97 protein-coding genes (1 of these 97 only partly in view) are annotated in these 114,396 nt (G+C 64.2%); 74 read left to right on the top strand and 23 right to left on the bottom strand.

Translation table 11 applies throughout. The features are described from left to right. The first annotated feature begins 275 nt into the window (after positions 1-275). On the top strand, positions 276-680 hold the full coding sequence (locus GO707_RS04870; protein WP_232325593.1) for a metal-sensing transcriptional repressor: 405 nt from the start codon (positions 276-278) through the stop codon (positions 678-680). A gap of 12 nt (positions 681-692) precedes the next feature. Next, a complete protein-coding gene (locus tag GO707_RS04865) occupies positions 693-3,194 on the top strand; it encodes a heavy metal translocating P-type ATPase (RefSeq protein ID WP_157012346.1) in 2,502 nt (833 codons plus the stop codon). A 13-nt stretch (positions 3,195-3,207) separates the two neighbouring features. Here GO707_RS04865 and GO707_RS04860 read toward each other — a convergent pair whose 3' ends face one another. Further along, positions 3,208-3,720: a DUF6125 family protein gene (locus GO707_RS04860; RefSeq protein WP_157012344.1), complete on the bottom strand. Its 513-nt coding sequence runs from the start codon at positions 3,718-3,720 to the stop codon at positions 3,208-3,210. A gap of 113 nt (positions 3,721-3,833) precedes the next feature. Between GO707_RS04860 and glmU the strand changes: the two genes are divergently transcribed. The 13 genes from glmU (at position 3,834) to GO707_RS04795 (ending at position 21,630) form a co-directional block, all read left to right on the top strand. Next, positions 3,834-5,210 carry a bifunctional UDP-N-acetylglucosamine diphosphorylase/glucosamine-1-phosphate N-acetyltransferase GlmU gene (glmU, locus tag GO707_RS04855; RefSeq protein ID WP_157012342.1) on the top strand — a complete coding sequence of 459 codons (1,377 nt, stop codon included), beginning with the start codon at positions 3,834-3,836 and terminating at the stop codon, positions 5,208-5,210. Between the two features lie 88 nt (positions 5,211-5,298). Then, positions 5,299-6,264 (top strand): ribose-phosphate diphosphokinase, encoded by a 966-nt coding sequence (locus GO707_RS04850; RefSeq protein WP_022740387.1) that lies wholly within the window; start codon positions 5,299-5,301, stop codon positions 6,262-6,264. A 181-nt stretch (positions 6,265-6,445) separates the two neighbouring features. Continuing rightward, a complete protein-coding gene (gene pth / locus GO707_RS04845; protein ID WP_418655106.1) occupies positions 6,446-7,018 on the top strand; it encodes an aminoacyl-tRNA hydrolase in 573 nt (190 codons plus the stop codon). Between the two features lie 138 nt (positions 7,019-7,156). Beyond that, positions 7,157-8,569: an MFS transporter gene (locus GO707_RS04840; RefSeq protein ID WP_157012340.1), complete on the top strand. Its 1,413-nt coding sequence runs from the start codon at positions 7,157-7,159 to the stop codon at positions 8,567-8,569. Between the two features lie 471 nt (positions 8,570-9,040). Further along, the gene (locus GO707_RS04835) at positions 9,041-10,942 is read left to right on the top strand and encodes an ABC-F family ATP-binding cassette domain-containing protein (protein WP_302385057.1); all 1,902 of its coding nucleotides are present in this window, start codon (positions 9,041-9,043) and stop codon (positions 10,940-10,942) included. Then, positions 10,942-11,559, top strand: a complete 618-nt coding sequence (locus tag GO707_RS04830) for a YigZ family protein (RefSeq protein WP_114540585.1) — start codon at positions 10,942-10,944, stop codon at positions 11,557-11,559. The genes GO707_RS04835 and GO707_RS04830 overlap by 1 nt, the downstream gene beginning before the upstream one ends. Before the next feature lie 316 nt (positions 11,560-11,875). Then, a complete protein-coding gene (locus tag GO707_RS04825; RefSeq protein ID WP_157012336.1) occupies positions 11,876-12,301 on the top strand; it encodes a 6-pyruvoyl trahydropterin synthase family protein in 426 nt (141 codons plus the stop codon). Between the two features lie 3 nt (positions 12,302-12,304). Then, positions 12,305-13,090, top strand: coding sequence for a radical SAM protein (locus GO707_RS04820; protein WP_157012334.1), 786 nt, complete (start codon positions 12,305-12,307; stop codon positions 13,088-13,090). 21 nt (positions 13,091-13,111) lie between these two features. Beyond that, positions 13,112-13,801 (top strand): 7-cyano-7-deazaguanine synthase QueC, encoded by a 690-nt coding sequence (gene queC, locus GO707_RS04815; protein ID WP_157012332.1) that lies wholly within the window; start codon positions 13,112-13,114, stop codon positions 13,799-13,801. A 351-nt stretch (positions 13,802-14,152) separates the two neighbouring features. Next, positions 14,153-14,824 (top strand): preQ(1) synthase, encoded by a 672-nt coding sequence (queF, locus tag GO707_RS04810; RefSeq protein WP_269747971.1) that lies wholly within the window; start codon positions 14,153-14,155, stop codon positions 14,822-14,824. 171 nt (positions 14,825-14,995) lie between these two features. Further along, on the top strand, positions 14,996-18,337 hold the full coding sequence (recJ, locus tag GO707_RS04805) for a single-stranded-DNA-specific exonuclease RecJ (RefSeq protein WP_157012330.1): 3,342 nt from the start codon (positions 14,996-14,998) through the stop codon (positions 18,335-18,337). Between the two features lie 49 nt (positions 18,338-18,386). Then, positions 18,387-20,771, top strand: coding sequence for a RelA/SpoT family protein (locus tag GO707_RS04800; RefSeq protein ID WP_114540590.1), 2,385 nt, complete (start codon positions 18,387-18,389; stop codon positions 20,769-20,771). Between the two features lie 184 nt (positions 20,772-20,955). Then, positions 20,956-21,630: an MBL fold metallo-hydrolase gene (locus tag GO707_RS04795; protein ID WP_157012328.1), complete on the top strand. Its 675-nt coding sequence runs from the start codon at positions 20,956-20,958 to the stop codon at positions 21,628-21,630. 610 nt (positions 21,631-22,240) lie between these two features. Here the strand turns inward: GO707_RS04795 and GO707_RS04790 are convergent. Continuing rightward, on the bottom strand, positions 22,241-23,923 hold the full coding sequence (locus GO707_RS04790; protein ID WP_335878760.1) for an FAD-dependent oxidoreductase: 1,683 nt from the start codon (positions 23,921-23,923) through the stop codon (positions 22,241-22,243). A 201-nt stretch (positions 23,924-24,124) separates the two neighbouring features. Between GO707_RS04790 and GO707_RS04785 the strand changes: the two genes are divergently transcribed. The 3 genes from GO707_RS04785 to GO707_RS04775 all read left to right on the top strand — a co-directional run bounded on the left by GO707_RS04785 (position 24,125) and on the right by GO707_RS04775 (position 27,607). After that, the gene (locus tag GO707_RS04785) at positions 24,125-25,561 is read left to right on the top strand and encodes a response regulator transcription factor (protein ID WP_157012326.1); all 1,437 of its coding nucleotides are present in this window, start codon (positions 24,125-24,127) and stop codon (positions 25,559-25,561) included. 342 nt (positions 25,562-25,903) lie between these two features. Further along, entirely contained in the window at positions 25,904-26,959 is a 1,056-nt protein-coding gene (locus tag GO707_RS04780; protein ID WP_335878759.1) for an inorganic phosphate transporter, read from the top strand. A gap of 18 nt (positions 26,960-26,977) precedes the next feature. Continuing rightward, on the top strand, positions 26,978-27,607 hold the full coding sequence (locus GO707_RS04775) for a DUF47 domain-containing protein (protein WP_335878758.1): 630 nt from the start codon (positions 26,978-26,980) through the stop codon (positions 27,605-27,607). Between the two features lie 169 nt (positions 27,608-27,776). Here the strand turns inward: GO707_RS04775 and GO707_RS04770 are convergent, their stop codons facing one another. Continuing rightward, a complete protein-coding gene (locus GO707_RS04770) occupies positions 27,777-28,937 on the bottom strand; it encodes a trimeric intracellular cation channel family protein (RefSeq protein ID WP_157012324.1) in 1,161 nt (386 codons plus the stop codon). Between the two features lie 7 nt (positions 28,938-28,944). Further along, entirely contained in the window at positions 28,945-29,943 is a 999-nt protein-coding gene (locus GO707_RS04765) for a zinc dependent phospholipase C family protein (RefSeq protein ID WP_157012322.1), read from the bottom strand. Between the two features lie 382 nt (positions 29,944-30,325). On the opposite strand from GO707_RS04765, the gene GO707_RS04760 reads away from it, so the two are divergent. Both GO707_RS04760 and GO707_RS04755 read left to right on the top strand, forming a co-directional pair. After that, positions 30,326-31,603: an aspartate kinase gene (locus GO707_RS04760; RefSeq protein ID WP_022740370.1), complete on the top strand. Its 1,278-nt coding sequence runs from the start codon at positions 30,326-30,328 to the stop codon at positions 31,601-31,603. A gap of 177 nt (positions 31,604-31,780) precedes the next feature. Beyond that, positions 31,781-32,830 carry an aspartate-semialdehyde dehydrogenase gene (locus tag GO707_RS04755; protein ID WP_157012320.1) on the top strand — a complete coding sequence of 350 codons (1,050 nt, stop codon included), beginning with the start codon at positions 31,781-31,783 and terminating at the stop codon, positions 32,828-32,830. A gap of 72 nt (positions 32,831-32,902) precedes the next feature. Here GO707_RS04755 and GO707_RS04750 read toward each other — a convergent pair whose 3' ends face one another. Together GO707_RS04750 and GO707_RS04745 are read right to left on the bottom strand one after the other, a co-directional pair. Continuing rightward, a complete protein-coding gene (locus tag GO707_RS04750) occupies positions 32,903-33,646 on the bottom strand; it encodes a TlyA family RNA methyltransferase (protein WP_157012318.1) in 744 nt (247 codons plus the stop codon). Between the two features lie 43 nt (positions 33,647-33,689). Next, on the bottom strand, positions 33,690-34,481 hold the full coding sequence (locus tag GO707_RS04745) for a TatD family hydrolase (protein ID WP_157012316.1): 792 nt from the start codon (positions 34,479-34,481) through the stop codon (positions 33,690-33,692). A 120-nt stretch (positions 34,482-34,601) separates the two neighbouring features. Here GO707_RS04745 and GO707_RS04740 point away from each other — a divergent pair, with 120 nt between their 5' ends. Beyond that, positions 34,602-34,913, top strand: coding sequence for a hypothetical protein (locus tag GO707_RS04740; protein WP_157012314.1), 312 nt, complete (start codon positions 34,602-34,604; stop codon positions 34,911-34,913). Between the two features lie 7 nt (positions 34,914-34,920). Then, positions 34,921-35,280: a YccF domain-containing protein gene (locus tag GO707_RS04735; RefSeq protein WP_157012312.1), complete on the top strand. Its 360-nt coding sequence runs from the start codon at positions 34,921-34,923 to the stop codon at positions 35,278-35,280. Positions 35,281-35,282: 2 nt separating this feature from the next. On the opposite strand, the gene GO707_RS04730 is transcribed toward GO707_RS04735, so the two are convergent. Continuing rightward, the gene (locus tag GO707_RS04730) at positions 35,283-35,645 is read right to left on the bottom strand and encodes a hypothetical protein (protein ID WP_157012310.1); all 363 of its coding nucleotides are present in this window, start codon (positions 35,643-35,645) and stop codon (positions 35,283-35,285) included. 199 nt (positions 35,646-35,844) lie between these two features. Here GO707_RS04730 and GO707_RS04725 point away from each other — a divergent pair, with 199 nt between their 5' ends. Then, positions 35,845-38,247: an ATP-dependent helicase gene (locus tag GO707_RS04725; RefSeq protein ID WP_157012309.1), complete on the top strand. Its 2,403-nt coding sequence runs from the start codon at positions 35,845-35,847 to the stop codon at positions 38,245-38,247. 75 nt (positions 38,248-38,322) lie between these two features. On the opposite strand, the gene sdaAA is transcribed toward GO707_RS04725, so the two are convergent. Beyond that, the gene (sdaAA, locus tag GO707_RS04720) at positions 38,323-39,933 is read right to left on the bottom strand and encodes an L-serine ammonia-lyase, iron-sulfur-dependent, subunit alpha (RefSeq protein WP_278571809.1); all 1,611 of its coding nucleotides are present in this window, start codon (positions 39,931-39,933) and stop codon (positions 38,323-38,325) included. Between the two features lie 142 nt (positions 39,934-40,075). On the opposite strand from sdaAA, the gene GO707_RS04715 reads away from it, so the two are divergent. After that, a complete protein-coding gene (locus tag GO707_RS04715; protein WP_022740360.1) occupies positions 40,076-41,044 on the top strand; it encodes a manganese-dependent inorganic pyrophosphatase in 969 nt (322 codons plus the stop codon). A gap of 197 nt (positions 41,045-41,241) precedes the next feature. Beyond that, the gene (locus tag GO707_RS04710; RefSeq protein ID WP_157012305.1) at positions 41,242-42,435 is read left to right on the top strand and encodes a M20/M25/M40 family metallo-hydrolase; all 1,194 of its coding nucleotides are present in this window, start codon (positions 41,242-41,244) and stop codon (positions 42,433-42,435) included. Positions 42,436-42,749: 314 nt separating this feature from the next. Here GO707_RS04710 and GO707_RS04705 read toward each other — a convergent pair whose 3' ends face one another. The 4 genes from GO707_RS04705 to GO707_RS04690 form a co-directional block, all read right to left on the bottom strand. After that, the gene (locus GO707_RS04705) at positions 42,750-43,379 is read right to left on the bottom strand and encodes a MerR family transcriptional regulator (RefSeq protein ID WP_157012303.1); all 630 of its coding nucleotides are present in this window, start codon (positions 43,377-43,379) and stop codon (positions 42,750-42,752) included. Positions 43,380-43,483: 104 nt separating this feature from the next. Then, positions 43,484-44,626, bottom strand: a complete 1,143-nt coding sequence (locus GO707_RS04700) for a U32 family peptidase (protein ID WP_198161011.1) — start codon at positions 44,624-44,626, stop codon at positions 43,484-43,486. Positions 44,627-44,711: 85 nt separating this feature from the next. Further along, positions 44,712-46,376, bottom strand: coding sequence for an FAD-dependent oxidoreductase (locus GO707_RS04695; RefSeq protein WP_157012300.1), 1,665 nt, complete (start codon positions 46,374-46,376; stop codon positions 44,712-44,714). A gap of 144 nt (positions 46,377-46,520) precedes the next feature. Continuing rightward, positions 46,521-47,153, bottom strand: coding sequence for a hypothetical protein (locus GO707_RS04690; protein ID WP_157012299.1), 633 nt, complete (start codon positions 47,151-47,153; stop codon positions 46,521-46,523). A 272-nt stretch (positions 47,154-47,425) separates the two neighbouring features. Between GO707_RS04690 and GO707_RS04685 the strand changes: the two genes are divergently transcribed. The 8 genes from GO707_RS04685 (at position 47,426) to rplW (ending at position 54,257) form a co-directional block, all read left to right on the top strand. After that, entirely contained in the window at positions 47,426-48,922 is a 1,497-nt protein-coding gene (locus GO707_RS04685) for a response regulator transcription factor (protein WP_157012298.1), read from the top strand. A 324-nt stretch (positions 48,923-49,246) separates the two neighbouring features. Beyond that, complete coding sequence (rpsL, locus tag GO707_RS04680; RefSeq protein WP_157012296.1) at positions 49,247-49,618, top strand: 30S ribosomal protein S12; 372 nt, start codon at positions 49,247-49,249, stop codon at positions 49,616-49,618. Positions 49,619-49,723: 105 nt separating this feature from the next. After that, positions 49,724-50,194, top strand: a complete 471-nt coding sequence (gene rpsG / locus GO707_RS04675; RefSeq protein WP_022740352.1) for a 30S ribosomal protein S7 — start codon at positions 49,724-49,726, stop codon at positions 50,192-50,194. A 15-nt stretch (positions 50,195-50,209) separates the two neighbouring features. Next, positions 50,210-52,327: an elongation factor G gene (gene fusA, locus GO707_RS04670; RefSeq protein ID WP_157012294.1), complete on the top strand. Its 2,118-nt coding sequence runs from the start codon at positions 50,210-50,212 to the stop codon at positions 52,325-52,327. 38 nt (positions 52,328-52,365) lie between these two features. Further along, positions 52,366-52,674 carry a 30S ribosomal protein S10 gene (gene rpsJ / locus GO707_RS04665; RefSeq protein ID WP_016309237.1) on the top strand — a complete coding sequence of 103 codons (309 nt, stop codon included), beginning with the start codon at positions 52,366-52,368 and terminating at the stop codon, positions 52,672-52,674. A gap of 14 nt (positions 52,675-52,688) precedes the next feature. Further along, positions 52,689-53,309, top strand: coding sequence for a 50S ribosomal protein L3 (rplC, locus tag GO707_RS04660; RefSeq protein ID WP_022740350.1), 621 nt, complete (start codon positions 52,689-52,691; stop codon positions 53,307-53,309). A 34-nt stretch (positions 53,310-53,343) separates the two neighbouring features. Then, positions 53,344-53,970: a 50S ribosomal protein L4 gene (gene rplD, locus GO707_RS04655; protein ID WP_114539968.1), complete on the top strand. Its 627-nt coding sequence runs from the start codon at positions 53,344-53,346 to the stop codon at positions 53,968-53,970. Then, positions 53,970-54,257 carry a 50S ribosomal protein L23 gene (rplW, locus tag GO707_RS04650; RefSeq protein ID WP_022740348.1) on the top strand — a complete coding sequence of 96 codons (288 nt, stop codon included), beginning with the start codon at positions 53,970-53,972 and terminating at the stop codon, positions 54,255-54,257. Before rplD ends, rplW begins: the two co-directional genes overlap by 1 nt. Positions 54,258-54,675: 418 nt before the next feature. Here rplW and GO707_RS04645 read toward each other — a convergent pair whose 3' ends face one another. Continuing rightward, the gene (locus GO707_RS04645) at positions 54,676-55,170 is read right to left on the bottom strand and encodes a molybdopterin-binding protein (protein WP_157012292.1); all 495 of its coding nucleotides are present in this window, start codon (positions 55,168-55,170) and stop codon (positions 54,676-54,678) included. 19 nt (positions 55,171-55,189) lie between these two features. Further along, complete coding sequence (locus tag GO707_RS04640; protein ID WP_157012290.1) at positions 55,190-56,779, bottom strand: molybdopterin-dependent oxidoreductase; 1,590 nt, start codon at positions 56,777-56,779, stop codon at positions 55,190-55,192. 317 nt (positions 56,780-57,096) lie between these two features. Here GO707_RS04640 and GO707_RS04635 point away from each other — a divergent pair, with 317 nt between their 5' ends. Both GO707_RS04635 and GO707_RS12270 read left to right on the top strand, forming a co-directional pair. Further along, entirely contained in the window at positions 57,097-58,713 is a 1,617-nt protein-coding gene (locus GO707_RS04635) for a helix-turn-helix domain-containing protein (RefSeq protein ID WP_144079478.1), read from the top strand. A gap of 14 nt (positions 58,714-58,727) precedes the next feature. Beyond that, complete coding sequence (locus GO707_RS12270) at positions 58,728-59,369, top strand: molybdopterin-dependent oxidoreductase (protein WP_232325591.1); 642 nt, start codon at positions 58,728-58,730, stop codon at positions 59,367-59,369. Positions 59,370-59,545: 176 nt separating this feature from the next. On the opposite strand, the gene GO707_RS04625 is transcribed toward GO707_RS12270, so the two are convergent. Both GO707_RS04625 and GO707_RS04620 read right to left on the bottom strand, forming a co-directional pair. Continuing rightward, entirely contained in the window at positions 59,546-60,043 is a 498-nt protein-coding gene (locus GO707_RS04625) for a molybdopterin-binding protein (RefSeq protein WP_198161010.1), read from the bottom strand. A gap of 19 nt (positions 60,044-60,062) precedes the next feature. Next, positions 60,063-61,658: a molybdopterin-dependent oxidoreductase gene (locus GO707_RS04620; RefSeq protein WP_157012286.1), complete on the bottom strand. Its 1,596-nt coding sequence runs from the start codon at positions 61,656-61,658 to the stop codon at positions 60,063-60,065. A gap of 280 nt (positions 61,659-61,938) precedes the next feature. Here GO707_RS04620 and GO707_RS04615 point away from each other — a divergent pair, with 280 nt between their 5' ends. The 25 genes from GO707_RS04615 to GO707_RS04495 all read left to right on the top strand — a co-directional run bounded on the left by GO707_RS04615 (position 61,939) and on the right by GO707_RS04495 (position 83,923). After that, on the top strand, positions 61,939-63,471 hold the full coding sequence (locus GO707_RS04615; protein ID WP_157012284.1) for a response regulator transcription factor: 1,533 nt from the start codon (positions 61,939-61,941) through the stop codon (positions 63,469-63,471). A 102-nt stretch (positions 63,472-63,573) separates the two neighbouring features. After that, positions 63,574-64,275 carry an ABC transporter ATP-binding protein gene (locus GO707_RS04610; RefSeq protein WP_114539963.1) on the top strand — a complete coding sequence of 234 codons (702 nt, stop codon included), beginning with the start codon at positions 63,574-63,576 and terminating at the stop codon, positions 64,273-64,275. Between the two features lies 1 nt (position 64,276). Then, positions 64,277-67,549: an FtsX-like permease family protein gene (locus GO707_RS12700; RefSeq protein ID WP_335878757.1), complete on the top strand. Its 3,273-nt coding sequence runs from the start codon at positions 64,277-64,279 to the stop codon at positions 67,547-67,549. Positions 67,550-67,977: 428 nt separating this feature from the next. After that, positions 67,978-69,336 carry a trigger factor gene (locus GO707_RS04600; protein ID WP_157012282.1) on the top strand — a complete coding sequence of 453 codons (1,359 nt, stop codon included), beginning with the start codon at positions 67,978-67,980 and terminating at the stop codon, positions 69,334-69,336. 85 nt (positions 69,337-69,421) lie between these two features. Beyond that, the gene (locus GO707_RS04595; RefSeq protein WP_278571756.1) at positions 69,422-71,485 is read left to right on the top strand and encodes a YgiQ family radical SAM protein; all 2,064 of its coding nucleotides are present in this window, start codon (positions 69,422-69,424) and stop codon (positions 71,483-71,485) included. 337 nt (positions 71,486-71,822) lie between these two features. Continuing rightward, entirely contained in the window at positions 71,823-72,653 is an 831-nt protein-coding gene (rplB, locus tag GO707_RS04590; RefSeq protein WP_022740333.1) for a 50S ribosomal protein L2, read from the top strand. Between the two features lie 20 nt (positions 72,654-72,673). Beyond that, positions 72,674-72,946 carry a 30S ribosomal protein S19 gene (rpsS, locus tag GO707_RS04585; RefSeq protein WP_022740332.1) on the top strand — a complete coding sequence of 91 codons (273 nt, stop codon included), beginning with the start codon at positions 72,674-72,676 and terminating at the stop codon, positions 72,944-72,946. Between the two features lie 19 nt (positions 72,947-72,965). Next, positions 72,966-73,307, top strand: coding sequence for a 50S ribosomal protein L22 (gene rplV / locus GO707_RS04580; RefSeq protein ID WP_022740331.1), 342 nt, complete (start codon positions 72,966-72,968; stop codon positions 73,305-73,307). 5 nt (positions 73,308-73,312) lie between these two features. Further along, on the top strand, positions 73,313-74,026 hold the full coding sequence (gene rpsC / locus GO707_RS04575; protein ID WP_157012279.1) for a 30S ribosomal protein S3: 714 nt from the start codon (positions 73,313-73,315) through the stop codon (positions 74,024-74,026). Beyond that, positions 74,027-74,449, top strand: a complete 423-nt coding sequence (rplP, locus tag GO707_RS04570) for a 50S ribosomal protein L16 (RefSeq protein ID WP_016309215.1) — start codon at positions 74,027-74,029, stop codon at positions 74,447-74,449. It begins immediately after the preceding gene. Then, positions 74,449-74,643, top strand: a complete 195-nt coding sequence (gene rpmC, locus GO707_RS04565; RefSeq protein WP_157012278.1) for a 50S ribosomal protein L29 — start codon at positions 74,449-74,451, stop codon at positions 74,641-74,643. Before rplP ends, rpmC begins: the two co-directional genes overlap by 1 nt. Positions 74,644-74,662: 19 nt before the next feature. Next, on the top strand, positions 74,663-74,923 hold the full coding sequence (rpsQ, locus tag GO707_RS04560; protein ID WP_016309213.1) for a 30S ribosomal protein S17: 261 nt from the start codon (positions 74,663-74,665) through the stop codon (positions 74,921-74,923). A 50-nt stretch (positions 74,924-74,973) separates the two neighbouring features. Continuing rightward, positions 74,974-75,342: a 50S ribosomal protein L14 gene (gene rplN / locus GO707_RS04555; RefSeq protein ID WP_022740329.1), complete on the top strand. Its 369-nt coding sequence runs from the start codon at positions 74,974-74,976 to the stop codon at positions 75,340-75,342. A 13-nt stretch (positions 75,343-75,355) separates the two neighbouring features. Beyond that, positions 75,356-75,691 (top strand): 50S ribosomal protein L24, encoded by a 336-nt coding sequence (rplX, locus tag GO707_RS04550; RefSeq protein WP_022740328.1) that lies wholly within the window; start codon positions 75,356-75,358, stop codon positions 75,689-75,691. Positions 75,692-75,882: 191 nt separating this feature from the next. After that, complete coding sequence (rplE, locus tag GO707_RS04545; protein ID WP_041714614.1) at positions 75,883-76,434, top strand: 50S ribosomal protein L5; 552 nt, start codon at positions 75,883-75,885, stop codon at positions 76,432-76,434. A 96-nt stretch (positions 76,435-76,530) separates the two neighbouring features. After that, complete coding sequence (locus GO707_RS04540; protein ID WP_013980746.1) at positions 76,531-76,716, top strand: type Z 30S ribosomal protein S14; 186 nt, start codon at positions 76,531-76,533, stop codon at positions 76,714-76,716. A 100-nt stretch (positions 76,717-76,816) separates the two neighbouring features. Then, complete coding sequence (gene rpsH, locus GO707_RS04535) at positions 76,817-77,215, top strand: 30S ribosomal protein S8 (protein ID WP_022740326.1); 399 nt, start codon at positions 76,817-76,819, stop codon at positions 77,213-77,215. Positions 77,216-77,233: 18 nt separating this feature from the next. Further along, positions 77,234-77,773: a 50S ribosomal protein L6 gene (gene rplF / locus GO707_RS04530; protein ID WP_022740325.1), complete on the top strand. Its 540-nt coding sequence runs from the start codon at positions 77,234-77,236 to the stop codon at positions 77,771-77,773. Between the two features lie 36 nt (positions 77,774-77,809). After that, positions 77,810-78,178, top strand: coding sequence for a 50S ribosomal protein L18 (gene rplR, locus GO707_RS04525; RefSeq protein ID WP_016309207.1), 369 nt, complete (start codon positions 77,810-77,812; stop codon positions 78,176-78,178). A 15-nt stretch (positions 78,179-78,193) separates the two neighbouring features. Further along, a complete protein-coding gene (gene rpsE, locus GO707_RS04520) occupies positions 78,194-78,724 on the top strand; it encodes a 30S ribosomal protein S5 (protein WP_022740324.1) in 531 nt (176 codons plus the stop codon). Beyond that, positions 78,724-78,915 carry a 50S ribosomal protein L30 gene (gene rpmD / locus GO707_RS04515; protein WP_157012276.1) on the top strand — a complete coding sequence of 64 codons (192 nt, stop codon included), beginning with the start codon at positions 78,724-78,726 and terminating at the stop codon, positions 78,913-78,915. The genes rpsE and rpmD overlap by 1 nt, the downstream gene beginning before the upstream one ends. A 320-nt stretch (positions 78,916-79,235) precedes the next feature. Beyond that, on the top strand, positions 79,236-79,685 hold the full coding sequence (gene rplO / locus GO707_RS04510; protein WP_157012274.1) for a 50S ribosomal protein L15: 450 nt from the start codon (positions 79,236-79,238) through the stop codon (positions 79,683-79,685). Then, complete coding sequence (gene secY / locus GO707_RS04505; protein WP_157012271.1) at positions 79,679-80,959, top strand: preprotein translocase subunit SecY; 1,281 nt, start codon at positions 79,679-79,681, stop codon at positions 80,957-80,959. Before rplO ends, secY begins: the two co-directional genes overlap by 7 nt. Positions 80,960-80,996: 37 nt before the next feature. Further along, positions 80,997-81,626 (top strand): adenylate kinase, encoded by a 630-nt coding sequence (locus GO707_RS04500; protein WP_157012270.1) that lies wholly within the window; start codon positions 80,997-80,999, stop codon positions 81,624-81,626. 119 nt (positions 81,627-81,745) lie between these two features. After that, positions 81,746-83,923 (top strand): cytochrome C oxidase Cbb3, encoded by a 2,178-nt coding sequence (locus GO707_RS04495; RefSeq protein WP_157012268.1) that lies wholly within the window; start codon positions 81,746-81,748, stop codon positions 83,921-83,923. Here the strand turns inward: GO707_RS04495 and GO707_RS04490 are convergent. Beyond that, the gene (locus tag GO707_RS04490; protein ID WP_157012266.1) at positions 83,920-85,569 is read right to left on the bottom strand and encodes an ABC transporter substrate-binding protein; all 1,650 of its coding nucleotides are present in this window, start codon (positions 85,567-85,569) and stop codon (positions 83,920-83,922) included. The genes GO707_RS04495 and GO707_RS04490 overlap by 4 nt on opposite strands. A gap of 319 nt (positions 85,570-85,888) precedes the next feature. Between GO707_RS04490 and nifJ the strand changes: the two genes are divergently transcribed. The 6 genes from nifJ (at position 85,889) to GO707_RS04460 (ending at position 97,210) form a co-directional block, all read left to right on the top strand. Further along, positions 85,889-89,440, top strand: a complete 3,552-nt coding sequence (nifJ, locus tag GO707_RS04485; RefSeq protein WP_157012264.1) for a pyruvate:ferredoxin (flavodoxin) oxidoreductase — start codon at positions 85,889-85,891, stop codon at positions 89,438-89,440. 213 nt (positions 89,441-89,653) lie between these two features. Next, complete coding sequence (locus tag GO707_RS04480; protein ID WP_157012262.1) at positions 89,654-92,284, top strand: molybdopterin-dependent oxidoreductase; 2,631 nt, start codon at positions 89,654-89,656, stop codon at positions 92,282-92,284. Between the two features lie 12 nt (positions 92,285-92,296). Next, a complete protein-coding gene (locus GO707_RS04475; RefSeq protein WP_157012260.1) occupies positions 92,297-92,872 on the top strand; it encodes a 4Fe-4S dicluster domain-containing protein in 576 nt (191 codons plus the stop codon). A 119-nt stretch (positions 92,873-92,991) separates the two neighbouring features. Then, positions 92,992-94,722, top strand: a complete 1,731-nt coding sequence (locus tag GO707_RS04470; protein ID WP_157012258.1) for a sensor histidine kinase — start codon at positions 92,992-92,994, stop codon at positions 94,720-94,722. Then, a complete protein-coding gene (locus GO707_RS04465; protein WP_157012256.1) occupies positions 94,703-95,419 on the top strand; it encodes a response regulator transcription factor in 717 nt (238 codons plus the stop codon). The genes GO707_RS04470 and GO707_RS04465 overlap by 20 nt, the downstream gene beginning before the upstream one ends. 396 nt (positions 95,420-95,815) lie before the next feature. Next, entirely contained in the window at positions 95,816-97,210 is a 1,395-nt protein-coding gene (locus GO707_RS04460) for an ATP-binding protein (RefSeq protein WP_157012254.1), read from the top strand. A gap of 24 nt (positions 97,211-97,234) precedes the next feature. Here the strand turns inward: GO707_RS04460 and GO707_RS04455 are convergent, their stop codons facing one another. Next, on the bottom strand, positions 97,235-97,948 hold the full coding sequence (locus GO707_RS04455) for a ferric reductase-like transmembrane domain-containing protein (protein ID WP_157012252.1): 714 nt from the start codon (positions 97,946-97,948) through the stop codon (positions 97,235-97,237). A 373-nt stretch (positions 97,949-98,321) separates the two neighbouring features. Between GO707_RS04455 and GO707_RS04450 the strand changes: the two genes are divergently transcribed. From GO707_RS04450 to GO707_RS04425, 6 genes are all read left to right on the top strand, one after another. Beyond that, positions 98,322-100,976, top strand: a complete 2,655-nt coding sequence (locus GO707_RS04450) for a molybdopterin-dependent oxidoreductase (protein WP_157012250.1) — start codon at positions 98,322-98,324, stop codon at positions 100,974-100,976. A gap of 10 nt (positions 100,977-100,986) precedes the next feature. Then, on the top strand, positions 100,987-101,613 hold the full coding sequence (locus tag GO707_RS04445; protein WP_157012248.1) for a 4Fe-4S dicluster domain-containing protein: 627 nt from the start codon (positions 100,987-100,989) through the stop codon (positions 101,611-101,613). Positions 101,614-101,847: 234 nt separating this feature from the next. Beyond that, entirely contained in the window at positions 101,848-102,612 is a 765-nt protein-coding gene (locus GO707_RS04440; RefSeq protein WP_157012246.1) for a TorD/DmsD family molecular chaperone, read from the top strand. Between the two features lie 27 nt (positions 102,613-102,639). Beyond that, positions 102,640-103,518, top strand: a complete 879-nt coding sequence (gene nrfD / locus GO707_RS04435) for an NrfD/PsrC family molybdoenzyme membrane anchor subunit (protein WP_157012245.1) — start codon at positions 102,640-102,642, stop codon at positions 103,516-103,518. A 68-nt stretch (positions 103,519-103,586) separates the two neighbouring features. Next, positions 103,587-103,973 carry a GntR family transcriptional regulator gene (locus GO707_RS04430; protein ID WP_157012244.1) on the top strand — a complete coding sequence of 129 codons (387 nt, stop codon included), beginning with the start codon at positions 103,587-103,589 and terminating at the stop codon, positions 103,971-103,973. 22 nt (positions 103,974-103,995) lie between these two features. After that, entirely contained in the window at positions 103,996-104,955 is a 960-nt protein-coding gene (locus GO707_RS04425; protein ID WP_157012243.1) for a slipin family protein, read from the top strand. Positions 104,956-105,100: 145 nt separating this feature from the next. Here GO707_RS04425 and asnB read toward each other — a convergent pair whose 3' ends face one another. The 4 genes from asnB to GO707_RS04405 all read right to left on the bottom strand — a co-directional run bounded on the left by asnB (position 105,101) and on the right by GO707_RS04405 (position 110,775). Then, positions 105,101-106,981 (bottom strand): asparagine synthase (glutamine-hydrolyzing), encoded by a 1,881-nt coding sequence (asnB, locus tag GO707_RS04420; protein ID WP_157012242.1) that lies wholly within the window; start codon positions 106,979-106,981, stop codon positions 105,101-105,103. A gap of 93 nt (positions 106,982-107,074) precedes the next feature. Continuing rightward, positions 107,075-107,806 (bottom strand): cysteate racemase, encoded by a 732-nt coding sequence (gene cuyB, locus GO707_RS04415; RefSeq protein WP_157012241.1) that lies wholly within the window; start codon positions 107,804-107,806, stop codon positions 107,075-107,077. Then, on the bottom strand, positions 107,803-109,203 hold the full coding sequence (locus GO707_RS04410) for a carboxylate--amine ligase (RefSeq protein ID WP_157012240.1): 1,401 nt from the start codon (positions 109,201-109,203) through the stop codon (positions 107,803-107,805). Before GO707_RS04410 ends, cuyB begins: the two co-directional genes overlap by 4 nt. A 282-nt stretch (positions 109,204-109,485) precedes the next feature. Then, a complete protein-coding gene (locus tag GO707_RS04405; protein ID WP_157012239.1) occupies positions 109,486-110,775 on the bottom strand; it encodes an aspartate aminotransferase type Ic in 1,290 nt (429 codons plus the stop codon). Between the two features lie 242 nt (positions 110,776-111,017). On the opposite strand from GO707_RS04405, the gene putP reads away from it, so the two are divergent. Together putP and GO707_RS04395 are read left to right on the top strand one after the other, a co-directional pair. Then, positions 111,018-112,580: a sodium/proline symporter PutP gene (putP, locus tag GO707_RS04400; protein WP_157012238.1), complete on the top strand. Its 1,563-nt coding sequence runs from the start codon at positions 111,018-111,020 to the stop codon at positions 112,578-112,580. Positions 112,581-112,688: 108 nt separating this feature from the next. Beyond that, positions 112,689-113,879, top strand: coding sequence for an FprA family A-type flavoprotein (locus tag GO707_RS04395; RefSeq protein ID WP_157012237.1), 1,191 nt, complete (start codon positions 112,689-112,691; stop codon positions 113,877-113,879). Between the two features lie 67 nt (positions 113,880-113,946). On the opposite strand, the gene GO707_RS04390 is transcribed toward GO707_RS04395, so the two are convergent. Next, on the bottom strand, positions 113,947-114,396 hold the 3' portion of the coding sequence (locus tag GO707_RS04390) for a coiled-coil domain-containing protein (protein ID WP_157012236.1). The gene runs 720 nt beyond the window's last position; only the last 450 of its 1,170 coding nucleotides appear in the window; its start codon lies off the right edge, out of view; its stop codon occupies positions 113,947-113,949.

Below are 114,396 nucleotides of genomic sequence, written 5' to 3'. Positions count from 1 at the left end.
ACTCGACCGTCCGTCTAAAGGCCTTCCGGGAGGGCGGCAGGACCGTCTACGATACGATAGACAACCGCAGGAGGCGGTTGGGGCTGGCGGCGTAGGCCGCTGTCCAAGTAACTGTCCGCACCCCCCTTAGATTCTCTAGACGCTCATAACCGTCAATCTCATGCAAAATCGTGGGTCTTCGTTGACTGCAGTCTTTTCCTGCTTGACGAAAATACCCCCTAGGGGTATAAGCTCTTTTCGAGAATGAAAGCCGGAGCTATGAGCGAAGGAATACTATGAAGAACGAGAAAGCATTCAGCGGGGAAGGGACGGCGCAGACAATGCCGAAGGCCGGGGCGGCCCAGGCGGCGGCCAAGACTGGTGCAGGTAGAACGGGCCACGTGCCCGATTGCCCCTGCCGGCACAAGAACACACCGCGCAGCACCGAGCTGCAGGCGGATATGCAGAAGCGGCTGAACCGGGCCATCGGGCAGCTTACCGGCGTGAAGGCCATGATCGAGGACAACCGCTATTGCGGGGATGTGCTCACCCAGCTGGCCGCCGCCGAGGCGGCGGTGCGGCGCGTGTCGGAGATGGTGCTGGCCGAGCATATGCGCACCTGCGTGGTGGAAGAGGTGCGCGCCGGCAACGACGAGGTGATCGACGAAGTGATGGCGCTCATGAGCCGCTTCTCGAAGTAAGGAAGGCAAGCTATGTCCCAACGAGAGACAATCCAGCAGGAGACGATACAGCAGGAGACGACTCGGCAAGAGGCGCCGCAGCACGACGGCGAAGCGCCCTGGGCCAACCTGCGTCTGGCCATCGACGGCATGCACTGCGCGAACTGCGCGGCCAACATCGAGAAGCACTACCGCGCCACGCCCGGCGTCGTCGATGTGGCGGTGAACCTGGCCAACAACACGGGGCGCGTGGTGTTCGACCCGGCCCAGGCCAGCGTGGACGACATGCTCGCCGTCTTCGACAATCTGTCCTTCACGGCCGAGATCATTCCCGAGGACGCACCGCTGGTGGACGAGAAGCGCCGCGCCCGCGAGGCCGCCCGGGCCAAGCGCGATCGCAAGGTGTTCGGCGTGGCGGCCGTGCTCACGGTGGTTATTGTGGCCATCGGCATGATTCCCGGCTGGCACATGGGGGTGGGCGCGGCCCTGGCGGGGCTGTTCGTGCCCGAGCCCACCCATGTGCAGGCCATGTTCGCGGCGAACCTCTTGCTGCTGGCGCTCACGGCCCCGGTGCAGTTCGGTTGCGGCGCACGGTTCTACAAGGGCGCCTGGGGCTCGCTTAAAGGCGGCTCGGCGAATATGGACGTGCTCGTGGCGCTCGGTACCTCCATCGCGTTTCTGTTCTCGCTGTGGATCACGTTTTTGCCGGTGATCACGGGGGATTGGGAAAGCCATGCGGCGCTCGCCATCAACGACGGCATGCCCTATTTCGAGACCTGTGCCATGCTCATCACCTTCGTGTTGTTCGGCAAGATGCTGGAAAGCCGCGCCAAGGGCGCCACGAACCAGGCCATCGAGTCGCTCATGAACCTCACCCCGCCAACGGCGCGGGTGGTCCGCGGCGGCGAGGAGCGCGAGGTGCCGCTGGCCCAGGTGGTGGCCGGCGACACGGTGCTCGTGCGGCCGGGCGAGAAGATGCCGGTCGATGGTGTGGTGGTGGAAGGCGCCACGGAAGTGGACGAGTCCATGCTGACCGGCGAGACACTGCCCGTGGTGAAGGCCCAAGGCGACGCGGTGACCGGCGGCACCCAGAACACCACCGGCGCGGTGACCGTGCGCGCCCTGCGCGTGGGCGCCGATTCCACGTTGGCCCGCATCGTGCGCGCCGTGGAGGACGCCCAGGGCACCAAGGCCCCCATCCAGCGCATCGCCGACCGCATCGCTGCGGTGTTCGTTCCCGCCATCCTGCTGATTGCGCTCGTCGTGTTCTGCGCGTGGTTCTTCGTCGTGCCAGCTGGTTCCGACGGCCGCCTGGTTCAGGCGCTCATGCCGGCCATCGCCGTCATCTGCGTGGCCTGCCCCTGCGCGCTGGGCCTCGCGACCCCCACGGCGCTCACCGTGGGTATGGGGAAGGGCGCCCAGCTCGGCGTGCTCATCAAGGACGGCACCGTGCTGGAGACCATGGGCAACCTCACGGCGGCCGTCTTCGACAAGACGGGCACCCTTACGCAGGGCGAACCGGTCGTTGTGGCCTGCGATGTTCCCGATGACGCCCTGCGTCTGGCCGCCGCTCTGGAGGCGAAGAGCGAGCATCCCCTGGCCCGCGCCGTCGTGACCTATGCGACCGGGCGCAGCCTGGCGCCGCTGCCCGCGGCTGAGTCCTTCGAGGCCGTCGTCGGCGAGGGCGTGCGCGGCGTCGTGGAAGGCCACGAGGTGTTCGTGGGCGTCGGGAAGGCCGAAGCCGGGGCCTCGGGATCCCTCGTGTCCGTCGACGGTGCGCCTGCGGGCCGCATCCAGTTCCGCGACGAACCCAAGCCGGATGCGGCGGCCACGGTGCGCGAGCTATCCCGCGATTTCTCCGTGACCTCCTACATGGTCACCGGCGATGCCGCGCCCACGGCCCGGGCCATCGCCGAGGAGATGGGCATCGCGCCCGACCATGTGTTCGCCGGTGTGAAACCGCTCGAGAAGGCCGATTGCGTACGCGCCGTGCGGGGCGCCGCCGATATCGCCATGCTCGGCAATGCCGCCGCCGAGGCCCGCGATACCGAGAAGGACGACGAGCGCATTTTGGAAATGGAAGTGACTGACCCCGCCTTCATGGCCGCCTCCGACCCCGACATGGGCATTCCCGCCGAGCCTGTGCCCCTGGAGTCTCCGGCGAGCGCCGCCCAGGATGCGGCCGCCGGCGCGAAGACCGTCGTGGCCTTCGTGGGCGACGGAATCAACGACGCCCCGGCGCTGGCCGCCGCCGACGTCGGCGTGGCGCTGGCCTCGGGCACCGATGTGGCTCTGGACGCCGGAAGCGTGGTGCTCATGCGCAACCGCTTGTCCGACCTCATCGTGGCTTTGCGCCTGTCGAAGGCCACCATGCGCAAGATCAAGCAGAACCTGTTCTGGGCGCTCATCTACAACTGCATCATGATTCCGCTGGCCGCCGTGGGCATCCTCGCCCCGGCCCTCGCCGGCGCTGCCATGGCGCTGTCCAGCGTCAGCGTCGTCAGCAACTCCCTTCTGCTGAAACGGTTCAAGTAGAAGGGAGCGCGGTCTACCCCTCCATTCGGAAGCGCCAGGCGCAGTTGCAAGTTTCGTCGGTGATGTCGGGGAAGCAGCTGACGCATTCGCAGTGGATGCAGTCATCCAAGGCGGCAGCGAAGCCGGCGTACTCCAGTTCGCCCACGCTCTTGCAGGGGTGGAACTCCATCCCCTTGCGCGCGCGGGCGTTCTGCACGCGGCAGTCGGTGATGCGGAAGACGAGCGCGTCGTCTTCCCGGCAAATCTCCCATTCGTTTGCCAGTGAGGTGCAGCGCAAAGGCAGCGCCTCGGCGAGTCCCTCAAGTCCGCATCTATCCGAAAGGTCGAGCAGCTTCTTCAAGCGTCGGGCCTCGCTGGGCACGAAGCGTCGCCAGGCAACACGGTCGTGCTCCATGGCCGTGTCCATGCCCTGCTCGCGTTCCAGCGATTGGAACCACGTCCCGTCCAGCGCGATGAGGTCCTTCGCGGTGATTTCCAAAAGCTCGACCAGTTCTTCACGGGTCAGCGCATCCAATCCTTGGGCCATGGTCGCCTCCTTTCCCTAGTGTCGACCTGCTCGATTATAGGCTCCTTGCGCTATACTAGGCCAATTGGAAATGGGCGCGAACGAGCGCACGTATAGCTATAGAAAGGCGTTTCATGGAAACTGCTGCGATTATTTTGGCCGCGGGGGCCGGTACCCGTATGAAGTCGAAGAAGCCGAAGGTGGTTCACGAGGTGCTGGGCCGCCCGCTCGTGCGGTGGGTCGTGGAAGCGGCCAAGGAGGCGGGCGCCGATAGGGTCGTCACCGTGGTGGGGCATATGCGCGACCAGGTGATCCCTTTGGTGGAAGGCGATACCGAGGTCGTCGTGCAGGAGGCCCAGCGCGGCACGGCCGACGCGGTGCTGGCCGCCGCCGATGCCCTGGCCGGCTTCGACGGCGCCGTCGTGGTGCTCTCCGGCGACTCCCCGCTCATTCAGCCCGAGACCATTCGCCAGATGGCGGCTCTGCGCGAGGAGCACAACGCGGCGGTCATCGTGCTCACCATGGAGCTTGAAAACCCCTTCGGCTACGGTCGCATCGTGCGCGACGGCGCCGGGGAGGTGGCCCGCATCGTCGAGCAGAAGGACGCGAGCCCCGAGGAAGCGGCCATCACCGAGTGCAACTCCGGCGTTTACTGCTTCGACGCCTGTGCCCTTTTCGACGCGCTTTCCCAGGTGAACTCCGACAACGCCCAGGGCGAGTTCTATCTTACCGACGTGCTGGCCATCAGCCGCGCCGCCGGGCGGCCCGTGCTCGCCTATAAGACGAGCGATGCGGAGCAGTGCCTGGGCGTGAACTCCCGCGGCCAGCTGGCCGAGGCGACCCGCGTCATGCAGCGGCGCATCAACGACGCGCACATGGCCGCCGGCGTCACGATGTGGGATCCGGCCACGGCCTACATCGGCCCCGAGGTGGAGATCGCCCCCGACGTGGAGCTTCTGCCCAACGTCATGCTGCTGGGGAAGACGACGATCGGCGAGGACAGCGTCGTGGGCCCCGACAGCCGCCTGACCGACACGCGCGTCGGTCGCGGCTGCCGCATCGACGAGACCGTGGCGGTGGAAGCGCTCATCGACGATGGCGCCACCTGCGGTCCGCGCGCCTACCTGCGTCCGGCGGCGCACTTGTGCGAGGGCGCCAAGGCCGGCACCCACGTGGAGATCAAGAAGTCCACCATCGGCAAGGGCTCGAAGGTGCCGCATCTGTCCTACATCGGCGACACCACCATGGGGGAGGGCGTGAACATCGGCGCCGGCTCCATCACCTGCAATTACGACGGCGCGAACAAGCACGCCACTATCATCGGGGACGGCGCCTTCATCGGTTCCGACACCATGATGGTGGCGCCCGTGACCATCGGCGCCGGGGCGCTCGTGGGCGCCGGTTCCACCATCACCAAGGACGTGACGCCGGGAGCGCTGGCCCTCGGGCGCGCCAGACAGCAGGAGATAGAAGGCTGGGTGGCGGCGCACCCCATCGAGAAGAAGAAATAGTCGGTCGGGCCGCTTCAGCCCGCACGAAGCGGCCCATCGTACTACAATAATCGAAGCTGAAAGACCCGTCGCAGAAGGGACGCACCCCATGACCGAGATGACCAAGCGCATGATCCTGTTCTCCGGCTCGGTGAATCCGGAGCTGGCCGAGGAGATCGCCAAGTATCTGAACGTGAACCTCGGCAACATCAAGCACGAGAAGTTCGCCAACGGCGAGATCTACGCCCGCTATCAGGAGTCCATCCGCGGCGCCGACGTGTTCCTCATCCAGTCGGTGTGCGCGAGCGAGACCTTCGACGTGAACGACGCCCTCATGGAGCTGCTCATCATGGCCGATGCCGCCAAGCGCGCAAGCGCCCGCTCCATCTCGGCGGTCATCGCGCACTACGGTTACGCCCGTCAGGACCGCAAGGCCGCCCCGCGCGAGCCCATCACGGCCAAGCTCGTGGCCGATCTGCTCGAGGTCTCCGGCATCGACAACATCATCACGGTGGATCTGCACCAGGACGCCATCCAGGGTTTCTTCGACATCCCCGTGAACCACATGACGGCCATGCCCATTTTCGTGGACTACTTCCGCAACAAGGGTTTCGATCCCGAGCGCTTGTGCGTGGTCTCGCCGGACGTGGGTCGCGCGAAGGCGGCGAAGAAGTTCTCCACGGCGCTCGATTGCGACATCGCCATCATGCACAAGGATCGTCCGAAGCACAACCAGGCCGAGATCACGGCGCTCATCGGCGATGTCACCGACAAGATCTGCATCCTTAACGACGACATGATCGACACCGGCGGATCCCTTGTGGCCGCGGCGGCCACGCTGAAGGCCAAGGGCGCCGCCGAGGTGTACGCCTGCGCCACCCATGGCCTGTTCTCCGGCCCGGCCTACGAGCGTCTGGAGAACTCCTGCATCGAGGAAGTGGTGGTCACCAATGCGGTGCCCGTGCCGCTCGCGCGCCAGACCGGCAAGATCAAGGTGCTCTCCATCGCGCCTCTGTTCGCCCAGACCATCGATGTCGTGTACAACAACGGAAGCATTGGGAAGCTTTTCGAGTAGTTTTTGGTTGTCCGGCCCGAGACCCGGGAGAGGGGACCCGTGCTCAAACAGCATTGAAGTGCGGGTCACGTCGAGGGTCTCGGGCCTTCTTTCTTTGCACTTCAATGAACTGCGCGCGGGCCCCCTCTCCCGGGTCTCGGGCCTACTCTTCCGAATATGAATGACAAGGCGAACGGAGCATATGGATAACGAGTTGTATATGGTTGCGGGCCTGGGGAATCCGGGCGAGGAGTACGAGCATACGCGGCACAACGCCGGGTTCGATACGGTGGACGCGCTGGCGGATGAGCTCGGCGTGCGCTATTGGAAGAACGAGGGCGGGGCGCTTGTGGGGAAGGCGAGCTACCGCGGTCATGAGCTTCTGCTCGTGAAGCCCCAGAGCTTCATGAACACCTCCGGCGGCCCGGTGAGCAAGCTCATGCGCGCTTATGGCGTGGCCCCCGACCATCTCATCGTCGTCCACGACGAGCTGGACATCGAGCCGGGCACCATCCGCGTGAAGTTCGGCGGCGGGCACGCCGGGCACAACGGGCTGCGCTCCATCTGCGACAAGCTGGGCACGCGCGACTGGTTCCGGGTGCGCATCGGCATCGGGCGGCCGCCGGGACGCAAGCCCGTGGTCGACTGGGTGCTCTCGCGCCCGCGCAGCAAGGACGACACCGAGGCTTTCGATCACGCGGTGTCCGAGGGTGCGGACGCGGTGCTGTGCCTCATCGACAACGGGCTGGAGAAGACCCAGCAGAAATTCAACTAGCTCGAATTCCAAGATCGAGCGTTATAATGGCGGAGGGGCGCGGTGCGTCCCTCCGTTCGTTTTGTAGCCACGTGCCAGATTTCGGGTGCCCGAGCGAAATCTCGAACGCCCTGTCATGCTGAAGGTACGGAGGTTTCCATGCATCTTTCCGAGAAGGGGCACACCTACGCCCTGTTCGCCATCGTTGTCATCACCTGCGCTTTGGGCTCTCTCACCCAAACGGTGATGAACTCCATGCTCACGGAAGTGTGCGACGACTTCGCCATCGATGCGGCGCAGGGGCAATGGGTCACGACCATCTACATGCTCACGATGGGGGTCACGGTGCCGGTGGTCACTTACCTTGCGCGCCGGTTCTCGTTGAAGCGCTTGGTGTACTTGGCGCTGGGCTTCTACCTGGCGGGTTCCGTGGCCGGTCTCTTCGCTCCGGTCTTCGCCGTGCTTGTTGCGGCTCGGGTGCTGCAGGCCATCGCCACGGGCATTACACTGCCGCTCGTGCAGTCGGTGGCTATGACGCGTTTTCCTCGGGAGCGCACGGGCACGGCTATGGGCATCGGCGGTATCGCTATGGGGTTCGCGCCCAATATCGGGCCGCTTATCGGCGGTGCGCTCGCCGGCAGCTGGGGATGGCGCAGCTTCTACATCATACTTGCGGGCCTTCTCGCCGTGCTGTGGGTCGCCAACGCAGTTCTGGTGAAGAGCCACGGCGACCACGACGCGCGCCCGGTGTTCGACTACCCGTCGTTCGTGCAGTCCACGCTGGGCTTCGGCGGCCTTCTGCTGGGAGCCTCTAACGCGGCCACGATGCCGCTGTCCGCCCCTTCGGTGTGGTTGCCGGCGCTTCTGGGTGCGGTGTTTATCGCGGTGTTCGTGCGGCGCCAGCGCGTGATCGCCCATCCGCTCATCTGCTTGGATATTTTCGCGTCGCGTCACTACCGGCCCGGGTTCGTGGCGCAGAACTGCCTGTTCGCGTCGTTCATGGGCATCACGCTCGTTCTGCCGCTGTTCATCCAAGGGCCCTGCCATATGACGGCACTGGATGCTGGCATCGCGTTCATCCCCGCCACGGTGGTGGCGCTGTTCGTGAACCCGTTGGCCGGCGTGCTGGTGGACAAGGTGGGCGCCCGGGCCGTGTGCATCACTTCCTCGGTCTTCCTCACGGTGGGAGCCGCCTCGTTCACGTTCGTGGGCCCAGGCACGCCGCTGTGGGTCCTCACGCTGCTGCAGGGTGTGCGCGCCGTGGGTGTGAGCGGGCTGGTGGGGCCGCTGAACTCCTATGGGTTGTCGGGCTTGAACGGCGGCCTCGTCATGGACGGCAGCGCGTTCTTCGCCACGGCCCGTCAGGTGTGCGCCTCGCTCGGCACGGCACTTATGATGCTGATCGTCACCGTGGTAGGTGCAGCTGTAGCCGTCGCGGATCCGGCCGCTGCCGGCGCTGCTGCCGTCGACGGCGGGGCGAGCCTGTCCGCGCTGCCCTATCGGCTGGCCTTCGCCCTCTCCACGCTGTTCGCCGCCGCCGTGCTGGTGACGGCGCTTTGGAAGATCCGCTGAGCGGAAAGCGAGCTCAACTCGCTGAAATGGCTTGAAAATGACGAAACATCGGTTTCTTGGCCCTTAAAAGTTAAAAGAAACTAACCTTCATCTGCGGTTTTCCGAGACAAATCACTCCTTTTTCGCTGCAGTGGGCGTCGTTTTGCTGATGTTTCGTGATTTCCAAGCCATTTCGCCCGGAAAAGCACCGATCTGACCGATCTTTCGTGATTTCCAAGCCATTTTCCCCGGGACGGTATCAACCTGACCGATGTTTCGTCATTTCCAAGCCATTTTGCTCCCGAAGGGCTTCAGTGCTCGTTTCGTTGAGGGGATGGAGCCGCTGGAAAGAGCCATGGTTTATAATCGATGGCGTATCGAATTGACTTGCGAAGCGTGCCTCGCGGCTTGGTGGAGGCGCGAGATGTGATAAACGAACGGGGCCGGCAATCCTGAGGTTGGGCGCGGTCTCCAATGTGAAAGGCGGCCTTCGTGGCGTTTCTTCTCGGTTGTGAAAAGGTGCGGGTGGAATTCCCCACGAAGACGGTGTTCGAGGGACTGTCCCTCGGGGTGGACGAGGGGGCCCGCATCGGTATTGTGGGCCAGAACGGCGATGGCAAGTCCACGCTTCTGCGAGTGCTCTCCGGCGACGTGGAAGTGGACGACGGCCGCGTCATCCGCACCCGCGGCGTGTCGGTGGGCATGCTCGGCCAGAGCGACGACTTACGCGATGGGGACACCGTTGAACGGGCCGTCGTGGGGGACCGTCCCGAATACGAATGGGCCGGCGACCCTCGGGTTCGCGCCATCATCGCGGGGCTGCTCGAGGATGTGGATTGGAACGCGACAGTGGGCACCCTTTCGGGCGGCCAGCGGCGGCGGGTCGATCTGGCCCGGCTGCTCATCGGTGACTGGGACGTGCTCATGCTGGACGAGCCCACCAACCACCTGGACGTGCGCGCCATCACCTGGCTCGCCGAGCACCTGAAGACTCGCTGGCGCCGCGGGGCAGGGGCGCTGCTCGTGGTGACCCACGACCGTTGGTTTCTCGACGAGGTCTGCGAGGCGATGTGGGAGGTGCACGGCCGCCGTGTCTGGCCCTTCGAGGGAGGCTTTTCCGCTTACATCATGCAGCGGGTGGAACGGGATCGCTTGGAGGCTCTGGCCGAGCAGAAGCGCCAGAACGCCCTGCGCCGCGAGCTGGCGTGGCTATCCCGCGGCGCCCGCGCCCGGGCCACCAAGCCCAAGTTCCACGTGGCCGCCGCCCAGGCGCTCATTGCCGACGTGCCGCCCTTGCGCAACGAGCTGGAGCTCAAGCGCATGGCCATGGCGCGCCTCGGCAAGCAGGTGGTCGATCTGAAAGGCGCATCGCTGCGCTTCGGGAACCGCGTCATCTTGGACGATGTCGACTGGATCATCGGCCCCGGCGATCGCTACGGCATCGTGGGCGCCAACGGCATCGGCAAGACGACGCTTCTGCGCATCATCCAAGGGCTGCAGCCGCTCGATTCCGGGCGCGTGAAAATCGGCCAGACCGTGCGTTTCGCCGTGCTGTCGCAGCATTTGGACGAGCTGCGCAAGCTCGGCGACGACCGCGTGCGCCAGGTGATCTCGCGCTACTCGCGGCGCACGATGCTCGACGGCAAGGAGATGACACCGGGGCAGCTGCTCGAACGGCTCGGGTTCACCAAAGATGACCAGAACGAGCCGGTGTGCGACCTGTCCGGCGGCCAGAAGCGTCGGTTGGCGCTCATGCTCATCTTGCTGGACGAGCCCAACGTGCTCATCTTGGACGAGCCGGGAAACGACTTGGACACCGACATGCTGGCGGCGGTGGAGAGCCTGCTCGATGGCTGGCCCGGCACGCTTCTGCTCGTCACCCACGACCGCTACCTCATGGAGCGCGTGACCGACCACCAGTTCGCGCTCATCGACGGCAAGGTGCGCCACCTGCCCGGCGGCGTCGACGAGTACCTGAAGCTCGCGGAAGAGGCCGACCGCGAGGCGGCGAAAAACACTGAGGGCGGCCGCAGGGGCGGCTCTGGAACTTGTCCTGGAAACGGCATCGCAAACCGTCCTGGTTCCTCCGTCGGGGGCGACCTTGGTCGCCCCTCGTCCGCGGCGTCCAATGATTCCGGGAATGCGGCCGCCCCTTCCACCCCTGCCCTCTCCGGCGGCGAGCAGCGCGCCCTGCGCAAGCTCATGGCTTCCAACGAGAAGAAGATCGAGACCTTAAAGGGCAAGATCGAGAAGAAGCAGCTGGAAATGGCTGCCGCCGACCAGTCCGACTACCTGGTGCTCACCGCCATGCAAGAGGAGATCGCCGACTTCGAGGCTCAGATAGAATCCCTCGAGCTGGAATGGTTCGAAGCCGCCGAGAAACTGGGGGAGTAGTGGCCGCGTACAAGACCATAGCCGCTCCCGCCGAGGCGGAGATCGTCGAGAAGAAGAGCCGCTTCATCGGGCAGATCGCGCCGGTGTCCACCGAGGAAGAGGCGCTCGCGTTCATCGCTGAGGTGAAGGCGGCCCACCGCATGGCGCGCCACAACGTGTATGCCTATGTGCTGCGGGGCGGGCGCGTGCGCTACACCGACGACGGGGAGCCGGCCAAGACGGCGGGCATGCCCACCCTCGAGGCCATTCAGCATGCGGGCTTGGAAGATGTGGCGGTGGTGGTCACCCGCTACTTCGGCGGCATTCTGCTCGGCACCGGCGGCCTGGTGCGCGCTTACACCGACGCCACGAAAGCGGCCATCGAAGCGGCGGACATCGTCACGGTGTCGGTCTGCGTCGACATCGTTCTGGAAGTTCCCTACGGTCTGTACGAGCAGCTGTGCCGGGTGGCCGAGGGCTGCGGCGCGAAGCTTGCCGAGAGCGACTTCGCCGAGAACGTCCTGCTCACCTTCCGCATGCTCGACGGCACCCAGGCCTCCTTCCTGGAAAAGCTCACCGAGCTCACCCGCGGCCAAAGTGAAATCATCGTGACGGAGCCCTTCGACGCGGCGTTCTAAGGGGCGCGCCTGTGCTATAATCGCTCTTGCCTAAAGAAGGGCGCCCCAAACGGAACGCCCTTCGGCGAGGGTGCCTAATCCTCGTCATTTTGCGAGGGGTTCCCGCCGTTATTCGGCGGGTTCTCTCTTATTTGGGCCAAAATGGCCACAATTAAGGAGGCCACCCCAAGCAAGACTTGGACTAAGGCCAGCGTATCGCTCATCTGCATCACCCCCTTTCCTAGCTAGCATCGTGGTGGGGTGAATGCAGAGGGCGTGTGCTCCCTGCGAGGTTGATTATAGCATACAAATGTTCGTAGATTGGTGAGAATTCGACATGTACGGATTGAAGACGGAGAGCTCGTTCGATGCCTCTCATTTTCTGACCGATTACCACGGGAAGTGCGAGAACTTGCACGGGCACCGCTGGCGCGTGGTGGCCTATCTGGAGGTGGAGCACCTGCAGACGGAGGGCACCTGCAAGGACATGGTGGTGGATTTCGGCGAGTTCAAGGCCGAGCTGCGTGCGCTGACCGAGCGGCTCGACCACCATTTCATCGTGGAGGAGGGCTCCCTTGCCCCCGACACCCTGGCGTGCCTCGAGCGTGAGGGCTTCGCCCTGTTCATCGTGCCCTTCCGCACCACGGCGGAAAACTTCGCCAAGTGGTTCTTCGACGCGCTCGCTGAACGCGGGCTGCCCGTGGCTCAGGTGGAGGTCTACGAGACCCCCAACAACTGCGCCTACTACCGGGAGCAGCGATAGCCCATGGTGCCCGAGGAAGAGAACGACGGCCTGCTGGATGCCGAGCGGCATCAGGCGCGCCATACCATCGCTCCCCGTGCTCAGCTGTTCCCCGTGGCGGAGAAGTTCGTGTCCGTGAACGGGGAGGGTCTGGCGGCGGGGCGGCCGGCCGCTTTCATCCGGTTCGCCGGCTGCAACATGTGGTGCACCTACTGCGACACCCGCTGGGCGAACCATCCGCTGGTGGAAGTGGAGGGCTGGAGCGTGCCCGACCTCGCGGCCTGGGTGGCCGAGACCGGCGTGTCGTGCGTGACGCTTACTGGCGGCGAGCCGCTTTTGCAGCCCTACCTGCCCGATTTGGTGCAGACTCTGCTCGCAGTGGACGACCCGCGCCCCTTGCGCGTGGAAATCGAGACCAATGGCTCGCGCGACTTGAGCCCCATGGCGCATCTGCGCGAGGCCTGCGCCGAGGCGGGGCTGCCCGGCAGCCTGCATTTCACGGTGGATTGGAAGACGCCCACGGCCGGCGAGGCGGTGTCCGCCGCCATGCGCCGCGAGAACTATGAGCTGCTGGATATGCGCGATGCCGTGAAGTTCGTCGTGGGCACCGAGGATGATCTGGCCTTCATGGAGCGCTGCGCCGACGAGGTGGGGCTGTGGGATCGCTGCGCGGTGCTGGTGAGCCCGGTATGGGGCGCTATCGAGCCGGCCGAGATCGCCGCTTACCTCATCGAGCACGGCCTCGACCGCGCCCGTTTGCAGTTGCAGCTGCACAAGATCATCTGGCCCGACGAGACGCGCGGGGTCTAAGGATCTGGAAGGATAGGAACCATGACCAAAAACAAAGCTCTGGTGCTGTGCTCCGGCGGCGTCGATTCCACGACGCTTTTGGCCCGGGCTGTGAGCAAGTACGGAGCGGAAAACGTGTATGCGCTCTCTATCAGCTACGGGCAGAAGCACGCCCGCGAGATTGAGGCGGCCCGCACCGTGGCGGCCCATTACGGCGTGCAGCAGCGCTTCCTCGATTTGGGCGCCATCTTCGCCGACAGCGACTGCTCGCTTCTGGATCATTCCGATGCGGCGGTTCCCCAGTCCAGCTACGCCGAGCAGCAGGCCGCTGGCGACGGCGGTCCGGTGAGCACCTACGTTCCCTTCCGCAACGGGCTCTTCCTTTCCTCGGCTGCCTCGATGGCCCTTTCCCTCAGCTGTTCGGTGGTCTATTACGGCGCCCACCACGACGACTGGGCCGGCAATGCCTATCCCGATTGCTCGCTGGAGTTCGTGGAGGCCATGAATCGCGCCATCGTGGAGGGCACCGGCGGCGAGCTTCGCTTGGAAGCCCCGTTCGTCACCTGGTCGAAGGCCGATATCGTGCGCGAGGGGCTGGCCCTCGGCGTGCCCTACGAGCTCACCTGGTCATGCTATGAAGGGGGAGAGGCGCCCTGCGGCCGCTGCGCCACCTGTCTCGACCGCGCCGCCGCCTTCGCCGCCAACGGCGTCGAAGACCCGGCGTTGGGGTAGCGCTTTGCTTGTGGCGATCTGGTTTCTGTGGTAAAGTATGTCTGCCTAAAAAAGGGACGCCCCAACGGAGCGCCCCGTGGTGAGGGTGCCTAGTCCTCACCGTTGTGATTGGAGTTCCCGCCGCTGGTCGGCGGGTTCTCTTTTATCAGAGCCAGAACGGCTACGATAAAGGTGGCAGCTCCAATCAGGACTTGGACTAAGGCCAGCATATCGCTCATCTGCATCACCCCCTTTCCTAGCTAGCATGGTTGCGGGGTGAATGCAGTGGGCTTTGTGCTCCCTGCAATACTCATATTAGCATACATGCGTTCGATATACAAGTATGATGGTAAAGAATATTGGAGTTGCAAGATGAAACCAATGGATATGGCTGAAGCGCTGTTTGGCAGCGATGATGATGCAACGGGGAAGCCCGAGGGGTCGGTGGATACCTCGGCGATGGCTGCCATCGCGGCCCATCTGGCTCGCGAGGATGCTGGTTCTGCGCCGGTCGCCCCTGCCCCTGCCCCCGCGGCTGCCCCGGCCGGGCGCGACGAGGGCGAGACCCGCGCCGGCGGCGTCACCCTGCTCGGCAACCAGCACACCCAGTACCCTACCGACTACGATCCGTCGGTGCTGGAGACCTTCGAGAACAAGCACCCGGGAAACGACTACTTCGTGAAGTTCAACTGCCCTGAGTTCACGAGCCTGTGCCCCATCACCGGCCAGCCAGACTTCGCCACCATCTACATCTCCTACGTGCCCGATGTGCGCATGGTGGAGAGCAAGTCGCTCAAGCTGTACCTGTTCAGCTTCCGCAACCACGGCGACTTCCACGAGGACTGCATGAACATCATCATGAAGGACCTCATCGCGCTCATGGATCCGAAGTACATCGAGGTCTGGGGCAAGTTCACCCCGCGCGGCGGCATCTCCATCGACCCGTACTGCAACTACGGGCGTCCCGGCACTCGCTGGGAGGAAGTGGCCTGGACGCGCCTGTCCCAGCACGACCTATACCCCGAGAAAGTGGACAATCGCTAGGCGCTGTGCGACTCGCTGCCGAGCGTCGATTGACGGCTTGCGATGAGCTGCCCGGGCGGTGCCGTGGGAAATTGCCGCGCCGCCGTCGTGCTGCGGTGACAGAATGCGAGCTTTATGCGAAAATACCTTCCGAACTACGAAAAAGAACGCACGTAAGGTAGCTAGCACATTATGACCGCCCAATTCAGCATCCGGGAGGCCGATCCGCAGATCGTCGCGCGTCTGGCGCACGACCTCGGTCTGCCCCGCTTCATCGCGACGACCCTTGTGGCCCGCGGCATCACCACGGTGCGGGCCGCCAAGCGCTTTTTGAATCCCTCGCTGGACCGCGACTGGCGCAACCCCCTGGAAATCCCGGGGCTGGCGGAAGTGGCCGACGGACTCATCAACGCCATCCGCGAGAAGAAGCGCATCGTCGTGTTCGGCGACTTCGATTTGGACGGCATCTCCGCTACCACCGTGCTCACCCGGGGCCTACGGGCTCTCGGCGCCTGCGCCTTCCCCTTCATTCCCCGTCGCTTCGAGGAGGGCTACGGCATCACCGCCGCCGCCTTCGAGCGCGCCCGGGCCTTAGAGCCGGACGTCATCGTCACCGTGGATTGCGGCATCGCCTGCAAGAGCGAGGTGGCCGACATTTTGAAAGCCGGGGTGGAGGTCTACATCACCGACCACCACGAGGCGGCCGACCTTGTGCCCGAGGGCGTTCCCGTGGCCGATCCGAAGATGGCCGATGATTGCCCCAGCGCTATCCTCGCCGGCGTGGGCGTGGCCTTAAAGCTCGTGCAGGTGCTCGGCAGCCGCCTGGGCTTTCCGCACCTGTGGCGCAGCTACACCGACTTCGCCACCTTGGGCACCGTGGCCGACCTCATGCCCATGCGCGACGAGAACCGGGCCCTTGTGGCCGACGGCCTCACTCGCATGAACACCAATCCGCGCCCCTGCATCGCCGCGCTTCTGGCCACCACGGGTCAGGCCGGCAAACCGCTTTCGGCCACGAACCTGTCGTTCTCCCTCATCCCGCGCCTGAACGCCGCCGGGCGCATGGGCAATGCCGATTTGGCGCTTGATCTGCTCATGTGCGACAACTACGGCGAGTGTTGCGCCATGGCCGAGGCCCTGGAGGACGTGAACAACCAGCGGCGCGCCATCGAGGCGGAGTTGTCGGACATCGCGAAGGAGCAGGCCGGCAGGATCTACCACGGCCAGCGGGCGCTTGTCGTGGCCGGCGAGGGCTGGCACGAGGGCGTGAAGGGTATCGTGGCTTCCCGCCTCGTGAACACCTACGGGGTGCCGGCGCTCCTGTTCACCATCGACGGCGACGAGGCCCGCGGCTCGGGGCGCTCCGTGGGCAACGTGAATCTCTTCGAGGCGGTGGAGTCGATCTCGTATCTCACGAAGCGCTTCGGGGGCCATGGGGCGGCCGTGGGCGTCACCATCCCCACCAAAAATTTGAAGGCCTTCGCTCAGCGCCTCGACGCCTATATGCAGAAGCTGCCGGAGGCGGCCTTCCATCCGCTGACCGAGGTGGACGCGCTCGTGAGCCTGGACGAGCTGACGCTCGAATCCGTGGCGCTCGTGGAGCGGCTCGCCCCCTTCGGCCAGGAGAACCCCCAGCCCACCTTCCTCGCGCGGAACGTGACGCTCGTGAACACCCGGGCCGTGGGCCAGACCAAGGACCATTTCGCCTGCACGCTCACCAACGGGCGCGCATCGGTGGCCGGCATCATGTTCCACTGCGCGGCCATCGACGCGCTGCTCGTGAACGACGCGGTGGTGGACGCCGCCTTCACGGTGCAGATCGACGAATGGCGCGGCCGCCGCTCGGTGAAGGCCATGCTGGAAACCGTGGCCCCGGCGCGCAGCTGCTGCGCTTTGGAGGCCTGTCTCGACCCGGACGCCGTGTCGTTCACCGCCGATCTGTTCGCCGAGGCGGAAGGGGAACCCGACCTTGCGGCCGCCGACGAGGCGCCCGAGCCGGCGCTGCCCGACTTGGCCCCCCGCCGCGCCCAGTGGGAGGAGACGGCCCGGCGCGATCCGAACGGCTTGGAGGCGGCCATTGTGAAGGCCATCATCGGCGACCGCCCGCTGCATCCGGCCCAGCGAGAGATTCTCGATCGGCTGCGGGCGGGGAAGTCCACCTTCGCCGTCATGGCCACGGGACGCGGCAAGTCGCTGTGCTTCCAAACCTATGCCGCCTTCCGCGCGCTGACCGACCATGCCGTGAGCCTGTTCATCTACCCCTTGCGGGCGCTCATCGCCGACCAGGTGTTCCACCTGCGGGCGAGCCTCGAGCGCTTCGGCATCGTGAGCGCCGTCATCACCGGCGAGTCGACGCCCGAGGAGCGCGCGGCGGTGTACGCGGGGTTGGCCGACGGGAGCCTCGATATCGTGCTCACCACGCCGGAGTACCTCATGTTCCACACCGACGAGCTGGCGGCCTCGGGGCGCGTCGGGTTCGTCGTCGTGGACGAAGCGCACCACATCGGCCAGGCCAAGGCCGGCCAACGCGTGGCCTACACCCAGCTCGACCGGGCGCTGACCCGGCTCGGAGACCCCGTGGTGCTCGCGGTGACCGCCACGGCCAACGACGCCGTGGCCGACGACATCGATGCGGTACTGCCCATTCAGGACTCGGTCATCGACGAGACGGCTCGCGACAACCTGTACCTGGACGACCAGCGAAACATCCCGCACCGCGAAGACTATTTGGCCTCCCTGGTGGCCACGGGCGAGAAGACCGTCATCTATGTGAACTCCCGCGAGCATTCCGTGGCGCTCGCGCGCATGCTGCGCCGGCGGGTGCCGCAGCTCGCCTGCATGATCGGCTTCTACAACGCGGGGCTCTCCCGCGACGAGCGCAAGCGCATCGAGGAGCTGTTCCGTCGCGACGACTTGAAGGTGCTCGTGGCCACCTCGGCCTTCGGGGAAGGGGTCGATATCCCCAACATCCGGCACGTGGTGCTGTATCATCTGCCCTTCAGCGACGTGGAGTTCAACCAGATGAGCGGCCGGGCCGGGCGCGATGGGAAGCCGGCGTGGGTGCATCTGCTCTACGGGCGCGGGGACGCCTCCATCAACGAACGCATCTTGGCCGACGCGACGCCGGACCACGATGTGATGGCCCAGGTGTACCGCAAGCTGCGCTCGCTGCAGCGCAATACCCCCGACGACTACTTTTGCGTGGCCGACGCCGATCTGGCCGAGGCCGCTTCCGACGCCTTCCGCGCCGTGAGCCCCACCTCCGCCGCCTGCGGCTTGGCCGTGTTCCGCGAGCTCGGGCTCATCGAGACGCGCACCGTCTACGAGGGCGGCCGCCCGCATCTGTGGGTGCGGGTGCGCGAGGGGGCGTCGAAGGTGGAGCTCACCGATTCGGTGCGCTACCGCGAGGGCATCGACGAGCGCACGCTGTTCGGCGGCTTCTGCCGCTGGGCGCTGGGCACCGACGGGCCGACGCTCACGGTGCGCCTTTCCCATCCCATCATGCCGAAAAACCGGCCGGGCCAGGGACATTAACCAGTAACGATCCGCGGATACGTCCGCGTTAAGGAGAAGGGAGGCGCCCGTGAGCGTCGAGAGAGACGATTCCGTCCGCGCCGCGGCCGATGCCGTCAGCGCCGGGAAGGCCACCAAGGAGACGGTGGACGCGCTTTTGGGCCGTCCGCATCCCACGGCCGATTCGGCCATCGAGCGCGGGCCCGCCACGCCCGAGGACCGCTTCGCCGAACTCGCGCGCCTGACGAGCGCGTACATGGACGCGCCGGAGGAGGCCATGCTGCGCCGTGCCTTCGAGTTTGCCCGCGCCGCTCACGCGGGCCAGTGCCGCAAGTCCGGCGAGCCGTTCATCATCCATCCCATCGAGGTGGGCATCATCCTGGCCGATCTGCGCATGGACGCCGAGACCATCACGGCGGCGCTGCTCCACGACACCGTGGAGGACACGAAGGTGACCGCCGAGGAAGTGGAGCGCACCTTCAACCCGCAGGTGCGGGCGCTGGTGGAAGGCGTCACCAAGATCACCCGCATCGAGGTGGAATCCCTCACCGACGAGCAAGCGGCCACGATCCGCAAGATGTTCGTGGCCATGTCCAAGGACATCCGCGTCATCGTCATCAAGCTGGCCGACCGCCTGCACAACATGCGCACACTGGCGGCCCTGCGCGAGGACCGGCGCATCTTCAAGTCCCGCGAGACGCTGGAGATCTACGCCCCCATCGCCCATCGCCTCGGCATCAATTCCATCAAGTGGGAGCTGGAGGACCTCTCCTTCTTCTACCTGGAGCCCAACAAGTACAAGCAGGTCTCCCGCATGGTGACCGAGTCCCGCGCCGAGCGCGAGAAGTACCTGGCCGACGTCATCGCCGTGCTCCACGAGGAGATGGGGAAGGTGGGGATTTCGGCCCAGATCATGGGGCGTCCGAAGCATCTGTACTCCATCTACCAGAAGATGACGAAGAAGGGTAAGGGCTTCTCGGAGATTTACGACCTCATCGCCGTGCGCATCATCACCAGCTCGGTGAAGGACTGCTACTCGGCCCTGGGCGCGGTGCACACCTTGTGGCACCCCATGCCCGGCCGCTTCAAAGACTACATCGCCATGCCGAAGTTCAACATGTACCAGTCGCTGCACACGACGGTCATGGGGCCAGCGGGGCGTCCCTTGGAGGTGCAGATCCGCACCGAGGAGATGCACCGCAACTCCGAGTACGGCGTGGCGGCCCACTGGCGCTACAAGGAGACCGGCGCCTCGCGCCCCGGCGCCGCCGACAACCTGGACGCCCAGCTGGCGTGGCTGCGCCAGATGGTGGACTGGCAGGACGAGACCGAGGACTCCCGCGAGTTCTTGAAGTCGCTTAAGATGGACCTCGACGACACGGAGGTCTTCGTGTTCACGCCCAAGGGCGAGGTCATGAGCCTGCGCGCCGGCTCCACGCCGGTGGACTTCGCCTACGCCATCCATACCGAGGTGGGCAACCACTGCGTGGGCGCCAAGGTGAACGGCTCCATTGTGCCGCTGTCCTATCAGCTGCAGGTGGGCGACCGCGTGGAGGTGCTCACCCAGAAGAGCGCGAGCCCCTCCCGCGACTGGCTGAACATCGTGAAGACGCCCTCGGCCCGCAGCAAGATCCGTTCCTACTTCTCGAAGATCACCCGTTCCGACGACATGCAGATGGGCCGCGACATGCTCGTGCGCGAGATGCGCAAGCACGGACTGGGCCTGTCGAGCGCCCAGTCGATGCGGGCGCTGAAGCTGGTGGCCGAGGCGCTCGGCTTCAAAGACCCCGACGAGATGTACGTGCACATCGGCACGGGCAAGGAGAAGGCCCAGCACGTCACAAACCGCCTGCTGAAGATCCTGGTGGACAAGGGCAACGAAGAGGCGGAGAAGCCCACGGTGGGAACGTCGGCCTCGTCCACGGGCATCATGGCTCCGATGCTCACGAGCGTGAAGCGCCCGAAGAAGCACGAGACCCACTCGTCCCAGGGCATCGTGGTGAAGGGCGTCGACGACGTGCTCGTGCGCCTGTCGCGCTGCTGCAACCCCGTGCCCGGCGACGATATCTTGGGGTTTGTGACTCGCGGCCGCGGCGTGTCGGTGCACCGGGCCGACTGCCCCAACGCGCTCGACTTGAAGCGGCATCCCGAGCGCATCATCGAGGTGGAATGGGAGGGCACGCCCACGGCGGCCACCTACCAGGTGGAAATCTACATCGAGGCGCTCGATCGCATGAACCTGCTTCTGGACGTGACGCGCGTCATTTCCGAGATGGGGGCCAACGTGCTGTCCTGCAACACTACCACCCACCGCGACGGCATGGTGGAGATGCGCTTCCTCTTCCAGCTGTCCGATCTGGCGGTTATCGAGCGGATGACAAAGCGCCTGTCCGCCATCGACGGCGTCTTCGACGCCCGTAGAATGATGCCCCAAGGATCAAGCAAGAAAGGTTGAGATGTGGGGAGACGTCGGGTGCCTTGACCGAGTGAGTTCCGCAGATGGTACCGAAGGCGCAGCGAGAAGGGGAGAAGTAAGCCCTGACGCCTTCGATACCAGCGAGGACTGTTTGAGCGAATCAAGGTACCCGGCGCCTCCCCTTCCAGTTGCTTTCAATATAGTATTCAAGAAAGGTTGAGCTATGGCGACGGATTTGTATGAGATCAGCGGATTGTGCGTCGATGTCGAGTATATGGTCATGGGCGTGCTCGCCAACAACGTGTACATCGTATCCGACGGCGAGGGCACCATGGTGGTGGATCCGAGCTGCTCGGCCGACAAGATTCTCGCGGCTTTGGGCGACCGCAAACTGGATGCCATCGTGCTCACCCATTCCCACTTCGACCATACCGGCGCCGCCGCCGAGCTGCGTAAGGCCACGGGCGCGCCCGTCATCGCTTCGGCCGTAGACGCGCCGCTCATCGAGGAGCCCCGCGACGAGGACCTTTCCACCCGCGGCGTGCCGTGCCCGGTGGATCGCACGGTCTCTCACGGCGATGTCGTGGAAGTGGGGAACATGAAATGGAAGGTCATCGCAACCCCGGGCCACACCCCTGGCTCCATCTGCCTGTTCAACATTCCGCAGTTCGGCAACCATCCCAAGGGGCTGCCGGTGCTCATCTCCGGTGACACGCTGTTCGCCGGCACCATCGGGCGCACCGACTTCGAGGGCGGTTCCATGGCTGACATGCGCGCTTCCCTGAAGAAGCTCGCGGCCCTGCCCGACGATACGGCGGTTCTTCCCGGCCACAACAACCTCACCACCATCGGCGCCGAGCGCCGCCGCGTTTTCGCCCTCTACGGCGACCCGGAATAGGGCAGACTCCACCCTCGGAGCCGTTCCCAAAGGAGATCCCCCCGGAAGATGTTGCCAGGAGGTATTTTCAGGGAGGATTTGCAGGGGGGAAATTTGTAGGGGCGGGCTTCAGGCCGCCCGCGAGCCACGGGCGGGACGCAGGACCTTGGGGCATTGCCGTAGGGGCGGGCTTCAGCCCGCCCGTAAGCCATGGGCCGTCGCGGGCTCGGGCGGGTTCGGGCGGACTCGGGCGGGCTGAAGCCCGCCCCTAGGTACGGCTACCCCTACGTACGGCCGCCCTCCGTACGGCGTCGTGATCTGCGAGATGCGGCGGCTGCTTCCTCTCTCGGGCCTCCGGGGGCCCTGGGTTCCGAAACAGGGCGCAATTTCCCGATTTCCACCTTTCCGCGCCCGGAATCTGCCCCGGTTTCCGTTTTTCCACCGCGCAACGGGCCCGTAAACGTGGAGAACCGGAAATCGGGGCAGATTTTCGCCAAAGGAAGCTTCTTCCACGGAAAAGCGCCCCGCCGGGAGGGGCGGAGCGCATGGGGGAGGGGTACGTTTTTCGCAGGGCGCGATCCGATATCCTGAGGGAGTCGGACCCCGCCCTTTTTTGCGAGGGTGAGGTGGGCTAGGCGGAAACAGCCACCACGTCGGCTTCGGTGATGGGGGCCATGGCCTCCAGCTTGCCGCCCGTGGCCGCCTGGATACCGCAGATGCGGCCGCTCATGATGCAGTGGCCCGCGGACATGCCGGCCTGGTACATCGACCAGTCGGGGGCGCCGCACAGCTGGCCGGCGCCGAAGCCGGTGATCCACAGGTTCGGGATGACCGAGCCGTCGGTGCGGGTGGCCTGGTAGTTCTCGTTCACCGTGGCACCGGCGCACAGAGCCGACACGCGCACGTGCTTGTGAATGCCCCAGAACGGCGCTTTCTCGATCTTCTTCAGGTACTTCACCTGCTTGCCGAAGTCGGCGTCGAAGCCCGCATCGCACATCTCGTTGTAGCGCTCGACGGAGGCCTTCAGCGCGTCAGCCGGAATGCCCAGCTTGCCGGCCAGCTCGTCCAGCGTGTCGCAGCAGTAGGTGTCGATGAGGCCCTCGATGACGGCGTTGCCGCTTTCGGGCGAGCGGTCCATTTCCACGTCGGGCATGTACTTCTGCATGTTCTCCGGCTCGGTGGGTTTGCCGCCCCACTCGGTGACCTGGGCCACATAGTCGTTGTCGAAGATTTGAGAGTACCAGCCGGGCTTGGGCTGGTTGCGCAGCACGCAGTTGATCTCCTCGAACACGCAGTCCTCGTTCATGAAGCGCTCGCCGTTCTCGTTCACAGTCAGGAAGGGCTCGTCGAACATGGGGCCCGAGTCGAAGTCGTGCATCATGTGGGTGTGGCCCACGGGCACGAATCCGCCGCCGATGGCCATGGCCATCAGGATGCCGTCGCCGGTCTTACCGCTCTGCTTGCGGTCGAAGTCCTTCACGTCGGGGCAGTAGCGCTCCACCAGGCTCTGGTTGTTCTGGTAGTCGCCGGTGGACACGACCACGCCCTTGGTGGCGTTGAACTTGATGTAGTCGTTGCCGCTCTTGCCGATGACGCCGGTGACGGCGCCCGATTCGTCGGTGATCAGCTGCACGCCGGGGGTGGAGAAGAAGAACTCCACGCCGCGCTCGGCAGCCAGATCGGACAGGTGCTCGATCATGGTGCCGTTGTTGTAGGGTTTGGGACCGAACATGATGGAGCGGCGGGCGCACTTCGAGCCGTCCTCGTACTCGGCTACGGCCGTGGGGCGCACGGTGTAGGGCGGGAAGCCCGCTTCGGCGGTGCGCACCTGGGTCCAGCGGATGGCCTCGCCGGAGTACTTGGCGTAGGTCTCGGCCAGCTTGCGATCGGCACGCCAGCCGCAGTCCTCCAAAAAGCCCTGGATGTAGTTCATGACGCCCTGCTCGTCACTCTCGTCCAGCAGCACGCCGGAGCAGGTGCCGCCCTGGGAGATGGGCTTGCTCTCCTTCTGCAGCACGGCCACGGTGGCACCCTCCTCCAGGGCCGACAGGGCTGCGGGCACGCCGCCGGTGCCGGCGCCCACGACAACGACGTCGTAGGTCTTCTCATCGGCGAACTCGGTGATGGGGGCGAGCTCCACCGGCGACTCCTTGAAGTCGCTCTCCTGCAGGCCTGCGGGGTACTCGATGCCGCCCGTCTCGGCGGTCTGGGGGTTGTCGGCGCTCGGGGCGCAGCCGGCAAGGCCGGCACCGGCGGCGCTGACGGCTCCCACAGCCAGAGCGCCCTTCAAAAAGTCTCGACGGTTCAGTTCCACGACTCCCTCTCCTTTCAAACTATGCGGTCGTGAGGCGCATCGCATCACCGAGCGACCTTCTCGGGCACCGGGCGGTTGATGCGCCCTTCCAACGTAGCCGACTGCCACCCTGAAGCGCCTACCACAAACGGTATGAAGTAGGGGAAATCGCCTAGACTCATACTGTTTTTCTGATATAACGAGGCGGGAGGAACTTTATCGATGACATCTACTTGCTCGCGCGCGTTCTCTTGGAGGGGAACGCCCCTAGCCGTGTTGGGCGTGGCGTGCGCCCTCATGGTATTGGAAATCCAGCGCATGCCCGTGGCCCACGTGGTCAGCTTCTCTATGTTCGCGCCATTGCCCTATGCAGCCGAGGCGGCGCTCATTGCCGGCTTGGGGTGGCGTGCCGCCCGCGGCCGCCCGGCACTGGGCGCCTCGTCGGCGGTGCGGATCGTTGTGGCGGTACTGGCGGCGGTGTCGGCTTGGCTCGTGCTGGAGGGGAGCTCCTTCTCGTCGCCGACGATGCTCGCCATTCGCGTGGTGTACCGGATGGCCACGGGGCTTTTGGTGGTGCTGTGGAGCGAGCGGCTGCTGCCTTTGGGCGCCCGTCGCGCCGCCGTGGTGATAGCGGCGGCCTGCGCGGTATCGGGCGTGGCCACGCTGGTCTTGGCTGCCGTGCCGACTGCTTTCGCCTCGCCGGTGCTCGTGGCGGTGGCCGTTGCGGGCGGGACTGCTTTTGTGGCCTTTCGCCCTATCGATGCTCCGCCGCGCCGCGCATCCCTTGCCGTGGCGCTGCCCGCGTTCTCGTGCCGCACGCGGCGCGATTGGGTGGCGGCCGTGGGGCTGTTGTGCATACCGTTGCTTTCACGGGGCACCACTACCTCGACTCTTCAGGCGTGGATGCCGTTGCAGCAGGCCGGTGCGGGCCTTGCCATGCAGGCGGCCATTGGCTGCGGCATCCTGCTGGGAGCCGCCGTTATCGCGCTGATCGTCCGGTTCGCGTGGAATCGGGCGTTCGTCCTCGTCTTCGACCTGGTTGTGGTGCCGGTGTCGTTTCTGTCGCTATACACGGCTCAGATGGTCAGCGATTTGTGGCCCCTGCATTTCATGATCGTCGACTCCACCTACAAAGTAGTGCTGTTCTATGTGATGATGGCGCCCTTCCTGTTTCCGACGCGCAAGGAAGGAACGGTGTCCCCGGCGCCGGCCTATGGGGTGTTCGCGTTCATGATCGGCGCGCGGGCGGTGTTCATCGCCCTGCAAGACGTGCTGGCGCCGTCGCCCTATGCGGCCCTCTGCGTGGTGATCGTGGTGGCGTCGTTCGTCGGCACGGGCGTGCTCGCGCTGCTGATGGTGCTTCGCGAGGGGACCGCCGCCCAGCGTTCCCGACCAACGGAGGCGCCGGCTGCTCTTCCCGATACCGAGGCCGCGTGCGCGGTATTGGCCGATCGCTTCGAATTGACCCCGCGTGAGCGCGAGATATTCGCGTTGCTGGCCCGCAATTATCGAGCTCCCTACATCGCCGAGAAGTTGGTAGTCAGCCAGTCGACGGTGAAGACCCACATGCGCAACTTGTATGCGAAGCTGGGCGTTCATTCCCAAGCGGAATTGCTGCTGTTGGTCGATTGCGAAGCCGAGGCGGAGACGCTCTCGTAGAGGGGCGGTCGGCCAGCGGATCGTCTTCTCCCAGGCGTCTTCCGCATACGGTCGCCTCCCGTAGGGGCCCTGGGACATTGCCGTAGGGGCGGGCTTCAGCCCGCCCGCAAGCCATGGGCCGTCGCGGGCTCGGGCGGGCTGAAGCCCGCCCCTACGGAGGAACCTCCACCCCGAGCTGCGGGGATGTCCGGCTTGCCTCCTCGCTCGGGCGTTTCGGAGGCGGTGGCGAATTCTTACGCTATCAAAAAAACATGGGGGTCTGTGCCGCTGACGGAGCGACATAGGGTAAACTTTATCTACTGCGCTTTTTACGGCGCGTGATCGTCAGTTGGAAGGAACTTCGTGACCATCGAGTGGACCTTTTTCCTCTCCGAGCTTATGCAGAACCCCATCCTTCTGGTGGTGACCCTGCTTAATATCGGCGTTATCATCGTGAACGGCGCGACGGACGCGCCCAATGCCATCGCCACGGCGGTCTCTACCCGGGCCATGAAGCCGCGCCACGCCATCATCATGGCGGCGGTGTTCAACTTCCTGGGGCTTTTGCTTGTGTCGCTGGTCTCCACGGCGGTGGCCCATACCATCTTCTCCATGGTGGATTTCGGCGGCAACTCCCATCAGGCCCTGACGGCGCTCATGGCGGCGATGGTCGCCATTATCGTCTGGGGCGCGGCGGCCTGGTGGTTCGGCATCCCCACGTCTCAGTCCCATTCGCTCATTGCCGGCCTTACCGGCGCGGCCATTGCCGTCCAGGGAGGTCTTGACGCCATCAACGGGGCCGAGTGGATGAAGGTCATCTACGGCATTTTGCTCTCGACGCTGCTCGGCTTCGGACTGGGCTGGCTCAACTACAAGCTCATCGGGCGTTTGTGCCGCCATGTGAACCGCCAGAAGGCGAACTCGTTCTTCAAGTGGGCGCAGATCTGCTCCGGTGCCGGCGTGGCCTTCATGCACGGCGCCCAGGACGGCCAGAAGTTCATGTCCATCTTCATGCTGGCCATCATGATGACCGCCGGCATGGGTATGGATCTGTCGGGCGTGGCCATGCCCATGTGGCTCATGATCTTCTGCGCCTTCAATATGGGCTTCGGCACCGCGGTGGGCGGCGAGCGCATCATCAAGTCCGTCGGCATGGACATGGTGAAGCTCGAGTCGTTCCAGGGCTTCGCCGCCAGTCTCTCCACCTTCGTGAGCCTCATGCTCGCCACCTTCGGCGGCTTACCGGTCTCCACGACGCACACCAACACGACGGCCATCATGGGCGTGGGGGCGGCCAAGAACCCCAAGTCCGTGAAGTGGTCCATCGCTATCGACATGGTGAAGACCTGGGTGCTCACCTTCCCCGGATGCGGCATCCTGGGCTTCGCCTGCGCCAAATTGTTCCTTATGATCCTGTAACGCGAGAAGGGAATTCCAGTGGCCAAGAAACACAAGTACGATTACTTCGACGCTTACGAAGAGCTGTCCGATTTGGCCGTGCAAGAGGCGAGCGTTCTTTTGCGCGCCATGGAGAACTTCACCGACGCGGCGGCCTTGCGCGAGGTGCTCGACGAGGCCCACGAGATCGAGCATGCGGGCGACATGATCAACCACGACATCTACAAGCATGTCGGTGGCGATTTCATGCCGCCGTTCGACCGCGAGGACATCGTGGCCTTGGCCGGCGCGCTGGACGAGATCCTCGACGAGATCGAGGACGTGCTGCAGTACTTCTACATGTTCGACATCCATCAGATTCCCGAGGACGCGCTGCGCTTCGCCACGCTCATCCGCAAGTCGTGCAAGGCTGTGGATGCCGCCATGGAGGACTTCCGCAACTTCAAGAAGTCGAAGAACTTCAAGCAGCTCGTCATTCAGGTGTCCGACAACGAGGAGGAGGCCGATGGCCTGTACGTGGAGGTCATCCGCAACTTGCATGTGAACCACGCCGACGAGCCTATGCACGTGCTGAAGTGGTCGCGCCTGTACGCTTTCATGGAGAGCTGCTGCGATGCCTGCGAGCACACCGCCGATCTTATGAGCACTATCTTGCTGAAGAACATGTAAGGTCGGGGTCGGGCAATCGGTATACCTCCGTAGGGGCGGCGCTTGCGCCGCCCTTTCTGCATTGGCAGATGTTCGGGCTTGGGAGGGCCGACCAAGGTCGGCCCCTACGGGGGGCGGTCGGGGCGGCCCCTGCGGGGGATGGCAGATGTTCGGGTTTAGCGGCGTTTCTTTAGGTCGCGGGGGGGTTGTGCTGGGGCTTCTTCGGGTCGGGGGTTTGCGGTTCGAAGGGGTCGAAGGCCGGCTCGTCGTCGGCTTTTCGTGCCGCATCCGCGTCGGCGCCTTCCACGCCTTCCTTTTTCTCGCTTCCCGCATCTTCTGTGTCCTGGGCATCCGCGGCAGAATCCTTCACCGCTGCTTGCGGGCCGGTGCGACGGGGCTCGTGCTCCAGGCCGATGATGCGATAGAGCTCGTCGCGGTCGACGAACAGGCGATCGGAGGGATCGGGGGCCGGCTCTGCGACGTGCTCGTCCTCGTCGGCCAAGGGCACCACCAGTTTGTCCATGAGCACAGTGGGTTGGAAGTGCTCGCCGTCGTCGTCCATCCAACGGCCGCTCAGACGGTCGTAAAGCTTCTTGCCCTTCCTCTTGAAGCGGTCGAACTTGGTCGTGCCCTGGCGTTCGCGGGCCGTCTTGCCCATGGGCACGTGCACCTTGCGCGCGATGAAGCGCATCGGCCGCGCCACGCTTTCCACCACGGTGTCCGAGTAGTCGCGGGGCGGCTTGGTGCGCCAGCCCATGATGAGGGACAGGTAGCGCAGGACCATGATGAGGCCGGCGCACAGGATGCCCGCCGTGTCGGGCAGGATGCCGTTGGCCTTCAGCGGGCAGTAGACCATGCAGCCGATAAGGGCCGCGCTGCCGTAAATGGGGCCGGTTTGGAAGGCGACGGGCGGACGGTTCATGAGCACGTCGCGGGAGATGCCCCCGCCGATGGAGGTGATGGTGCCGAGCACTACTGAGGGGATGACGGTAAGGCCCGCCGAGAGGCTCTTCGACGCGCCGATGATGGCCCACAGGGCTACCGAGATGTTGTCCAGGAGGTCGACGATGGGGTCCAGGTAGGTGGCCAGCTTGCCGAAGTAGAACACTGCCACGCCGGCAAGGGCGCAGGACAGGAGAAACCAAGGGCTTTGGAAGGCGTACAGGCCGTAGTTCTGGAGCAGGATGTCGCGGATGATGCCGCCGCCCATGCCGGTGATGCAGGCGATGGCCACGGTGCCGAAGATGTCGTAGCGGGCGCGCACGGCGGACATGCCGCCGGACAGGCCGCCGGTCACGGTAGCGGCGAACTCGAACCAGAAGGGGAGGTCGAAGGCGGTCTCGAGGGTCATGGCGTTCCTACCGATTCCGCACGTCGGGGACGTCGTCGCCGGCCGCGGCGTCTTCCACAGCCACGACGAGGGCCACCACGGGCTCGCCGTAGAAGTTCACATCGGCGGTGAGGCGGTGGGAAGCGGCCAGATCGAAGTCGTCGGCGTCCATGACTTTAATGGCGCTCAGGGCGCCTGCGCGCGCCTGGTCGTACAGATCCCAGAAGCTGGCGCGGCTGACGGCCTCGGTGGCCGGATGGCGCCAGGGAGCGCGCTCGCCGTTGGCGAAGGCGGAAGTGGCGCGCTCGGCGGCCCGGTGGCTCATGGCCCCGGTCATGGCGTGGGGGCGCACGAGGCGCTCGGCAGCGGAAAGCACGGCGCGCTTGGCGCCGGTGGGGGAGTAGAGGGCCCGCTGGGCCGCGCGCTCGGCTCGCACGGCGCTTTTGAACATGGTTTTGGGCATCGTGAGGCCGAAGGCGTCGTCGACGGCTCCGGCGTACAGGCGGCCCACGGTATCCAACATGCTGTCGCGTCCGCGCAACACCGAGGTGGCGGGGTGGTAGGTGGCCACGGTCTCGCCGCGCTTGGCCGTCAGCACAAGCTCGTCCAGCTCGGTCTCGATAACGGCGTGCACCTCGTGGGCGTCCTCGGCCGTAAGGCCTTCCACGCCAGCGCCGCACAAGGCATCGACCTGGCTAATGATGAGCGGATGCACCATGCTGTCCAGCAGGTAATGGCATACGTAGCCCAGCGCGTAGGCGCGTCCGATGGAGCGCTCCTGCGCCGGCAGCTCGCGCACAGCGCTCTTCAGGGCCACGAGGAATTCCGCCGGGCGCGCCCGATGCAGCGTCGAGGCCAGCTTTCCCACGCGGCGGTAGCGCGGATCGGGCGCGACGAAGAACAAAGGATCGGGGCCCTGGTTGCCCAAAAGGAAGGCCTCGGCCGCATCGCGGGAACCTCCGATGGTATCGAAGGTCTTGCCGTACACGTCTTTCCCGAACAGGTCGTGCGTGATGATGGCCGGCATGGCTTCTCCTCTCCGATGGCGTTGCCCGATGTTGAATGCAAAGCGATCATGATAGGTACACAGGCCATCATAAACAATGGTGCGGCCGCCAGCGGACGGTGGGTGTCGTCCGTCGGAAAACCGACATACTAGGTAGACGGAGCAGACGGTGCTCCTTTGGCGAGCTGGCCGGCGTCACCTGGCGGGGTGGCCGGGGGTGCCTCGGCGGGGTGGTCGGCATCCCCGGGGCCGGATGGCCGCTCGCCGCCCGTGGCCGCTGATGGCATTCCGACCGAAGATGCGCCCGTACGGGCTGCGCTCGCCCTCATTGACCTTGCAACTTTGCTATAGTGGTGCCCACTTGCATTTTCGACTAGTTCCGTATCGAAGGAGAGCAAGCGCAATGGCTCTGATCGTCGCGAAATTCGGGGGCACGTCGGTTGCCTCCCCCGAGCGCATCAAAAACGTCGCCAAGCGCCTGGTAGGCATGCGCCAGCGCGGGGACGAGGTGGTGGCCGTGGTGTCTGCCATGGGCAAGACCACCGACGAGCTCATGGGGCTCGCCTCCGCCATCACGACGGCGCCGCCGGCCCGCGAGCTGGATCGGCTGCTGTCCACCGGCGAGCAGGTTTCCATGACGCTTCTGGCCATGGCCATCGAGGCTTTGGGCTACAAGTCCATCAGCTTCACCGGCCGCCAGGCGGGCATCGAGACCAACGGCACGCACAACAAGGCGCGCATCGTGAAGGTGCACAACGAGCGCATCTTAGACGCGCTGGACGATGGCGCCATTCCCGTGGTCGCCGGATTCCAGGGCATCGACGCCAACGGCGACATCACCACGCTCGGTCGCGGCGGGTCGGACACGACGGCGGTGGCCATCGCCTGGGGCATTAATGCCGACGTCTGCGAGATCTACTCCGATGTGGACGGCGTCTACACCACCGACCCGCGCATCGCGCCCCGGGCCCGCAAGCTCGATTCCATCTGTTACGACGACATGCTGGAGCTCTCCAGCGCCGGCTCGGGTGTGCTGCAGAGCCGCGCGGTGGAGTTCGCCCGCAAATGGAAAGTGGTCATCCATTCCCGCTCCGCGTTCTCGGAGGCCGAGGGAACCTATGTCAAGGAGGAGTACGAAATGGAAGAAGCCGTCATTACCGGCATCGCCAGCGACACGTCGGAAGTGAAGGTGACCATCCGCCAGGTGCCCGATGCGCCGAACGTGGCCGCTCGCGTGTTCGGGGCGCTGGCCGCTGCCAACGTGAACCTGGACATGATCATCCAGAACGTGTCCGAGGCCGGCTTCACCGACATCTCCTTCACGACTCCCGGGGCCGATCTGCCCCGCGCCAAGGAGACCATGGAGCGCATCGTGCCGGAGATCGGCGCCCGCGAGTTCATCGTCGACGAGGACATCGCGAAGGTGTCGCTCGTGGGCACGGGCATGAAGTCCTCGCCGGGCGTGGCCTCGCGCACGTTCCAGACCCTGGGCGACAACAACATCAACATCGTGGCCATCTCCACGTCGCCCATTCGCCTGTCCATGATCGTGGACGCGGCCCAGGCCGTGCAGGCCGTCCAATGCCTGCACACCGCCTTCGGCCTCGACTCCGACGACGTGTTCGTGGAAACCCAACTGTCAGCGGAAGAGATCGCCGCGAAGATGAAGAAAGGGCGTTGATGTTCCGCCGCTGACTTCCTTGGGCGAACCTGCTATTAGCTTATCTCGTAGGGGGCGACCTTGGTCGCCCCTCCCGACCAGGTGAGATATTCGCACCGCAAAACCCCGTAGGGGGCGACCTTGGTCGCCCCTCCCGGCTCAGTAAGATACCCATTCAAGAAGAGAAAGAGAACCAACATGACGTGGACGAAGGAAATGCCGGCAAACCCCGTGGTGGCCGTGGCGGGAGCGACGGGCGCGGTGGGGCAGGAGTTTTTGCGCGTGCTGCACGACGTGGACTTTCCCGCGTCCGAGGTGCGGGCTTTGGCGAGCGCGCGCTCGGCGGGTAAGAAGGTGCCCTTCGACGGCTGCGGCCAGGTGCCGGCTGGCGAGCTTGTGGTGCAGGAGATGACGCCGGAGTCCTTCGAGGGCGTCGATATCGCGCTGTTCTCCGCCGGCGCGGGCGTTTCCAAGGCCATGCGCGAGGCGGTCACGGCCGCCGGCGCCGTCATGATCGACAACTCCAGCGCCTTCCGCATGGATGAGGACGTGCCGCTGGTGGTGCCGGAGGTGAACCCCCAGGACGTGGCGTGGCATTCCGGCGTCATCGCGAACCCGAACTGCTCCACCATTCAGATGGTCGTCGCGCTGAAGCCGCTCTACGATCTGTCGCCCATCAAGCGCGTCGTGGTGTCCACCTACCAGGCCGCCTCCGGCGCCGGCGCGCCCGCTATGGCCGAGCTGTACGACCAGACCCGCGCCTTCCTGGACGGCACCCCCGAGGACGAGCTGGAGATCTCCGCCTTCGCCCACCGCATCGCCTTCAACACCATCCCGCACATCGACGTTTTCCTGGACGACGGCTCCACCAAAGAGGAGTGGAAGATGGTCGTCGAGACCAAGAAGATCATGGGAGATGAGAACATCGAGGTGGCGGCCACCTGCGTGCGCGTGCCGGTGCTGCGCTGCCACGGCGAGTCCATCAACGTGGAGTTCGCCGACGAGGTGACCGTGGAAGCGGCCCGCGCGGCGCTCGAGGAGGCCCCGGGCGTGGAGGTCATGGACGACCCGGAGCAGAAGTGCTATCCCATGCCGGGCCTGCTCGCCGGCACCGACGGCACTTTCGTCGGCCGCCTGCGCAAGGATCCGACGGTGCCCCACGGCATCGCCTTCTGGGACGTGGCCGACCAGATCCGCAAGGGCGCGGCCTTGAACGCCGTGCAGATCGCCCAACTGCTTCTGCCGTAGAACAAGCGTCATCCTGAGCGAGCGAAGCAAGTCGAAGGATCCCCGACGGAGCCCCACCTGGGGCTCCGTTTTCTATGGTTGGTACACGGCGCGGACGAGGTATTCCACGTTGCCTTCGGGGCCGGTGATGGGGGACTCGACCACGCCGGTTGCGGCGAACCCGGCGGCGGCGAGGGCGACCTTCACCTCTTCCACGGTGCGCAGCCGTACGGCCTCGTCGCGGACGACGCCGCGGTCGGTCTCGTCGTGGGCCGACTCGAACTGCGGCTTCACCAGGCCGATGAAGATGGTGCCCGGTCGGCTGAAGCGGGGGAAGAGGGGGGCGAGCGCCGCCAGGCCGATGAAGGACACGTCGATGACGATGAGGTCGAAGGGGGCGCCGAGGGCGGCCGGGTCGGCGTCCTTGATGTTGGTGCGCTCGAAGACGGCTACCCGCGCATCTTGGCGGATCTTCCAGGCGAGCTGGCCGTAGTTCACATCGAGCGCCGCCACGCGCGCGGCGCCGGCCTGCAGCAGGCAGTCGGTGAAGCCGCCGGTGGACGAGCCGATGTCCAGGCAGTTCATACCGTCGACGCGCTGCCTGAAGGCGTCCAGCGCCCCCTGGAGCTTCTTGCCGCCGCGGGAGACGAACTGCTTGCGTCCGCGAATGAAAATGTCGGCTGCGGGCGATACCTTGATCGCGGCACTCGTGGCGTAGACGTCGTCCACGCGCACCTCGCGCGCCATGACGGCCCGCAGCGCGGCCGCGCGGTCGGGAAAGTCCCCCCGCTCTACCAGCAGGTCGTCCAGGCGTATTTTCTTGAGCTTTGCGTTCATGGCGACCATTATACGCGAGGTCGGCGCCCTTCGTTCGCGCTCTCTAGGGCATTAGCAGCTCGCGGCTTGTGGAGGCGATGCGCTCCGCAAGGTTTGCGCGGTCGATGCCCTTCAGCTGCGCGATGCCGGAAAGGGCGTTGTCCAGCTCGGCGCGCCAGACCTCGGCCGGCAGCTTGTCGCCAGCGCGTGCGGGCATGTCGGTCTCCAGGAGCAGCTGGCTCACGGGAATCTGCCGCGCGTACTCGCGCCCGCGCCGCGAGGCCAGCATGCGCGGCCCCACGGAGAAGAAACAGCCGAGCTTGATGGCCCGATGCAAGTCATCGGAGGCGCCCGAGAACCAGTGGAAGATCACCTGGTGGCGCGCGAGGGTTCCAGCCGCTTCGAGCAGATTGAGCGCCGTGGCGGCGGCATTGACGGCATGAATTGAGATGAGCTTCGAAGCGAGGTCGCCCGCCGCCGAGGGCGCTACGGGCTGATCGCAAGCAGCGAGAATGCGCGCGAAGGCGCCCGTCTGCCGGACGCGGCTCTCTTCCGTATCGCGCGGCCCCGCGAAGTCGAGCCCGATCTCGCCGATGAAGCGCGTCGCGCGCGCCAGCTCGCAGAACCGATCCAGCTCCACCTCGCCCACGCGCCCATCGGCGATCCACCACGGATGCGCCCCCAGCCCGAGGGCCACATTGGGCGCGTCGGCCAGGATGGGGAGGAGCCGCTCGTACTCGTCGGGTGCCACCGTGCAGGAAAATGCGCCAATGCCCGCAGCCGCGCCCTCTTGCGCCGTTGCGATAGGGGAGGGGGCGAACCCCATGTGGCAGTGCATGTCGTAGAGCTGATTCATGGGCCAAAGCTTAGCATTCTGTCGTATTGCTGTGAAGGGTGCTGCACTCTGCGGCCATGCGTCCTACAATCATGATCCGCACATGCACGAACTCGATTTGAAGGAAGCGATCACGTTCTCATGGCGGAGTTGCTCGAAGCGGTCATGCTCATTTGTTTTGGTCTGTCCTGGCCCCTCAACGCGTACAAGAACTACAAGGCCGGCACGGCCGTTGGCACCAGCTGGCAGTTCATCGCCCTCATCACCGCCGGCTACTTCGCCGGCATCGCGGCGAAGTTCGTTTCGGGGAATTTGAACTGGGTACTCGCCGTTTACTTCATCAACGTCATCTGCATTGCCGCCAACTGGCTCGTCTACTTCCGCAACCGCCGCCTCGACGCCCGCCGCTGTTCCGAGCTGGTCGTAGAGGAAGAGACCCTCGTCGTGGCATAATGGTCTCATGTCCACCATCGCGAACATAATTTGGATCATTTTCGGCGGACTGTTCACGGCGATTTGGTGGTGTCTGGCGGGGCTGTTGTTCTATATCACCATCATCGGCATTCCGCTGGGGCGGCAGTGCTTCAAGATGGCATCGCTGACGCTGGCGCCCTTCGGCAAGACCATCGTTTACGGCGGAGGTGCGCCGTCGCTCATAGCCAACATCTTCTGGTTGATTTTGGCCGGGTTGCCCATGGCCTTTTCCTATGCGTGCCTAGGCGTGGCCTACTGCATCACCGTGATCGGCATCCCCGTAGGCCTGCAGTGCTTCAAAATGGCGAAGCTCTCCCTGCTGCCGTTCGGCGCGAAGGTGGTGTGAGGCTACGCCGCTTCCGGGTTCTCGTTGGCGCCGAGGTCTTCGGGGACGGTCTGCTCCTCGAACTCGGTTTGCTGCACCTTCTCGGCCTGAGTGGGGTTCATCCAGTCGCCGGCGGCGGCGAACGCGATGCAGAGCCCTATGATGGCCACGACGGCGACGATGATCCAGATGAGCCCGGGGTGCTTGCGGGTGTTCGCCTTCGGGCCTCCGCGATCCACCTCGAACTCCTGCATGGCCGGAAACTCCGGGTCGCTCGCGGAGGATTCCAGGACGTCGGGCTCTTCCGCGGCCAAGGGGTCGCGCTCGGCGAAGGTCTCGGGGTGCTTATGCGATTTCTCGTGCTCGTTGTGCTTGTGCTCGCCCATGGCTGCTCCTCTCGTCGGCGCCTGCGCCGCTGTGTGCGTTCGCGTGTTTCTGTCGTGGGTTGCCGCGGCTTCTCCTCCCGCGGCCCGACCTTGTTGTATCCTATGGTGACCCATTCAGCGATCTCAAAACGGCGCGGTTGGCGCATTGTCGCCAACCGCTTTGCTGTCTGTCGAAGAAGTGAAAGAAACAGGAGCGCCCATGCCCATCGACATCGACACCTTGAACGGCCCCCAGCGCGAGGCGGTCGTCACCACGGAAGGCCCGCTTCTGGTGCTGGCCGGCGCCGGGTCCGGCAAGACGCGCGTGCTCACCTACCGCATCGCCAACATCCTGGAGCAGAATCTGGCGGCCCCCTGGGAAATTCTCGCCATTACCTTCACCAACAAGGCGGCCGCCGAGATGCGCGAGCGTCTGGCGCAGCTCGTGGGCACGCGCTCGCGAGGCATGTGGGTGTCCACCTTCCACTCCATGTGCGTGCGCATGCTGCGGGCCGACGCCGAGCGGCTGGGCTTCACGAAGAACTTCACCATTTACGACACGGACGATTTGAAGCGGCTGTACAAGGACATCATGGCCGAGCTGAACATCGACCCGAAGCGCTTTCCCGTGAACCAGCTGATGAACCGCATCTCCCAGGCGAAGAACGACCTCGTTACCCCCGGTAACTTCGACGCGCACGACCCGGTGGGGAAGGTGGCCGAGCGCGTGTACGAGCGGCTGCAGGAGCGCCTGCGCGCAGCCAACGCCTTCGACTTCGACGACCTTCTTTTGTACGGCTACCTGCTGCTGAAGAACCACGCGGACGTGCGCGAGGCCTATCAGGATCGCTTCCGCTACCTCATGGTGGACGAGTACCAGGACACCAACCGCGCCCAGTACGCCATCACCCAGCTGCTCGCCGCCAAGCGCCGCAACATCATGGTGGTGGGCGACGACGACCAGTCCATCTATTCGTGGCGCGGCGCCGACTTGCGCAACATCTTGGAATTCGAGAGCGACTACCCCGAGGCCAAGGTGGTGAAGCTCGAGCAGAACTACCGCAGCGTGGGCAATATCTTGGCGGCGGCCAACGCCGTCATCGCGAACAACCAGCACCGCAAGGAGAAGCGCCTGTTCACGGACTCGGGCGACGGGGAGAAGATCTCGGTGTATCTGGCCACCGACGAGCGCGACGAGGGCCGCTGGATCGCCGGGGAGATCGACCGGCGCCGCAGTGAGGGTACCTCCTACAACAACATGGCCGTGTTCTACCGCACCAACGCCCAGTCGCGCATGCTCGAAGATATGCTGCTGCGCGCCGGCGTGCCCTACCGCATCGTCGGGGGCACGCGCTTCTTCGATCGCGCCGAGATCCGCGACGTAATGGCCTATCTCACGCTGGTGATGAACCCGGCCGACGACATCGCGGCCAAGCGCGTCGTCAACGTGCCGCGCCGCGGCATCGGCAAGACCACCATCGAGCGCATCGACCAGTACGGCCGCGAGATGAACATGCCGTTTCTCACGGCGGCCGAGCTGGCGGTGGTCGATCCGGACATCCGCGCCTCCACCCGCAATGCCGTAGGGGAGTTCATCCAGGTCATCAAGGACGGCGCCACCTACGGGGGCGATCTGCGCAAGGTCGTGGAAATGATCATCGACAAGGCCGGCCTCATTCGCGCCCTGCAGGACGAGGGCACCGACGAGGCGCGCGGGCGCGTCGAGAACATCCAGGAGTTTCTGGGCGTTGTGGACGAGTTCGTGCAGACCCACGATGCGGAGGAGTCCGACTTCGCCGCGCCGACGGTGGGCGAGGACGAGTCGGTCGAGCCCGTGCGCGTGCTGCGCGGCGACTCGCTGGCCGACTTCATCGAATGGGTGCGCCTGCGCACCGATCTGGACACGGTGACCGAGGACGGTCAGGCCGTCACGCTGATGACCGTGCACTCCTCCAAGGGCCTGGAATTCGACTGCGTCTGGGTGGCCGGCATGGAGGAGACGCTGTTCCCCCACATGAACTCCGTGGGCGACGCGGCGGCCGTGGAAGAGGAGCGGCGGCTCGCCTACGTGGCCATCACCCGCGCCCGCAAGCGGCTTTGCCTCACCTGCGCCCAGCAGCGCCAGATCTTCGGCCAGACCCACGCGAACCCCGTCTCCCGCTTCATCGGGGAGATCCCCTCGGAGCTGCGCCAGACGAGCGGGCTGGGCTCGGCGGGCTTCTCCGGCACCGGCTGGGAGAAGCGCGGCAGCCGCCGGGGCATCGCCGGCTCGGGCACCGAGGCGGGGGAGGGCCGCGTGTTCGGTCGCTCGAGCGCCTCGGGCGCTCAGGGTCGCTCGTTCGCCGAGTACCGCGCGGCCACGGGTACGGGGCGTGCGGCGGGCAGCATCGGCGGCGCATCCCGCGCAGGCTCGGGCCGCATCGGTGCGGGGGCGAACCCGAACGCGGGGAAGAAGGAGGGCGCCCGGGCCACTTTCGCCGCCGGGGACGCCGTGGATCACAAGACCTTCGGCCGCGGCACTGTCGTGAAGGTGGACGGCGACACCCTGCACGTCAAGTTCGCCAAGACCGGCCAGACCAAGAAACTGCTGAAAGACTACGCCCCCATTGTGAAGATCGGGTAGGCGCCCTGCCAAAAAGACGGCGGCCCGGATCGCGTCGATCTGGGCCGCCGTGCTGGAAGCGTCTGTCGCGTTACCCTAGCACCCCGCGCAGAAGGCGCAGGCGGAAGGGGCCTTGGCGATGCCGCCGAGGGCCGTCTCGCGCAGCTCGGGGGGAAGGCCCCGGCCCACTTCGTCCATGACGGCCACGGCCTCGTCGAAGCTGATGAGGTTCTGGACGCCGGAAAGGGCGATCTGGGCGCTGACGAAGGCGACGGAGGCCGCCGTGGCGTTGCGCTTCTGGCAGGGCACTTCCACAAGGCCCCCCACCGGGTCGCATACCAGGCCGAGCAGCGACATCATCACGTTCGCGCCGGCGGCCAGGCAGCGGTCGGGGGCACCGCCCGCAAGCGCGACGGCCGCCGCGGCCGCCATGGCCGCCGCGCTTCCCACCTCGGCCTGGCAGCCGCCCTCGGCGCCGGACACGCTGGCGTTGCGGGCGATGAGGTAGCCCAGGCCCGCGGCGGTGAGGATGCCCTCGCGCAGCTGGTCGTGGGAGAAGCCGCGCTCGTCGCGCAGGGCCAGAAGCACGCCGGGGAGCACGCCGGCCGAGCCCGCGGTGGGGGTGGCCACGATGACGCCCATGCGCCCGTTGGTCTCCAGGGTCGCCAGGGCGTACTGGGCCGCCCGGGCCGCCAGGGGATCTACCAAGCGGTGCCGGGGATCGGCATCTTCCAAGGCCGCCCGCAGTTTCGCCGCCTCGCCGCCGATGAGGCCGCCCACGGAGGGCTGCGGGTTGCCCAAGGGCTCGGTGGCGGCGTTGCCCATCACTTCCAGAACGCGATCGAGATAGGCGTCGATGCCGGCCTCGGTGCCCTGCTTGGCGCACAGCGCCTCCTCGCGGGCGCGGAAGGCTTGGGCGATGGTGACGTGCTCGCGCTCGCACAGCGCCAGAAGCTCCTCGCCGGATGCGTAGTCCCAGCGGGCGAACCGCTCCTCGGCATCCTCGGGCATGGGCACCTCCTCGCCGTCGCCGGCGCAGGTGGCGGGTACGACGCGCGCGTTGATGATGTCCGGGTGGTCCATCAGAAGCTCGCGCACGCTCGCATCCACGGCGCTATCGGTCTCAAGGACGGTGTAGGCGTCGCCGCGCTTGGCCGTGCGGTGCAGGTTCGCGTTGGCGATGTTGATGCCGCAGCCGGCCAGCACGCCGGCGATGTGGGCGAGCACCCCGCGCTCGTCGCGCTGGTGCACGACCACGCTCGTGCGTTCCCCGGTGATGTCCACGTCGATGCCGTTGATACGCCGAATGACCGCCGCGCCGCCCCCGATGGAGACGCCCCGCATCTCCAGGGTGCGCCCCTCGCGGCTCTCGCAGCGGATGTCCACGGTGTTGGGGTGCGCCACCTCGGTGGTCGTGTCCCAGACGATGTCCACCTGCACGCCGGCTGCCTTCGCCAGGGCGAAGGCGTCGGCCACGCGCGGGTCGTCGGTCGCGAGCCCCAGGATGCCGGCCACCAGCGCCTTGTCGGTGCCGTGGCCGGATCCGGTGGCGGCGAAGGAGCCGTACAGGGTGAAGACGGCGCGTTCGGGCTGCTCGCCGAAGAGCTTCCGCGCCATGGAGGCGAGGGCCAAAGCCCCCGCCGTATGCGAGCTGGACGGTCCCACCATGATGGGGCCGATAATGTCCCTCAGACCATAGGTTTTCACAAGAGCTCCTTTCGCGTTTCCCATCCGCAGAGCAGTTCAGGGCTTCATTTCATCGAAGAAGCCTATCATAGCCCATCGCCTAACGGGCGCAGAGGCGCTATACTGCCTCAAAACCGTAAGTTGGTGAGAAAGGGGAACCTTCATGTCTTCCAAAATCCTCGTCGTGGGCCATCGCAACCCCGACAACGACTCCATCGCCGCAGCCGTGGGCTACGCGCATCTGAAGAATGCGCTGGCCGCCCGCGACGGCGAGGCCGACGCCGTCGAGTACGTGCCCGCCCGTCTGGGGCCGCTGCCGGTGGAAAGCGCCTGGATTCTGGAGCAGAACGACATCGCCGAGCCGGTGCTCATCGAAAACGTGAACCCTGTCGAGCGCGATGGCGAGGAAGTCAAGCAGAAGGTCATCCTCGTGGATCACAACGAGATCGGCCAGGCGGCCCCGGGTATCGAGAACGCCGATGTCGTCGAGATCATCGACCACCATCGCATCGCCGATGTTTCCACGGCCAACCCCATCCTCTTTTTGAACCTCCCCATCGGCTCCACGGCCACCATCGTCACGCTTCAGTTCCGCCAGACCGGCATCGAGCTGCCCGATTCCATCGCCCGCGTTCTCCTGTCGGCCATCCTCACCGACACGGTCATCATGAAGTCTCCCACCTGCACCCAGGTGGACGTCGACCAGGTGAACTTCCTCGCCGACAAGCTCGGCATCGATGCGGTGGAGTACGGCATGGACATCTTCCGCACCCGCGGCGGCGAGGACAAAATGCCCATCGCCAAGTTGGTCGAGGCCGATTCCAAGGAGTTCAAGGTCAACGACGACGTAACGGTGCTCATCGCCCAGCGCGAGACGGTAGACCTCCCGACCGTGATGGCCCGCGAGGCGGAGATTCGCGATCACATGAAGAAGCTCGTGGAAGACAACGGCTACGAGTTCGCCCTGCTGCTCGTCACTGACATTCTGGCCGAGGGCTCGCAGTTCATCGTGGAGGGCGATCCGGCCCGTGTGAACCGCGTCTTCGAGATCGAGTGCTGCGAGGGCGGTAACTGGATGCCCGGCGTGCTGTCCCGCAAGAAGCAGGTGGCGGCCCCCATTCTTGCCTCGTAATAATTCCTTGAGGAATTATTACGCGACGCTGCGGATCCGACAGGCACCTGGCCTTGCCCCTTGTTTTTGCCACGGCGCGGCACGAAGGCCGCTTGGGCAAAAGGCGGGGCAAATCCAGGCACCTGTCGGACCCTCGCTGTTTTCCTTGGGCGCATCCCTGCGACAAAAAATTTAGGAATTTTGAAAGAAGGACCCTTATGAACCCCGATCGCGTGCTTGAATCGTTTTTGGAAATGGTGGCCATCGAGAGCCCGTCATGGCACGAGGCTCCCATGGCAGCTTATTGTGCAGAAAAGCTGGCGGAGATGGGATTCACGGTCACCTTCGACGCTTCTGCGGCGGAAACGGGGTCGGATACGGGCAACCTCATCGCGCATTTGCCCGGCACGGTGCCGGGGCGCATCGGGTTCTCGGCGCATCTGGACACGGTGAAGCCCTGCGCGGGCATCGAGGCGGTCATCGAGCAGCGCCATATCTGCGACGACATTACCTGCCGCATGGCCGAGGTCGTCTACTCGGCGGGGGAGACGATCCTCTCGGCCGATGACAAGGCCGGCATCGCCGCCATTTTCGAGGGGCTGCGCTCGGTGCTGGAATCCGGCACGCCCCGGCCCGACATCACGGTGCTGCTCACCACCTGTGAGGAGCAGAGCCTGCTAGGGGCCGGTGCCCTGGCCGACGATGCGCTCGCGTGGCCGGAGAATCTGCCGGCGGCTACCCCGGAAGCCGAGCGCGACGGACGTTTCCCGCTGTTCGTGCTCGATGCGGACGGGGCGCCGGGCACCATCATCATGGGCGCGCCCTACCACTGGACGCTGCGCGCTCGCATCGAGGGCCGTGCCGCCCATGCCGGCGTGGAACCGGAGGAGGGCGTCTCCGCCATTCAGATCGCCGCAGCCGCCGTGGCCGCCATGCCGCTTGGGCGCATCGACGAGTGCACCACGGCCAACGTCGGCCGCATCGAGGGCGGCGTGGCCGTGAACATCGTGCCCGCCGTCGTGACGCTCATGGGGGAGTGCCGTTCGCTGTACGAGGATCGCGTGCTCGCCCAGCGCGACGCCATGACCCGCGCCTTGGAAGAAGCCGCCGCTCGCTTCGGCGGCCAGGTGGAAGTGGCCTGGGAGCTGGACTACCCGGCTGTCGTGCACGAGCCCGGCGACGCCATCGTCGCGCATTTGGAGGCCGCTGCGGCCACTTGCGGCCTTGAGTCCCGCCACGCCACCTCCGGCGGCGGGGCCGACGCGAACATCCTCGGCACGAAGGGCGCCGACGCCATCACCCTCGGCATCGGCATGACCAACTTCCATTCCGTCGACGAGTATATAGAGGTAGCCGACCTCCAGAACATGGCCCGCTACGTCGAGGCCATCATCGCCGAGTACGCGATGTAGCTTTAGAAGCGACCCCGTAGGGGGCGACCTTGGTCGCCCCTCTCTGCAACGGCAGACTTTTCCGGCAGGGAGAGCCTTGTCCCGGCACCTGCGGGGACAAGGCTCGGATTTTGGCAGACGCGGGTACCAAACCGCCTGTTTTGCCAGGCGCAGGGACCCAAACCGCCCGTTTTGGCTGAACTGCGACAAGCCATCTACCAGGCATTATAGGAAGTTTTCCCAGATCAGAGCTTCGGGTGAAACTGGAGGTTTGGTACCCGTGGACTGCCAGAATCCGAGGTTTGGTATCGTCTAAGACAAGATCGCGTGAAAGGCTATGCTTCAGTTTCCGGTATGCGTAGGGATGCGCGTCGGGCTCGCTCTTCGACGAGATCGCCAAAGACGCTGCGAGCAAACTCAAATTCGTTTTCGTGGCGACGCAAGAAGTTGCGCATGCGCAGGTAGTCGCGCACTTCTACGGCGTCTTCGCTCTCGTCCTCCATGACTTCTTGGGCGAAGGCGCGGGCGCGTTCGATGGAGTCGGCGTCGTCGGCTTCGAGTTCAGTCACATATTGCGTGCGTTCGCCTGCTGGCGCATAGAACAGGAAAAGGTTGGCGAACTTCCCTTGAGGTCCCTCGGGGAGGCCTTGGGCGGCCTTCTGCTCCGCAGCGGCGCGATCGACGAGAATCTTGCCGTTGTCGCGGCGGCCGGGCAGCACGCCCGAGGCCACCATGGCATTCACGCGGAAGCGACTCACGCCGAGTATCTCGCCAGCTTCGGCAGACGAGATGAGGTCGCTGTCCTCGTCGGCTATCCTTCCCACTTTCAGGCCAGCTGTTGAAATCGGTGGGGCCAGCTCCAGGCTGCGCTTCGCCTCCTCTAGGGTGGTGAGCTTTTTGAGGGGAAGGTGTGGATAATGGATCTCGAACCCTTCGGCGGTTTTCTCGATATAGCCGCCCGGCACGGGGCGGTCGTTGATGGACAGATCCCAGCGCGAGGGCTCGCCCTCGGCGCCGCAATACTCGGTCCAGGTTCTGACTTGGGTAGACATAGGGTTCCTCCTCGCGTTTACAGAGATTGGAATGGGTTTTCAAGGGGCGTCTTTGAAAAGGAGCGGCAAACAGGGTAGCTGCCTCCGAATTGCGCTTCGATGGCGGCGATCATCGACGTCTGCCCCATATCCTCGAGCATCTCGCGAGTGATCCAGCCATAGCCCAGAAGCTCGTCGGCCAATTCGGCACAATAGGCGCAGCGCTGGCATTGTCTGTTGCAAGTGGAGGTGCGTTTGAAGAAATTCGTCCTGCCAAGTGCCTTGTTGTCGATGTGCGCGCGGAATTCGATGCCGTAATAGCCGATGGAGCTGCACAGCAGATCGAAGAGGTTGCCGTCGTAGGACTCGTCCAAGTAGGCTTCGGTGCAGCGAAGCACTTTGCTCGGCATCATATCGCGGCCGACAATTTTGAAGAAGCTTGTGATGCCCTCGTAGCGGCGCATATCTTCGGGCCTGATCCAGTTCGATTTGAAAATCTGCCCGGCATCGCGGCCGATGATGTCGCCGCAAGCGAAAGAGAAGGCGTTGCCCTCGTCGCGCTCTTCGTGGGATTTGTGGGAGATCAAGTTCATGTGGAACTTGCGGTAGGGGCATTTGTTCAAGCACCCCTCGTTTACCATGAGCTTGAGCTCTACGCCAAGTTTCTCGCGGATTTGCCGCAAGAGCTTCAGGTCGCGGTTGATGCTCGTGTCCACGGTCATAGTGGTGGCGCCTGCTAGCGCGAAGGCTTCGGCGCGGGAAAAGCAATCGATGTCGGCGAGGACTGAGGCGCTGATTTCAAGGTTCGGACAGGTTTGGCGCGCTTGTTCGATGAGGAAGGGATTGGCCAGTGTCACTGCCTCAATGCCGTGTTGCTCGTGCATGTCGCGAATGAATCCGATTTGGCGATTGAGGGTCTCCTCGGCGTACCAATCCCCGCCATCGCACGTGGAATTCATTGTGACGTCGACGCGGATGCCCGCTTCGCGAATGATGCTGACCACTCCGACGAACTCGTCGAGGGTCGTCACGTTTCCAACGCGGCCCGAACCGGTGATGGCTTGCGGCGCATTCAGGTAGATCTCCCGAATAACGTTGCCGTCGCGTCTTTGAAGCGCGATCAGCTGTCGCAGCGTGGCGGCGTCTCCGTTATAAGGAACGGAAAACTCGAGTTGAGCCACAGAGCCCCTCCTTCCTCTCTCGTTTAGAAAAAGGGCCCGCTTTTCAAGAGCGGGCCCGCTTGTGCTCATCGGCGCCAGGCCGGGCCTAGGCCTCGGTTACGGCATCCCAGGGTTCGAGGGCGGCGGCATTGCGGCCGGCGATACGGCCGACGCACCAGTTCTCGGAGCCATTGCCGCCGGTGATGGCGTAAGTGTGGCCATTCATGTTGCCGAACGAGCCGGCGGAGTACAGGCGCGGAATCGGGTTGCCGCTCGGATCGACGATGTTGGCGTTCTCGTTGCGGCGAGCACCGCCGATGGTATTGCAGATGCCCGGGTACAGCGGAATGGCGTAGAACGGACCGGTCTCGACCTTTGCCAGCTGCTGGCGGCCGAAGTCCTCGTCAGCGCCCTTGTCGCACAGCTCGTTCCAGCGGGCAACGGAGGCCTTCAGCTTCTCAGCGTCCATCTTGTCGTCCCATTTGCTGGCGGCGATGTTGGCGGCCAGCTCGTCCAGGGTGGCGCCGGTGGTAATCCAGCCACGCTCGAGCTCCCATTTGTTGTCGGCAGACCATCCGGCCCAGCCACCGAGTTCGGGATCGAGACCCTCGGTCATGTAGCCGATGCCCATGCCGCCGTTCTCGGTGGCGGCGCCGCCGACCATGCCGCCCCAAGAGCCGCCGTCGAAGGAGGTCTGGTCGAAGATGTACCAGGAAGGAATGCGGTCGAAGTCGCAGATTTCCTCATCGAAGTTAGCGTAGGGCTTCCAGCCGCCATGGGGGCTGAAGACCTCCTCGTTGCCCCAGCGGTCGCCCAGGCGCGAGACCTTGATGTAGTTGGGGGTAGGGCTGCCCACGGACACTCCGCCGGGCACGATCTCCGGGTCGTCGAACCAGGCGTCATCGCCGCCGCAGACCTGCTGCATGTGCCACAGGTCGGCACCTACCTTCTGGGCCATGGTGATGCCGTCGCCGGTGTTGTACTTCCAACCGTAGAAGCCGCGCATGGGATAGCACTTCAGGTACTTGGCCTGTAGCTCCTCGTTGAATTCGAAGCCGCCGGTGCACAGAATGACGCCCTTGGAGGCCTTCACGGCCTTGGGCTTGGCGTCGTCGCCCATGAGGGTGTAGCAGCCGATGATTTCCTTGGTGACGGGGTTCTGGATGAGCTCCTCGTCATGGCACTCGAACAGCACCTCGATGCCGCGGTCTTGACGATGCTGGTCCATGGCCTCGAAGAAACCGGCGCCGTAGCCGTCGCCCTGGCCCACATACATCTCTTCGTAGCCGGTGAAGATGTCGTACTCGGCGCGGGGGCTGTCACCGAGAGAGTACTCGAGACCGTACTCGTCGGCGTAGTCGGGGTTCTGCACGGCCTCGTCGGCCCATGCCTGGCAGACTTCCATGGGGGTCTGGCCGTGGAACGCCTCGAAAGCGAACTGGGCGGCTGCGTCGGCGTCGTGGGGGGCGGTCCACTGGCCCATGTTGATTGACGAGGATCCGCCGCCGCGGAACGGTGATTTCTCAAGGTAGAGCACCTGGGCACCCTCGTCGTAGGCGGTGATGCCGGCCCACAGGCCCGCTCCGCCGTAGCCGATTACGAGCACGTCGGTCTCGTAGTCCCAGGTCTCGGGCATCCACTCGGGGGTGCTGCCGGTGTCAGAGAGCGCAGCGTCATTGCCGGCGCACCCGGCCAGGGCGGTGGCGCCGGCAACCCCGGCGGCAGCCAGGGCGGAGCCCTTCAGAAACGAACGGCGAGATACTTCCTCCATGTTTTCCTCCTTTTTGGTAGGGTTGCTATGCCATCCGCTTGGATGCGGACGATGCCAAAGTTGGGATTGGCCGCACCTGGACCCCGCTGAGGGAGGGATTGACGGGGTCCAGGCGGAACCGGGGTAAATAAATGGTTGCAAAGGCTACTCGTGGCAGGTGTTGCACTCGTAGACGTCCATGTGGTGGCAGCCCTTGCAGGCCTTCTTTGCGGTGTCCTCGACAGCGTCGTCGGAGTGCATGCTGTGGCAGCTGCCGCAGTCGATGGTCGCGTGATCCTCGTTCTCGGGCAGGGCGTGGGGGTTTACCACGGTGCCGTTGGTGTCGGTGAGAACGGCGCAGGATTCGGTCTTGGCGGCCAGATCCTCCTGGCTGCCGTGGCAGCCGCTGCTGAAGCAGGCGGTGGTATCGATGGTGGTCTTTTTCAGCCGTTTGGGCGTCTTGTCGCCGAACTGCACGCCATCGTGGGCGGTCGCCAGGCTGTCGATGTCGCTATGGCAGGTGGTGCACTCCTGCGTCGCATGGTTAGATGCGGGCATCGTCGCGTCGCCGAGCGAGTCGCCCTCGGTGCTGTGGCAGGTGGTGCAGTCGGTATCTGCGGAGAACGCGAAGTCCCCTGTCATTGCGGCGTTCTCGTCGGCTTCAGCCTGTGAGCCGCTGCCCGTTTCGCTGAGATCTGCCGTTTTCGGGGCGCAGCCGACAGTGCCCAGGGACATAAGTGCGATGACACCCGCGACAGCGGAGGCAAGAACGATCTTGCGCAGGGATACGTGAGCCATGCTTCTCTCCTTCCAAGTGGCTCCGGCGGCTCTCTCGTCGTCCCGCCGGATTGAATTCGATGGGCGGCATTGTGCGTCCTCGTCGCCGAAATGCCATCATCCAAAGCCGATGCTTCGCGGGAGGAGACAGATTATTTTGCTGCCAAGCCATCATCTGAAAAGGATGAAAGACCAGGTGGAATAAGGGATGACGAAGGACAGATTGTGGGTGGTTCTCGGCCTTGCCCTTGCTATACTGCCCTTGACCGCACATCGATACGGGAGGGTCGGCGATGGTAGGAATTACGAAGGACGATGGCGCGCTACCGTCTCAGGGGCTAGGAGGGGCTTCCGAGAAGAGCGGGCTTTTGGTGGTTCTCGGGTATATTGGCGCCCAAACGTGGCTTCCCATTGTCGGCGTGGTAGCCGATATGTATCGCGGGGGCGATCTGGCGCTGTCGGGGCTGAACCCCCTTCTCTTTTCTTATCTTGCTGTTTTGGGGACGACGGCGTGCGCAGCGTCTTTCGCGCGTTGGAGGGACGAATGGTCTCGAGGCGTCTTCGGGGCGTTTGCGGGCGCGTTGGCTGCCATCGCCGGCGCAGCGCTTCTGCTCGTTCCCGAACGGGGCGCCTCTGTGGCAGTTGCGGTTCTACGCGTCGTGTCCGGCGCGCTGCTCGGCTTGGGCGGCGGTTTGCTCACCATGGTATGGAGCGAACGCTTTGGACGGCTGGATGCTCCGGCGCGCTCCCGGGTTTCGTTTCTCGTCGTACTCGCTGCCTGCCTGCTGGCGGCCTTCGCTCAGTCCATAGGCATCCACTGGTTGCTGCTTGCAGTGGTCGCCGTGTTCTCGGCGGTGTCCAGCGCCTTGTTCATGGTGTCGGCGTCTCGCGGTGAGGCTGCTGCTAAAACCTCTTCGCCAGTGACGCATCTGCAGGGGGCTTTTGTTCGCATTATCGCGTCCTATGGCCTGTTCGGCCTTGTCTTCGCCCTGATGATCACGCAGTTTCTCATTGCGCGTCACGGTCACGCCCTGTCGTGGACGTGGTTTTTGAGCCTTTCGGGCGTCGTTATCTCCCTCGTGGTCGAGGTTGTGGCAAAGGCGCTGCTCAAACAGGGATTCAGCTGGCTGCTCCTTCTGCGCTTTGTGGCCATACCGATACTTGTGGCTTTTTACCCCTTCGATGCCGGAAGCGAGTTCTCCCTGCGCTTTGCCATGGGGGCCTCGGCGGTGGCTCTGTGGGTGTACCTTTCCTTGGTGGTGGGAATCGCGGCGGAGGCGGCCGGGCAGATTCGCGTACCTTTTGCTATCGTGTGGGGTGTGGCTCTGGGCGCGCTTGCTCTGGGCGCGGCTTTGGGGTCGAGTTTGGCGCTTATGATGGAGAGCCTCGATCTCCAGGGCCACGTGAGCGTGACGGCCATCGCGGCCATGGTGCTTGCTGTTATCGCGTCGGATGTGGTGTTGACGCGCGGAAGTTTGGCGCGGGCCTACAAGAGGGCCGTAACTGCCGCAGGGGGCAAAGAGGCGGAGTCTGCTGACGGCGGTACGCCTTTCGATGAGCGGGTCGCGGCCGTGGCTGAGGTCTACGCGCTGACTGAGCGAGAGGCAGAGGTTCTGGGCATTCTGGCGCGCGGGCATGGGCTGGGTCGCGTTCAGGAGGTGCTTTTCATTGCCGAGGGAACCGCCATTACTCATCGTCGGCACATTTATCAGAAGCTCGATGTCCATTCCAAGGCCGAGCTCATCGATCTCGTCTCCGGCTTCGGAGATGATGGGATAGATGACGATTGAAGTCGGTTTAGATGACCGGGGGCGCTGGCCTTCATCGGTCGGGAGGGCCGACCAAGGTCGGCCCCTACGGGAAAAGCGCGTCAGTCCTCGTCGGCCTCTACGAGAAAGCGTGCCAGTCCTTGTCGGTCGGAAGTGCGTGGGGCTTCCTTGCCTGCATTTCCTGCGATTATGGACAAATTGTGCCGCTCGCCGGAGGGGATGGATACGCCCGGGTGCGTGGCGTTTGACACACAGCGGAAACCCTCGTAATATACCCCCTCGCGCCTCACAGAGGCGCTTGTTTTGTGCAGTGCAAGCCCGTGGAAAAAGGAAAGGAAAAGAGTCTTGCCTACAATTAACCAGCTGGTCCGCAAGGGCCGCAAGAAGACGGTCGACAAGTCGAAGACCCCGGCGCTCAAGGGCAACCCGCAGAAGCGCGGCGTGTGCACCCGCGTGTACACCACGACCCCCAAGAAGCCGAACTCCGCTCTTCGCAAGGTCTGCCGTGTGCGTCTCGTCAACGGTATGGAGGTCACGGCCTACATCCCCGGCGAGGGCCACAACCTCCAGGAGCACTCCATGGTGCTCATCCGCGGCGGCCGTGTAAGGGACCTTCCCGGTGTCCGTTACAAGGTCATCCGCGCGGCGCTCGACTGCGCTGCGGTGGACAACCGCAAGCAGGCTCGCAGCCGCTATGGCGCTAAGCGCCCGAAATAACGTTCGTTAAGTCGCGCGGGTCGGAGAAGTCGGGCTAGAAACCCGCCGACCTAATGGATGCCGGCAAAGCATCCCGAAGCGCGCAGAAGCAAAAGGAGTAACTACATGCCGCGTCGTGCAGCAGCAGTCCGTCGCGAAACGCAGCCGGACGCAAAGTTCAACAACCGTCTCGTCACGCAGCTCATCAACAAGGTTCTGCTTGACGGCAAGAAGTCTATCGCCGAGAACATCGTCTACGGCGCCTTCGACCTGGTCCAGGAGAAGACCGGCGAGGATCCGCTGACCGTGTTCAAGAAGGCCATGGACAACGTCCGCCCCACCCTCGAGTGCAAGCCGAAGCGCGTGGGCGGCGCCACTTACCAGGTGCCGATGGAGGTCAACTCCCGTCGCGCCACCACGCTGGCGATCCGCTGGATCGTCGACTTCTCCCGCAAGCGCAAGGAGCACACCATGCGCGAGCGTCTCGCCAACGAGATCATCGACGCCTCCAACAATACCGGCGCCGCTGTGAAGAAGCGCGAGGACATGTACAAGATGGCCGAGGCGAACCGTGCGTTCTCGCACTACCGCTTCTAGGGCTGGTGAAGATACATGGCTAAAATCGATCTGAGGGATACGCGCAACATCGGCATCATGGCCCACATCGATGCAGGCAAGACCACCACGACCGAGCGCATCCTCTACTACACGGGCAAAACTCATAAGATCGGCGAGGTGCACGACGGCGCTGCCACCATGGACTGGATGGTCCAGGAGCAGGAGCGCGGCGTGACTATCACCGCTGCAGCCACCACCTGCTTTTGGAAGTACCCCGGCGGCGCGTCCGACGGCAAGGAATACCGCTTCCAGATCATCGACACCCCCGGCCACGTGGACTTCACGGCCGAGGTGGAGCGCTCCCTGCGCGTGCTCGACGGCACCGTCGCCGTGTTCGACGCCGTTGCCGGCGTGCAGCCGCAGTCCGAGACGGTGTGGCGCCAGGCCGAGCGCTACGGCGTGCCCCGCATCGCCTTCATCAACAAGTACGACCGCGTGGGTGCCGACTTCTTCCATGCCATCCAGACCATGCGCGACCGTCTGGATGCGAAGGCCGTGGCCGCCCAGATTCCCATGGGTGCCGAGGATAACTTCTGGGGCATCGTGGACCTCGTGACCATGACTGCCTGGGACTTCAAGGCCGACGACAAGGGTATGACTTACCCCGAGCCCATGGCCGAGATCCCGGCCGAGTTCAAGGAAGATGCCGAGCTGTACCACCAGGAGCTGCTTGAGGCCGCCGCCGACTGCGACGACGAGCTGATGGAGAAGGTCCTCATGGAGGAGGAGATCTCCGTCGACGAGCTGAAGGCCGCCATCCGCAAGGGTGTTATCGCCTGCCAGATCAACCCCGTGTTCGTGGGCTCCGCCTACAAGAACAAGGGTGTGCAGGAGCTGCTGGACGCCGTGGTCGACTACATGCCCTCCCCGGTGGACATCCCGCCGATCAAGGGTACCAACCCCGACACCGGCGAGGAAGAGGAGCGTCCGGCCGATCCGAAGGCTCCGTTCGCTTCGTTGGCCTTCAAGATCATGACCGACCCCTATGTGGGCAAGCTCACCTACCTGCGTGTGTACTCCGGCCATCTGGACGCCGGCAGCTACGTGCTGAACGCCACGAAGGGCAAGAAAGAGCGCATCGGCCGTCTGCTGCAGATGCACTCCAACCAGCGCGTCGACATCGACGCCGTGTCCGCTGGCGACATCGTTGCTGTTGTGGGTCTGAAAGACACCTCCACCGGTGACTCCCTGTGCGCCGAGGACGCTCCCGTCATCCTGGAGTCCATGGAGTTCGCCGATCCGGTTATCGACATCGCCGTGGAGCCCAAGACCAAGGCCGAGCAGGACAAGATGGCCATCGCCCTGCAGAAGCTCGCCGAGGAGGACCCGACTTTCCGCGTGTCCACCAACCATGAGACTGGTCAGACCATCATCGCCGGCATGGGCGAGCTGCACCTCGAGATCATCGTCGATCGCCTGCTGCGTGAGTTCAAGGTCGAGGCGAACGTGGGCAAGCCGCAGGTAGCCTATCGCGAGCGTCCGGGCCACGAGGTCATGAACGCCGAGGGCAAGTTCGTTCGCCAGTCCGGCGGCCGCGGCCAGTACGGACACGCGGTCATCAACATGTACCCGCAGGAGGCTGGCAAGGGCTACGAGTTCGTCAACAAGATCGTCGGCGGCGTGGTGCCCAAGGAGTACATCCCCTCCATCGACAAGGGCATCCAGGAGGCGCTGAACTCCGGCGTTCTGGCTGGCTACCCGGTCGAGGACGTGAAGGTCGAGCTGATCGACGGTTCCTACCACGACGTGGACTCCTCCGAGGCCGCCTTCAAGGTGGCCGGTTCCATGGCCATCAAGGACGCCCTGCGCAAATCCAACCCGGTCATCCTGGAGCCCGTCATGGCTGTCGAGGTTGAGACGCCCGAGGAGTACACCGGCTTCGTCATGGGTGACATTCCCAGCCGTCGTGGTCTTATTCAGGGCCAGGAGCAGCGTGGAAACGCCGTCGTCATCGAGGCGAAGGTTCCGCTGGGCAACATGTTCGGCTACGCGACCGACCTGCGTTCCGGTACGCAGGGCCGCGCCGTGTACACCATGCAGATGGACTCCTACGAGCCCGTGCCCAAGTCCGTGCAGGACGAGATCATCAGCAAGGCCGGCGGCAACGCCTAAGGCGCCCTCAGAGAAACTTCTATTTGGAGGTAATGTAAGTGGCAAGTCAGAAGATTCGCATCCGTCTCAAGGGATACGATCATGAGATCGTGGATCAGTCCACGCGCCTCATCGTCGATACCGCTCAGAAGACGGGTGCCAAGGTTTCCGGTCCTATTCCGCTGCCGACGGAGCGCAACCTGTACTGCGTCATCCGTGGGCCCCATGTGAACAAGGACTCCCGCGAGCAGTTCGAGATGCGCACCCACAAGCGCCTGATCGACATCCTCGAGCCGACCCCCAACACGGTTGACTCCCTGATGCGTCTCGATCTCCCCGCTGGCGTTGACATCGAGATCAAGCTGTAAAGGAGGTTTGGGACATGATTAACGCTATCTATGGCAAGAAGATCGGCATGACCCAGATCTTCGACGACCAGGACCGCATCGTCCCGGTCACCGTTATCCAGGCCGAGCCGAACACCGTGTGCCAGGTGAAGACCGTGGATACCGACGGCTACGAGGCCGTGCAGATGGGCTTCGGCTACATCAAGCCCCGTCGCGTGAACAAGCCCATGCAGGGCCACTTCGACGCCCAGGGCGCCGAGCCGAAGCGCTACCTGCGCGAGGTTCGCGTCGAGAACGCCGGCGAGTACAAGGTGGGCGACGAGCAGACCGTCGCGGCCTTCGCCGACGTGAAGAAGGTCGACGTGACCGGCACGTCCAAGGGCAAGGGCTTCGCCGGCGTCATGAAGCGCTACGGCTTCGCCGGCGGCCCGGGCGGCCACGGCGCGCACTTCCATCGCGCCCCCGGTTCCGTGGGCCAGTGCGCCACGCCGTCCCGCGTGTTCAAGGGCCTGCGCCTGCCTGGCCACATGGGCTGCGACACCGTCACCGTGAAGAACCTCGAGGTTGTTCGCATCGACGAGGAGCAGAACCTCATCCTGGTCAAGGGTGCGGTGCCCGGCGGCAAGAACGGCATCGTCCGCGTCCGCATGGCTTAATTGGAACGATCGGTAACAAGGAGTTACAGCAACTATGGCAACTATTGAGATTAAGGACGTGAAGGGCGCTGCCGCCGGCACGGTCGAGCTTTCCGACGCCGTGTTCGCCATCGAGCCGAACGTGCCTGTGATGCATCGCACCGTGAAGGCGCAGCAGGCATCCTGGCGCCAGGGCACCGCCAACACGCGCACCCGCGGCATGGTTCGCGGCGGCGGCAAGAAGCCGTGGCGTCAGAAGGGCACCGGCCGTGCCCGTCAGGGTACCATTCGCGCTCCCCAGTGGGTCGGCGGCGGTACCGTGTTCGGCCCCCACACCCGCAGCTACGACCAGAAGGTCAACAAGAAGGAGATCAAGCTGGCTATGCGCTCGGCTCTCTCCGCCAAGCTGGCCGACGGCGAGCTGTTCATTGTGAAGGACATGGACTTCGAGAAGCCCTGCACCAAGGACGCCGTGGCGCTCATCAAGGCGCTGGGTCTCGAGGGCAAGCGCATCTGCGTGGTCATCGGCAACGAGGACATCGAGGCTTTCCTGTCTTTCCGCAACATCCCCGAGGTGAACATTCTGCCGGTGGGCGATATCAACACCTACGAGCTGGTCGACAACAAGGCCCTCGTTATCGCCGAGCCGTGCCTGGCCCGCATTGAGGAGGTGCTTGCATAATGGAGAAGGATCCCCGCGACGTCATCATCCGCCCCGTCATCACGGAGCACAGCTACGACGCTATGGAGAACAACGTCTACACCTTCGAGGTGGCCAAGGACGCCAACAAGGTTGAGATTCGCCAGGCTATCGAGGCTATCTTCAACGTGAAGGTGGTCAAGGTGAACACCCTGAACGTGAAGTCGAAGCCGAAGCGCGTTCGCTACCAGGAGGGTCGCACCCGCACCTGGAAGAAGGCCATGGTCACCCTGGCCGAGGGCGAGACCATCGAGATCTTCGCTTCCTAGCTTCAAGCGCTCATCGCGCCAAGGGCCGAAAGCCCGAGAAACCAAGGCCGGCTCCCGCAAAGGGGCCGGCCTTTTTGCTGCGAGCCGTAGCCCGAGGCGGGTTTTTGCCCTGTCGCTCGGTCGTCTCCGACATTTTTCCGTCTCTGGCTACGGGCGTATTGAGGACTAGGCTTTCTTGCGAAGCTGTGACCAGGCATTTTCTTGATAAGCTTAAAGTTATGCCTAGGTAACACAATAGCCAGAGGCGGGAAAATGTCGATCTGCGTTGAAGCGGAAGGCAAAAAGCGGCTTCGTGCTACGGGTTTGCATCCTTTGCCTATGGAAAAGGCCCGGAAGCGAGGGCTTCCGGGCCGAGGGGGAGGCAGGTGGCGCTGGGCGCGTCGAGCCCTTCAAGTTTCGGGCGACAGCGCGCTCTTTCTTAGGCGCAGGCCATCTGAACGAGGGTTTCCAGAGAGACGCCCTCGACCTCGGCGTTGGCGATGGCGCCGCCGCCGGCAACGTTGGTAGCGCAGGAGCAGGCCATCACGTAGGAGGTCGCTTCCTCCTCGCCGGCCAGCTCGTCCACGGTGGCCGTGAACGAGGCGTTGGGGCCCGCCACGGTGACGGCCGCGGCCTTGACGGCCTCGCAGCCGTAAGTGGGCAGCGACGCGCACAGCGTGGCGGCCGCCTTGCAGAAAACGCCGCTTATCTCGGCGTTGGAGGACACGGCGTCCTGCGTGTAGCTAAAGGTTCCCTCCACGGCGCGCGCAGGGGCCTCGGTGTCTGCGACATCTGCGGCAGCCAGGGTGGTCACAGATGCCGGAGCGGCTGCCGCAGGCTCGATGGTAGCGGCCTGGGCCACGCCGGCGCCTCCGGAGATGAGGGCCACCGCGCTCATCACGCCGCCGATGGTCTTAACAGTCTGAGATTTCATGGAATGTCACCGTCCCTTTCTATTCCTCGACGTTCACGAACAGCGTGACGGGCTTCTTCATCTGGACGCCGTTCGCGTCCGTGGCCTGCAGCTTCACCTGGTATTTGCCCGCCTTGCTCGGCGTCCAATCCAGGGAATAGGTGACCCATTGGAACGGATCGAAGTCGGTGACCTGATCGGCGATCTTCACGTCTTGCCAGGTCTTGCCCATGTCGAAGCTGAAGTTGACGCTGGCCAGGTCTCCCACGACGCGGTTCCAGCTGTACACGGCACCGGTCAGGGTCACCGGCTCGCCCACCTTGGTGGTGACACCGTCTTCCTGGAACCACATGCCGTTGATGGGATAGCTTGGGGAGGGCTCGTCGGACTCGGCCATCATCGGGCCTTCGAAGAAGGTCTCGTCCTGAGTGAAATCGATGGACTTGACGTGCTTCACCTGGCGCGCGCCGGGGTTGCCCAGCGACACGAGCGTCATGGGTGCGCCGTCGTCCTGGCTCAGATCCTCGCCGTAGTACTTCAGGGCAATGTAGGCGTCCTCGGTGTAGGTGCTCGCCTCCAGATTCATGGGCGGGAAGGCCTGCCAGCCGTCGTAGCCCGTGGCGTTCACGGCGTTCACGCCGTCGGCCAAACCTCCGCACTGCTCGATGAGGTAGGCCACCGACACACCCGACATGGGGATGTTGGAAACGAGCGAGCCCCCGCGGCCGTTGGTGGCGCAGGCCAGCGCCATGGTGAACTCGGTCTGGGGCATGGCCTCAAGTTCGGCTTTCGTGAACGAGCGGGGGTTCTTCACGCCGGTGAGGCTCACGGTGTTCTCCTCGCTGCACACGGCGTCGAAGCTGAAGGGCTCGCCGTTCTTCTCGGTGACCTCGGGGCCCCAGTTGTTCACGATGAACACGTCGTCGTGGTCGGTGATGGACTGATCCAGCGTGACATCGATGGACGGCGCCGCATCCTGGGTCATACCATTGATGAAGCCGCCGAAGAAGCCGCGGGAGTCGACCCAGGCCTGCTCAGCTTCGTTGCCGTCGATGTTCGGGTAGCCGCCCAGCGCCGGTTCATCGTAGAAGTCGTCCCACAGCACCAGCTGGTAGTCGCCCTGGTTGCCGGCGGAGTTCATGGCATGGCAGCTCCAGCAGTTGCCGTTGGCCTCCTGGAAGACCTTGCTGCCGTAATGGGCCGCGTGAATGAGGTCGCCCAGGTACGGGCCGGTGAGCGCTGTGTGGCCGCGGTGGCACGGCTCGCAGTCCTGATAGGTGAGCGCCTTGTCGTAGCCCACGTGGGTCAGGATGTGGTTGTAGCCGTCCTTCATGTTCATGACGTCCCACAAATCCTCGTGGCACGCGTTGCATCCGCGGTTGCCGGCGTTCAGCATGTCCGTGGTGCTGAAGGTGTCGTTGAAGTTGCCGGAGGTCCTGTCGGTGAAGTCGGGGTACATCGACGACGCAGCGGTCTCCTCCGTCGTCTCCCCGTCGCCGCCCGTGGCCGCCATGGTCGTGGTGGCCTGGGGTGCGCACCCCCACAGCGCGAGCGCCAGCGCCGCCACGGCCGCCATCACGGCTATGGCCACAAGCAGGCGGGACGTGCCCTTGCTCTCTTGTGCTTTCATCCTCTTCTCCTTCCTTTCCGTTGAAGATGTAGCCACTCGTCGGACGGGGCGCACCCAGGGAGGCGTGATGGGCCCCGTCCGGCAAGCATCACTTTAGAGAGGCGAGCCTTTCGGGAAATCAGCAACGTTTGTTGAGCTTGCCGAGCCATCTCAACAACTCTTGTTGATTTCAAAGGAAGGCCTAGTGATATGATTGAGTTGGCTGATTAGCGCATTACGGACCGCAGAGTGCGTATTGTCAGCGGCCGACGGCGATCCTCGCGTCGCGTGCGGCCGCGGCGGGACGCGAGGGCGAGCAAGGGGAGGGAGAGATGCGCATGGAAGAGGAGACGGCACGGAAAAATCGTTCCGGGCAGAGGCCGGGGGAGGCGCCGGCTGGCTACTGGTGGGCCGTAGGGGCGCTTGTAGCCCTGGCATCCGCGGCGATGCTTCTGCATGAGGCCGCCAGCTGGGTGCTGGATATGGCGCCGCTGTGGGGCGCGCCGGTCAACGTGAGGGCCTTCTCCTGCGACGCCCATTCGCTCGGCCTCGTCTTCGGCTACGCCTTCACCCAGATCAGCAGCCGGCGTTTCTCCCGCCTCGTGGGCGACGGCGCATTCTGGGTCGTTTTCTTCGTCGCGGTCTTCGTCGACGTGCTCGCGTTCTACTGGTGTTTGGCAGAGCCGCGCGGCCTTTTCGCCGTGGTGGCGGTGCAGTTCTTCGGGGCGGCGGCCGGCGCCTGGTTCTTCGTGGCCCTAAGCCAAGTGGCCTGGGCGGTGGGCACAAGGCTGTTCATGACCACCATCGTGACGGTAATCGGCTGCACGACATTAGTGGTGCAGGGACTCTTCAGCATGCTGGAGGCCACGGTCGCCCCGGTGGTCTTCGAGCTGTTGCACCTGGCCCTCGTGCCGGCGGCGGCTTTCTGTCTGGCGCGGGCCATGGTTCCCGGTTCGTGCTTCCGCGAAGGCTACGCTGCCGTCGTCTTCGCTCCCATCCGCACCGCACCCGATGGCGGGAAGACGGCAGGGGCGGAAGGGGACGGAGGTTCGGGCGCGGCGGCCAGCGTCGACGATGCCGCCGGCGCGCGCGAATCCACCGGGCCCAACCGCGCGGTGCCGCTGTGCGCGCGACTCTTCATTATCGTCGGCGTCTACGGCATGGTGTTCGGCTTCCTCCACGTCATCCCCTTGGCGCTGCCTTTGGGGGTGGTGGCGCGGGTGGCGTCGTTCCTCGTCGGCGCCGTGGTGGCGCTCGCCCTGTTCGCCGTCACGCTGCGCCACGGCCGCGGCGTGGACGTCTCGCTCATTTGGAACCGCTTTTATCGTTTCGTGTTCCCCGTCGTCTGCGTGGCGGCGCTCCTCGGTCCGCTTACCAACAGCAGCGAGTTTTTGCCGGCCCTCATCATGCAGGCCTGCGCCCTCTACTACTTCGACGCGTTGCTTGCCATGGCCTGCTCGGTGATCAGCCGGATCATTAACGCCGCGCCCTCCCAGGTGTTCGGACGCGCCTTCCTCATTCGGTCGGTCGGCTTTCTGCTTGGCAACCTCATCGGCAGCACGGTGTACGAGCACGTGGTGCTGGATACCGCGGCCTTCTCCGTCATCGGCACGGCGGTGTTCGTCCTGCTTGTGCTCGTCACCTTCAACATGAACTCGGAGAAGTACGCCAAGACGGTTTGGGGCCTTCTGCCCCACGAGGATCCGCGTGGCCGCTACGAGCGCACCCGCGACGAGCGCTGCTCGGCCCTGGCGGCCCAGTTCGGCCTGACCGAGCGCGAAGCCGAGGTGCTGCGCCTGCTCGCTCGCAACAAGCGTCCGCGGGAGATCAGCGACGTGCTGGTGGTGTCGGTGGCCACGGTGCGCTCGCACGTTCATGCCATTTACACGAAGACGGGCGTGCATTCGGCTGCCGAGCTGGCCAAGCTTGTAGAATGTCTCCAGGACAAAAGCTAGAGAAGGGGTGTGATGTGGAAGAGGAACGAGTGGAAGGCGTGACAGCCCCGATGGCTGCCGAAGGCGCTGAGGAGGCCGCGGTCGTTAGCGACCCGGAGAAGTGCAACACCGTCACGTTCGTGGGGGCCGACGGGATGGAGCAGAGCTTCCCTCTGGACTTTTTGCTGGAGCGCGGCGCCATCGTGGCCAACCGCGTGAACGGCGAGGACATCATGAGCGTCATGGGCGCGACCAACCAGCTGTGGGTGCCGGGGCTGCCGGCCAAGCACTTCGTGCGCGACATCCGCGAGATCCGCTTCACCAACGAGGAAGTGCCGCCGGTCATCGGCCCGTTCGTCGACGACGGCCACGACTACACCAACCGCCCCAACGTGGCGGCGAAGGCGGAGTACGTGGGGCGCGTTGGCGAACCCATGGAGTTTTCCGGCTGGGCCCACGACTTCGACAAGCGCATCATCGCCGTGGAGTTCTCGCTCGATAACGGCGAGCATTGGACGCGCTACGATTTGGGCGACACCACGGCCGACCGCTGGGTGTCCTGGACCTTCGCCTGGACGTCCGAGGCCTCTGGCGCCTACCAGATGAAGGTGCGCTCGGTGAACGAGGACGGCGACGCGTCCCCTATCGCCGCCGTGCACACCTTCGAGGTGTTGTAAGACGCGAGCTGCGTTGATCTATGCTAACGAGGGGTATCTCTTGATGACGCGACTCGATCTTTCTGCAGGGCCGCAATAGGGCCGTAATATCCGCGCAGCGCGCAAACGGGCCCCGGAAGGGGGAGGCTTCCGGGGCCCGTAGGGGAGGGGTAAGGAAAGGTTTGGTGTGAGGCGCTCTAGGCGCAGGCCATCTGCACAAGGGTCTCCAGCGAGACGCCCTCGACCTCGGCGTTGGCGATGGCGCCGCCGCCGGCGACGTTGGTGGCGCAGGAGCAGGCCATCACGTAGGAGGCCGCCCCCTCCTCGCCGGCCAGCTCGTCCACGGTGGCCGTGAACGAGGCGCCGGGGCCCGCCACGGTGATGGCCGCGGCCTTGGCCGCCTCGCAGCCGTAGGTGGGCAGCGACGCGCACAGCGTGGCCGCCGCCTTGCAGAACACGCCGCTTATGTCGGCGTTGGCGGTCACGGCGTCCTGATCGTAGCTGAAGGAGCCCTCCACGGTGCGTGCGCCGGGGGCCTCGGGGGCCGCGGAGTCCGAGGCAGCCGTGACGACCGGCATGGCCGGCGCGGGTGCGGCCGAATCTACCGTGGCGGCCTGGGCCACGCCGGCGCCCCCGGAGATGAGGGCCACGGCGCTCATCACGCCGCCGAGTGTCTTAATCGTTTGGGATTTCATGAACGTCACCGTCCCTTTCTTACTCGGAAACATGGACGAACAGAGGCACGGAGAAGGGCATCTCGTTGCTAAGGTCGTCCGTGGCTGCCATCTTGACCAAGTAGGTACCGGCCTTTGCGGGCGTCCAGTCCATGGAGAAGTTGACCCATTGGTAGGGATCGAAATCGGGCACTTCCTTGTCCACGTCGTACTCGACCCAGGAGGTTCCCATGTCGAAGCTGAACTTGATCGTATCCAGGTTGCCCCACATGCGGTTCCAGCTGTACATGGCACCCGTGAGATTCACCGGCTCGCCAACTTTGGCCTCGACGCCGTGCTCCTGGAACCACATGCCGTTGATGGCGTAGTTGGGGGTGGGCTCGTCCGATGCGCCCATGAGTGCGGCCGTGAACGGCTCGTCATCGTGCATGAAGTCGATTTGCTCGACGTGCTTGACCTGCCATGCGCCGATATTGCCAAGGGAGATGAGTACCATGGGGGCGCCGTCGTCTTTGGAGAGCTCCTCGCCGTAGTACTTGAGGGCGATGTAAGCATCTTTGGAATAGGTGCTGGCCTCTACGGGCATTGCGAAGGACTTCCAGCCGTCGGAGGCGGTGGCCACAACGGCGTTGCTGTCGTCGAGAAGGCCGCCGCACTGTTCGATGAGGTATTCCATGGAAACACCCGACATGGGGATGTTCGACACGAGCGAGCCGCCGCGTCCGTTGGTGCCGCAGGCCAAGGCCATGGAGAACTCGGTCTGGGGCATGGCGAGCAGCTCTTCTTTCGTCCACGTCTTCGGATTCTTCACGCCGGTGATCGTCAAGGTATTGTCCTCGCTGCACACTTCGTTGAAGTCGAAGGGCTCGCCGTTCTTCTCGGTCACTTCCTCGCCCCAGTTGTTCACGATGAAGACATCCTCATGATCGGTGACGTCTTGGGCGAAGCTGACGGATATGGTGGGGTTCTGCTCGGTGTCCATGCGATTGTTGAATCCTATGGCATCGCTGGAATCCTTGCCGCGAACGCTCAGCCAGTAGCGGGTGGTCTCGTCGTTGGCGATGTTGGGGTAGCCGCCCAGCGCCGGGCTGTCGTAGAAGTCGTCCCAGAGCATGAACTGGTAGTCGCCTTGGGAGCCGGCGGAATCCATGGCGTGGCAGCTCCAGCAGTTGCCGTTGGCCTCGACAAACTGCTCGCTGCCGTAATGGGCGGCATGCAGCAAGTCGCCGAGGTAGGGCCCGGTGAGCGTCGTGTGACCGCGATGGCAGGGCTCGCAGTCCTGGTAGGTGAGCGCCTTGTCGTAGCCCACGTGGGTCAGGATGTGGTTGTAGCCCTCCTTCGTGTTCATGATGTCCCACAGATCCTCGTGGCACGAGTTGCATCCGCGGTTGCCGGCGTTCAGAAGCTCGGTAGTCTGATAGGTGTCGTTGAAGAGCCCCGAGCTCTTCTCGGTAAAGTCGGGGTACAATCCGACTACTGCCTCCTCGCTCGCCGCTGCTTCTTCGGCGTCTCCTGTGCTGCTGAGCTCGGCATGGGGCGCGCAGCCCCAAAGGGCCAGGGCGAGGCCGATGACGGCCGCCATGACGCCGAGGGCTGCGAGCAGGTGCCTGCGTCGCTGGTTTGCTGTCGTGTCCATCCTCTTCTCCTTCCTTGTTAGGAACCAACTCTGTCCGCCTTCGCCTGGCTGCTTGGTGGCGCAGCCGCGGGAGGCGGTGCTTAAAAGTCTAGGGAGAGGGCGCCCTCGCCGTGATCGCCAAAGAATGCGGAGATGGCAAAATCTCCTCCTCAATTTTTGAGGATATCGAGAAAAGCCTGATGAGAGCCTATGCCTGAGCCGTATTTTCGCTGGGGTTGTGTGGTAGTCTCCTCTTGTGCGATAGGGCTCGAATGCGCTGGTGACGAGGAGGGCGAGGGTTGTGGAAGCTTTGTTGGGAAAGGTGGAAGAGCGCAAGAGCGGGAAATCGTCAGCGTCGCGCCCCAAGGGCTATTGGGCCGCCTTCGGCGCTTGTGTCCTGCTCGTCTCGTCGGCCCAGCTGCTGCACGAGTCGGCGAGCTGGTCTCTGGACTACGGCACGGTGCTCGGGACGTTCATCAATCTGCGCGCCCAGTCATGCAACGCCCACGCCGTCGGTCTCATCTTGGGCTACGCTTTGGCTCAGATGCGCCCCGACCGACTGAGGGCTATCGCTCTGAACGACCGCTTCTGGGTGTTTTTCTTCGCGCTGCAGACGGCCAATGTCATGGCGTTCTATTGGTCGGTGGGGACCTCCAATGTGATGACTATGATAATTGTGCAGGTGGCGGGGGCTGCTTCGGGTGCCTTCTTCTTCGCGCTGAGCTGTCAGGCGACTGCCGGAGTGGGCGCGCGAGTGTTCCTCGCGACCGTCGTAGCGCTTGTGGCTCTTACCACGCTCACGGTCCAAGGACTGTTCAGCATCTTGGAGGCCGGTGCCCCGGCTTTGGTTTCCGAAATACTCCATATGGCGCTTGTTGCCGGATCTGCCGCCTGTTTTGTTCGGGCTATGGGGGCGGGTGCCTGCTTGCGAGTGCAATTCGAACGCGAGCCCTATGCTCCGATGGGAGCGCCGCGACGCAGGGGGGAATCGCAGGGTCGTCATCGTGGAGCGCCCTCTTTCGCCCTGTTCCTCATCATAGGCGCCTACGGGGCAGTGTTCGGATTCCTCCACGTGGTACCTCTAGCTCTGTCCCTAGATGTCTCGAGCCGTGTCACGGCGTTCCTCTTCGGTGCGGTAGCGGCCCTCGGGCTGTTCTCGGCGACGCTTCGGCAAAGTGACGGCACTGATGTGGTGCGTCTCTGGAACCGTTTCTATCAATACGTTTTCCCCATCGTCACGGTGGCGGCTCTCCTCGGTCCTCTTACCATGGACACGGAGTTTCTTCCGCTTCTCATTTTGCAGGCGTGCGCCCTGTACTATTTCGATGTTCTGCTCGCCGTTGCGAGCTATACCATTGCTCGTGTCATCAAAGCCTCTCCGACGCAAGTGTTCGCCCGCGCGTTTCTCGTCAAGTCAGCGGGATTCTTTCTGGGGTGCTTAGTGGGATTCGGTGTGCATGAGAGCGTCGTTCTCGACGAGACCGCTTTCAGCGTCATCGGTGCTGCCATCTTCGTGATACTGTCCCTGGTCACTTTCCACACCAATTCGGAGAAGTTTGCCAAAACGGTTTGGGGCCTTCTTCCTCACGAGGACGCCCATGGAAAGTTGGCGAGCCGGCGGGCGGAGTGCTGCCGCCGTCTGGCCCGATCTTCTGGCTTGACCGACCGTGAGGCGGAGATACTCGAGTACCTAGTCGCAGGAAAGAGGCCGAAGGAAATCAGTGAAATGTTGGTGGTGTCCATCACCACGGTGCGGTCTCATGTGCGAGCTATTTACGCGAAGACCGGGGTTCACTCCCATGGCGAGTTGATGCACCTTCTGGACGAAAAGTAGGTGTGGAGGGTATTTGCGGGGGTGCCCTCTTGGTTCCTTATCGTGTATCTTAAGGATCGAGAGAAAAGCGCCCGGGCGGGGCGCCGGGTGTTGGGAGGAACCATGGCCTTCGTGGAATTCGCCGACGTGAGCAAGATCTACCAGATGGGCGAGGTGGAAGTGGCCGCCGTGCGCGACATGAGCTTCACTATCGAGCGGGGCGAGTTCGTGGTCATCGTGGGGCCCTCCGGCGCCGGCAAGACGACGCTTTTGAACATGCTCGGCGGCATGGACTCGGCCACCTCCGGCACCATCACGCTGGACGGCGCGCGCGTCAGCTCCTTCAACCGCAAGCAGCTCACCCAGTACCGCCGCCACGATATCGGCTTCGTCTTCCAGTTCTACAACTTGGTGCAGAATCTGACGGCCCGCGAGAACGTGGAGCTGGCAAGCCAGATCTGCCGCGACCCCCTTGATGCCGACGAGGTGCTGGCGGCTGTGGGCCTGGCCGACCGGGTGCGCAACTTCCCCGGGCAGCTGTCCGGCGGCGAGCAGCAGCGCGTCGCCATCGCCCGCGCCTTGGCGAAGAACCCCAAGCTCCTTTTGTGCGACGAGCCCACCGGTGCTCTGGACTACGAGACGGGCAAGGCCATCCTGAAGCTTCTGCAGGACACCTGCCGCGACACGGGGCGCACGGTCGTGGTCGTCACCCACAACAGCGCGTTCACCGCCATCGCCGACCGTGTCATCCACGTGCGCGAGGGCTCCGTGGCCGCCGTGGAGCTGAACGAGGCGCCCCTGTCCGCCGACGTGCTGGAGTGGTAGCGTGAAGGCGTTCAACAAAGATATTGTCCGCTCCATCCGCCACTCGCTCGGGCGCTTTGTTGCCATTGCCGCCATCGTGGCACTGGGCTGCGGCTTCTACGCCGGGCTGCGCATGACGGCGCCGGATATGAAGCTGGCGGCCGACGCCTACTACGACGGCACCGATCTCATGGACATCCGCGTCGTCTCTACCTTGGGTCTCACGGATGAGGACATCGAGGCCCTGCGCGATGTGCCCGGCGTCTCGGGCGTGGAGGCGGCCTATTCCGCCGATGTGCTGGCCACCCTGAACGACGAGCAGTACGTGATGCGCGTGCACTCGCTGTCGCCCTCGGCAGCGACGGCGGTGAAGGTGGACGAGGCCACCATCTCCTCCGACGACGCGAACTACCTCAACCGGCTCGATCTGGTGGAGGGCCGCTGGCCCGAATCCGCCGACGAGTGCGTCATCTTCAACGACCGCGTTATGAGCGGGCCGACGGGGCTCGGCGACACGGTCACGGTCGACCCGTCGGTGGGCAACGTGGAGGACACTCTGGCCACCACCGAGTTCACCGTGGTGGGGCGCGTGCACTCGCCGCTCTACGTCAGCTCGACGTCCATGGGCACCTCCACCATCGGCTCGGGCACCATCGAGCAGTTCATGTACGTGCTGCCCGAGGCTTTCGATCCGGATATGCCCTACGTGGAGGCCTACGTCTCCGTGGAGGGCGCAGCAGAGCTTCCCGCCGACAGCGACGCCTACGACGACAAGGTGGCCGGGGTCGTGGCCGCCATCGAGGGCATCGCCCCGGCCCGGGAAGAAGCCCGGGTGGACGGCCTGAAGGCCGAGGCCCAGGCCGATTTGGACGAGGCGCGGGCGGAATACGAGGAGGAAGAGGCTCGGGCGAAAACGGAACTCGCCGACGCCCGTGCTGAGCTGGATTCGGCCAAGGAGGAGCTGGACGAGGGCCAGCGCAAGCTGGACGCGGCCGCCTCCACCCTTGCCGCCAACGAGAAGAAAATCAAGGACGGCGAGAAGGAGTACACCCAGGGCACCGAATCGCTTTCCAAGCGCAAGGCCGACGCCGAGGCCCAGTTCGCCGAGGCCGAGCGGCAGATCGCCGCCAATGAGGCGAACCTCGCCGAGGCCAACGCGGCGCTGCCGACGCTGCAGGACGCCCTGGCCCAGGCCGAGGCTGCCCTGCAGGTGCCGAACCTCCCTGCCGACCAGCGCGCCGAGCTTGAGGCGACCCGGGCCGACCTGGAGCAGAAGATCGCCGACATCGGCAGCGCGGAGGTGGCCCTGGAGGAGGCCAAGGCGCAGCTGGCGCAACAGTGCGAGGCGGCCGACGCGCAGATCGCCGCGGCCCAGGCCCAGCTCGATGCGGCCAAGACGAGCGTGGAGGAGGGCAAAAAGCAGCTCGAGGAGGGCAAGGCCGAGTACGAGCAGGCCAAGGCCGACCTGGAGGCGGGCCGCGCCGAGTACGAGCAGGGCGTGGCCGACTACGACGCCGCCGCGGCCGAGGCCAACGAGAAGCTTGATGCGGCCGAGCAGGAGCTGGCCGACGCCCAGGAGGACATCGACAACATCGAGCCGCCAGACTGGTTCGTCATGGACCGCACTAAGAACTTCGGCGTGGTGAGCTTCGCCTCCGACGCCGACCGCATCGATGCCATCGCGTCGTTCTTCCCCTTCATCTTCTTCCTCGTGGCGGCGCTCGTGGCCCTTACCACCATGACCCGCATGGTGGAGGAGGAGCGCATGCTCATCGGCACCTTCAAGGCGCTCGGCTACTCGCGGGCGCGCATCACCTCGAAGTACCTCATCTACGCCGCTCTGGCCGCCGGCGCGGGCAGCGTCATCGGCATCGCGGTGCTCTCCCAGGTGCTGCCCTGGGTCATCATGGAGGCCTATTCCATCGTCTACTACGTGCCCCGGGGCGCCATGCCCATCGATTGGCCCATCGCGCTTGCCGCCGCCGGACTCGGCATCGGCATCACGCTTTTGGCCACCTGGGCGGCCGCCGCGGCCACCCTGCGCGAGACCCCGGCCGCCCTCATGCAGCCGCCGGCTCCCAAGGCCGGCAAGCGCATCCTGTTGGAGCACATCGGCCCTCTGTGGCGCCACCTGTCGTTCTCGTGGAAGGTGACCTTCCGCAACATCTTCCGCTACAAGCGCCGCCTCGTCATGACGGTCATCGGCATCGCCGGCTGCACGGCCCTTCTGCTGACGGGCCTGGGGCTGCAGAACTCCATCAACGACATCATCGACGTGCAGTACGGCGAGCTGGTGAACTACAACGTCGTCATCGCCGAGAAGGACGACGCGGCCGACGACGACCGCGCGGCCGCCGACGCCCTTCTGGCCGACACGGATTCGTTGCCGGTGGCCGTGCGCGCCACCGAGGCCTCCATGATCGCCCAGGGCACAGACGGCACCGAGGCCATGACCACCATCGTGGCGCCGTCGGACCCGGCGGCGTTTAAGGAGCTGTGGCACTTCCGCATCCGCGAGGGCCACGAGGAGGTGGCCCTCGCCGACGCCGGCGCCGTCGTCACCGAGAAGCTGGCGACCAAACTGGGCCTTGGCGTGGGCGATGCCATCGTGTTCGCCGAGCAGGACGATCTGGGCAACGCCACGGCGACGACCTACTCCGTGCCCGTGGCGGGCATCATCGAGAACTACATCGGCGACTACGCCTTCATGACGCCGGAAACCTACGAGCGCACCTTCGGGGAAGAGGCGGACAACCTCACGGTGTACGCCCGGGCCACTACCGACGAGGGGGAGCGCCAAGCCCTCTCCGAGGCCCTGCGCGCCACCGGCGCGGTGGATACCGTGGCCTTCAACGACGAGGTCATCGACTCCTACAAGCAGATGCTGCGCTCGGTGAACATGGTCGTGGTGGTGCTCGTGGTGGCCGCGGCGGCACTGGCGTTCATCGTGCTGTACAACCTGACGAACATCAACATCACCGAGCGGGCCCGCGAGATCGCCACCTTGAAGGTGCTCGGCTTCACGCCCCGCGAGGTGAACGCCTACATCTTCCGCGAGATCGTGCTTCTGGCCATCTTGGGAGCGCTCGTGGGCCTGGCCCTCGGCATCGTGCTAGAGGGCTTCGTCGTGGTGACGGCCGAGGTGGACCAGGTCATGTTCGGCCGCACCATCCATTGGGACAGCTTCGTCATCGCGTTTGTGCTCACCATGGTGTTCACCGTCATCGTCATGCTCGTCATGCGCCCCAAACTCGCCCACATCGACATGGTGGAGAGCCTGAAGTCCAACGAGTAAGGCTGTGTGATCTGGAAAATGTGCCGAAATGGACAAGGTTTGCACAAAGCAACCTGGCAAGATTCAAAAAAGCACATTTTCCAGGTCTTTAAGGCGAGGAGAGATCCCCTTTTACGGTGCGTGATGGCAAAATACCAGGTCATGTGAGCATGTATTGCGATTGTCTGCATTGCAGAAAGTTCCCAATCTGGAGAATGTGATTTATTGGGCGGAGAATTCTGGAGAATGTACTTTTTTGGACGCAGCAAATAGCGAAGCTGTGCAAAGTGACCAGAAAATCACATTTTCCAGACTGAGGGGGTCGTAGCAGCGAATTATGGGCTTCGCTGTCCGGCGCGACGGGGGAGTGCTGTCGTGTGCTACTATAGCGGGCAAACCTTACGGGCCGCATGAGGCGGCCCCACCTGCGAAGGAGGAGTTGCGAACCTATGAAGGTAACCGAGAAGAAGCTCGCCGACGGCGTCATCAAGCTCGACTGCGAGGCCACGGCCATCGAGGTGAACAACGCGCTGAAGGAGGCCGCCGAGGCCTTCGCGCTGTCCATGGGCGTGCGCCCCATGCCGGGCAAGTCCATCGAGGAGCTCGCGAAAGAGCAGCTGGGCATCGCCGACTTAGACAAGATCGTCGAGCCCAACGCCATCGAGGTGCTCGTGCCCCGGGCGCTCGACCGCCGCAACCTCGTGCCGGCGTTCCCGCCCAAGGCCACGCCCACGGTGAAGTTCGAGCGCGGCAAGAAGTTCACGTTCACCCTGAACGTTACCGTGAAGCCCACCTACGAGCTGACCAGCTACGAGCCGGTGGAGATCACCGTGCCCCCCTTCACCTTCGACGAGACCCCTATCAACCAGCAGCTGGAGGAGATCGCCAAGAACTCCGTCACCTACGTGGTGGCCGACGCGAAGCCGCTTGAGGCGGGAGACGCCTGCTCCATTGCCATGAAGTGCTTCGACGACGGCGAGGAGATCAAGGCGCTCACCTGCGAGGACCGCACCTACCTCATGGGTCGCGGGTACATGCCAGAAGGCTTCGACGAGGCGCTCGTTGGCATGGAGCCGGGCCAGACCAAGGAGTTCACCTTCGAGGCTCCCTTGGGCACCGAGAACGGGGAAGTGGTGAACAAGCCCATCTCCTGCACCGTCACCGTGAAGGAGATCCAGCAGGAAGTCGTGCCGATCATCGACGATGCCTGGGTGAAGGCGAACATGCCCATGTTCGCGAGCAAGGAGGCCCTGGTGGCCGATATGCGCCGCGTTTTCGAGGCCCAGCAGCGCGAGGCCTACGAGGGCTACGTGCAGCAGATGGCCGTGGGCCAGCTCACGCGCCGCTTCGAGGGCCGCATCGCCGATGAGATCTACGAGGCCACGCGCGACCAGCTCATGCAGAACCTGCGCATGGAGCTTCAGCAGGCCGGCATGACATGGGAGCAGTTCGTGGCCCAAAACGGCGGCGAGCAGCAGTTCGGCATGATGCTCATGATGCAGACCCGCGAGGTGCTCGTGCAGGGCTTCTGCCTGGACGCGGTGTACCGCCACGAGCACATGACGCTGACCGACAAGGATATGGAGGACGCCTGCCTGGGCATGAATCCCCAGGGCAATCCCAAGATGATGCGCCAGCAGCTGGAGGACTCGGGTCGCGGCTTCGCTCTGCGCGAGACGGCCGAGCGCCTGAAGGCCGCCCGCTTCGTGGCCTCCCAGGCGAAGATCACCGTAGCCGACGCGCCCGCGGCACCCGCTGACGCGCCCGCGGCGCCCGCCGACGAGGCGAAGGCGGCCGACGAGAACTAGCTTACGGGCCGATATCGGCCTTGCGCCATAACCACACGCCAGGGCGGGGGCTTCCCCGCCCGTTTCTATGAAGGACGTACTCTCTGTGTCTAAGAAGCCCGCGCCCCAATCTCATCGCAGTCCCAAGCGCCCGGAAAAGAGCGCTCCGAAAAACGCGCGTCCCTCCCTGCCGGCTTCGGCGTTCCTGCCCACCACGCGGGCCGAGGCCGATGCGCGCGGCTGGGGGCAGCTCGACTTCGTCTACGTCTCCGGCGACGCCTACGTGGATCATCCCTCCTTCGGGAGCGCCATCATCACGCGGGTGCTGGAATCCCACGGCTACAAGGTGGGCTTCATCGCCCAGCCCGATTGGAACGACCCGGAAAGCATCGCGGTGTTCGGCGAGCCGCGGCTGGGATTTCTCGTGTCGGCGGGCAACATGGACTCCATGGTGAACCACTACACGGTGAACAAGAAGCGCCGCCACGACGACGCCTACACGCCGGGCGGCAAGGGCGGCGCGCGCCCCAACCACGCGGCCGTGGTCTATTCGAACCTCATTCGCCGCACCTTCAAGGAAACGCCCATCATTTTGGGCGGCATCGAGGCGAGTTTGCGCCGGCTCGCCCATTACGACTACTGGTCCGATTCCCTCAAGCGCTCCATCTTGCTTGATTCCGGGGCCGATCTTATCTCCTACGGCATGGGGGAGCGCTCTATCGTCGAGATTGCCGATGCCCTCGCCGCGGGCCTTTCCGTGAGCGACCTCACCTTCATCGATGGCACGGTGTTTCGCACCCGTTCGCTGGAACACGTGGTTGACTACGAGATGTTGCCCAGTTGGGAAGAGGTTTCGGGCGACAAGCGCGCCTTCGCGGAGAGCTTCGCCACCCAGTACCGCGCGAGCGACCCGGTGTGTGGCAGTCGCTTGGTGGAGACCTATCCCCATGGCGTGTATGTCGTGCAGAACCCGCCGGCTGCGCCGCTGACCCAAAATGAGATGGACGCCGTCTACCGCCTGCCCTATGCGCGCACGTGGCATCCTTCCTACGACGAGGCCGGCGGCGTGCCGGCGCTTTCCGAGGTGAAGTTCTCGCTCACCTCCTGCCGCGGCTGCTTCGGCGAGTGCGCCTTCTGCGCGCTCACTTTCCACCAGGGGCGCATCGTCACGGGCCGCTCCCACGAGTCGCTGCTCGACGAGGCCCGCGTCATGACGGCCGATCCCGAGTTCAAGGGCTACATCCACGATGTGGGAGGTCCCACGGCCAACTTCCGCGGGCTGGCTTGCGCCAAGCAGCGCACACGAGGCGCCTGCACAGACCGCCGCTGTTTGGGCACGAAGCCCTGCCCGGCAATGAAGGCCGATCATCGCGATTACACGGGTCTTCTGCGCAAGCTGCGGAAGCTGCCCGGCGTGAAGAAGGTGTTCGTGCGCTCCGGCATTCGCTTCGACTACGTCATGGCCGACCCCGATCCCGATCGCACGTTTCTGCGCGAGCTGGTCGAGCACCACGTATCCGGCCAGCTGCGCGTGGCCCCCGAGCATGTGTCCGACACCGTGCTTGCTGCCATGGGCAAGCCGCCTCGGGCCGTCTATGACGCGTTCTGCGACGCTTTCGAGGAAATCAATCGCGAGACGGGCAAGAAGCAGTTCGTCGTGCCCTATCTCATGTCGTCGCATCCGGGCAGCACGTTGGCCGAGGCCATCGAGCTGGCCGAGTACGTGCGCGACATGGGCTTCAACCCCGAGCAGGTGCAGGATTTCTACCCCACGCCCTCGACGATTTCCACGTGCATGTACTACACGGGGCTCGATCCTTTGACTATGGAGCCCATCTATGTTCCCAAGACCTCGCATGAGAAAGCCCTTCAGCGGGCGCTCATCCAGTACCGCAACCCCGACAACTACGACTTGGTGCGCGAGGCGCTAACGAAGGCCGGGCGAACCGACCTCATCGGCTGGGACAAGCAGTGCCTCATCCGCCCCAAGCGCCCCAAGAAGAGGGAAGTGGAGGACGGCGGTGCCCCGCGCAAGGGGAAGGGGAGGTTTGCGAAGGGCGGACCTGCCAAGGGCGCACCTTCCAGCCGTCCCGGCCCTGCTTCGGCTCAGCGCGCCGGCAAGCCGCCCAAGGCCAACGGTCGCAAAGGCGGCATCCGCAAAGGTCGTTAAGTCGCCTATTCCCGTGACGAGCCTAAGTGTGCGGGAAATGTGACGGTTGGCCGCTTGTCGAAAAAGTTCTTGAGGCGGTTGCCCCCCACCCCTATAATGCTTCTTTGCGTCTGTGTGCCCAGCGATGGATACACCCGGGCGCGTGGCAAGACGGCGTCGCAGCGTAGAGCCTCCATCTGCGCCGGTCGGCAATCGCCTCGCCACTACCGTAGGGGAGGTTCCGGTGTGCGGAGAGGCGTGCGAGCGGAAACTCCAAAGGAAAGGGGCGAACGTGTCCCGCTGGTTGCCGTTACCGGCCGGCGAGCGCGGAAGCCCGAAGTCAAGAAAGGTTGTTACTGTGGGAATCAAACAGTACAAGCCGACGAGCCCCGGCCGACGTTTCCAGACGGTCTCCGACTTCTCGGAGATCACCACGTCCAAGCCGGAGAAGTCTCTTCTGGCCCCGAAGCCGAAGAAGGCCGGTCGCAACTGCTATGGCCGCATCACCACCCGTCACCAGGGCGGCGGCAACAAGCAGCGCTACCGCATCATCGACTTCAAGCGCAACAAGGACGGCGTGCCCGCCAAAGTTGCCACCATCGAGTACGATCCCAACCGCTCGGCCCGTATCGCTCTGCTGCACTACGTTGACGGCGAGAAGCGCTACATCATTCACCCGAAGGGCCTGAAGGTGGGCGACATCGTGGTCTCCGGTCCGGAAGCCGACATCAAGCCGGGCAACGCTCTGCCTCTGGCGAACATCCCCGTCGGTACGCTGATCCACAACGTGGAGCTGCAGCCGGGCAAGGGCGCCGCTATCGCCCGTTCCGCCGGCACCTCTATCCAGCTCATGGGCAAGGAGGGCAACTACGCCATCCTGCGCATGCCCTCTTCCGAGATGCGCCGCGTGCTCATCACCTGCCGCGCCACCATCGGCGAGGTGGGCAACGCCGAGCACTCCAACATCAAGATCGGCAAGGCCGGCCGCAAGCGCTGGATGGGCGTTCGCCCCTCTGTCCGCGGTACGGTTATGAACCCGGTCGACCATCCGCACGGCGGCGGCGAGGGCAAGAACAAGTCCGCTGGTCGTCACCCGGTCACCCCCTGGGGCGTGCCGACCAAGGGCCATCGCACCCGCAACAAGAAGAAGGCCTCGAGCCGTCTCATCATCCGTCGTCGCAAGAAGTAGCGGAATCGTAAGGAGTCATAGTGAGCAGAAGTTTGAAAAAGGGTCCTTTCGTAGAACCGCGCCTTCTTGCCCGCATCGAGGCAATGAACGCGGCCGGCGAAAAGGAAGTCATCAAGACGTGGTCCCGCGCGAGCACCATCTTCCCGGAAATGGTGGGTCACACCATCGCCGTGTACGATGGCCGCAAGCACGTGCCGGTCTACGTTACCGAGTCCATGGTTGGTCACAAGCTGGGCGAGTTCTCGCCGACCCGTACCTTCAAGGGTCATGCGGCCGACAAGAAGAAGCGATAGGGCATAGGTGAGAAGTTACATGGAAACTAAAGCAGTATCGCGTTACGTCCGCATCGCTCCCCGCAAGGCCCGCATCGTGGTCGACCTGGTTCGCGGCAAGTCCGTGCCCCAGGCCCGCGAGATCCTGGCTTTCTGCGAGCGCGCCGCCGCTGAGACCGTCGCAAAGACGCTGAACTCCGCCGTGGCCAACGCCGAGCACAACAATCACCTTCGCGGCGACAACCTGGTGGTCAAGGCCGCCTACGTCGACGAAGGCCCGACCCTGAAGCGCATTCGTCCCCGCGCCAAGGGCTCCGCGTCGCGCATCAACAAGCGCACGTGCCACATCACCATTGTCGTCGCACCCCGAGAGGAGGCATAAGGTCCATGGGTCAGAAAGTCAGCCCTGCCGGATTCCGCCTCGGTATCACCGAGGATTGGCGCAGCCGCTGGTACGCCGGTAAGGATTACGCCAAGACGCTCGAGAACGATATCGCCATCCGCAAGTTTCTCGACAAGCAGCTCGCCCGTGCCTCCGTGTCTCGCGTGGACATCGAGCGCGCCGGCGACAAGATCAAGGTGACCATCACCACGGCCCGCCCCGGCGTGGTCATCGGCAAGAAGGGCGCCGAGATCGACGCTCTGCGCAAGAAGCTCGAGAAGGTCGCCGACGGCCCGGTCTCCATCGACGTGGTCGAGGTGAAGCGCCCCGAGCTGGACGCCGAGCTCATCGCCCAGTCCGTGGCCGAGCAGCTCGAGGGCCGCGTGGCCTTCCGCCGCGCCATGCGCAAGGCCGTGCAGTCCGCCATGAAGTCCGGCGCCAAGGGCATCCGCATCCAGTGCTCCGGCCGTCTGGGCGGCGCCGAGATGAGCCGCCGCGAGTGGTACCGCGAGGGTCGCGTGCCGCTGCACACCCTCCGCGCGAAGATCGACTACGGCTTCGCCACCGCCGCCACCACCATGGGCTCCATCGGCGTGCAGGTGTGGGTGTACCACGGCGAGGTGCTGCCGGGCCAGAAGGCTCCCCAGCCCGCGCTCGAGGGTTCGTCCCGTCCGAACCGTTCCCGTCGTAACGATCGCCGCGAGAGGGGTGACAAGTAAATGCTCGTACCTAAGCGCGTTAAGCACCGCAAGGTGCAGCGTGGTTCCATGAAGGGCAAGGCCAAAGGTGGCACCCGTCTGAACCACGGCGAGTATGGCATCCAGGCCCTCGAGGCGCACTGGATCACCAACCGTCAGATCGAGGCAGCTCGTATTGCCATGACCCGTCACATGAAGCGTGGCGGCAAGGTCTGGATCACGATCTTCCCCGACAAGCCCATCACCTCCAAGCCCGCCGAGACCCGCATGGGTTCCGGTAAGGGCAACCCCGAGGGCTGGGTCGCTGTCGTGAAGCCCGGCCGCATCATGTTCGAGATCGCCGGCGTCGATGACGAGACCGCCCGCGAGGCTCTGCGTCTGGCCATCAACAAGCTGCCCATCAAGTGCAAGATCGTCACTCGTGAAACGGAGGGGCAGCAATAATGAAAGCAGCAGAGATTCGTGAACTTTCTGCCGAAGACCTGCGGGTGAAGCTGAAGGAGGCCAAGGCGGAGCTGTTCAACCTTCGCTTCCAGATGGCCACCAGCCAGCTGGACAACACTGCCCGCGTCAAGCAGGTTAAGAAGGACATCGCGCGCATCATGACTGAGATGCGGGCTCGCGAGCTGAGCGCGTAGCTTAAGGAAGGTGCAAGAAATGACTGAAGAGCGCAATCTGCGTAAAGTACGTCAGGGCGTCGTCGTCAGCGATGCCAACGACAAGACCATCGTGGTGGCCGTCGAGGAGCGCAAGCCCCATCCCATCTACAAGAAGATGATCACCTCCACCAAGAAGTTCCATGCCCATGACGAGAACAACGAGGCCGGCGTCGGCGACACTGTTCAGATCATGGAGACGCGCCCGCTGTCCAAGATGAAGCGCTGGCGTTTGCTGAAGATCGTCGAGAAGGCCAAATAGTTTGAGTGCTCCGGCACGAGGACTATTGATAAGGAAAGTAGGAACATCACATGATTCAGATGCAATCCATGCTCGCCGTGGCCGACAACTCCGGCGCTCGCAAGGTGCAGTGCATCAAGGTTCTGGGCGGCTCGAAGCGCCGCTACGCGGGCCTCGGTGACGTGATCATCTGCAGCGTCAAGGAAGCGATGCCCAACGGCAACGTCAAGAAGGGCGAGGTCGTGCGTTGCGTGATCGTGCGCGTGAAGAAGGAAGTCCGTCGCGCCGACGGCTCCTACATCCGCTTCGATCAGAACGCCGCCGTGCTCATCAACAACGACGGCTCTCCGCGCGGCACCCGTATCTTCGGGCCCGTCGCCCGTGAGCTGCGCGACAAGAAGTACATGAAGATCGTGTCTCTGGCACCGGAAACGCTGTAGGGGAGGTGTCAGAATGGCTCAGAACAAGATGACGATCCGCAAGGGCGACACCGTCAAGGTCATCGCCGGCAAGGACCGCGGCAAGACCGGCAAGGTGCTGCGCTCGGTGCCCGAGAAGTCCCGCGTTGTCGTGGAGAAGGTGAACATGGTCAAGAAGGCCATGCGCCCGACCCAGGCCAACCCCCAGGGCGGCATTTCCACCGTCGAGGCGCCCATTCACGTGTCCAACGTGATGCTCGTGTGCCCCAGCTGCGGCGAGGCCACCCGCGTGGCCCGTCGCCGCGAGGACGGCAAGCTCGTCCGCGTCTGCAAGAAGTGCGGCAAGGACATCCCCGCCGTCGAGGCCTAAGATAAGGCACTCGAGGCTCTGAACAGACCGCCTGCTACCGAATTTGTGTAGCGGGCGGTTTTTACTTGGAAAGTATCTCGTTTTGTGGGACAATTTCCAATCGCGCGCAAGCGCCATGGCCCTGGGAAGGTCCCAGGGACGCCGGGTCGGAAATCCGGCGTTTAATCCATCGGAGAAAGGTTTGAAGAAAGATGGCTGATACCCCCCGCCTCAAGGTGAAGTACCAGACCGAGATCGTCCCCGCGCTCGTCGAGCAGCTCGGCATCAAGAACATCAACTGCGTGCCGAAGCTGGAGAAGATCGTCGTGAACATGGGCGTCGGCGCCGCTGCCGGCGATTCCAAGCTGCTTGATGCCGCCATGAACGACATGCGCATCATCACCGGCCAGCAGCCCTGCGTGACCCGCGCCAAGAAGTCCATCGCCGGCTTCCATGTGCGCGAGGGCCAGGCCATCGGCTGCAAGGTGACCCTGCGCGGCGACCGCATGTGGGAGTTCCTCGATCGCCTGCTGGCCACCGCCCTTCCGCGCGTCCGCGACTTCCGCGGCATCTCGCCGAAGAGCTTCGACGGCCGCGGCAACTACACCCTGGGCATCACCGAGCAGCTCATCTTCCCGGAGATCGAGTACGACAAGATCGACCGCACCCGCGGCATGGACATCACCTTCGTGACCAATGCCGGCGACAACGATTCCGCGTTCGCTCTTCTGTCCGCCCTCGGCTTCCCGTTCAAGAGCAAGTAAACCGACCGGGGCGCATAGGGCCCCGCGTCGCGCAACCTCGGTCACAAGTCCGCGATAAGGCTGCGGGCTTAAGGACATAAAGAAAGAAGGACATGCATGGCTAAGAAATCGATGATCGCCAAAGCCAAGCGCGAGCCGAAGTTCTCTACGCGTCAGCACAACCGCTGCACCCGTTGCGGACGTCCCCGCGCCTACTATCGCAAGTTCGGCCTGTGCCGTATCTGCGTGCGTGAGTTGGCTAACAAAGGCGAGCTGCCCGGCGTGACCAAGGCTTCCTGGTAGAAGACGCGGACACGCGGGTGTGCCGACGTTAAAGGCGGAGGCGCTATGGGCGCCGACGAACCGAACGCCGGTTCATCACGGATCAAAGGAGAAAACAAACATGACAATGACCGACCCCATCGCAGACATGCTTACGCGCGTGCGTAACGCCCAGTCTGCCGGCAAGGACACCGTGTCCATGCCGACGAGCAAGAAGCTCGTCGAGATCGTGCGCATCATGGAGCAGGAAGGCTACATCCAGCGCTTCGATGTCATCGACGGCGAGCCCCGCGGCACCCTTGAGATCACCCTCAAGTACGGCCCGAAGAAGGCCAAGACCATCCGCGGCATCAAGCGCATCTCCAAGCCGGGTCTGCGCATCTATGCCGGCAAGGACGATCTGCCCCGCGTGCTCGGCGGCCTCGGCACGGCAATTATCTCGACCAGTCGCGGCGTCATGACCGACCGCGATGCCCGCAAGCAGGGCATCGGCGGCGAGGTCATCGCCTATCTGTGGTAGGAAAGGAAGGTATCTAGTATGTCTCGTATCGGCAAGATGCCCATCCCCGTTCCTGCCGGCGTCGATGTGACCATCGACGGCCAGACGGTGACGGTGAAGGGCCCCAAGGGGGAGCTTACCCGCACGTTCCTGCCGTCCATGACCATCACCCGCGACGGCGATGAGCTCATCGTCACCCGTCCCGACGACACCCGTGAGTCCAAGAGCGCCCACGGCCTGACCCGCACCCTTCTCGCCAACATGGTGGAGGGCGTGTCGAACGGCTTCTCCAAGAAGCTGCAGCTCGTCGGCGTCGGCTATCGTGCCGCACTCAAGGGCAAGGATCTCGAGATGCAGCTCGGCTACTCCCACCCCGTGCTGGTGGAGGCTCCCGAGAACATCACCTTCGAGGTGCCCTCTCAGACCGAGATCGTCGTGTCCGGTCCGAGCAAGGAGCAGGTCGGCCAGGTTGCCGCGAACATCCGCAAGTGGCGCAAGCCGGAGCCCTACAAGGGCAAGGGCATTCGCTACGAGGGCGAGCATGTCCGCCGCAAGGCTGGCAAGGCCGGCAAAGACTAAGTGCCTATTCGGTAGCTGATTGAAGGGATTAAACCTATGAATAAGCAACAGGAGAAGCAGGCCCGTCTTGCCCGTCGCCATCGTCGCGTGCGCGGCAAGATCTCCGGCACTGCAGCTCGCCCGCGTCTGTGCGTGACGCGGAGCAACAGCAACATGTACGTGCAGGTCATCGATGACGTGGCCCACACCACCATCTGCGGCGTCTCTACCCTCGGGGAGGCCTTCAAGGCCACCGGCAAGTCCGGCGCGACCGTCGAGGGCGCAGCCGAGCTCGGCACCATCGTTGGCAAGTTGGCTCAGGAAAACGGCGTGACGGAAGTTGTGTTCGACCGTGGCGGCCACCTGTATCATGGGCGCGTGAAGGCTCTGGCTGAAGCTGCCCGTGAAGCAGGATTGAAATTCTAGAAGGGGTTTTAGCTTATGGCTCGTAACAACAACCGTCAGCAGGAGAGCACGACTCCTGAGCTTCAGGAGCGCGTGGTCTTCATCAATCGCGTCGCGAAGACCGTCAAGGGCGGCCGTCGCATGCAGCTCTCGGCCCTGGTCGTCGTCGGCGACGGCAACGGCCGCGTGGGCGTGGGCATGGGCAAGTCCGCCGAGGTGCCCACCGCCATCAAGAAGGGCGTCGAGGACGCGAAGAAGAACATGTTCACCGTCCCCGTGACCGCCGAGGGCTCGGTGCCCCACGAGATCATGGGCGAGTACGGTGCCGGCCGCGTGCTGATCAAGCCCGCTGTTCCCGGTACCGGTGTGCTCGCCGGTGGCCCGGTTCGCGCCATCATGGAGCTTGCTGGCGTTCAGAACGTGATCACCAAGTCGCTGGGCACGGACAACGCCATGAACATCGTGAAGGCTGCCGCCGAGGGTCTCAAGAACATGGAGAGCCCCGTCCAGGTCGCCGAGCGCCGCGGCATCTCCGTGGCCGAGATGTTCGGCGGGAAGGAGAACTAATGGCTGAGACGAACAAGACGCTGCGCCTCACCCAGGTGAAGAGCGCCATCGGCCGCAAGCCGAACCAGGGTCGCACCCTGCGCGCGCTGGGCCTGCGCGGCATCGGCAGCACCACCGAGCAGGTGGACAACGAGAGCGTCCGTGGCATGATTTTCACGGTTAAGCACTTGATTGAAGTTGAGGAAATCTAAATTTCCCCAACTTCAATCCCGACGCTGCGGTTCCGACAGGCACCTGGCCTTGCCCCTTGTTTGGGGCACGGCGTTGGCCTAAGCCAACTTGGCCCCAAGGCGGGGCAATTCCAGGCACCTGTCGCAACCTCGCTGACTCCCTTGGGCGAACCAGTGAGTCTATGAATTTAATAATGTGTCGGGATGAAAGATGACAATCGGCGTGTCTGAACAGACACGCCGTTGCCATGATAGATGGAAGTTTGCTAGCGGCGAGCTGCTAGCACTGACTGAGGGAAGAGAAAATCCCCGGTCAGAGAGCGAAAAGGAGATTTACTTACATGGAACTCAAGGATTTGCGCCCGGCCGAGGGCTCGACGAAGAACCGCAAGCGCGTGGGCCGCGGCCCCGCTTCCGGCACCGGCAAGACCGCCGGTCGCGGTATGAACGGCCAGAAGTCCCGTGCCGGTGGCGGCAAGGGTGCCGGCTTCGAGGGCGGCCAGACGCCGCTCGCCCGTCGTCTGCCGAAGCTGCCCGGCTTCCGCAACTTCAACCGCGTGGAGTACCTGCCCGTGAACGTCAGCCGTCTCGATGCCAAGTTCGAGGCCGGCGACGTGGTGGATGGCGAGTCCCTGAAGGCCAAGGGCATCATCAAGCATGCCGACGCGCTGGTGAAGGTGCTCGGCGACGGCGAGATCGCCAAGGCTCTCACTGTCCGCGTCGATAAGGTGTCCGCTTCCGCCAAGGCGAAGATCGAGGCGGCCGGAGGAAAGGTCGAAGAGCCTTGCTAAGCTCAATCATTGACGCATTCAAGGTTCCGGAGCTGCGCAAGAAGATCCTCTTCACCTTGGCTATTCTTGCGCTGTACCGCTTCGGTGCCTACGTGCCGGTGCCGGGCATTCCCTTCCATGAGTTTGCCACGGCCTTCCAGGACACGGGCGTGGCTATGACCATGCTCGACCTGTTCACCGGTGGCGCGCTGTCGAACTTCTCGGTGTTCTCGCTCGGCATCATGCCCTACATCACCGCATCCATCATCATGCAGCTGATGCAGGGCGTCATCCCCGCCGTGGGCCGTTGGGCTCGCGAGGGGGACACGGGCCGTCGCAAGATCACCCAGGTGACCCGCTACCTGACGCTGGGTCTCGGCCTCATCAACGCGGTGGGCTACCTGCTGCTGTTCAAGTCGCCGGCCTACGGTGTGCAGTTCTCCACGGAGGTGCCCGAGGCGCTCACGAACATCATCATCGTGTTCACCTTGGTCGCCGGTACCGCCTTCATCATGTGGATGGGCGAGCTTATCACCCAGCGCGGCATCGGCAACGGCATGTCGCTCATCATCTTCGTGAGCATCGTGTCCCGCGTGCCGTCGGCCATCTTCTCGTCGGCTACCCTGACGAACGATCTGGGCACGGGCATCGCGCTCACCATCGTGATTTTGGCCGTGGTGCTCGTCTGCATCCCGCTGATCATTTTCGTGGAGCGCGCCCAGCGCCGCATTCCGGTCAACTACGCCAAGCGCGTCCAGGGCCGCAAGATGATGGGTGGCCAGTCCACCTACATTCCGCTGAAGGTGAACGCGGCCGGCGTTATCCCGATCATCTTCGCGAGCTGCATCATCTACTTCCCGGCGCAGCTGGCGGCGATCTTCAACGTCGATTGGTTGACCACCTTCGCGAACTGGTGCTCCACCGGCTGGCTGAACTGGCTGCTCACCGTTGCCCTCATCGTGCTCTTCGCGTACTTCTACACTTCCATGGTGTTCAATCCGGAGGAGACGGCGGACAACATCCGCAAGCAGGGCGGCTTCATTCCTGGCGTGCGTCCGGGCACGGCCACGGTGCAGTACATCAAGAACGTGATCAACCGCGTGACGCTGCCCGGCGGCATCTTCATCGCGCTGATCGCGGTTGTGCCCACCATCATCTTCTACTTCACCAACAACCAGCTCATCCAGGCCTTCGGCGGTACGTCCATCCTCATTATGATCGGCGTGGCGCTTGACACCATGAGCAAGGTGGAGAGCCAGTTGAAGATGTACAACTACGAAGGCTTCTTTAAGTAAGGCGGACGCGCAGTCCGAATAGGAAAGGATGTTTGCTATGAACATCGTGCTTTTGGGGGCGCCGGGTGCCGGCAAGGGTACTCAGGCCGCCAAGCTGGTGGAGGAGTTCTCCACGCCCCATATCTCCACGGGCGACATGCTGCGCGCCGCCGTGGCCGCCGGCACCGAGCTGGGCCAGAAGGCCAAGTCCTACATGGACGCCGGCGACTTGGTGCCCGACGACGTCATCATCGGCCTGGTGACCGAGCGCCTGCAGGACGACGACACGGCCGCTGGCTTCATCCTGGACGGCTTCCCGCGCACCTCGGCCCAGGCCGTGGCGCTGGACGCGGAGCTCTCCAAGCTGGGCCGTCCGCTGGATGCCGCCCTGCTCATCGATGTGGACCCCGAGGTCATCGTGGCCCGTCTCACCTCTCGCCGCATGTGCCGCGACTGCGGCTACATCGGCAGCGCCGCCGACGGCGACGCCTGCCCCAAGTGCGGCGGCGAGATGTACCAGCGCGACGACGACAACGAGGCCACGGTGCGCAACCGTCTCGACGTGTACGAGACGTCCACGAGCCCGCTGATCGACTACTACCGCGGCTGCGAGCTGCTCGTCACCATCGACGGCGACCGCGACCCGAACGTGGTGTACGCCGACGTCAAGGAGGCCCTCGACCTGTAGGCCGGAGAACGCACAGCCAAACCCGTAGGGGGCGACCTTGGTCGCCCCTTTTTTGTCGTGCGCTGTCGTTCTGCTTGCGAGGGCTGACCAAGGTCAGCCCCTACGGTATAATCTCCCTCATGCCCACTGTGCGCGAGAACATAGCCTACACCTTCGAGCATTTCATGCTCGTCTACCGCGGTACCTTGCTGAAGGTGGCCCGGGCGGTGGCGATCATTGCTCTTATCGCCCTGGCGTTGGAGGTCTTCGTCTTCAATATCAACTTCTTCACTTCGTCGGGCTATCGAACCATCAACTTGGACGACCGTATTCAGCTCCAGCGCAACGACGAGGGTGCCTTTCTGCTCACCGATGTGGATCACACGCTCGAGTTCTCCAGCCTGAACACCGAGGTGCGCAACATCCGCATCGATTTCAACGCCGATCAGCCGGCCCAGAACATCGCCGTGAAGATCCAGTTCACCGACTCGGCCCACCAGACCTATTTCGACACCACGGAGTACACCGTCGGCATCCCCAATGCGAGCGTGTCCACGGTGGTGGATCCGAGCAAGTTCATCAACCTGCAGACCGCCGGGTACGTGGAGAACTTGCGCATCGAGGTAGTGGGGGAGGACGTCTCCTACCCCATCCTCTTGAACGGCGTTTCCCTGAATGCCCACCGCCCCTTCGCCTTCAACCCGTTGCGCTTTGTGGCCGTTTTCGGGCTGCTGCTTTTGGGCTACGCGTTCCGTCCCAAGTCGGCCATCTACCGCATCCGCATTGTCGAGAACCCGCGCAAGTCGAAGGCGGGCATCATCTTCGCCGTGGCCATCGAGCTGGCGCTTACGACGACGTTCCTCTTCTACGGCTCGAACCTCGTGGGCGTGGCCACCTCTTCCTACAACTACGGCGCTTGGAACGGCACGTCGCTCGTGAACACCTTCGAGGTGGGCGGCGACAACGCGCAGCAGTACGCCATGCTGGCCCAGGCCATGGCCAAAGGCCAGCTGTACCTGGAGGAGGAGCCGCCCCAGTGGCTCAAGGACATGGAAGACCCTTACGACAAGGGCGCCCGCGACGAGGCCCAGAAGGAGACCGGCGAGCCCTATCTGTTCGACGTGGCCTATCATGACGGGCACTACTACGTCTACTTCGGCGTGGTGCCGGTGCTGTTGTTCTACCTGCCCTTCTATCTGCTCACCGGGGCCAATTTCCCCACGGCCATCGGCGTGCTCGTTATGGCGCTGCTGTTCATCTTAGGAGCCACGGCCCTGCTCGACCGGTTCGCCCGCTACCATTTCCGTTCGGTGAGCCTCGGTGTGTACCTGCTGCTTCAGATACCGCTCGTGTTCTGCTGCGGCATCATGTATCTGGTGAAATTCCCGACCTTCTATTCCATGCCCATCATGTGCGGTCTGGCGTTCTCGTTGTGGGGCCTGTATTGCTGGATGCGCTCGCGGCTCGCCGCGCACAAGTGCGGCTGGCTGTTCGCCGGATCGCTGTGCATGGCGCTCGTGGCCGGCTGCCGTCCCCAGCTGCTCGTGCTGTCGCTCCTGGCCTTCCCGCTGTTCTGGCGCACCTACATCACCGAGCGCCGGCTGGCCACCCGCCGGGGCGTCGTGGAGTTCGCCTGCCTGGTGGCCCCCTACGTTCTGGTGGCCGCGGGCATCATGGCCTACAACTACGCGCGCTTCGGCTCGCTGACCGATTTCGGCGCGAACTACAACCTGACGGTGAACGACATGACCAAGCGCGGCATGAACGTCGGTCGTCTGGCCCCGGCGTTCTTCACCTACTTCCTGCAGCCGCCCTGCATGACCGGCGTCTTCCCGTTTTTGCAGCCGGCGCCTTTCGAGACCACCTACATGGGGCAGACTATCAAGGAAGTGACCTTCGGCGGCATCCTCGCCTGTCTGCCTATTCTGTGGGTGCTCGCCTTCACGCGGCGCATTCTGGGGATGCGGGCGCGTCAGGCCGAGACGCGCACCATCTTCGGCATCATCGTGGTGCTGGTGGCCTCCGGCGTGCTCGTGGCGCTGCTCGATGCGGAGTTGGCGGGCATCCTGCAGCGGTACTACGCCGATTTCAGCTTCATGTTCTTGGCCGCCGCCGTGCTTCTGTGCTTCGTGGTGAACGAGTCGCTGGCCGAGCGGGCGGCCCTTCACGATCTCATGCTGAAGCTTCTGCTCGTGCTCGTCGGCGTATCGGTGGCCTACAGCGCGCTGCTCTGCCTTGCCCCGGAAACCGGTTGGTACTCGGATGTTTACCCATGGGCCTACCAGGGGCTGCTCGACACGGTGGTCTTCTGGCGCTAAATGGGATCGGCGTCGCGCATGGGCGTCGTGCCGAGGAAGTTGAGTCCCGTGGCCGAGATGGGGTCGTAGTCGTCCAGCTGGGCCGTCCACCAGGCCGTGGCCGTCTCGCGGTGGAACAGCGGGTAGAGGGGCACCTCGGCGGCGATGATGTCGAAGCATTGGTTCCACAGGGGCTGCTGCTCGTCCTCGGAGGTCTTCGACCGCGCCTCGGCCAGAAGTTCTGCCACCTCCGCGAAGGCCGGCGTTGTGGCCCAGCGGCTGCGGGCGCGCGTCCATACGTTGTCGCCGTACCACCAGCTGATGATGAGGTCGGCGTCGTTTCCGAAGCACGACGGGTCGCCGGGGGAGAGCACGACGTCGAAGGGCAGAAGCGTGCCCGGCTCCGGTTCCGTGGATAGGTCCGCAAACAGGGCTGTCGTGTCCAGGAGCACCACCTCGGCGGTGACGCCCACGGCCTTCCAGTCCTCTGCGATGGCGGGGGCGAGCGTGCTCACCCAGTTGTCGTTCGCGCGCAGGGTCAGCGCCAGCTCGTCGACGCCGGCCTCGGCCAGAAGCTTGCGCGCTTTCTCAGGGTCGTAGCTGTAGACCGTGGCCGCGCGGTGGTAATGCCGGAAGTAATCGGGCAGAAGGGACGTGGCCGCCCGCGCGTGGCCCGCCATATACGTGCCGATGAGCGAGTCGACGTCGATGGCGTACAGCAGCGCCTGGCGCACGCGCACGTCGTCGAAGGGCGGCTTCTCGCAGTTGAACATGAGGAAGGGGAGGTTGAACCCGGGCACCCATTCCACCGTGGCCCCCGCATCGGCCAGCTCCTCGGCGCGCACGACTGGGGCGGCCTCCATGACCATGACCATGACGTCTTTGTCGATAAGCTCGTCGGTGCGGCGCGTATCGTCCAGCAGCACCGACCATTCCATGCGCTCGCAGGTGGCTGGCCAGGGGCCGGTGTAGCGGTGGTTCGCCGTGAAGGAGATGCGGCCCCCGTCGGCGGCGTTGATGGTCTCGTAGCACCACGGACCCGAGCCGACGGGTTTGCTTGCCAGCTCCTCGTCGGTGAGCGTTGCCGGGAACACCCGGACGAGGGCCAGGCGCTCCTGCAGCACCGATCCCATGGGGGCGTTCAGCTTGAAGCGCACCGTGCGTTCGTCGGGGGCCGACACTGCCGTGATGAACGAGAGGAACGCGCCGTAAAGGTCGCTTTCGCCGTTGCGCTCGAAGGCGTTCACGACATCGGCGGAGGTGAGCGGCGAGCCGTCGGAGAAGACGGTGTCCTCGCGTAGGGTCACCTCGTATTCCAAGTCGTCTATCTGAACGGGCGCGTCGGCTGCCAGGCCGCACTCGGCCCGATAGGTGTGCATGTTCAGCTCGTAGAGCCCCTCGAAGACGTGCCAGCCGGCCGCGAGGAAGACGCCGGAGCTCGTGCCAATGGGGTTCGGATCGCTCCCCTCGTAGGCCACGGCGGCCGTGAGCGTGCGGGCCACGCCGCTCTGCGCGGCCACGGGTTCGGTGGGGGCATTGTCGTCGGCCGGATCTGCCGGCGCGGGCCCGGGCTCGATGGGCTGCTCCACCGAGCAGCCGGCCAACGCCAGCGCCGTCGCCGCCGTCCCAGCCACAAAGGCCCGCCGCGTGAGGGGGAAGTTCAGCATCGTAAAGGCTCCTTCTTCGTTTTCCGCAGCCTATTATATAGAAAGTTGGAGCAGCTCGAAGAAAGCCCATGACAAAGCTGCAGGTGCCCCGCCGACCGACGGGGATAAGCCTAGCGCGGCGCGCGGGGGCATTGACGGCGCGTCAGCGAACGCGGGCTGCTAATATCGGACAGGTATTTCTGTTCGCAGAGCAAATCCGACCCGCATCGTCGGACGCGCTTCGTCCCTCCGACCTCTCCGCGACAGTACCACCCGCGCGTTGAGCGACGAGGCCGCAAGCCGGCCGATTCCGTGCGGGCCAGATGCAAAGGAGAGGAACATGACGAGAGAACTCAAGTCGATGGACGGCAACAACGCCGCAGCGCATGTCTCGTATGCGTTCACGGAAGTTGCCGGCATCTACCCGATCACGCCTTCCAGCCCCATGGCCGACTTCGTCGACATCTGGGCCGCCCAGGGCCGCAAGAACATCTTCGGCACCACGGTGAAGGTGTGCGAGATGCAGTCCGAGGGCGGCGCGGCCGGCGCGGTTCACGGCTCTCTGGCCACCGGCGCGCTGACCACCACCTACACGGCCAGCCAGGGCCTGCTCCTCATGATCCCCAACATGTACAAGATCGCCGCCGAGCAGCTGCCGACCGTCTTCCATGTGTCGGCCCGTACCGTCTCCACCCAGGCGCTCAACATCTTCGGCGACCATTCCGACGTCATGGCCTGCCGCCAGACCGGTTTCGCGATGCTCGCCGAGGGCAACGTGCAGGAGGTCATGGATCTGTCCGCCGTGGCGCACCTGGCCGCCATCAAGGGCCGCGTTCCCTTCCTGAACTTCTTCGACGGCTTCCGCACCTCCCACGAGATCCAGAAGATCCAGGTGTGGGACTACGACGATCTGGCCGAGATGTGCGACATGGATGCCGTGCGCGCCTTCCGCGAGCACTCCCTGAACCCGGAGCGCCCGGCCATGCGCGGCTCCCACGAGAACGGCGACATCTTCTTCCAGCACCGCGAGTCCTGCAACTCCATCTACAACGACCTGCCGGCCGTGGTGGAGGAGTACATGGAGAAGGTGAACGCGAAGCTGGGCACCAACTACCAGCTGTTCAACTACTACGGCGCCCCGGACGCCGACCGCGTCATCGTGGCTATGGGCTCCATTTGCGACGTGGCCGAGGAGGTCATCGACTACCTCAACGCCAACGGCGAGAAGGTGGGCCTCGTGAAGGTGCGCCTGTACCGCCCCTTCGTCACCGAGAAGTTCGTGGCCGCTCTGCCCGAGACGGTGAAGAAGATCGCCGTGCTCGACCGCACCAAGGAGCCCGGTTCCATTGGCGAGCCGCTGTACATGGATGTCGTGAACGCGCTGTCCGTTGAGGGCCGCGACGGCATCACCGTCATCGGCGGCCGCTACGGCCTCGGTTCCAAGGACACCCCGCCGTCCTCCGTGTTCGCCGTGTACACCGAGCTTGAGAAGGACGAGCCGCGCCGCCAGTTCACCATCGGCATCGTCGACGACGTGACGAACCTGTCGCTGCCTGAGGTTCCCGCCCCCAACACTGCCGCTCCTGGCACCATCGAGTGCAAGTTCTGGGGCCTCGGCGGCGACGGCACCGTGGGCGCGAACAAGAACTCCATCAAGATCATCGGCGACCACACCGACAAGTACGTTCAGGCCTACTTCCAGTACGACTCGAAGAAGACCGGCGGCGTGACCATCTCGCACCTGCGCTTCGGCGACAGCCCCATCCGCAGCCCCTACTATGTGAACAAGGCCGACTTCGTGGCCTGCCACAACCCCTCCTACATCACCAAGGACTTCCCGATTGTGCGCGACGTGAAGCCCGGCGGTGCCCTGCTCATCAACTGCCAGTGGACGGCAGAGGAGCTGGAGGAGCACCTGTCGGCCGCGGCCAAGCGCTACATCGCCGAGAACGATATCAAGCTCTACCTCATCAACGCCATCGACCTGGCCATCGAGATCGGCATGGGCAAGCGCACCAATACCATCCTGCAGTCCGCCTTCTTCACCTTGGCGAAGGTCATGCCGCAGGAGGAGGCCATCCAGTACATGAAGGATGCCGCCACGAAGTCCTACGCCAAGAAGGGCCAGGACATCGTGGACATGAACCACAAGGCCATCGACGCCGGTGCCACCGCCTTCGTGCAGGTGGAGGTGCCCGAGGCGTGGAAGACGGCCGAGGATGCGCCGAAGGCTTCCGGCATCGAGGGCCGTCCCGAGACGGTCTCGCTCGTGGAGAACATCATGTTCCCCGTGGGCCGCATGGACGGCGACTCCCTGCCCGTGTCCGCGTTCGTCGGCTACGAAGACGGCCAGTTCCCGCTGGGCGCCGCGGCCTTCGAGAAGCGCGGCGTGGCCGTGTCGGTGCCCGAGTGGACGCCCGACACATGCATCCAGTGCAACCAGTGCGCGTTCGTGTGCCCGCACGCCACCATTCGTCCCTTCGCGCTGACCGACGAGGAGCTGGCGGCGGCCCCGGCTCAGACCAAGCATGTTCCCGTCAAGGGCAAGGTGGGCGCTGACATGCAGTACGTGCTTGCCGTCTCGCCGCTCGACTGCATGGGGTGCGGCCTGTGCGTCATCCAGTGCCCGACCGACTCGCTCACTATGAAGCCCATCGCCGATACGCTCGACGAGCAGCCGGTGTTCGATTACTGCGTGAGCAAGGTCGCCCGCAAGCCCGAGCTCGAGGGCACGTCGGTGAAGGCCAGCCAGTTCAAGCAGCCCCTGCTCGAGTTCTCCGGCTCCTGCGCCGGCTGCGCTCAGACCTCCTATGCCCGTCTGGTCACCCAGCTGTTCGGCGATCGCATGTACATCGCCAACGCGACGGGTTGCTCCTCCATCTGGGGCGGTCCGGCAGCGACGTCGCCCTACACGGTGAACGCCGACGGCCACGGCCCGGCCTGGTCGAACTCGCTGTTCGAGGACAACGCCGAGCACGGCATGGGCATGCTGCTCGGCTACGAGGCCGTGCAGGACAAGGTCGTCGTTGATTCCGAGGCGCTCATCGAGTGCGGCGGTGCGGCCGGGGATCTGGCCGACGCGGCCCGCGCGTGGCTCGAGGCCCGTGCCGACGCCGAGGCCTCCAAGGCGGCGGCGGAGGCCTATGTGGCGGCCCTTTCGGCGGCGGCCGAGGGTACCGGCGAGGTGGCCGAGCTGGCGGCCGGCATCCTGGCCAACAAGGAATACCTGACCAAGAAGTCCGTGTGGATCTTCGGCGGCGACGGCTGGGCCTACGACATCGGCTACGGCGGACTCGACCATGTGCTCGCCTCCGGCAAGGACGTGAACGTGTTCGTGTTCGACACCGAGGTGTACTCCAACACCGGCGGCCAGGCCTCGAAGGCCTCCAACCTCGGCCAGGTGGCGCAGTTCGCCGCCGCCGGCAAGGACGTGAAGAAGAAGTCTCTGGCCGAGATCGCCATGACTTACGGCTACGTGTACGTGGCCCAGGTGGCCATGGGCGCCAACCTCAACCAGACCATCAAGGCCATCACCGAGGCCGAGGCCTATCCGGGCCCCTCGCTCATCATCGGCTACAGCCCCTGCGAGATGCACTCCATCAAGGGCGGCATGACCAACTGCCAGACCGAGATGAAGAAGGCCGTCGACTGCGGCTACTGGAACCTGCTGCGCTTCAACCCTGAGGGCGCTCCGGGCAAGAAGCTCGTCATCGACTCGAAGGATCCGGCTGAGGGCGAGTACCAGAACTTCCTCATGAACGAGGCCCGCTACAGCCGCCTGACCCGCGAGTTCCCCGAGCGCGCCGAGGAGCTGTTCGCCGAGAACGAGCAGGCCGCCATGGCCCGCTGGTCGCATCTGCAGAAGCTCAAGGACCTCTACGCCGCCGAGTAGGTGCTCGCGGACAGATCGCCTCACCCGAAGGGAGTCGGCCTTTGCGCCGGCTCCCTTTTTCTACCCTTACCAGCTGGTAATCTTCCTTACTGAATTACCAGGGCGGTTACCTTCATGGTATCTTGTTGACCGCAGAACCGCTCCGTATATTTGTCCTTGCAAGAGCCAGGGCGCGGCCTTGGCTGAGTCGAGCAAGGAAAGTAGGGGGACGCAATGGACGATTCTCAGAACGTGTTCGAGCCGGGCGCTCTTTCGCGTCGCGGGTTTTTGAAGGGCAGTGCCGTCGCCGCTGTTTCGGCGGGGGCCCTGTCGTCTCTGGTCGCTTGCGCGCCGAGCTCTCCGGCCCCGAAGGAAGGCCTGGCCGGTACCGCCGGCGCCACATCGGTGGACGAGGGTATCTGGATTGCTGCAGCATGCTGGGACAACTGCGGCGGCCGCTGCGTGAACCGCGTGCTCGTGCGCGACGGCGAAGTGGTGCGCCAGGGCAGCGAGACTTCCCATGAGGACAGCTTCGAGTGGCTGCAGCAGCGCGGATGCCCGCGCGGGCGGGCACGGGCCCAGCAGGTCTTCGGCGAAGATCGGGTGAAGTTCCCCATGAAGCGCAAGAGCTGGCAGCCCGGCGGCGGTGCCAATGCCCACGGTGAGCTGCGCGGGCGCGACCAATGGGAGCAGATCAGCTGGGAAGAGGCCATCGACTACATTGCCCAAGAGGCCGAGCGCATCTACGGCGAGTTCGGCCCTGCGGCCGTCATCGGCACCAAGGCCTTGGCCGTGGGCAAGATTCTCCACCAGCTCGGCGGCCACATCTCCCTTTCCGATACGAGCTCCATCGGAACCTACGCCTTCAACATCGTAGCGCTCGGGCTTCCCTCCCAGGATCTGGGCGAGCTGAACGACCGCTTCGACAACAAGAACGCCGACACCATCGTGATCATGGGCGGCAACCCCGCCTGGTCCTCGGGCGGCTCCACCATGAACAACTTCAACGAGGCCCGCGATGCCGGCGTGCAGTTCGTCTACGTCGGGCCCTCTTACAACGCCACGGCAGCGTACTTCGAGGCCCGCTGGGTGCCGGTGCTGCCCGGCACCGATACGGCCTTCATGCTGGGCGTGTGCTACGAGATGATCGAGCAGGACGTGGTGGACTACGACTTCCTGAACACCTACTGCGTCGGCTTCGACGGCGATCACATGCCCGCCGACGCCACCCTGCAGGAGAACTTCCGCGGCTACCTGGTGGGCGACTACGACGGCACCCCGAAGACGGCCGAATGGGCCAGCGCCATTTGCGGAACTCCCGTAGAGGACATCCGCTGGTTCGCCGAGACCGTCGGTAAGGATCACAAGGTCGTGCTCATGCACAACTACGCCTTGGCCCGCTGCGCCTCGGCCGACAACATCCCCCAGCTCTTCATGACCATGGGGGCCATGGGCGGGCACATGGGCAAGTCGGGCCATGCCTGCGGCGGTGCCTACAAGACCTACGCCGGCGCCGGCGGCCCCGCGCTGGTGAAGTTCGGCGAGACGGGCCTGCCGGCCACGAAGAACGCGCTGGCGGACACCATGCCCGAGCCGCTCATGTGGCAGTGCATCCGGGAGGGGCGCTACAACTCCACCGGTGCCGCCTACGGCGTGAACTTCAACGCCGAGGACATCAAGGAAACTGAGTTCAAGTGGCTCAACATCGAGGGGCGCAACACGTTGCAGACGGCGGTGGGCCTAAGCGATGCGCGGGAGGCCATCCAGAAACTCGATTTCGTCACCGACCTCGCCTACACCTTCGACACGTCCGCGGCCTATGCCGACATCGTGCTGCCCTGCGCCACGGAATGGGAGCGCGTGGGCGGCTTTGCGGGACACCAGCGCTCGCGCGAGACGGTGGTCGTCTACAGCCGCGTCACCGAGCCTCTGTGGGAGGCCAAGACCGAGTTCGAGATCGGGCGCATGCTCGCCGCGCGTTTGGGCATGGACCCCGACGAGCTGTGGCCCATCACCGAGGAGCAGGCGTTCTTCAACCAGATCGTCGGGTGCACCTATGTGGATGCCGCCGGCGAGGAGAAGCCCCTGGTGACGATCACCGCCGACGATATCGCGAAGTGGGGCGTGGACGCTGAGCCCCAGGAGGGCGACATCGCCCTGGACGACTTCCTCTCAGCGGGCTGCTACACGGTCAAGCGCGCCGAGGGCGACGGCTATTCCTACATCGGCTACAAGGACTTCGTGGACGACCCGGAAGCCAATCCCCGCGAGAGCGCCTCGGGCAAGCTGGAGATCTACTGCCAGTACAAGGGCGACATGCTGAACTCCATGGGCTACAGCCCCGCCGGTACCTTCAAGCCCTATCCCACCTATGTTGCCTCCCCCGAGGGCCGCGAGGGCATGTTCGCTGACCGCCAGATCGGCGGGGCGGCCAGCGAGTACCCGCTCATCGTGTACAACCCCCATTACCTGCGTCGTGCCCATGGCGTCATGGACAACGTGCCGTGGCTGCGCGAGGCATGGTCGGCGCCGGTGTTCGTGAGCGCCGCCGATGCGGCCGCGCGCGGCGTGGCCGACGGCGATACCGTGCGGGTGTACAGCGCCCACGGCTCGGTGCTGCGCACGGCCTCGGTGGTGGAGATGCTCATGCCCGGCTGCGTCGGCCTTCCCCATGGGGCCTGGGCCGATTTCAGCAAGGACGACGGCATCGACGTCGCCGGTATGGACAACGTGCTGTGCGGCTCGGTGACCAGCGGCATGGGCACCTCGGGCTACAACAATTACAACTGCAACTTCGAGAAGTACGAGGGCGAGGCGCTCGTGGCCGACTGCGAGCTGCCCTGCCGCACCGTCGCCATGGCGTAGGAGGGGACACTCATGACTCAGATAGGTTTTTACTACGATCAGACCCGTTGCGCCGGCTGCAAGACCTGCCAGGTGGCCTGCAAGGACAAGAACCGCCTGGGCGTGGGCCCGGTGCTGCGCAAGGTGGCGAGCCGCCAGGTGGGAACCTACCCGGCCGTGAAGCTGTACCATCTTTCCGCCTCCTGCAATCATTGCGAGAGCCCGGCCTGCATGGCGAAGTGCCCTACCGGGGCGCTCTCCAAGACCGACGAGGGAGCGGTAGTGCGCGACGCCGAGGCCTGCATCGGCTGCTCCAGCTGCGTGAACGCCTGCCCCTACGGGCACCCGCAGATCGATGAGACCACGGGGCTGTCGGTCAAGTGCGACGCCTGCTCCGAGTGGCGCGCCGCCGGCTACCTTCCCGCCTGCGTGGAGGCGTGCCCCTACCGGGCGCTCGATTTCGGCGACGTGGAGGAGCTGCGCGCCAAGTACGGCGCGGAGGCAGTGAGCTCCATTCCCGCCCTGGGCGAGGACACCACCGGCTCGCACACGCTCATCAAGGCGCGTGCCGCGGCCTTGGAAGACGAGGGCACGCCCGTGACCCTGTAGCCTTTCCCGTTCCCGAGCGATGCCGCAAGTCCGAGGTGGGCTTGCGGCTCGCCGGGGTTTCGGGATAAGCTGGCACGGGGCGCGGGAAGCGTGGGAAGAAGAAAGTTCGGAGGCATCTTATGGGGGATGGGGCAAAGCCGCGCCGCAGCCGGCCTTTGGTGGTGCGCTATATCGCTCTCATGACCGCGGTGGCGGTGGTGCTCGTAGCGCTGTTCGGCTGGATGTCCTATCAGGAGCAGTCGCGCCATATGGAGGAGCAGATGCTCGCCGAGGCCCGGATTCTGGAGAAATCGGTGCGGGCGACGTGGGATTTCATCGACTACGAACAGCCCAATATCAACTATGACCGCGACGGGACCTACAACTTCAAGGGGCTCTACTGCTCGCTGGTGGGAAAATCGGTGGGCAAGCTGTTCACCTTGAGCACCGACGGCCGCTACACGCTCCGCTATACGCGGCTCGATCCCCGCAACGCCCTCGATGCCCCCGACGAGTTCGAGCAGCGGGCCCTCGACGCGTTCTACCACGAGGGCGCCTCCGAGTACACGGGCTTTGTCAATGCCGCGGACGGTTCCCGGGAGTACCGCTATGTGGGGGCCATCTACCTCACGGACAGCTGCCTTGAGTGCCACGGTGCCCCGGCCGGCGAGCTGGATGTGACGGGCTTTCCGAAAGAGGGGCTTTCCGCCGGCGATATCGGCGGTGCGGTGAGCATTAGCATGCCGACGGATCTGTACCAGGCGGGCATCAACCGGAACACGGTGCTCATCATCGGCTTTTTCGTGCTCTTCCTCACGATCACATTTTTGGCGAGCCTGCTGTTCTTCCGCCGCCGCGTGACCGAGCCGCTCACGTCTCTGGAGGCCGCCGTGGAGCAGATGGGTCAGGGGAATTTCAGCACGCCTGTGCCGGAGGGCGGTTATTCCCGCGAAGTCGACGAGCTCGTGCAGGGTGTGAAGGCCATGGCCGGCGAGCTCGATTCGCTGTACACCACCCTTGAGGAGAAGGTGGGCTCGCGCACGCGGCTCTATCGCGAGGCCAACGAGATGCTGGAAGAACAGCGGGCCGCCCTGGCGCGCACCAACGAGCTTCTGGAGCAGACCAACGGCAAGCTCGCCCAGGAAAACGAGTACCGCACCAACATCGTGGCCATCTTGAGCCACGAGCTGCGGACGCCTTTGACCTCCATCCTCGCCTTCGTTGATCTGTGGGAGGCGTCGGGGGAGGAGCACAGCCCGGAGAGCCGCGAGTGCCTCGAGAAGATCAAGACCCAAAGCCAGGTGCTCCTCGAGATGGTGAACAACGCCCTCGATATGGTGCGGGTGGAATCCGGTGCGCTTGAGTTCGCCCGGGACCCCGTCGACGTGACCGACCTGGCGGCCGTGACCGTCGGCGCGGTCGGGCCCATTGCCGAGCAGAAGGGCGTGGGGGTCGACTTCGCCATCGCGCGCGAGGTCCCCCTCATCCGCGGCGACTGGGCGCAGCTGGAGAAAATCCTCACCAACCTGCTGAGCAACGCCGTGAAGTTCACCGGCGCCGGGGGCATGGTGTGGTTGAAGGCAAGTTATGACGGGCGGAGGCGGGAACTCACGCTTGCCGTCGAGGATGAGGGCATCGGCATCGCGAAGGAGCGGCAGGAGGGCATATTCGACCGCTTCGTGCAGGCCGACGCCTCCATTTCCCGGAAATACCGGGGCAGCGGCCTGGGGCTTTCCCTTGTGAAGAAGACGGCGGAGGCCCTGGGCGGGTCGGTATCGGTGGAAAGCGAGCCGGGGCGGGGGAGCACCTTCACCGTCACGCTGCCCGTCACCCCCATCGAGGAGGATGAAGATGAAGATTCTCATTGCTGACGACGAGCGGGACATCTGCGAGGCGGTGTGCAAAATCGTCGAGCGCGCGGGGCACACCTGCCTGTGCGTCTACGACGGCGCCCTGGCCCTCGCGGCCTTCGAGCGCGAGCAGCCCGATGTGGTCATCCTCGATGTGATGATGCCTGAGGTGAACGGGTTCGATTTGTGCCGCGATCTGCGCGCCCGCGACCCGCATGTGCCCATCATGATGCTCTCGGCGAAAAGCGACATCGTCGACAAGGGCGTCGGGTTCGCCGCCGGCTGCGACGATTACGTGGCAAAGCCCTTCAACAGCCAGGAGCTGGCCATGCGCATCGAGGCTTTGCTGCGCCGCGCCCGGCTGGCCGACGAGGGGCGCGAGCCGCGCCGGAGCCGTGCGGTGGTGCGCCTGGGCGACATGGAGATTCGCCTCAAGCGCAACGAGGTGCTCGTCCACGGCCGCTACGTCAACCTCACACCGAAGGAGTTCCAGATCATCGCGTTTCTCGCCAATCATGTGGGGGAGGTGTTCTCGGCCCAGGACATCATGGCCAACGTGTGGGGCGAGGCCTATCGGCCCGAGTCGGCGAGCATCGCCGTGTTCGTGCGCAAGATTCGCAACAAGATAGAGGACGACCCCAACAAGCCCCGCTACCTGCAAACCATCTGGCGCGAGGGCTACCGCCTCGGCGACGCCTCGATGATCGAGGGAGACTGACGAAGGAATCGCCGCGGCGCACGGCTTCGAAGCGCGGCGTGTCTGCGTTAGCATCTCGGGGCGCCTCAGCTCGAGAATGGGGTGCACCCACATTTCTACTCTCCTCGACAGCACTACAAAAATTTCCTGGGAGGTTTTCGGCAACGTTTGTTTGGCGCACGGGGCACGGCAGCGCTATAGGAGTCATGAGAAAAACCGTCAAATAGGGGACTGTTGCGCCGCGACCGGCTCTGGCTCGGGCTTGGCGGCAGGGAGGGGTCGTCTCGGCAGCGTGGTTGCGCAGAAATGCCGCACCAGAGACACAGTTTCTCTGCGCTAGACACAATTTCGGCTGAAATCCTTCCGTATTAGCTACATAGAACGTGGTATTCTTTCTGTGTTGGAAACAGTTACCTGATGAAAGCGGTGTTTTCCATGGCTGCAATTCGACGTAAAATGCTTCAGGTACTTGAACGCTGGAACGAAAGCAAGGCAAAGAAGGCCTTTCTGCTCGTGGGAGCGCGACAGACGGGAAAAACTTATATCGTGAGAGAATTTGCTCGCGAACACTTCGCTCATCTTGCCGAAGTGAACTTTCTGGAGGACGAGAAGGCCATTCGGGTTCTTTCGGAAGCACAGGATGCGGAAGACTTCGTCTCGCGTCTCTCTCTGATTTGCGGCATGCCTGTAATTCCTGGAGAGACGCTTGTCTTTCTCGATGAGATACAGGAGGCACCCGATCTTATTACCGCTGTGAAGTTCCTCGTCGAGGATGGCCGTCATCGGGTGGTGATCTCCGGATCGATGCTGGGTACCGAAATGAAGGGCTTTCGCTCTTTCCCGGTAGGCTATGTGCAGATCGAGCGCATGTTCCCTCTCGATTTCGAGGAGTTCTGCTGGTCGCAAAACGTGCCACAGGCGATCATCGACGACATCAGAGAGGCGTTTGATGCTCGAAAGGGGCTGGATGCAGGACTTCACGAGAGGCTTTCCGGCTTGTTCAGGTACTTTGTAGCTATTGGTGGAATGCCTGAGGCGGTGAGTGCGTATCTCGACTCCTCCTACGACATGATGGCGGTGCGCGCTGTTGCTTCGCAGATCGTGGAGCAGTATCGGTTCGATATCGCGAAATATGCCCAAGGTCGCGCACCGCAGATTCGGCGGGTATTCGATGCCGTCCCCTCGCAACTCGATAAGGTGAACAAGCGCTTTCGCATGGACGCTTTGAAAAGCGGGGCCGTGTACGATCGCTACGCCAACGATTTCGCGTGGCTCATCGATGCGGCGGTTGTGCTGCCGACTTATCAAGTGAGCGAACCGAAACGCCCGCTTAGGCGAACGGCCCAAGAGAACAAGTTCAAGCTTTACGAGGCCGACACGGGGCTCTTGCTATCGCAGTACGCGCCCCAGACAATGCTGGATGTCATCGCCGACGCACCCTCGGTGAACTTCGGCTCGGTCTACGAAAATGCCGTCGCCCAGGCGCTCAGTAACGAGAACCCCGATCTGTTCTATTTCTGCAGCAGCCGAAAGGGCGAGGTGGATTTCATCGCGCAGCGCAACGACGGCGCTCTTGTGCCCATTGAGGTCAAGTCGGGGAAGGACTACAAGCTGCATACGGCTCTCAACAATTTGTTGGGCACGCACGACTTCGAGATAGGGGAGGCCTGCGTGCTCTCCTCGGCGAATGTGGAGCGGCGTGAGCGCGAGGGTAAGCCCATATGGTATCTGCCTCTTTACATGGCGTTCTGCATTGCCGAGCAAACAAGTGGCACCTTCGGCTCCATGCATCTGGCTCCTCCGACGTTTTAGAAGGCCCACGACGTTCTGAAGCGTTTACGCCGGGGCGGCTTCCAGGTCGAGGTCGGAGGCTGCGGCGGCTGGTTCGGCCAGACGGTCGGCAGCGGCCTTGCGCAGGCGCAGGACCACATAGGCGCCCATGACAACCGAGTACACGGCGATGGAAAGCACGGCCACCTCGTTGCCGGCCACAGCACTGGGCATGAGCAGCAGCGCCAGATGCACGTAGGTGAGCACGTAGAAGGGATAGGCGAGCCGCTGCACGCGCTTCCAGCTGGCCGCCTTCATGGCGTGCTTCACGCGCTGGGCCGAGGTGACCCACAGCACCACCATGAGCGCGGTGATGAGCGCCGCGAGCCCCAGGGAGAAGGCCAAGTTGCCGGAGAAGGCGCTCGCCAGGCGCGGCAGGTAGGAGGCGCCGTAGAAGGCGATGTGCCCGCAGGCGAAGATGCAGGCGAGGATGGACAGCTGCCGGCGGATGGGCATGAGGTGGGTGCGCAGCGGGTTCCCCTCGCCGAGCACGCCCACGAACATGACCACGGTGAACAACAGGAAGGCCAAAGCGCAGCGCTGCATGAGCGGCTGGAAGTAGGACCAGGCCTCGCCGCGCACGCCGGCGGACACGCCCCAGAAGTACAGGGCCACGAGCGCCACAGCGCAGACATAGAACGGGACGGGGTGCTTCTTCAAGGGTTTCGCACAGGCCCAGACAAGGGCAAAGGACACAACGAGGGCTACGATAAATCGCATGATGACTCCTTCAATTCAGATAGACCGATTGCAACGACTATCTCCCTCTGCTCGATAAGGTACCACAGGAGGAATTATCCGGCAACGAGAATTGTTTGAGCGGTCTTAGTCTTGAGAAATACGCTTGGAAATCTAGAATACACCAATAGGACACTATTACAGCAGAGAGAAGATGCGAAAGAGAGAGAGTAATTACTTGCAATATTGGGCATCAATAGTAGTTGACTGTCCTAGATTTGCATGATAGTATGGGCGCTGTAACCGTCATACAAGTTTAGGACGGTTGCACCTATGCATGGGTCGTACTGGAGAAAAGAGGGGAAACGACCTTGCCGAGGGAGCTTTCCCTGCGATCGGAAGAGGAGGGTCATGTATGAGTAATGAACTGACTCGACGCAGCTTCGTCAAGTGGGGCACTGCCACTGCGGGCGCCACGGCGCTGGCAGGGCTTACCTCCTGCGCTCCCGCAAAGGAAGAGGAGCTTTCGGAGACGGGCGGCACAACCCAGGATTTCGGTTATCCCGGCGAGAAGGGCAACGGGCAGTGGCTCACGGGGGCCTGCATGAACAACTGCAGCTGCGAGCACTCGCGCTGCCTTCTGCGGGTGTACGTGGAGGACGGCGTTCCACTGCGTATCCGTACCGACGAGGAGGAAGACTCCATTGAGGTTCCCCAGCGCCGAGCCTGCCCGCGCGGCCGCGCCCAGATCAGCAACATGACCTCCCCGGCGCGCATCAAGTATCCCATGAAGCGCAAGGGTTGGAGCCCCGACGCCCCCAATGGCGAGATGCGCGGTCGTGATGAGTGGGAGCGCATCAGTTGGGACGAAGCGCTCGACTATATTGCCGCGGAGATGCAGAAGGCCTACGATAATTGGGGCCCGAAATCGATCCTCGCTGCCGCCTATAGTGATATCGGCGAGGAATACTTCGATCCCATTGTGTGCCTGCTGAACGCCAAGGGTGGCGCGGTACATCATGACTTGGGCACGGTGTCGCTGGGCTCGTGGCCCTGTGTGGAGCTGTTCATGACTGGCAGCATCTTCGAGGCTCCTGATGCCTTGAGCCTCGCCGAAAGCCAGCTGCACTTCCATTTCGGCAACAACTGGGCGGCGAACAAGGCCGGCAACACATCGCTTCAACTGAATTACGCCAAGGAACAGGGCGGCAGGCTTGTCATCATCGACCCGTGGCTCAACCAGACGGCTGCCGCCATCGCCGATGAGTGGGTGCCCATTCTGCCCGGTACCGATACGGCGTTCTGCCTCGGTATGATGTACCACCAGGTGGAGAACAACCTGCAAAACCAGGAGTTTCTGGACACCTACTGCGTGGGGTTCGATGCCGAGCATATGCCCGAGGGGGCGGACCCCAAGGAGAACTTCAAGGACTACCTGCTGGGCACCTACGACGGTGAGCCGAAGACGCCGGAATGGGCCGAGGCTATCTGCGGTGTACCTGCGGCCACTACGCGCCGTCTCGCCGAGGAGATCGCTAAAACCGAGAAGGTCGATTTCTTCGCTGGTCAGTCCACCACCAAGATTCCCGCTGGCGAGATGTTCGGTCAGGCTTTCTACACCTTGGCCTTCATGCACGGCGTGGGAACCCCGGGCAACTATGTGGGATGGCTCGGTATGCACGAGCACGGCTATTCCACTACACCCTACTGCTTCGCGGGGGATGCCTCCAACGGTGCCGGCAAGAACCCTGTCAACCCGCTGGCTCCCCCGGTCATCGTGCTTGTGCCCAATTGGGCTGAAATTACCGACAAAGACTCCTGGGAAAAGGTGGACTACACCGAGTGCTGGCAGTCCATTCTCGACGGGGCCTACGGACGCGACACCTGGCCCGGCGGCAAGAAGCCCCTTGACATCCACGTCATCTACACGGGCGGCTACGAGAACAGTCTGAACTCGCTGCCCAACGCGAATGCCGGCATCAAGGTCTTCCGCAAAGTCGATTTCGTGTGGGGCGCCGCGCCCTTCTTCGATGCCTCGCGCCAATACTGCGACATTGTGCTGCCCGTGGCAACGTGGTGGGAGAAGGGCAACATAGCCTGGAGCGTGAATGCCGAGACGGTGTACTGGGCCGACCGCATTATGGAGCCGCTGTACGAGGCGCGCCCTGAGACCGAGATCGCCGAAGAGCTGGCGAGCCGCCTCGGCCTCGATCCGAAGGCCGTAAACACCATGACCGACGCCGAGCGCACCTACTATTCCTTCGCCGGCGCCATCAAGATGACCGACCAGGCAACGGCAGCATACGAGCCGCTGTTCACCATCACCCAGGAAGACATTAACGCCCTGGGCGTGGAGGGCGAACCGCAACAAGGCAGCATCACCATCGCCGAGTTCAAGGAAAAGGGCTGCTATAAGACCCAGCGATCCAAGGGGGACGCGCTCACCTATCGGCCGTTCGAGGCATTCATCGCTGATCCGGTAGCCAATCCCGCTGCCACGGCATCGGGCAAGTTCGAGATTTACAGCGCGACGCTCTCGGCAGTTGTAAGTTCGCTGGGCTATTCCGCCATTCCGCCCATCGCGAAGTGGCAGATCGGCGACCCCGAGCAGGGTGCTGGTACTCAGACCGACGCCTATCCGCTGCTGCTGTGGACGCCGCACTCCCTGCGTCGCTCCCATACGGTGAACGACAACGTTGTCTCGCTGCGCGAGGCATTCCCCCAAGAGTGCTTCATGAGTACCGTGGATGCCGAGGCCCGGGGCATCAAGAGTGGGGACACAGTGTTGATGACGAGCCCCTACGGCAAAGTGCTGCGCCCGGCCAAGGTGCTGCCCACCATTGTGCCCGGTGCCGTGGCGCTGCAGGACGGCGCCTGGATTCGCATCGACGAGGAGACGGGCATCGATTTGGGTGGCGATCCGAATATTCTTCAGGCGCCGAAGGCGTCGGGGCAAGCCTCCCAGTCGTGGACGGGCACGCTCGTGCAGGTGGAGAAATACGATGGGCCGCTGACACTTAAGCCCGACAAGGACATGCCTATAGTTATGCCTGTAGGCATTGAGGAATAGGGGGCGCATCATGACTCAATACGCATTTCATTTGGATGGTGGCAAGTGCACTGGTTGTAAGACGTGCCAGGTTGCATGCAAGGAAACGTATAAGTTGCCAGTGAGCAACCTCTACCGCAAGGTGTACAACTACCAAGGTGGCTCATGGAAACCCACTGAAGCTGGCCACTATGTACCCGACGGTGTGTTCGGTTATTTTGTGTCTCTGGCCTGCAACCACTGCTCGAGCCCGGCCTGCGTGGCGAACTGCCCCACCGGTGCCATGCAGAAGGACGAGGAGACCGGCATCGTTTGGACCGATCACGACGTGTGCATCGGCTGCAAGACCTGCGAGACCGCTTGCCCCTATGGCGCGCCGACCTACGGCGAGGAAGAGGGCTACATGTTGAAATGCGACATGTGCCGCGGCGAAGTGGCCGCGGGCGGCAAGCCTATCTGCGTAACCGGCTGTCCCATGCGCGCGCTGGACTTCGGCACTCGCGAGGAGATGATCGAGAAGTACGGCGAGGGAGATGTTGAGGTGGAGCCGCTGCCTGCCGACACCACGGGCCCCAACCTGATCCTGACGCCTCATCGCGACGCTCAGAAGTCGGGATCGGGCACTGGCTCAGTGGTCAATCTCGAGGAAGAGCTGTAGCGGTTTCCGGGAAGATACTCGCTCGGTGCGAGAGGACTGCGAGGGGCGCAGATCGCTGCGCGAAGCAGTAACCGTTGCGGCAGGATCTGTGCCCCTTTCATGAACCTTTCCAATACCGAGAAGAATGCTTTCCAACCCTGTATAATCCCACGTTAAGGCGGGCACCGGACAGATTCACCCCCCTCCCTCCCGATTTGCCCGGTGCCCCGCCCTTTCTTTTTTCCGAGGTGCCCCATGAACACTCCTTTTGATTCCGATACGCTGGCTGCGGCCGAGGTCTGCTTTGCTGTCGCCTCGCAGTTGCTGTACCTTGAGCCGGAGATCGCGCCGGTGGCCGAGCAGGTCGCAAGCCGTCAGTTCGCGAGCGCTCCCTTTGGCGAAGGTAACGACGATGAGCGGCAGGGCCTGCATCTTCTTGACGGGTGGTGTGCAGTCGCCCTGAACGCATCCGAGGTGCCCGAGGAGGCAAGCGCCGACGAAGCGGCCGCGCGTCTCGTGGAAAGCCCCGCATTCGCCGAAGCCGTGGCTGAATTGCGCCGCGAATGGCTGCGCCTGTTTGTCGGCCTGGGCACGCCCGAGGCGTCGTGCTTAGAGTCGTTCTACGTGGAGCCCAACAGCCATATGTTCGGTAAGAACGTCATCGCCGTGCGCGAGGCCTATCGCCGCCATGGCCTTGAGATTGAGCGACTGCACCGCGAGCCTGATGACCATCTAGGCCTCATGCTGGGCTTTCTCTCGCGCCTGATGGCCGAGGAGCGCGAGGCCGTCGAGGCCGGCGATATGCAGCAGGGCGCTGCACTCGCTGACGAGCAGGACGCGTTCCTGACCGAGCATGTCCTTCCCTGGCTGGCTCCGTGGCGCTATGCTGTCGAGAAATACGCGCGCACCGATTACTACCGTGGTGTCGGAGCGTTCGTTTTCGGCCTGATTGCCTGTTATGCCGAGCGTTTCGGCATTCGCTTCGACGGAAAGGCCAGCGCGTTCAAGCGGAGGAAGTAGCGTCGGTGCCTTTGAGGGGAGGCGCGTATGTTGGGGACGTTCGTGGTGCTGTACCTGTTTCTAGGCGGATGCGGGGCTGCCGCGCTGTTCGTGACGGCTGTATGGTCGCTGCTGTTCCATCGCACGGAAACGCGCACCTTCCAGCAGAGCCGCGCCTTCTGGGATCTGGCGGGGAAGCTTTACCTCGCTAGTTTCGGGCTTCTGGCTCTTTCGGCATTCTGCCTGCTTCTTGATCTTGGTAGCCCCCACCGCTTCTTCCTGTTGTTCCTGCGCCCGACGGCATCGCTGCTGTCGGCGGGCTCGTTCGTGCTGTTGGCGGCACTGCTCGCCTCAGGCTGCTTGGCAGCGGTTCATGCTCTCGGCTGGCCTGCGCCCTCATGGGCGCGCAAGGGGTTGGAAGCGCTTTGTGCGGTGCTGGCGACGGTGCTGATGGTATATACCGGCCTGTACCTGGCGTGGATGGAAGCCGTGCCCCTTTGGAGCAATGGGGCGCTCCCGGCTTTGTTCGCGCTCTCGTCGCTCTCTTCGGGAATGGCTGCAGTGCTTCTCGCGGCGCCTTTTGTGCGCGATTGGGCACTTTTGTCCGGCTGGATAGGCGGCTTGCACCGGGCGCATCTGGTGGTCCTGGGACTCGAGTTTCTGGCGCTTGTCGTCTTTCTCGCCCTGGCCGCGATAAACCCATTCGCCGGTCCGGGCCTCGCGCAGCTTGTTTCGCCCGATGGCCAAGCCCCCTGGTTCTTCGCGGGGTTCGTACTGGGCGGCATCATCGTTCCCTTCGCCGCTGAAACGCTGCGCCCCTTCACGGGCCGTGTCGCGCCCGTGGCCGCATCCGAGGTGCTCTGCCTCTTCGGAGGACTGATTCTACGGTTCTGCCTGGTGCTGGCCGGAAGTCACTGGCTCGGGTGATACAATGCGAGCCGATGTGAAACCGACGCGCCCGATGGGCGCGCAAGCAGGAAGGCACAGGAGAGCCCATGGCCCTGTTCGAGATAGACGAATCAAGCGGACTACCCGTTTGGGTGCAGCTGCGCAACCGGTTCGTGTATCTCATCAAGACGGGCCACTACCAGCCGGGCGACCAGCTGCCCAGCGTGCGCACCCTGGCCGCCGAGGCCGCCATCAACTACAACACCGTGAGCAAGGTGTACGTCAATTTGGAAAGCGACGGCTACGTCGAGTCCGTGCGCGGCCGGGGCGTGTTCGTGCGCGACATCGGCGGGAAGGCCGATGACGTGCGTTCCATCGCCGACACCGAGATCGAGGGCTGCATCCGGCGCTGTCTGGCCCTGGGAATGACCATAGACGAGGTCACCCTGCGCATGATGGACGTGGCCCACCGTTTGAAGGACGAAAAGTCCTGATCCTCGAAGAGGGGAGAGTTCCATGCTAAACCGCACTGCGAAGACCGAGCGCGAGGGCCGCACCCGTCGCGCCGCCGGCATCGAGAAATACAATTCTAACGTCGACCGTCGCACCTCCCAAAACGGGCCGCTTATTTTCTCGGCCTTCATCGCTGTGGTGGTGTTCTCCTGCGTGTTCGTGGGCGGGTTCGCGCTGATGGGGGAATTCAACGTCTGGTGGCTTTTGGGCGCGCTGGTAGTGGCCTGGGCTGCCACCATGTGCGTGCACATCGCCATGCAGTGGGAGAAGGTGGTCATCTTCCGCTTCGGCAAGTTCGACCGCATGGCGGGGCCTGGGTTGTATTTCACCATTCCCTTCATTGAACAGACGGCGCTCAAGGCCGATCAGCGCATCATGGTCACCGGCTTCGGCGCCGAGGAGACCTTGACGAGCGATCTTGTGCCCATCAATGTGGACGCCGTGCTGTTCTGGATGGTGTGGGACGCGAAGAAGGCGTGCCTGGAGGTGGAGAACTACTACAACTCCGTGTCGCTGGCGGCCCAGACGGCCCTGCGCGATGCCATCGGACGAGCGAGCGTGTCGGAGGTGGCTATCCGCCGCAACCAGCTCGACCAGGAGCTGCAGGAGGTCATCGAAGAGCGCACGAGCGTGTGGGGCATCACCGTCATGTCCGTGGAGATTCGCGACATCGTTATCCCGCAGGAGCTGCAGGAGGCCATGTCCGCCGAGGCCCAGGCCGAGCGCGAGAAGAACGCCCGCATGGTGTTGGCCGAGGTTGAGAAGGACATCTCCTCGATGCTGGTGGACGCCGCCAATGTGTACGACGAGAACGAGTTGGCGGTGCGGCTGCGTACCATGCACCTGCTGTACGAGTCGGTGAAGAACTCCGGCGGCACGGTGGTCATTCCGAGCGCCTATTCCGAGGGCTTCGCCGACGCCGGCCTCGACCGCGCTCCGGACAGTCTGAAGAGCGGAAAATAGAACGTTCGAAACCGGCTGTCTCCCGCGGTCGGGAGGGCAGACCAAGGTCTGCCCCTACGGGGTGTTGCGATAGGTTGTTCTGCGTTGCGCGAGCCTTCTATCCGTAGGGGCGGACCTTGGTCCGCCCTTGAAGCGTGGGAGGCATTCAGCCGAAGTACTGCTCGTGCCAGATGAGGAAGCAGTAGGCTGACCAGATCTTCTTCATGTGGGAGCAAGCGCTGCGCTGGTGCTCGTCGAGCAGGGCATTCAAACGTTCGGTGTGGAAGAGGCGACGGGCGCGCTCGCTGTTCAGCACCTCGCGGACCTGGGCGTTCCACGGCTCTTCCCTCAGCCACTGGGCGAGCGGGGTGATGAAGCCCTGCTTGGGCATGGCGGCCGTGGCTTGCGGCAGCATGCGGGCCGCGGCGGCGCGCAGGGCGATTTTCGTCTCGTGGCGGCCGACGCGCTGGGCGGCGGGAAGCGTGCTCGCCAGGGCGAACACCTCGCGGTCGAGGAAGGGAACGCGCAGCTCCAGCGACGACGCCATGGACATCTTGTCCGCCTTCAGGAGGATGTCCTGCTGAAGCCAGGTGAGAATGTCGGCGGTCTGCATGGCCGTGACCTCGTCGGGCGCATCCCCACACGCTTTCCCGCTGCCTACGATTTCCGCGAACAGGGGCGCTGTGAGCTCCCAGGGTGCCGGGGCCGCCGCGCATCGGGCGCCCACCTCCGGCGCCAAGAGCCCCAGCGCTTCGGCCCAGGCGAAATTGTACTCCAATCGGATATAGCGCTCGGGTAGCCCATGGGCCCCGCGCAAAAGGAAGCGCCGCCCGTGGGTGCCCTCGGGCAGGTGCCGCGCGGCGGCGCTCGCGGCCCGGCGCATGGGTACGGGCACGGCCATGTAAGGCGCAAAGGCGAGGCACTCCTGGTAGTAGGGATAGCCGCCGAACAGCTCGTCGGCCCCTTCGCCCGACAGCACCACCTTCACTGACTCGGCGGCCATGGCGCACAGGTGGTACAGCGGCACCGCCGAGGGGTTCGGCAGAGGCTCGTCCATGGCGTACTGCACGGCGGGCACCGAGGCGAAGAACTGCTCGGCGCCGAGAATGCACCCCTCGTTCGGCAACCCGGTGGCCCGGGCGAAGGTTGCAGCGGCCTCCAATTCCGAAAAGCGCCCCTCGCCCCAGCCGATGGTGAACGTGCGCGCCTCCATGATGCGGGCGGCCTCCCGGGCCACGAGGCTGGAATCCACCCCGGCCGAGAGGAAACAGCCCACATCTACGTCGGCGATGGCATGGGCCGCCACCGACTCCCGCAAGGTAGCCTCGATGGCCTCGGCGCTCTCCTCCAGACTGCGGCTCGCATCGGGGACGAAGCGCGGGGCGAACCATCGGCCGCATTCGGCGCGGCCGTCGCGCCATCGCAGCCAATGGCCGGCGGGCAACTTGCGGACGCCTTCGAACAGGGTCTCCTCGTCGGGCAGGTACTCCATGCACAGCCAATGGGCGAGTCGCCGCTCGTTCAGGCTCCGGTGCGCGCGCGGATGCGTGATCAGCCCCTTGATCTCGGAGCCGAACAGGATGCGCTCGCCTTCCACGGCATAGTAGAGGGGCTTGATGCCGAAGGCGTCGCGCGCGCAGAAAAGCTCTCCTGCGGCTGGGCGATACAGAGCGAACGCGAACATGCCGCGCAAGCGGTCGAGCACCCCTTCTCCCCACTGCTCGAACCCGTGGAGTATCACTTCCGCATCGCCCTGGGTGGAGAAGGTGTGACCTGCGGCGATCAGCTGCCGGCGTAGTTCCTGGTAGTTGTAGATTTCGCCGTTGAAGACGAGCACGAGCGAGCGATTCTCGTTATAGAGGGGCTGGTTCGCACCGGCCAGATCGATGATGGCCAGGCGCCGGAAGCCCAAGGCGGCGCGGCCGTCGCTGAAATACCCTTCCGAATCGGGCCCGCGATGGGCGATGGCATTGGCCATAGCGACGATGGTGGCGCGGTGGTCGTAAGTCTGGTCGTTCTCGTCGATAAAGCCGACAAAGCCGCACATAAGGGATCCTTCCTGAAAGCTCGTGCCGAAAAACGTGGAAAACTTGCCAAGCTTCTGACCTGGTGATATCGAAGGAAATCTCAGGTCAAAAGGCTAGTTTCGAAGTGACAAGTTTTTCGAGGTTTTCGGCGGCCGCCCGGCACGCATGATGACGCAGTCGGCTAGTACGTCCAGGGCGTCTACCACGGGAAGTCCTGCCGCCCGCGTCACGCCGCCGAAAGCCAAGGACAGCTCGGTGCAGCCGAGCACGACGCCGTCGCAGCCCGCTGCGCGCAGCGGGGCCGCCAGCGCCTCGAGAGCCGCTGGCTCTACGAATCGCCCCGCCTTCACTTCGTCAAAGATGATGCGGTTCGCCCGCGCTTGCGTGGCGCTATCCGGGTAAAGACAGTCCACGCCGAGTCGTGCGGCCTCGTGCCCGTACAGATCGGCGGCCACGGTGCCGCTTGTGGCCAGCACGCCGATGCGCGCCAAGCCCACAGCGGATGCGGCGGCGGCAGTCTCGCGCACCATGTGGACGACGGGGATGCCCAAGGCGCCCTGCAGTTCGTCGAAGAAGCCGTGGGCCGTGTTGCAGGGCAGCGCCAGAAGATCGCAGCCGCAGGCTTCCAGAAGCTGACCGTCCTCGATAAGCGCTGCGAGGGGAGAGCGGTCGCTTCGCCCCAGCAGGAATGCCGTGCGATCGGGGATGGCCGTGTCGTTGAAGGCAAGGGTGCGCACGTGGTCCTGGTCGCAGCGGGCCTCGGTGCGCTCGACGAGCCGCTGCAGGAAGTAGGCCGTGGCCGCAGGTCCGGTGCCTCCGAGCACGCCTACCAAGAGCCCGCTCATGATGCTGCTTTCGCGCGGGCCGCCAGCCTGTCTGCCAACGGGAGCTCCGGCGAGACGCAGGCAACGCACTCGTCGTCTTTGCCGGAGACAGTCCCCTTCGTACGGCGATCGACTATGGCCCCGGCACCTTCCAAATCTTCCACTGCTTTCTCCCGGGCCCGCTTATCTGCCATGGCGGCCCGGCAGGTCTTCCATTGGCGGAACGCGAAAACGAGCGGATACAGGCGCCGACGCAGGCTCTTCTCGGCCGGGTAGTCCAGCGGGTCGGCATCGCGGCCCAGCGCGTACAGCCCCCGCACCTCCTGACGCAGGGCGTCGTCGCGGATGTAGTCGAGCAGGATGGCCTTGGGCGCCACGGTGTAGAGCGACTCGCCCCGGGCTATCGTGAGCCCTTCGGGCAGGGGTCGGCCCAACACGAGGTCGTCCATGAGCCAGCGGGCCACGTTGTCGCCGGCGGCGGTCACATAGTAGTTGCTGCGGCCCAGACGCGTGTTTATCTCGAGGAAGCGATGGCTGTCGTCGCGCGGGTCCACCTTGATGTCGAAGTTCGCGAACCCGGTGTAGCTCACGGCCTCCAGAAAGCGCGCGGCCTCGGCCACGATCGTCTCGTCGGTGCGGCTCACGATGGCGAGCGGGTTGCCCACGCCCATGGGCCGCATATCTTCCAAAAGCGTCTGTCCGAAAGAGGCGAAGCGCACCTTTCCGTTCTGGTCAGAGTAGGTAGTGAGGATGCGCATGCTCGTGTCGTCGCCGGGGATCATCTCCTGGATGAGGAACTTCCCCTCGTAGCGGCTGCTCTGCACGGCCGCAAGCGTCGCCCGAAGCTCCGTCGCGTCGCGCAGGAAGAACACCTTCTGCTTCCCGGGGAAATCGGCGTAGTGGTAGGCCGCCGAGGAAGCGGGCTTGGCCACCACGGGGAAGGAGAAGGGAAGCGCGAGGGCGGCCGGGTCGTCGCCGCCCGTGCGGGCATCGAACACCACGGTGCGCGGCGCGGGCACGCCGACTTCCGCGCACAGTTCGTAGAAGCGATCCTTCTCGGTGAGCCGGTTCAGCAGATCTTCGCCAATGTAGGGGATGATGAAGGACTTCTCCAGCACGGCACGGTTCTCAACGATGAGCCGCACGTACCAATCGCCGCAGCCGAGCAGAAGCAGCGGGCGGTCGCTGAAGCACTCGGCAGTGTTGGCCAAGGTGGAGAGGAGCACCGCCGGCCGTTCCAAATGCGGCACCACGCGGTTCACAAGGATGGAGGAGTCGCCGCACATGTGGCAGTCGGCCTGGGAAAACACCAAGGGCACGATGCCGTAAGCCTCGTGGAAGGCCCGGGCGAGGCTGTAGGCGCCGATGTCTCCGCCGAGGATCACCGGCAATACATCGGGGGCGTCGATATTCTCCATAGGGCTCATCTCCTGACCTTTGCTCGTCTGCGTTCAGGAGAAATGATAGGAAAGCCCTCCATTACGCTTCCCATAGCAAATGCTGACGAAAGCGTAAGGAGGGCGTAACTTTTCCTTACGGCGGGACGATGCAGCTCTCTGGCGGGGGCACACCCCGTGCTCAAGCAATGGCTCGCTCGGCGGAACAGGACATTTAGTCCTGTTCCGTTCGCTGCGCAACCTGCGCGCGGGGCGCGCCCCCGCCAGAGAGCCGCATCGCGAGCCCGTTCGGGGCCGAAAGCCTTATTCCTCGACGAGCTGTTCCAGGGCGGCCAGTTTCACGCAGCAGGTGAAGACATCCATGGCGGCGTCAAGCTCTTCCAAGGGCGGCAGCGAGGGTGCGATACGGATGTTGGAATCGGCCGGATCGTCGCCGTAGGGCCAGGTGGCGCCGGCATCCGTCATGGTAACACCAGCGTTCTTCGCCAGCTCCACGATGCGGCGCGCCGTGCCAGCGGGCCCCTCGAAGCTCACGAAGTAGCCGCCGCGCGGATTGGTCCATGTGGCGATGCCGGCCTCGGCAAGCTCCTCGGCCAGTTTCTTTTCGACGAGCTCGAACTTCGGGCCCATGAGCGCGCCGTGAGCGGCCATATGCTCGGGCAGGCGCGCGCCCTCTTCCAGGAAGCGGGCGTGACGCAACTGGTTGAGCTTGTCGTGGCCGATGGCCTGAACGCCCAAGTGCCGCTTGATCTCGGCTATGTTGGCGGGGCTTGCGGCCAAAGCGGCCACGCCCGCGCCGGGGAAGGTGATCTTCGACGTGGAGCCGAACTTCAGATAGCGATCGGGGTTGCCCGCCTCGCGGCAGGCTTCGGCGATATCGAGCACGATGTCCTGCTCGGCTGGATCGCCGGAGAAATGGTGCACGGCGTAGGCGTTGTCCCAGAAGATGCGGAAATCGTCGGCGGCGCACTCCATGGCGGCGAGGCGGCGCACCGTCTCATCGGAGTAGGTGATGCCGGAGGGGTTCGAGTACTTCGGCACGCACCAGATGCCCTTGATTGCGTCGTCGGCGACGACGAGGCGCTCCACTTCTTCCATATCGGGGCCGTCCTCGCAAAGGGGGACGGGAATCATCTCGATGCCGAGATCTTCGCAAATAGAGAAGTGACGGTCGTAGCCGGGGACGGGGCAGAGCCATTTCACCTCGGGCAAGCGCCCCCAGGGCGTACTTCCCAGGGCCCCGAACACCAGGTAGCGCACCATGGCGTCGTACATGGCCGTGAGGCTCGCATTGCCGAGCACGATGACGTTCTCTGGCTCATCGTCCAGAAGCGCCGCCATGAGCCGCTTCGCCTCGGGGATGCCGTCGAGCACGCCGTAGTTGCGGCAGTCGGTGCCGTCCTCGGCGGCAAGGTCGGCTTCGGAGTCCAGCACGTCCAGCATAGGCAGGGACAGCTCCAGCTGTGCGGCCGAGGGCTTGCCGCGGGCCATGTTCAGCTTGAGGCCCCGGGCCGCCATCTCGCCGTAGCGGGCGCGCACCTCGGCGAGCTCGGCCTCCAATTCCGCCTTGGACATCTCTGCATAGCGCGGCATATTCCGTCCTTTCGCCGTAAAACTGCTCGTCTGCATAAGATACGGAGTGTCACTCCATCACGGTAAAGTATAATCCCAAAGGTCAATGAAACGACACGGAATATGGCGCTTCGCAAGAATGGCTGGCCATACGGTGTCGGTTTCGGCAGGGCGGCGTTGGGGGCTGGCCCGCTGGCGCCTCTTGCCGAAACCGACCCTGGGAGTTCCAAACGTGTTGCAAGGATTCTCGCGGAAGGGGAAACATGATCGAAAGCGATATGCAAGTCGTACTCGCCATGCTGCTCTACTTCGTCGTAGTAGTGGTCATCGGCTTTGTGTACGCCAAGCGCTCCAACTCGTCGTCCGAGGAGTACTTCCTCGGCGGCCGCGGCCTGGGACCGTGGCTCACGGCTCTGTCGGCCGAAGCGTCGGATATGTCGGGGTGGCTTCTCATGGGCCTGCCCGGCGTGGCCTACTTCACCGGCGCGTCGGATGCCATGTGGACGGCCATCGGCCTGGCCATCGGCACCTATCTGAACTGGAAGTTCGTGGCCAAGCGCCTGCGCAAGTACTCCGAGAAGGCCGGCAACGCCATCACGGTGCCCGACTTCTTCTCCAATCGCTTCCATGACACGAAGCACATCCTCATGACCATCGCCGCGGTCATCATCCTTCTGTTCTTCACCATCTACACCGCGTCCTGCTTCGTCACCGTGGGCAAGCTGTTCGCCACGCTGTTTGGCTGGGACTACGGCGTCATGATGGTCATCGGCGCCATCATCGTGTTCCTCTATACCTTCATGGGCGGCTACCTCTCGGTGTGCACCACCGACCTCATTCAGGGCATGCTCATGTTCTTCGCGCTGGCCACCGTGTTCATCGGCTCTGTCACGGCGGCCGGCGGCGTGGAAAACACCGTCGCCTTCCTGCAGAACATCCCCGGCTTCCTCTCCGGCACCGAAATCGCCACGCCTTTGCTCGACGAGGCGGGCAACCAGCTCATCGAGGGCAACGAGCCTATGTTCGGCCCGGCCGGCACCTACGGCATCATCACCATCGTGAGCGGCCTGGCCTGGGGCCTCGGTTACTTCGGCATGCCCCAGGTGCTCATCCGCTTCATGTCCATCCGCCACTCCGACGAGATCAAAAAGTCGCGTATCATCGCCATGATCTGGCTCGTGGTGTCCCTGTCCTCGGCGGTGTGCATCGGCCTTATCGGCCGCGCGGTCATCCCGACCGAGTTCCTCACCCAGTCGGCGGCCGAGTCGGTGTTCATCGTGCTGTCGAAGATGCTGCTGCCGAGCTTCTTCTGCGGGCTCGTGGTCTCGGGTATCTTCGCGGCGGCTATGAGCTCCTCTTCCAGCTACCTGCTCATCTCCGGCAGTGCCGTGGCCACCAATATCTTCAAGGGCCTCATCAAGCGCGATGCCACCGACAACCAGGTCATGATCGTGGCCCGCATCACGCTCACGGCCATCCTGCTTCTGGGCATCTTCCTGGCCATGGACCAGAACTCCTCCATCTTCGACATCGTGTCCTACGCCTGGGCCGGCTTCGGCGCGTCGTTCGGCCCGCTCATGCTGTGCTCGCTGTACTGGCGCCGCACCACGCTGCCTGGCGCCATCGCCGGCATGCTGACCGGTGCCGTCACCGTGGTGGTGTGGAAGAACCTCATTGCCCCGCTCGGTGGCTGGTTCGCCGTCTACGAGCTGCTTCCCGGCTTTTTGCTGGCGCTGCTCGTGATCGTGGTGGTCTCCAAGCTCACGAAGGAGCCGAGCAAGGAAGTCACCGACGACTTCGACACCTACATGGAGCTTGACGTGTAGCGCTGCGCGGCAACGATACGTTTTCTCAACGGAGCACTCCGAAGCGGGGTGCTCCGTTGCTGTTTCGGGCTACGATGCGAACGTCAACCGTGAGACAAGGAGAGCGATATGTTGAAGGCCATCGAGATCAAGCCGGACGTGTTCTGGGTGGGCGGCATCGATTGGAACGAGCGCAACTTCCACGGCTACACCACCGAGCGCGGAAGCACCTACAACGCCTACCTCATCCTCGACGAGAAGATCACGCTCATCGACACCTGCAAGAAGCCCTTCACCGGCGAGCTCATCGAACGCATCGGCACCATCGTGGATCCGGCCTCCATCGACTATATTGTGTCCAACCATGTGGAGATGGATCATTCCGGAGGCCTTCCGGCTTTGGCCGAAATCGCTCCAAAAGCCACTATCGTCACCGGTGCGCCCAAGGGCATCCAGGGACTTCGCGCTCATTACGGGGACGGTCTTAACCTCGTGGGCGTGAAGACCGGCGACACCCTCGATATCGGCAAACGCACGCTCGCCTTCGTGCAGACGCCCATGGTGCACTGGCCCGACTCCATGGTCACCTACGACGAGTTAGATGGCATCCTGTTCTCCAACGACGCCTTCGGCCAACATTACGCCTCCTCGAAGCGCTTCGACGACGAGGTGGGCCTGCCCGAGGTGCTCGTCCAGGCCCAGAAGTACTACGCCAACATCGTCATGCCCTACGGTAAGAATGTGGAAGCGGCCCTGAAGGCGCTCTCCGGCCTTTCCTTCGATATGATCGCCCCGGCCCACGGCATCATCTGGCGCAGCCATGTGCCGGAGATTCTGGCGATGTATGAGAAGTGGAGCAGCGGCATTCCCGAGGAGTACGCGCTCGTGGTCTACGACTCCATGTGGCATACCACCGAGGCCATGGCCACGGAGATCACCGAGGCCTTCATCGAGATGGGCATCCCCGCGCGCCTGCTCGACCTGAAGGTGAACCACATTTCCGACATCATGGCCGAAGTGCTGAACGCGCGCTACATCGCTGTAGGCTCGCCGACGCTCAACAAGACTATGATGCCCACGGTGGCGTCGTTTCTCTGCTACATGCGGGGCTTGGCGCCGGCCGGGCGCGTGGGCATTCCCTTCGGCAGCTACGGTTGGGCGCCCATGGGCCCCAACGAGGTGTACCAGGCTCTGGAGAGCTGCAAGTTCACGCTGCCGGAAGCCCCGCTTACCCACCAATGGGTGGAAGACGAGGAGGGTCTGAATGCCCTGCATGACGCTATCGTCGACTACGTGAGTCTCTTTCACGAGAGGGCCTAAAGAGCAGGAACGCGAGCGAAAAAAGGGGCTCCCAACGGGAGCCCCTTCGCTAGCTGGCAGATACGCTCTAATAGCGGGTATAAATCATGCCGGAGTGCACGGCGGAGATCTTCACGACGTCGCCGGTGCGCGGCGCGTGGATCATCTGGCCGTCGCCGATGTAGATGCCGCAATGGTGGTCGTTGCAGCAGATGTCGCCCGGCTTGGGGTTGGAGACGCGCGTGTAGCCCATGAAGCTGGCGGCGGTGCCCAGGCGGCTGTGACGGCCGAGCAGGCAGTAGCTCACCAGGCCGGAGCAATCGTAGGAATCCGGTCCCACGGCGCCCCAGGAATAGGGCTTGCCCAGCTCGCCGTAAGCGCGGTCGACGGCCGTGCCGCCGACGGTCTGGGGCTTCGAGTTGTTCGACGAGCCGCCGCCGGAACTGGAGCCGCCGCTCGAGCTGCCGCCGGAATTGCCGCCGGAGCCGGAGCCGCCGCCCGAGTTTCCACCGGAGTTGCCGCCGGAATTGCTCTGCTG

Source organism: Adlercreutzia rubneri, from assembly GCF_009755265.1.
Lineage (GTDB): Bacteria > Actinomycetota > Coriobacteriia > Coriobacteriales > Eggerthellaceae > Adlercreutzia > Adlercreutzia rubneri.
The sequence above is the reverse complement of the archived record's forward strand: the minus strand, read 5'-3'. Positions and strand labels throughout refer to the sequence as shown.

Excerpts from the sequence above, each read along its gene's own strand:
- GO707_RS04745 (WP_157012316.1), bottom strand. The coding sequence starts at position 34,481 with ATGAATCAGCTCTACGACATGCACTGCCACATGGGGTTCGCCCCCTCC.
- nrfD (WP_157012245.1), top strand. The coding sequence starts at position 102,640 with ATGTTGGGGACGTTCGTGGTGCTGTACCTGTTTCTAGGCGGATGCGGG.
- rpsG (WP_022740352.1), top strand. The coding sequence starts at position 49,724 with ATGCCGCGTCGTGCAGCAGCAGTCCGTCGCGAAACGCAGCCGGACGCA.
- GO707_RS04750 (WP_157012318.1), bottom strand. The coding sequence starts at position 33,646 with ATGAACGCAAAGCTCAAGAAAATACGCCTGGACGACCTGCTGGTAGAG.
- rpmD (WP_157012276.1), top strand. The coding sequence starts at position 78,724 with ATGGCTGAGACGAACAAGACGCTGCGCCTCACCCAGGTGAAGAGCGCC.
- GO707_RS04730 (WP_157012310.1), bottom strand. The coding sequence starts at position 35,645 with ATGGGCGAGCACAAGCACAACGAGCACGAGAAATCGCATAAGCACCCC.
- GO707_RS04445 (WP_157012248.1), top strand. The coding sequence starts at position 100,987 with ATGACTCAATACGCATTTCATTTGGATGGTGGCAAGTGCACTGGTTGT.
- rplX (WP_022740328.1), top strand. The coding sequence starts at position 75,356 with ATGGCTCAGAACAAGATGACGATCCGCAAGGGCGACACCGTCAAGGTC.
- rpsH (WP_022740326.1), top strand. The coding sequence starts at position 76,817 with ATGACAATGACCGACCCCATCGCAGACATGCTTACGCGCGTGCGTAAC.
- asnB (WP_157012242.1), bottom strand. The coding sequence starts at position 106,981 with ATGTGCGGCTTTGTCGGCTTTATCGACGAGAACGACCAGACTTACGAC.
- GO707_RS04840 (WP_157012340.1), top strand. The coding sequence starts at position 7,157 with ATGCATCTTTCCGAGAAGGGGCACACCTACGCCCTGTTCGCCATCGTT.
- GO707_RS04765 (WP_157012322.1), bottom strand. The coding sequence starts at position 29,943 with ATGCCGGCCATCATCACGCACGACCTGTTCGGGAAAGACGTGTACGGC.
- GO707_RS04405 (WP_157012239.1), bottom strand. The coding sequence starts at position 110,775 with ATGCCGCGCTATGCAGAGATGTCCAAGGCGGAATTGGAGGCCGAGCTC.
- GO707_RS04770 (WP_157012324.1), bottom strand. The coding sequence starts at position 28,937 with ATGACCCTCGAGACCGCCTTCGACCTCCCCTTCTGGTTCGAGTTCGCC.
- glmU (WP_157012342.1), top strand. The coding sequence starts at position 3,834 with ATGGAAACTGCTGCGATTATTTTGGCCGCGGGGGCCGGTACCCGTATG.
- GO707_RS04860 (WP_157012344.1), bottom strand. The coding sequence starts at position 3,720 with ATGGCCCAAGGATTGGATGCGCTGACCCGTGAAGAACTGGTCGAGCTT.
- GO707_RS04410 (WP_157012240.1), bottom strand. The coding sequence starts at position 109,203 with ATGGAGAATATCGACGCCCCCGATGTATTGCCGGTGATCCTCGGCGGA.
- rpsQ (WP_016309213.1), top strand. The coding sequence starts at position 74,663 with ATGACTGAAGAGCGCAATCTGCGTAAAGTACGTCAGGGCGTCGTCGTC.
- GO707_RS04725 (WP_157012309.1), top strand. The coding sequence starts at position 35,845 with ATGCCCATCGACATCGACACCTTGAACGGCCCCCAGCGCGAGGCGGTC.
- queC (WP_157012332.1), top strand. The coding sequence starts at position 13,112 with ATGACCAAAAACAAAGCTCTGGTGCTGTGCTCCGGCGGCGTCGATTCC.
- rplP (WP_016309215.1), top strand. The coding sequence starts at position 74,027 with ATGCTCGTACCTAAGCGCGTTAAGCACCGCAAGGTGCAGCGTGGTTCC.
- GO707_RS04710 (WP_157012305.1), top strand. The coding sequence starts at position 41,242 with ATGAACCCCGATCGCGTGCTTGAATCGTTTTTGGAAATGGTGGCCATC.
- GO707_RS04865 (WP_157012346.1), top strand. The coding sequence starts at position 693 with ATGTCCCAACGAGAGACAATCCAGCAGGAGACGATACAGCAGGAGACG.
- GO707_RS04755 (WP_157012320.1), top strand. The coding sequence starts at position 31,781 with ATGACGTGGACGAAGGAAATGCCGGCAAACCCCGTGGTGGCCGTGGCG.
- rplN (WP_022740329.1), top strand. The coding sequence starts at position 74,974 with ATGATTCAGATGCAATCCATGCTCGCCGTGGCCGACAACTCCGGCGCT.
- rplW (WP_022740348.1), top strand. The coding sequence starts at position 53,970 with ATGGAGAAGGATCCCCGCGACGTCATCATCCGCCCCGTCATCACGGAG.
- GO707_RS04610 (WP_114539963.1), top strand. The coding sequence starts at position 63,574 with ATGGCCTTCGTGGAATTCGCCGACGTGAGCAAGATCTACCAGATGGGC.
- GO707_RS04600 (WP_157012282.1), top strand. The coding sequence starts at position 67,978 with ATGAAGGTAACCGAGAAGAAGCTCGCCGACGGCGTCATCAAGCTCGAC.
- GO707_RS04430 (WP_157012244.1), top strand. The coding sequence starts at position 103,587 with ATGGCCCTGTTCGAGATAGACGAATCAAGCGGACTACCCGTTTGGGTG.
- GO707_RS04465 (WP_157012256.1), top strand. The coding sequence starts at position 94,703 with ATGAAGATTCTCATTGCTGACGACGAGCGGGACATCTGCGAGGCGGTG.
- recJ (WP_157012330.1), top strand. The coding sequence starts at position 14,996 with ATGACCGCCCAATTCAGCATCCGGGAGGCCGATCCGCAGATCGTCGCG.
- fusA (WP_157012294.1), top strand. The coding sequence starts at position 50,210 with ATGGCTAAAATCGATCTGAGGGATACGCGCAACATCGGCATCATGGCC.
- GO707_RS04735 (WP_157012312.1), top strand. The coding sequence starts at position 34,921 with ATGTCCACCATCGCGAACATAATTTGGATCATTTTCGGCGGACTGTTC.
- GO707_RS04460 (WP_157012254.1), top strand. The coding sequence starts at position 95,816 with ATGAAAGCGGTGTTTTCCATGGCTGCAATTCGACGTAAAATGCTTCAG.
- GO707_RS04395 (WP_157012237.1), top strand. The coding sequence starts at position 112,689 with ATGTTGAAGGCCATCGAGATCAAGCCGGACGTGTTCTGGGTGGGCGGC.
- queF (WP_269747971.1), top strand. The coding sequence starts at position 14,153 with ATGAAACCAATGGATATGGCTGAAGCGCTGTTTGGCAGCGATGATGAT.
- GO707_RS04425 (WP_157012243.1), top strand. The coding sequence starts at position 103,996 with ATGCTAAACCGCACTGCGAAGACCGAGCGCGAGGGCCGCACCCGTCGC.
- GO707_RS04785 (WP_157012326.1), top strand. The coding sequence starts at position 24,125 with ATGACATCTACTTGCTCGCGCGCGTTCTCTTGGAGGGGAACGCCCCTA.
- GO707_RS04870 (WP_232325593.1), top strand. The coding sequence starts at position 276 with ATGAAGAACGAGAAAGCATTCAGCGGGGAAGGGACGGCGCAGACAATG.
- GO707_RS04625 (WP_198161010.1), bottom strand. The coding sequence starts at position 60,043 with ATGAAATCCCAAACGATTAAGACACTCGGCGGCGTGATGAGCGCCGTG.
- GO707_RS04620 (WP_157012286.1), bottom strand. The coding sequence starts at position 61,658 with ATGGACACGACAGCAAACCAGCGACGCAGGCACCTGCTCGCAGCCCTC.
- GO707_RS04540 (WP_013980746.1), top strand. The coding sequence starts at position 76,531 with ATGGCTAAGAAATCGATGATCGCCAAAGCCAAGCGCGAGCCGAAGTTC.
- rplF (WP_022740325.1), top strand. The coding sequence starts at position 77,234 with ATGTCTCGTATCGGCAAGATGCCCATCCCCGTTCCTGCCGGCGTCGAT.
- GO707_RS04455 (WP_157012252.1), bottom strand. The coding sequence starts at position 97,948 with ATGCGATTTATCGTAGCCCTCGTTGTGTCCTTTGCCCTTGTCTGGGCC.
- rplR (WP_016309207.1), top strand. The coding sequence starts at position 77,810 with ATGAATAAGCAACAGGAGAAGCAGGCCCGTCTTGCCCGTCGCCATCGT.
- GO707_RS04495 (WP_157012268.1), top strand. The coding sequence starts at position 81,746 with ATGCCCACTGTGCGCGAGAACATAGCCTACACCTTCGAGCATTTCATG.
- GO707_RS04440 (WP_157012246.1), top strand. The coding sequence starts at position 101,848 with ATGAACACTCCTTTTGATTCCGATACGCTGGCTGCGGCCGAGGTCTGC.
- rplD (WP_114539968.1), top strand. The coding sequence starts at position 53,344 with ATGGCAACTATTGAGATTAAGGACGTGAAGGGCGCTGCCGCCGGCACG.
- GO707_RS04695 (WP_157012300.1), bottom strand. The coding sequence starts at position 46,376 with ATGGAGGAAGTATCTCGCCGTTCGTTTCTGAAGGGCTCCGCCCTGGCT.
- GO707_RS04795 (WP_157012328.1), top strand. The coding sequence starts at position 20,956 with ATGGCGACGGATTTGTATGAGATCAGCGGATTGTGCGTCGATGTCGAG.
- cuyB (WP_157012241.1), bottom strand. The coding sequence starts at position 107,806 with ATGAGCGGGCTCTTGGTAGGCGTGCTCGGAGGCACCGGACCTGCGGCC.
- rpmC (WP_157012278.1), top strand. The coding sequence starts at position 74,449 with ATGAAAGCAGCAGAGATTCGTGAACTTTCTGCCGAAGACCTGCGGGTG.
- rplE (WP_041714614.1), top strand. The coding sequence starts at position 75,883 with ATGGCTGATACCCCCCGCCTCAAGGTGAAGTACCAGACCGAGATCGTC.
- GO707_RS04640 (WP_157012290.1), bottom strand. The coding sequence starts at position 56,779 with ATGAAAGCACAAGAGAGCAAGGGCACGTCCCGCCTGCTTGTGGCCATA.
- GO707_RS04635 (WP_144079478.1), top strand. The coding sequence starts at position 57,097 with ATGGAAGAGGAGACGGCACGGAAAAATCGTTCCGGGCAGAGGCCGGGG.
- GO707_RS04760 (WP_022740370.1), top strand. The coding sequence starts at position 30,326 with ATGGCTCTGATCGTCGCGAAATTCGGGGGCACGTCGGTTGCCTCCCCC.
- GO707_RS04450 (WP_157012250.1), top strand. The coding sequence starts at position 98,322 with ATGAGTAATGAACTGACTCGACGCAGCTTCGTCAAGTGGGGCACTGCC.
- GO707_RS04500 (WP_157012270.1), top strand. The coding sequence starts at position 80,997 with ATGAACATCGTGCTTTTGGGGGCGCCGGGTGCCGGCAAGGGTACTCAG.
- rplC (WP_022740350.1), top strand. The coding sequence starts at position 52,689 with ATGATTAACGCTATCTATGGCAAGAAGATCGGCATGACCCAGATCTTC.
- rplV (WP_022740331.1), top strand. The coding sequence starts at position 72,966 with ATGGAAACTAAAGCAGTATCGCGTTACGTCCGCATCGCTCCCCGCAAG.
- GO707_RS04690 (WP_157012299.1), bottom strand. The coding sequence starts at position 47,153 with ATGGCTCACGTATCCCTGCGCAAGATCGTTCTTGCCTCCGCTGTCGCG.
- GO707_RS04825 (WP_157012336.1), top strand. The coding sequence starts at position 11,876 with ATGTACGGATTGAAGACGGAGAGCTCGTTCGATGCCTCTCATTTTCTG.
- GO707_RS04475 (WP_157012260.1), top strand. The coding sequence starts at position 92,297 with ATGACTCAGATAGGTTTTTACTACGATCAGACCCGTTGCGCCGGCTGC.
- GO707_RS04740 (WP_157012314.1), top strand. The coding sequence starts at position 34,602 with ATGGCGGAGTTGCTCGAAGCGGTCATGCTCATTTGTTTTGGTCTGTCC.
- putP (WP_157012238.1), top strand. The coding sequence starts at position 111,018 with ATGATCGAAAGCGATATGCAAGTCGTACTCGCCATGCTGCTCTACTTC.
- GO707_RS04645 (WP_157012292.1), bottom strand. The coding sequence starts at position 55,170 with ATGAAATCTCAGACTGTTAAGACCATCGGCGGCGTGATGAGCGCGGTG.
- GO707_RS04490 (WP_157012266.1), bottom strand. The coding sequence starts at position 85,569 with ATGCTGAACTTCCCCCTCACGCGGCGGGCCTTTGTGGCTGGGACGGCG.
- pth (WP_418655106.1), top strand. The coding sequence starts at position 6,446 with ATGGATAACGAGTTGTATATGGTTGCGGGCCTGGGGAATCCGGGCGAG.
- GO707_RS04685 (WP_157012298.1), top strand. The coding sequence starts at position 47,426 with ATGGTAGGAATTACGAAGGACGATGGCGCGCTACCGTCTCAGGGGCTA.
- GO707_RS04820 (WP_157012334.1), top strand. The coding sequence starts at position 12,305 with ATGGTGCCCGAGGAAGAGAACGACGGCCTGCTGGATGCCGAGCGGCAT.
- GO707_RS04480 (WP_157012262.1), top strand. The coding sequence starts at position 89,654 with ATGGACGATTCTCAGAACGTGTTCGAGCCGGGCGCTCTTTCGCGTCGC.
- rpsC (WP_157012279.1), top strand. The coding sequence starts at position 73,313 with ATGGGTCAGAAAGTCAGCCCTGCCGGATTCCGCCTCGGTATCACCGAG.
- rpsE (WP_022740324.1), top strand. The coding sequence starts at position 78,194 with ATGGCTCGTAACAACAACCGTCAGCAGGAGAGCACGACTCCTGAGCTT.
- GO707_RS04850 (WP_022740387.1), top strand. The coding sequence starts at position 5,299 with ATGACCGAGATGACCAAGCGCATGATCCTGTTCTCCGGCTCGGTGAAT.
- GO707_RS04470 (WP_157012258.1), top strand. The coding sequence starts at position 92,992 with ATGGGGGATGGGGCAAAGCCGCGCCGCAGCCGGCCTTTGGTGGTGCGC.
- nifJ (WP_157012264.1), top strand. The coding sequence starts at position 85,889 with ATGACGAGAGAACTCAAGTCGATGGACGGCAACAACGCCGCAGCGCAT.
- GO707_RS04715 (WP_022740360.1), top strand. The coding sequence starts at position 40,076 with ATGTCTTCCAAAATCCTCGTCGTGGGCCATCGCAACCCCGACAACGAC.
- rplO (WP_157012274.1), top strand. The coding sequence starts at position 79,236 with ATGGAACTCAAGGATTTGCGCCCGGCCGAGGGCTCGACGAAGAACCGC.